The sequence below is a fragment of the Mucilaginibacter antarcticus genome (assembly GCF_042686155.1).
Lineage (GTDB): Bacteria > Bacteroidota > Bacteroidia > Sphingobacteriales > Sphingobacteriaceae > Mucilaginibacter > Mucilaginibacter antarcticus.
This window is the reverse complement of record NZ_JBHUON010000009.1, coordinates 57,672-167,313: the sequence shown is the minus strand read 5'-3', so window position 1 is coordinate 167,313 and position 109,642 is coordinate 57,672. Positions and strand designations below refer to the sequence as shown.

105 protein-coding genes and 5 tRNA genes (1 of these 110 running past the window's edge) are annotated in these 109,642 nt (G+C 40.3%); 28 read left to right on the top strand and 82 right to left on the bottom strand.

What is annotated here, in order from left to right:
• Nucleotides 1-270: 270 nt before the first annotated feature.
• Nucleotides 271-1,932, bottom strand: coding sequence for a UxaA family hydrolase (locus ACFSYC_RS09860; protein ID WP_377126485.1), 1,662 nt, complete (start codon nt 1,930-1,932; stop codon nt 271-273).
• A 33-nt stretch (nt 1,933-1,965) separates the two neighbouring features.
• Nucleotides 1,966-3,330, bottom strand: coding sequence for an alpha-L-fucosidase (locus tag ACFSYC_RS09855; RefSeq protein ID WP_377126482.1), 1,365 nt, complete (start codon nt 3,328-3,330; stop codon nt 1,966-1,968).
• Nucleotides 3,331-3,507: 177 nt separating this feature from the next.
• Here ACFSYC_RS09855 and ACFSYC_RS09850 point away from each other — a divergent pair, with 177 nt between their 5' ends.
• Entirely contained in the window at nt 3,508-4,374 is an 867-nt protein-coding gene (locus tag ACFSYC_RS09850) for an AraC family transcriptional regulator (protein ID WP_377126479.1), read from the top strand.
• A gap of 7 nt (nt 4,375-4,381) precedes the next feature.
• On the opposite strand, the gene ACFSYC_RS09845 is transcribed toward ACFSYC_RS09850, so the two are convergent.
• Nucleotides 4,382-4,771, bottom strand: a complete 390-nt coding sequence (locus ACFSYC_RS09845) for a hypothetical protein (protein WP_377126476.1) — start codon at nt 4,769-4,771, stop codon at nt 4,382-4,384.
• Between the two features lie 248 nt (nt 4,772-5,019).
• Here ACFSYC_RS09845 and ACFSYC_RS09840 point away from each other — a divergent pair, with 248 nt between their 5' ends.
• From ACFSYC_RS09840 to ACFSYC_RS09800, 9 genes are all read left to right on the top strand, one after another.
• Nucleotides 5,020-5,955 (top strand): ring-cleaving dioxygenase, encoded by a 936-nt coding sequence (locus tag ACFSYC_RS09840; RefSeq protein WP_377126473.1) that lies wholly within the window; start codon nt 5,020-5,022, stop codon nt 5,953-5,955.
• 2 nt (nt 5,956-5,957) lie between these two features.
• Nucleotides 5,958-6,581 carry an alpha/beta hydrolase gene (locus ACFSYC_RS09835; protein WP_377126470.1) on the top strand — a complete coding sequence of 208 codons (624 nt, stop codon included), beginning with the start codon at nt 5,958-5,960 and terminating at the stop codon, nt 6,579-6,581.
• 20 nt (nt 6,582-6,601) lie between these two features.
• The gene (locus ACFSYC_RS09830) at nt 6,602-7,192 is read left to right on the top strand and encodes a Crp/Fnr family transcriptional regulator (protein WP_377126467.1); all 591 of its coding nucleotides are present in this window, start codon (nt 6,602-6,604) and stop codon (nt 7,190-7,192) included.
• 52 nt (nt 7,193-7,244) lie between these two features.
• Nucleotides 7,245-7,961 carry a pirin family protein gene (locus ACFSYC_RS09825; protein ID WP_377126464.1) on the top strand — a complete coding sequence of 239 codons (717 nt, stop codon included), beginning with the start codon at nt 7,245-7,247 and terminating at the stop codon, nt 7,959-7,961.
• A 10-nt stretch (nt 7,962-7,971) separates the two neighbouring features.
• Complete coding sequence (locus ACFSYC_RS09820) at nt 7,972-8,268, top strand: hypothetical protein (protein WP_377126461.1); 297 nt, start codon at nt 7,972-7,974, stop codon at nt 8,266-8,268.
• A 65-nt stretch (nt 8,269-8,333) separates the two neighbouring features.
• Nucleotides 8,334-9,149 (top strand): 2,3,4,5-tetrahydropyridine-2,6-dicarboxylate N-succinyltransferase, encoded by an 816-nt coding sequence (locus ACFSYC_RS09815; RefSeq protein ID WP_377126458.1) that lies wholly within the window; start codon nt 8,334-8,336, stop codon nt 9,147-9,149.
• Nucleotides 9,150-9,240: 91 nt separating this feature from the next.
• On the top strand, nt 9,241-10,224 hold the full coding sequence (locus tag ACFSYC_RS09810) for a glycosyltransferase family 9 protein (RefSeq protein WP_377126456.1): 984 nt from the start codon (nt 9,241-9,243) through the stop codon (nt 10,222-10,224).
• Nucleotides 10,217-10,783: an L-threonylcarbamoyladenylate synthase gene (locus tag ACFSYC_RS09805; RefSeq protein WP_377126453.1), complete on the top strand. Its 567-nt coding sequence runs from the start codon at nt 10,217-10,219 to the stop codon at nt 10,781-10,783. The genes ACFSYC_RS09810 and ACFSYC_RS09805 overlap by 8 nt, the downstream gene beginning before the upstream one ends.
• Before the next feature lie 620 nt (nt 10,784-11,403).
• On the top strand, nt 11,404-11,826 hold the full coding sequence (locus ACFSYC_RS09800; protein WP_377126450.1) for a hypothetical protein: 423 nt from the start codon (nt 11,404-11,406) through the stop codon (nt 11,824-11,826).
• Between the two features lie 159 nt (nt 11,827-11,985).
• Here the strand turns inward: ACFSYC_RS09800 and ACFSYC_RS09795 are convergent, their stop codons facing one another.
• Nucleotides 11,986-13,170 carry a DUF4185 domain-containing protein gene (locus ACFSYC_RS09795; protein ID WP_377126447.1) on the bottom strand — a complete coding sequence of 395 codons (1,185 nt, stop codon included), beginning with the start codon at nt 13,168-13,170 and terminating at the stop codon, nt 11,986-11,988.
• 337 nt (nt 13,171-13,507) lie between these two features.
• On the opposite strand from ACFSYC_RS09795, the gene ACFSYC_RS09790 reads away from it, so the two are divergent.
• From ACFSYC_RS09790 to miaA, 3 genes are all read left to right on the top strand, one after another.
• Entirely contained in the window at nt 13,508-14,914 is a 1,407-nt protein-coding gene (locus ACFSYC_RS09790; protein ID WP_377126444.1) for a CCA tRNA nucleotidyltransferase, read from the top strand.
• A gap of 49 nt (nt 14,915-14,963) precedes the next feature.
• Complete coding sequence (locus ACFSYC_RS09785) at nt 14,964-15,611, top strand: IS1096 element passenger TnpR family protein (protein WP_377126441.1); 648 nt, start codon at nt 14,964-14,966, stop codon at nt 15,609-15,611.
• Nucleotides 15,612-15,790: 179 nt separating this feature from the next.
• Complete coding sequence (gene miaA, locus ACFSYC_RS09780) at nt 15,791-16,693, top strand: tRNA (adenosine(37)-N6)-dimethylallyltransferase MiaA (RefSeq protein ID WP_377126438.1); 903 nt, start codon at nt 15,791-15,793, stop codon at nt 16,691-16,693.
• Nucleotides 16,694-16,815: 122 nt separating this feature from the next.
• On the opposite strand, the gene rfbA is transcribed toward miaA, so the two are convergent.
• Genes rfbA through ACFSYC_RS09765 form a run of 3 tightly spaced genes read right to left on the bottom strand, consistent with a single transcriptional unit; the run spans nt 16,816 to nt 19,407 of the window.
• A complete protein-coding gene (rfbA, locus tag ACFSYC_RS09775) occupies nt 16,816-17,676 on the bottom strand; it encodes a glucose-1-phosphate thymidylyltransferase RfbA (RefSeq protein ID WP_377126435.1) in 861 nt (286 codons plus the stop codon).
• A gap of 10 nt (nt 17,677-17,686) precedes the next feature.
• Nucleotides 17,687-18,550: a dTDP-4-dehydrorhamnose reductase gene (gene rfbD, locus ACFSYC_RS09770; RefSeq protein WP_377126432.1), complete on the bottom strand. Its 864-nt coding sequence runs from the start codon at nt 18,548-18,550 to the stop codon at nt 17,687-17,689.
• A 26-nt stretch (nt 18,551-18,576) separates the two neighbouring features.
• A complete protein-coding gene (locus ACFSYC_RS09765) occupies nt 18,577-19,407 on the bottom strand; it encodes a 2OG-Fe(II) oxygenase (RefSeq protein WP_377126429.1) in 831 nt (276 codons plus the stop codon).
• A gap of 148 nt (nt 19,408-19,555) precedes the next feature.
• Between ACFSYC_RS09765 and ACFSYC_RS09760 the strand changes: the two genes are divergently transcribed.
• From ACFSYC_RS09760 to ACFSYC_RS09735, 6 genes are all read left to right on the top strand, one after another.
• A complete protein-coding gene (locus tag ACFSYC_RS09760) occupies nt 19,556-20,221 on the top strand; it encodes an acyltransferase (RefSeq protein ID WP_377126426.1) in 666 nt (221 codons plus the stop codon).
• Between the two features lie 67 nt (nt 20,222-20,288).
• Complete coding sequence (locus ACFSYC_RS09755; RefSeq protein ID WP_377126423.1) at nt 20,289-21,542, top strand: oligosaccharide flippase family protein; 1,254 nt, start codon at nt 20,289-20,291, stop codon at nt 21,540-21,542.
• Nucleotides 21,535-22,446, top strand: a complete 912-nt coding sequence (locus tag ACFSYC_RS09750) for a glycosyltransferase family 2 protein (RefSeq protein WP_377126420.1) — start codon at nt 21,535-21,537, stop codon at nt 22,444-22,446. The genes ACFSYC_RS09755 and ACFSYC_RS09750 overlap by 8 nt, the downstream gene beginning before the upstream one ends.
• Nucleotides 22,447-22,461: 15 nt before the next feature.
• Nucleotides 22,462-23,850 (top strand): O-antigen ligase family protein, encoded by a 1,389-nt coding sequence (locus tag ACFSYC_RS09745; RefSeq protein ID WP_377126417.1) that lies wholly within the window; start codon nt 22,462-22,464, stop codon nt 23,848-23,850.
• On the top strand, nt 23,847-24,542 hold the full coding sequence (locus tag ACFSYC_RS09740; protein WP_377126414.1) for an acyltransferase: 696 nt from the start codon (nt 23,847-23,849) through the stop codon (nt 24,540-24,542). The genes ACFSYC_RS09745 and ACFSYC_RS09740 overlap by 4 nt, the downstream gene beginning before the upstream one ends.
• A 2-nt stretch (nt 24,543-24,544) precedes the next feature.
• The gene (locus ACFSYC_RS09735; protein WP_377126411.1) at nt 24,545-25,669 is read left to right on the top strand and encodes a glycosyltransferase family 4 protein; all 1,125 of its coding nucleotides are present in this window, start codon (nt 24,545-24,547) and stop codon (nt 25,667-25,669) included.
• Here ACFSYC_RS09735 and ACFSYC_RS09730 read toward each other — a convergent pair.
• Together ACFSYC_RS09730 and ACFSYC_RS09725 are read right to left on the bottom strand one after the other, a co-directional pair.
• Entirely contained in the window at nt 25,666-26,769 is a 1,104-nt protein-coding gene (locus ACFSYC_RS09730) for a glycosyltransferase (protein ID WP_377126408.1), read from the bottom strand. The two genes, ACFSYC_RS09735 and ACFSYC_RS09730, sit on opposite strands and share 4 nt — an antisense overlap.
• 10 nt (nt 26,770-26,779) lie before the next feature.
• The gene (locus ACFSYC_RS09725; RefSeq protein ID WP_377126406.1) at nt 26,780-27,721 is read right to left on the bottom strand and encodes an SDR family oxidoreductase; all 942 of its coding nucleotides are present in this window, start codon (nt 27,719-27,721) and stop codon (nt 26,780-26,782) included.
• A 427-nt stretch (nt 27,722-28,148) separates the two neighbouring features.
• Here ACFSYC_RS09725 and ACFSYC_RS09720 point away from each other — a divergent pair, with 427 nt between their 5' ends.
• The 3 genes from ACFSYC_RS09720 (at nt 28,149) to ACFSYC_RS09710 (ending at nt 32,752) form a co-directional block, all read left to right on the top strand.
• Nucleotides 28,149-29,240 (top strand): glycosyltransferase family 4 protein, encoded by a 1,092-nt coding sequence (locus ACFSYC_RS09720; protein WP_377126403.1) that lies wholly within the window; start codon nt 28,149-28,151, stop codon nt 29,238-29,240.
• A 105-nt stretch (nt 29,241-29,345) separates the two neighbouring features.
• Nucleotides 29,346-31,682, top strand: coding sequence for an SLBB domain-containing protein (locus ACFSYC_RS09715; RefSeq protein ID WP_377126400.1), 2,337 nt, complete (start codon nt 29,346-29,348; stop codon nt 31,680-31,682).
• 2 nt (nt 31,683-31,684) lie between these two features.
• Nucleotides 31,685-32,752 (top strand): hypothetical protein, encoded by a 1,068-nt coding sequence (locus ACFSYC_RS09710; RefSeq protein ID WP_377126397.1) that lies wholly within the window; start codon nt 31,685-31,687, stop codon nt 32,750-32,752.
• Here ACFSYC_RS09710 and ACFSYC_RS09705 read toward each other — a convergent pair.
• The 52 genes from ACFSYC_RS09705 to rpsU all read right to left on the bottom strand — a co-directional run bounded on the left by ACFSYC_RS09705 (nt 32,742) and on the right by rpsU (nt 84,768).
• A complete protein-coding gene (locus tag ACFSYC_RS09705) occupies nt 32,742-34,379 on the bottom strand; it encodes a capsule assembly Wzi family protein (protein ID WP_377126394.1) in 1,638 nt (545 codons plus the stop codon). The two genes, ACFSYC_RS09710 and ACFSYC_RS09705, sit on opposite strands and share 11 nt — an antisense overlap.
• Nucleotides 34,380-34,385: 6 nt before the next feature.
• On the bottom strand, nt 34,386-36,083 hold the full coding sequence (locus ACFSYC_RS09700; RefSeq protein WP_377126391.1) for a capsule assembly Wzi family protein: 1,698 nt from the start codon (nt 36,081-36,083) through the stop codon (nt 34,386-34,388).
• Nucleotides 36,080-36,724: a hypothetical protein gene (locus tag ACFSYC_RS09695; protein WP_377126388.1), complete on the bottom strand. Its 645-nt coding sequence runs from the start codon at nt 36,722-36,724 to the stop codon at nt 36,080-36,082. The genes ACFSYC_RS09700 and ACFSYC_RS09695 overlap by 4 nt, the downstream gene beginning before the upstream one ends.
• The gene (locus tag ACFSYC_RS09690; RefSeq protein ID WP_377126385.1) at nt 36,717-38,681 is read right to left on the bottom strand and encodes a polysaccharide biosynthesis protein; all 1,965 of its coding nucleotides are present in this window, start codon (nt 38,679-38,681) and stop codon (nt 36,717-36,719) included. Before ACFSYC_RS09690 ends, ACFSYC_RS09695 begins: the two co-directional genes overlap by 8 nt.
• A gap of 187 nt (nt 38,682-38,868) precedes the next feature.
• Entirely contained in the window at nt 38,869-39,840 is a 972-nt protein-coding gene (locus ACFSYC_RS09685; RefSeq protein WP_377126382.1) for a UDP-GlcNAc--UDP-phosphate GlcNAc-1-phosphate transferase, read from the bottom strand.
• A gap of 47 nt (nt 39,841-39,887) precedes the next feature.
• Nucleotides 39,888-40,793: an NAD-dependent epimerase/dehydratase family protein gene (locus ACFSYC_RS09680; protein WP_377126379.1), complete on the bottom strand. Its 906-nt coding sequence runs from the start codon at nt 40,791-40,793 to the stop codon at nt 39,888-39,890.
• Nucleotides 40,793-41,605, bottom strand: coding sequence for a glycosyltransferase (locus ACFSYC_RS09675; RefSeq protein ID WP_377126376.1), 813 nt, complete (start codon nt 41,603-41,605; stop codon nt 40,793-40,795). Before ACFSYC_RS09675 ends, ACFSYC_RS09680 begins: the two co-directional genes overlap by 1 nt.
• Entirely contained in the window at nt 41,602-42,423 is an 822-nt protein-coding gene (locus ACFSYC_RS09670; protein WP_377126373.1) for a 2OG-Fe(II) oxygenase, read from the bottom strand. The genes ACFSYC_RS09675 and ACFSYC_RS09670 overlap by 4 nt, the downstream gene beginning before the upstream one ends.
• Nucleotides 42,424-42,459: 36 nt before the next feature.
• Nucleotides 42,460-43,194 (bottom strand): glycosyltransferase family 2 protein, encoded by a 735-nt coding sequence (locus tag ACFSYC_RS09665; RefSeq protein ID WP_377126370.1) that lies wholly within the window; start codon nt 43,192-43,194, stop codon nt 42,460-42,462.
• Entirely contained in the window at nt 43,166-44,359 is a 1,194-nt protein-coding gene (locus ACFSYC_RS09660; RefSeq protein WP_377126367.1) for an O-antigen polymerase, read from the bottom strand. The genes ACFSYC_RS09665 and ACFSYC_RS09660 overlap by 29 nt, the downstream gene beginning before the upstream one ends.
• Nucleotides 44,359-45,210: a hypothetical protein gene (locus tag ACFSYC_RS09655; RefSeq protein ID WP_377126365.1), complete on the bottom strand. Its 852-nt coding sequence runs from the start codon at nt 45,208-45,210 to the stop codon at nt 44,359-44,361. The genes ACFSYC_RS09660 and ACFSYC_RS09655 overlap by 1 nt, the downstream gene beginning before the upstream one ends.
• A 63-nt stretch (nt 45,211-45,273) precedes the next feature.
• Nucleotides 45,274-46,209: a glycosyltransferase family 2 protein gene (locus ACFSYC_RS09650; protein ID WP_377126362.1), complete on the bottom strand. Its 936-nt coding sequence runs from the start codon at nt 46,207-46,209 to the stop codon at nt 45,274-45,276.
• A complete protein-coding gene (locus ACFSYC_RS09645) occupies nt 46,206-47,213 on the bottom strand; it encodes a glycosyltransferase family 2 protein (RefSeq protein WP_377126359.1) in 1,008 nt (335 codons plus the stop codon). Before ACFSYC_RS09645 ends, ACFSYC_RS09650 begins: the two co-directional genes overlap by 4 nt.
• On the bottom strand, nt 47,210-48,157 hold the full coding sequence (locus ACFSYC_RS09640; RefSeq protein ID WP_377126356.1) for an NAD-dependent epimerase/dehydratase family protein: 948 nt from the start codon (nt 48,155-48,157) through the stop codon (nt 47,210-47,212). Before ACFSYC_RS09640 ends, ACFSYC_RS09645 begins: the two co-directional genes overlap by 4 nt.
• 7 nt (nt 48,158-48,164) lie before the next feature.
• The gene (locus ACFSYC_RS09635) at nt 48,165-49,058 is read right to left on the bottom strand and encodes an alpha-1,2-fucosyltransferase (protein ID WP_377126353.1); all 894 of its coding nucleotides are present in this window, start codon (nt 49,056-49,058) and stop codon (nt 48,165-48,167) included.
• Nucleotides 49,058-49,969, bottom strand: a complete 912-nt coding sequence (locus ACFSYC_RS09630; protein WP_377126350.1) for a hypothetical protein — start codon at nt 49,967-49,969, stop codon at nt 49,058-49,060. Before ACFSYC_RS09630 ends, ACFSYC_RS09635 begins: the two co-directional genes overlap by 1 nt.
• On the bottom strand, nt 49,929-50,807 hold the full coding sequence (locus ACFSYC_RS09625) for a glycosyl transferase GT17 family protein (RefSeq protein WP_377126347.1): 879 nt from the start codon (nt 50,805-50,807) through the stop codon (nt 49,929-49,931). Before ACFSYC_RS09625 ends, ACFSYC_RS09630 begins: the two co-directional genes overlap by 41 nt.
• A 4-nt stretch (nt 50,808-50,811) precedes the next feature.
• Nucleotides 50,812-51,441: a DUF5672 family protein gene (locus tag ACFSYC_RS09620; RefSeq protein ID WP_377126344.1), complete on the bottom strand. Its 630-nt coding sequence runs from the start codon at nt 51,439-51,441 to the stop codon at nt 50,812-50,814.
• Nucleotides 51,442-51,457: 16 nt separating this feature from the next.
• Nucleotides 51,458-52,231 (bottom strand): glycosyltransferase family 2 protein, encoded by a 774-nt coding sequence (locus tag ACFSYC_RS09615; RefSeq protein WP_377126341.1) that lies wholly within the window; start codon nt 52,229-52,231, stop codon nt 51,458-51,460.
• A complete protein-coding gene (locus ACFSYC_RS09610) occupies nt 52,231-53,025 on the bottom strand; it encodes a DUF3431 domain-containing protein (protein ID WP_377126338.1) in 795 nt (264 codons plus the stop codon). Before ACFSYC_RS09610 ends, ACFSYC_RS09615 begins: the two co-directional genes overlap by 1 nt.
• Nucleotides 53,025-54,278 carry an ABC transporter ATP-binding protein gene (locus ACFSYC_RS09605; protein ID WP_377126335.1) on the bottom strand — a complete coding sequence of 418 codons (1,254 nt, stop codon included), beginning with the start codon at nt 54,276-54,278 and terminating at the stop codon, nt 53,025-53,027. The genes ACFSYC_RS09610 and ACFSYC_RS09605 overlap by 1 nt, the downstream gene beginning before the upstream one ends.
• A 1-nt stretch (nt 54,279) precedes the next feature.
• Entirely contained in the window at nt 54,280-55,107 is an 828-nt protein-coding gene (locus tag ACFSYC_RS09600) for an ABC transporter permease (RefSeq protein ID WP_377126332.1), read from the bottom strand.
• Between the two features lie 10 nt (nt 55,108-55,117).
• Entirely contained in the window at nt 55,118-56,419 is a 1,302-nt protein-coding gene (gene rfbH, locus ACFSYC_RS09595) for a lipopolysaccharide biosynthesis protein RfbH (protein WP_377126329.1), read from the bottom strand.
• A complete protein-coding gene (locus tag ACFSYC_RS09590; RefSeq protein WP_377126326.1) occupies nt 56,416-57,279 on the bottom strand; it encodes an SDR family oxidoreductase in 864 nt (287 codons plus the stop codon). The genes rfbH and ACFSYC_RS09590 overlap by 4 nt, the downstream gene beginning before the upstream one ends.
• On the bottom strand, nt 57,279-57,815 hold the full coding sequence (gene rfbC, locus ACFSYC_RS09585) for a dTDP-4-dehydrorhamnose 3,5-epimerase (RefSeq protein ID WP_377126323.1): 537 nt from the start codon (nt 57,813-57,815) through the stop codon (nt 57,279-57,281). The genes ACFSYC_RS09590 and rfbC overlap by 1 nt, the downstream gene beginning before the upstream one ends.
• Nucleotides 57,816-57,819: 4 nt before the next feature.
• Nucleotides 57,820-58,899 carry a CDP-glucose 4,6-dehydratase gene (rfbG, locus tag ACFSYC_RS09580; protein WP_377126320.1) on the bottom strand — a complete coding sequence of 360 codons (1,080 nt, stop codon included), beginning with the start codon at nt 58,897-58,899 and terminating at the stop codon, nt 57,820-57,822.
• Between the two features lies 1 nt (nt 58,900).
• A complete protein-coding gene (gene rfbF / locus ACFSYC_RS09575) occupies nt 58,901-59,671 on the bottom strand; it encodes a glucose-1-phosphate cytidylyltransferase (protein WP_377126317.1) in 771 nt (256 codons plus the stop codon).
• A 9-nt stretch (nt 59,672-59,680) separates the two neighbouring features.
• Nucleotides 59,681-60,736 (bottom strand): flavin reductase family protein, encoded by a 1,056-nt coding sequence (locus ACFSYC_RS09570; RefSeq protein ID WP_377126314.1) that lies wholly within the window; start codon nt 60,734-60,736, stop codon nt 59,681-59,683.
• Nucleotides 60,711-61,790 (bottom strand): lipopolysaccharide biosynthesis protein, encoded by a 1,080-nt coding sequence (locus tag ACFSYC_RS09565; protein WP_377126311.1) that lies wholly within the window; start codon nt 61,788-61,790, stop codon nt 60,711-60,713. The genes ACFSYC_RS09570 and ACFSYC_RS09565 overlap by 26 nt, the downstream gene beginning before the upstream one ends.
• A 7-nt stretch (nt 61,791-61,797) precedes the next feature.
• The gene (locus ACFSYC_RS09560; protein WP_377126308.1) at nt 61,798-64,290 is read right to left on the bottom strand and encodes an SLBB domain-containing protein; all 2,493 of its coding nucleotides are present in this window, start codon (nt 64,288-64,290) and stop codon (nt 61,798-61,800) included.
• A 95-nt stretch (nt 64,291-64,385) separates the two neighbouring features.
• Nucleotides 64,386-65,717: a nucleotide sugar dehydrogenase gene (locus ACFSYC_RS09555; RefSeq protein ID WP_377126305.1), complete on the bottom strand. Its 1,332-nt coding sequence runs from the start codon at nt 65,715-65,717 to the stop codon at nt 64,386-64,388.
• A gap of 3 nt (nt 65,718-65,720) precedes the next feature.
• Entirely contained in the window at nt 65,721-66,644 is a 924-nt protein-coding gene (gene fcl, locus ACFSYC_RS09550) for a GDP-L-fucose synthase (protein ID WP_377126302.1), read from the bottom strand.
• Nucleotides 66,645-66,678: 34 nt separating this feature from the next.
• The gene (locus tag ACFSYC_RS09545) at nt 66,679-68,073 is read right to left on the bottom strand and encodes an undecaprenyl-phosphate glucose phosphotransferase (RefSeq protein WP_377126299.1); all 1,395 of its coding nucleotides are present in this window, start codon (nt 68,071-68,073) and stop codon (nt 66,679-66,681) included.
• A gap of 2 nt (nt 68,074-68,075) precedes the next feature.
• Entirely contained in the window at nt 68,076-69,035 is a 960-nt protein-coding gene (locus ACFSYC_RS09540) for a bifunctional heptose 7-phosphate kinase/heptose 1-phosphate adenyltransferase (protein ID WP_377126297.1), read from the bottom strand.
• A 53-nt stretch (nt 69,036-69,088) separates the two neighbouring features.
• Nucleotides 69,089-69,400 (bottom strand): DUF3467 domain-containing protein, encoded by a 312-nt coding sequence (locus tag ACFSYC_RS09535; RefSeq protein WP_377126294.1) that lies wholly within the window; start codon nt 69,398-69,400, stop codon nt 69,089-69,091.
• 63 nt (nt 69,401-69,463) lie between these two features.
• Complete coding sequence (gene rpoC, locus ACFSYC_RS09530; protein ID WP_377126291.1) at nt 69,464-73,753, bottom strand: DNA-directed RNA polymerase subunit beta'; 4,290 nt, start codon at nt 73,751-73,753, stop codon at nt 69,464-69,466.
• Nucleotides 73,754-73,860: 107 nt separating this feature from the next.
• The gene (rpoB, locus tag ACFSYC_RS09525) at nt 73,861-77,664 is read right to left on the bottom strand and encodes a DNA-directed RNA polymerase subunit beta (protein WP_377126288.1); all 3,804 of its coding nucleotides are present in this window, start codon (nt 77,662-77,664) and stop codon (nt 73,861-73,863) included.
• 224 nt (nt 77,665-77,888) lie between these two features.
• Nucleotides 77,889-78,272, bottom strand: a complete 384-nt coding sequence (gene rplL, locus ACFSYC_RS09520) for a 50S ribosomal protein L7/L12 (protein WP_191176019.1) — start codon at nt 78,270-78,272, stop codon at nt 77,889-77,891.
• Nucleotides 78,273-78,332: 60 nt separating this feature from the next.
• On the bottom strand, nt 78,333-78,851 hold the full coding sequence (gene rplJ, locus ACFSYC_RS09515; protein WP_377126285.1) for a 50S ribosomal protein L10: 519 nt from the start codon (nt 78,849-78,851) through the stop codon (nt 78,333-78,335).
• 2 nt (nt 78,852-78,853) lie between these two features.
• Nucleotides 78,854-79,552, bottom strand: a complete 699-nt coding sequence (gene rplA, locus ACFSYC_RS09510) for a 50S ribosomal protein L1 (RefSeq protein WP_377126282.1) — start codon at nt 79,550-79,552, stop codon at nt 78,854-78,856.
• Nucleotides 79,553-79,580: 28 nt separating this feature from the next.
• Nucleotides 79,581-80,021 (bottom strand): 50S ribosomal protein L11, encoded by a 441-nt coding sequence (rplK, locus tag ACFSYC_RS09505; protein WP_377126279.1) that lies wholly within the window; start codon nt 80,019-80,021, stop codon nt 79,581-79,583.
• A 127-nt stretch (nt 80,022-80,148) separates the two neighbouring features.
• Entirely contained in the window at nt 80,149-80,691 is a 543-nt protein-coding gene (gene nusG, locus ACFSYC_RS09500) for a transcription termination/antitermination protein NusG (protein WP_377126276.1), read from the bottom strand.
• A 12-nt stretch (nt 80,692-80,703) separates the two neighbouring features.
• Nucleotides 80,704-80,898 carry a preprotein translocase subunit SecE gene (secE, locus tag ACFSYC_RS09495; RefSeq protein ID WP_377126273.1) on the bottom strand — a complete coding sequence of 65 codons (195 nt, stop codon included), beginning with the start codon at nt 80,896-80,898 and terminating at the stop codon, nt 80,704-80,706.
• Between the two features lie 21 nt (nt 80,899-80,919).
• A tRNA-Trp gene (locus ACFSYC_RS09490) sits at nt 80,920-80,990 on the bottom strand.
• 114 nt (nt 80,991-81,104) lie between these two features.
• Complete coding sequence (tuf, locus tag ACFSYC_RS09485) at nt 81,105-82,292, bottom strand: elongation factor Tu (RefSeq protein ID WP_377126270.1); 1,188 nt, start codon at nt 82,290-82,292, stop codon at nt 81,105-81,107.
• A gap of 62 nt (nt 82,293-82,354) precedes the next feature.
• Nucleotides 82,355-82,426: transfer RNA gene (locus ACFSYC_RS09480), tRNA-Thr, on the bottom strand.
• A gap of 84 nt (nt 82,427-82,510) precedes the next feature.
• Nucleotides 82,511-82,583, bottom strand: a tRNA-Gly gene (locus ACFSYC_RS09475).
• A gap of 78 nt (nt 82,584-82,661) precedes the next feature.
• Nucleotides 82,662-82,742, bottom strand: a tRNA-Tyr gene (locus ACFSYC_RS09470).
• Between the two features lie 66 nt (nt 82,743-82,808).
• Nucleotides 82,809-82,881 (bottom strand) — tRNA-Thr (locus ACFSYC_RS09465).
• Between the two features lie 360 nt (nt 82,882-83,241).
• The gene (hpf, locus tag ACFSYC_RS09460) at nt 83,242-83,589 is read right to left on the bottom strand and encodes a ribosome hibernation-promoting factor, HPF/YfiA family (RefSeq protein WP_377126267.1); all 348 of its coding nucleotides are present in this window, start codon (nt 83,587-83,589) and stop codon (nt 83,242-83,244) included.
• Between the two features lie 12 nt (nt 83,590-83,601).
• Nucleotides 83,602-84,486, bottom strand: a complete 885-nt coding sequence (locus ACFSYC_RS09455) for a tyrosine-type recombinase/integrase (RefSeq protein WP_377126264.1) — start codon at nt 84,484-84,486, stop codon at nt 83,602-83,604.
• A gap of 87 nt (nt 84,487-84,573) precedes the next feature.
• Nucleotides 84,574-84,768, bottom strand: a complete 195-nt coding sequence (gene rpsU, locus ACFSYC_RS09450; protein WP_144248316.1) for a 30S ribosomal protein S21 — start codon at nt 84,766-84,768, stop codon at nt 84,574-84,576.
• Nucleotides 84,769-84,940: 172 nt separating this feature from the next.
• Here rpsU and ACFSYC_RS09445 point away from each other — a divergent pair, with 172 nt between their 5' ends.
• From ACFSYC_RS09445 to ACFSYC_RS09430, 4 genes are all read left to right on the top strand, one after another.
• A complete protein-coding gene (locus ACFSYC_RS09445; RefSeq protein ID WP_377126260.1) occupies nt 84,941-86,521 on the top strand; it encodes a PAS domain-containing sensor histidine kinase in 1,581 nt (526 codons plus the stop codon).
• Between the two features lie 69 nt (nt 86,522-86,590).
• A complete protein-coding gene (locus tag ACFSYC_RS09440; protein ID WP_377126257.1) occupies nt 86,591-87,442 on the top strand; it encodes a methylated-DNA--[protein]-cysteine S-methyltransferase in 852 nt (283 codons plus the stop codon).
• Between the two features lie 368 nt (nt 87,443-87,810).
• Nucleotides 87,811-88,722, top strand: a complete 912-nt coding sequence (locus tag ACFSYC_RS09435) for an alpha-ketoglutarate-dependent dioxygenase AlkB (RefSeq protein ID WP_377126254.1) — start codon at nt 87,811-87,813, stop codon at nt 88,720-88,722.
• 170 nt (nt 88,723-88,892) lie between these two features.
• Nucleotides 88,893-89,393, top strand: coding sequence for a hypothetical protein (locus tag ACFSYC_RS09430; RefSeq protein ID WP_377126252.1), 501 nt, complete (start codon nt 88,893-88,895; stop codon nt 89,391-89,393).
• Nucleotides 89,394-89,617: 224 nt separating this feature from the next.
• On the opposite strand, the gene ACFSYC_RS09425 is transcribed toward ACFSYC_RS09430, so the two are convergent.
• The 5 genes from ACFSYC_RS09425 to ACFSYC_RS09405 all read right to left on the bottom strand — a co-directional run bounded on the left by ACFSYC_RS09425 (nt 89,618) and on the right by ACFSYC_RS09405 (nt 94,854).
• On the bottom strand, nt 89,618-90,790 hold the full coding sequence (locus tag ACFSYC_RS09425) for an acyl-CoA dehydrogenase (protein ID WP_377126249.1): 1,173 nt from the start codon (nt 90,788-90,790) through the stop codon (nt 89,618-89,620).
• A gap of 323 nt (nt 90,791-91,113) precedes the next feature.
• Complete coding sequence (locus ACFSYC_RS09420; protein WP_377126247.1) at nt 91,114-91,788, bottom strand: transposase; 675 nt, start codon at nt 91,786-91,788, stop codon at nt 91,114-91,116.
• Between the two features lie 413 nt (nt 91,789-92,201).
• Nucleotides 92,202-93,461 carry a glycoside hydrolase family 71/99-like protein gene (locus tag ACFSYC_RS09415; protein WP_377126244.1) on the bottom strand — a complete coding sequence of 420 codons (1,260 nt, stop codon included), beginning with the start codon at nt 93,459-93,461 and terminating at the stop codon, nt 92,202-92,204.
• An 11-nt stretch (nt 93,462-93,472) separates the two neighbouring features.
• The gene (locus tag ACFSYC_RS09410; RefSeq protein ID WP_377126241.1) at nt 93,473-94,000 is read right to left on the bottom strand and encodes an adenine phosphoribosyltransferase; all 528 of its coding nucleotides are present in this window, start codon (nt 93,998-94,000) and stop codon (nt 93,473-93,475) included.
• Nucleotides 93,997-94,854: a ComEA family DNA-binding protein gene (locus ACFSYC_RS09405; RefSeq protein ID WP_377126238.1), complete on the bottom strand. Its 858-nt coding sequence runs from the start codon at nt 94,852-94,854 to the stop codon at nt 93,997-93,999. The genes ACFSYC_RS09410 and ACFSYC_RS09405 overlap by 4 nt, the downstream gene beginning before the upstream one ends.
• Before the next feature lie 72 nt (nt 94,855-94,926).
• Here ACFSYC_RS09405 and ACFSYC_RS09400 point away from each other — a divergent pair, with 72 nt between their 5' ends.
• Entirely contained in the window at nt 94,927-96,681 is a 1,755-nt protein-coding gene (locus ACFSYC_RS09400; protein WP_377126235.1) for a lysophospholipid acyltransferase family protein, read from the top strand.
• A gap of 113 nt (nt 96,682-96,794) precedes the next feature.
• Here the strand turns inward: ACFSYC_RS09400 and ACFSYC_RS09395 are convergent, their stop codons facing one another.
• The 12 genes from ACFSYC_RS09395 to ACFSYC_RS09340 form a co-directional block, all read right to left on the bottom strand.
• Complete coding sequence (locus ACFSYC_RS09395) at nt 96,795-97,319, bottom strand: Mpo1 family 2-hydroxy fatty acid dioxygenase (protein WP_377126232.1); 525 nt, start codon at nt 97,317-97,319, stop codon at nt 96,795-96,797.
• Nucleotides 97,320-97,540: 221 nt separating this feature from the next.
• Nucleotides 97,541-99,103, bottom strand: a complete 1,563-nt coding sequence (gene rny, locus ACFSYC_RS09390) for a ribonuclease Y (protein WP_377126229.1) — start codon at nt 99,101-99,103, stop codon at nt 97,541-97,543.
• A 240-nt stretch (nt 99,104-99,343) separates the two neighbouring features.
• The gene (locus ACFSYC_RS09385; protein ID WP_377126227.1) at nt 99,344-99,637 is read right to left on the bottom strand and encodes a cell division protein ZapA; all 294 of its coding nucleotides are present in this window, start codon (nt 99,635-99,637) and stop codon (nt 99,344-99,346) included.
• Nucleotides 99,638-99,659: 22 nt separating this feature from the next.
• Nucleotides 99,660-99,950, bottom strand: a complete 291-nt coding sequence (locus ACFSYC_RS09380; protein WP_377126224.1) for a hypothetical protein — start codon at nt 99,948-99,950, stop codon at nt 99,660-99,662.
• A 45-nt stretch (nt 99,951-99,995) separates the two neighbouring features.
• Nucleotides 99,996-100,370, bottom strand: a complete 375-nt coding sequence (locus ACFSYC_RS09375; protein ID WP_377126221.1) for a four helix bundle protein — start codon at nt 100,368-100,370, stop codon at nt 99,996-99,998.
• A gap of 35 nt (nt 100,371-100,405) precedes the next feature.
• A complete protein-coding gene (gene pheT, locus ACFSYC_RS09370) occupies nt 100,406-102,805 on the bottom strand; it encodes a phenylalanine--tRNA ligase subunit beta (RefSeq protein WP_377126218.1) in 2,400 nt (799 codons plus the stop codon).
• Nucleotides 102,806-102,920: 115 nt separating this feature from the next.
• Nucleotides 102,921-103,166 carry a hypothetical protein gene (locus ACFSYC_RS09365; RefSeq protein WP_377126215.1) on the bottom strand — a complete coding sequence of 82 codons (246 nt, stop codon included), beginning with the start codon at nt 103,164-103,166 and terminating at the stop codon, nt 102,921-102,923.
• 81 nt (nt 103,167-103,247) lie between these two features.
• Entirely contained in the window at nt 103,248-103,670 is a 423-nt protein-coding gene (locus tag ACFSYC_RS09360) for a hypothetical protein (RefSeq protein WP_377126212.1), read from the bottom strand.
• Complete coding sequence (gene radC, locus ACFSYC_RS09355) at nt 103,667-104,365, bottom strand: RadC family protein (protein ID WP_377126209.1); 699 nt, start codon at nt 104,363-104,365, stop codon at nt 103,667-103,669. The genes ACFSYC_RS09360 and radC overlap by 4 nt, the downstream gene beginning before the upstream one ends.
• A gap of 185 nt (nt 104,366-104,550) precedes the next feature.
• A complete protein-coding gene (gene rpsT, locus ACFSYC_RS09350; RefSeq protein WP_377126206.1) occupies nt 104,551-104,805 on the bottom strand; it encodes a 30S ribosomal protein S20 in 255 nt (84 codons plus the stop codon).
• Between the two features lie 113 nt (nt 104,806-104,918).
• Nucleotides 104,919-105,173 carry a type II toxin-antitoxin system RelE family toxin gene (locus tag ACFSYC_RS09345; protein ID WP_377126203.1) on the bottom strand — a complete coding sequence of 85 codons (255 nt, stop codon included), beginning with the start codon at nt 105,171-105,173 and terminating at the stop codon, nt 104,919-104,921.
• A 3-nt stretch (nt 105,174-105,176) separates the two neighbouring features.
• Complete coding sequence (locus ACFSYC_RS09340) at nt 105,177-105,383, bottom strand: hypothetical protein (protein ID WP_377126200.1); 207 nt, start codon at nt 105,381-105,383, stop codon at nt 105,177-105,179.
• A 96-nt stretch (nt 105,384-105,479) separates the two neighbouring features.
• On the opposite strand from ACFSYC_RS09340, the gene ACFSYC_RS09335 reads away from it, so the two are divergent.
• Nucleotides 105,480-106,445, top strand: a complete 966-nt coding sequence (locus tag ACFSYC_RS09335) for a zinc dependent phospholipase C family protein (protein WP_377126198.1) — start codon at nt 105,480-105,482, stop codon at nt 106,443-106,445.
• A gap of 62 nt (nt 106,446-106,507) precedes the next feature.
• Here ACFSYC_RS09335 and ACFSYC_RS09330 read toward each other — a convergent pair whose 3' ends face one another.
• The 4 genes from ACFSYC_RS09330 to dnaN form a co-directional block, all read right to left on the bottom strand.
• A complete protein-coding gene (locus ACFSYC_RS09330; protein ID WP_377126195.1) occupies nt 106,508-107,155 on the bottom strand; it encodes a DedA family protein in 648 nt (215 codons plus the stop codon).
• A gap of 49 nt (nt 107,156-107,204) precedes the next feature.
• Nucleotides 107,205-107,933, bottom strand: a complete 729-nt coding sequence (locus ACFSYC_RS09325; protein WP_377126192.1) for a DUF4397 domain-containing protein — start codon at nt 107,931-107,933, stop codon at nt 107,205-107,207.
• A 9-nt stretch (nt 107,934-107,942) separates the two neighbouring features.
• Nucleotides 107,943-108,611 (bottom strand): DUF4397 domain-containing protein, encoded by a 669-nt coding sequence (locus ACFSYC_RS09320; protein WP_377126189.1) that lies wholly within the window; start codon nt 108,609-108,611, stop codon nt 107,943-107,945.
• Nucleotides 108,612-108,731: 120 nt separating this feature from the next.
• A protein-coding gene (gene dnaN / locus ACFSYC_RS09315; RefSeq protein ID WP_377126186.1) for a DNA polymerase III subunit beta crosses the window boundary here: on the bottom strand, nt 108,732-109,642 show its 3' portion. The gene runs 214 nt beyond the window's last position; only the last 911 of its 1,125 coding nucleotides appear in the window; the start codon falls outside the window, past its right edge; its stop codon occupies nt 108,732-108,734.

The following is a 109,642-nucleotide window of genomic DNA, read 5'->3' as shown; positions in this document are numbered from 1 at the left end:
TGGACAACGCTACGCGTTCCCAACATCCTGACACGACAAACAAACAATAATTAATAACTTTATAAAAATAACTGTCAACCTTTTTCAGGACGGGTCACATTTCAGGTCGATTTTAACACTTTTTCAATCACCTGATTTTCAGTCTGTTAATCAAAAATCTTGTTTCATTTTGTTTCACACGATTTTTGCAACCAGCTTACTGTCAATGGATTGACTCAAAATCTTGTTTCACTTGTTTCATCTGTGTCACACACGTGTGAAACAAAGGCGCTATAACGATACCCCGCGTTTCCAGGGGATGAAGTCATCCTGACCCAACTGCACCGACTTAGGCTGCTGCACACCGCTGGCTACGTCGATAACGTAGTTCAGGATGCGCTCGCCGGCCTGCTCAATGGTTTCGGTACCTTCGATGATAGTACCGCAGTTGATGTCGATGATATCGGGCATGCGCTCAAAGATGCGCGTATTGGTGCTTAGCTTGATAACCGGGGTGATAGGGTTACCCGTTGGCGTGCCCAGGCCGGTGGTAAACAGCACAATGTTAGCGCCCGAGGCTACCTCGGCAGTGGTACTCTCTACGTCGCTGCCGGGCGTGCAAAGCAGGTTAAGGCCGGGTTTGGTAACCTTTTCGGGATAGTCCAGCACCGCAGTAACCGGCGAGCTGCCGCCCTTCTTAGCAGCACCTGCCGACTTGATAGCGTCGGTGATCAAACCATCCTTAATATTGCCCGGCGACGGGTTGGCGTAAAAGCCGGAGCCATCGGCCTCGGCCTTGGCGTTGTAAGTGCGCATCAAGTGCATAAACTTCTGGGCGGTGTCGGTATCTACACAGCGGTCGCTCAGCTCCTGCTCTACACCGCAAAGCTCGGGGAACTCGGCCAGTATCACGCTGCCTCCCAAGCTCACCAGCACATCAGACACATAACCCAAAGCCGGGTTAGCCGATATACCAGAGAACCCGTCGGACCCGCCACACTCCAAGCCAATACAGATCTTGTTGATGGGCGCGGGTTGGCGCTCTTGCTTATTAGCCTCAATCAAGCCCGCAAAGGTCTGCTTAAGGGCCATCTGCATCAGGGTGCTCTCCTTGCCTATCTTCTGCTGCTCCAGCATGATCAGCGGCTTGCTGAAGTTGGGGTCGCGCTTGCGGATCTCGTCCTCTAAGATGCTGGCCTGCGCGTGCTGGCAGCCGAGGCTTAGCACCGTAACACCCGCCACGTTAGGGTGCGTAATGTAGCCGGCCAGTAAACCGCACAGCGCGTCACTATCGGTCTTGGTACCACCGCAGCCCATATCGTGAGTTAAAAACTTGATGCCGTCTATATTCTCAAACAGCTTAGCCGACTTCTGCTCTGCCGCGCCCATCTGCAAGTCGGCATTCAGGATAGCCTCTACCGAGCTACCTGTTAGATACAGGCTGATCAGGCTATCCACCTCGTTCTCGTAAGTCTTCGCCTTACGGAAACCGAGCTTCTCTACCAGCGCATCCTTCAACACCATAATGTTGCGGTTCTCGCAAAACACCAATGGTATCACCAACCAGTAATTAGCCGTACCAACGGAGCCATCTGCCCGGTGGTAGCCTAAAAAGGTACGCTGAGCAAATTGATCTACCTGGGGCTTGTGCCAGTCTAGCTTACGGTCGCCCAACTTGTAACCGCTGGCTGCGTGATGTATGTTGTCGGTTGTGATGCCGGTACCTTTAGCCAATGGCTTGTTGGTTTTGCCTACCAGTACGCCATACATGTAGATCTCGGCATCATAGGCCAGGTCTGTTAAGGTAAACTTGTGTTTGGCCGCTACGTCGGTTAACAGGGTGATATCATCACCATTGTAGTTGATGATGGTTCCCTGGGTTAAATCCTGCAACGCAACCAACACATTATCATGCGGATGGATCCTTAAAACGGTTTCTCTCTTAACAGACATCTATATATGTAGTACTAATAATCAATCTAAACCTTACTTCAGCGACAGCTCAATAACAGGCACGTTAAACAGCGGCCTGGTCTTTGGCAAAGTTACAATCAAATCGGTATTGTTTGACGCCGGTTTACTAATCAGCTCTGAATTGTCGTTTAAAAACTGTGCATACGTTGCCGAGCCAACATAGCCGGGCAAGGTGATACTGCCACTGGTTGGATAGGTAAACAAATGCACATACAGCTTTTTGGTAACCGGGTTGTAAGTAAGTTTAGTACCCTCGGGCACCTTATACTGATCTGGCGCGAAAGTACAGCCGTAAATAGACTTGCTGTTGGCGTGCATCCAGTAAGCCATGCTGTCAAGCGCGTTGGTTGCACGGTAGTCAAACTCGCCGCGGGCGGTTGGGCCAACGTTCAGTATCAGGTTACCGCCATTGCTGGTCGAGGTAATCAGCAAGTCCAACAACTGGCGATGCGATTTCCACGTGTTTTCATCGCGATAGTACCCCCACGAACCTGAAAAAGTCTGACAGGTTTCCCAGGTTTTACCCCGAAATTTAGCTAATTCCTCTGGTTTCACCTGCTCCGGGGTCTCAAAATCTGCGCCGTCTTTGTACTCTTCCAAGTTAAGGCGGTTATCAACTATAATGTTGGGTTGCAGCTTCCTTATCAGCTTTAATAGCTCAATTGATCCCCAATCGTTCATGCCCTTGCCGCGGGCCGGCTCTTTCTTATTGGGGAACGAAAAGTCAAGCCACATGATATCAATTTTGCCGTATTTGGTCAACAACTCGGTAACCTGGTTACGCATATATTGGCGGTATTTGGCCATATCGCGACCCTTGTTCAAACGGTCGTAGTTCTCTTTGCTTTTATCCTTTTGCGTAAGCGGATGGATGTCATCCATCGTATAATCGGGATGATGCCAATCCAACAACGAATAGTAGAAACCTACTTTGATACCTTCCGCGCGGAAAGCGTCTACAAACTCTTTGATCAGGTCGCGCTTGGCTTGAGTGTTAGTGGCTTTATAATCAGTGTATTTAGAGTCAAACAAGGTAAAACCTTCGTGGTGTTTGCTGGTTAGCACTGCATACTTCATACCTGCAGCTTTGGCCTGCTTAGCCCATTTCTTTGGTTCGAACTGATCAGGGTTAAACTGGTCAAAATACTTTTGGTAGCCTTCGTTAGTTATCGCTTCATTATGCTTTACCCACTCGTGCCTTGCAGCCTGCGCGTACAGGCCCCAGTGTATAAACATACCGAAACGCCCGTCGGTCCACCATTTCATGCGTTGTTGTTTTTGAGCATCGGTTTCGCTGCCTATCATTTTTTGAGCCTTGGTAGCTTCGAGGTTCAATAGTAGTACAATTGATATCAGTGATAGTCTTAGTATCCTCATAGCGCTTTTGGTTAACTTATTGCCCGTTGGCGGGTAATGGTTTATAATCGGTTATATCAAAGAACGCAGAATTAGTGTCTAAAAAAATTGATGTTATTGTCTAAATAATCAACCATATTGGCAACTTTTGTTTATTGTTTCTATATTTAAGAATAAATTAGATAATATTAAGCCCCAATGAAACCGCAATTACTTAAAGTATCAAATGATCTGGTGCACTCCTTTAGCTCAAGGCAGGACAAAGTGCCGTATATCAACAACCTATGGCATTACCACCCGGAGGTTGAACTGATTTATTTTAAATATGGTAGTGGCACTCGTTTTATCGGCGATAGCATTCAGCACTTTAAATCAGGTGATGTCTACCTGTTGGGATCAAATTTGCCACATTACTGGCGCTTTGATGATGTATATTTTGAAGACGAAGCTAACAATCATGCAGATGCCAGCGTGGTACACTTTAACGAAGATTTTTGGGGATCTACGTTTTTAAACCTGCCCGAGAACCTGTCTATCCGCAGTGTTTTAGAGAAATCTAAACAAGGTGTTGAAATAACCGGTAATGATAAGCTCCATATAGGTAAACTGATAGAAAATATTATACCAGCCGAAGGGCCAAAAAAGATTATGCTCCTAATGGAAGCCCTGATGCGCATAGGCGGATCAAAACAGGTAAAGCAAATTTCATCGCTGGTATCAAGGGTTGATTTCGCATCGTCAGAGAATGATCGCATTAACGCCATTTACAATTATGCCATAGCCAACTTTAAAAACAAAATCCAGATTGAAGAGATGGCTGGGGTAGCAAACATCAGCCCTAACTCGTTTTGCCGTTATTTTAAATCGCGCACGCGCAAAACATTCTCGCAGTTTATTAATGAAATACGGGTTGGCCACGCTTGTAAACTGCTGATAGAAAACAAGCTTAATTTAAAGCAGATATGTTATGAAAGCGGTTTCCATAACTTTACCAGCTTTCATAAATACTTTAAAAGCATCACCGGCAAAAGCCCGCTGATGTACCAGAAAACGGTATTTAAATAAACACCCGTTATTTTCCGTTCAACTCTTTTTCTTCTTTTTTTAATTGGACGCGTTCAAGATTTACGTCAACTTTTATCATAGCGAAAATAGCCATGTACAGATTGGCTATCCATACTAGGGCGAAAACTGCCAACAGGTAGCCCCGCCAATCGTCTATTAGTAATTTATAGTCTGTTAAAGCTATAATGCCAATAGTTACATAGTGGCTAAAGCAGTACTCACACGTAAAAAGGTAGAAAAACTTACGCACAAAAACCGACCGGCGGTCTTTAGTCTTTTTAATGCAAAACTCGCGCGGTTCTTTAAAAACCTCTTCATGCGTAACGGTCCATGCAATGCAGGCAACGGGTAAGGCAAGTAAAAAAAGCCAGGCAGCCTGGGTGGTTAATGGCGTCATAAATTTTGAGTTGTCTATGTAATTACAAACGGGACGGGATATGGTTTGAATATGGTCGTTTCCCTCAGGGCCGCCCTATAAGCTCATACGCCTGCAGTCCGTTAGTTTACGGAGCAGGGCCGTTGTCCGCTGCTATCGCTAACGCAGAAACGGGGCTCCTTAATCCAGCAGTTCTTATCCTACATCAAGTTCTATCGTATAAAACCGCCGTAAATTTGTATCAACAGTCACAAACAATAAAACAGATCATGGAAAATCAAATAAAAGGCATACATCATATTACCGCCATTGCCGGTAATGCTAAACGCAATGTTAATTTTTATACCGACACCCTTGGCTTGCACCTGGTTAAAAAAACCGTGAATTTTGACGACCCAAATACTTACCATCTTTACTATGGTGATACCGTTGGTGCGCCCGGTACTATATTAACCTTCTTCCCCTGGGAAGGTATTACCGCCGGTCGACGTGGTGCACGCCAGGCTACCGAGATTGGTTACTCTATTCCGCAAGGCAGTTTAGATTTTTGGTTAAAACGGATGGAAGACCATAACATCATCCACAACAAAGTGGCCAATAAGTTTGGCGAAGACTACTTAACCGTGCTTGATCCCGATGGTTTAAAATTGGAACTTACCGTTGCTCAAAATGCAGACAACCGTTTACCCTGGGAAACAAATGAGATAAAAGCAGAGAACGCGATTAAAGGCTTCCACAACATAACCATCACCACCAATAAAATAGAGCCAACTGCTAAAATACTGACAGACGTGTTTGGTTACAAACTATTGGAGCAACATGTTAACCGCTACCGCTTTATTACCGATACGGTAGATAATGCCAACATAGTGGACCTGGTTGAAGTTGCGGGCGAAGTTGCGGGCCACGTAGCCGGTGGCTCTGTACACCACGTCGCCTTTAGGGTGAGCGATGAAAAAACATTGATGGAGTATCGCGATAAAATTGAAGCCCTTGGCCTGAATATTACAGACAAGATAGACCGCAATTACTTCTATTCTCTATACTTCCGCGAACCGGGAGGAGTATTGTTTGAAATAGCAACCGACAACCCCGGCTTTGACGTTGACGAACCAGCCGACGAGTTGGGCCAAAAACTGATGTTGCCCGCACAGTACGAAGGCCGCCGTGCAGAGATTGAAAAAATATTACCTCAACTATTTTAATTATGTACACGCACTCAAAAAATATTACCACCGCCGGTACGCCTTTAGCCAATGCTAAAGGCGCATTGGTATTGCTGCACGGTCGTGGCGGTACGGCGCAAAATATCATCTCGCTGGCCGGCGAGTTTAACTTACAGGATATGGCCATTGTTGCTCCGCAGGCTACCAATAACAGCTGGTACCCATATGGTTTTATGTCGCCGGTGGCGGATAATCAACCGGCGCTTGATTCGGCTCTGGAGAATATCGGTTACGCGGTTGATGCGATCCTTGCCGCGGGCATAGCGCGACAAAATATTTTCTTCGCGGGTTTCTCGCAAGGGGCCTGTTTAACGGTAGAATATGTGGCCCGCAACGCGCAACGCTTTGCAGGAGCCATAGCGTTTACGGGCGGGCTGATTGGGCAGCAGTTGGAAATGGCAAACTACAAAGGAGACTTTGCAGGTACGCCCATACTGTTAAGCACGGGCAATCCCGACCCACACGTACCCCTAACCCGTGTAGAAGAAAGCGCGGCAATTTTGAAAAGCATGGGCGCGCAAGTAACTGTTAAAGTATTTGAGGGACGACCGCATACTATCATTCAAAAAGAAATCGACTTGGCCAATCAATTGATATTTGGCTGATAAAACTGTACTTTCGGGTGATGCAAGCCAACCTAATCATTGATAGCATCACCCGTCATATACAGCTATCGGCTACCGAGCAGGAGCATTTCTTATCCCTGTTAAAGCCCAAAACGTTTAAGCGTAAACAACTGCTTCTGCAGGAGGGGCAGGTTTGCAAACAATCTACCTTTGTTATTAAAGGTTGCCTGCGCGGTTTTACTGTAGATCATAATGGTTTAGAACATGTGCTTAGTTTTGCCCCCGTTGGCTGGTGGATAGCCGATATGTACAGCCTGCTAGCGCAAAAGCCCGGCATACTGAATATTGAAACGCAGGACGAAACCGACGTACTCTTACTCTCAAAAACCGATCAGGAAAAACTATACCTTGACATCCCTCAATTTGAGCGTTTCTTTAGGGTGATTACAGAAAACTCGCTGGTATCTGCCCAACAACGGCTGATGGACAGCCTGAGCCTTACTGCCGAAGAACGCTACCACAACTTTTGCCGCCGCTACCCCACGCTGATCTACACCTTGCCTAAAAAGCAGATAGCATCGTATATTGGCGTTACGCCCGAGTTTTTTAGCCGGATGCAGCATAAGTTAGTTATGAAGGATAAGAAGTAATTTCTTAATCTACATCAAGTGCCGCCCGATACGCCTGCCGTAAATTTGTATCATGGCACAATCAATCTATCACCCTGCAACCAGCCGCGGCTACGTCGACCTGGGTTGGCTTAAAAGCTATCACACTTTTAGTTTTGGCAATTATTATGATCCGCAGCGCATCAACTTCGGCGCGCTCAGGGTTTTAAATGACGACACCCTTGATGGTGGCCACGGCTTTGGCGAGCATCCGCATGATAATATGGAGATTATCTCTATCCCCCTATCCGGAGGCCTAAAACATATAGACAGCATGGACAATGTAGCCGTAATTGGCGATGGCGATATTCAAGTAATGAGCGCCGGCACCGGTATTTTCCACGAAGAGCACAACGATGATGCCCAGGCAGCGGCACAGTTTCTACAGATCTGGGTGTATCCCCACACATTGAATGTTGAACCGAGATACGATCAGCTTACACTAAATAAAGCCGACAGGCACAACAAACTGCAACAGATCCTCTCGCCGGGCAAAGAAGATTCGGGCGTGTGGATCCATCAAAATGCCTGGTTTAACCTGGGCCGTTTTGATAAAGGGCTGACGGCACCGTATGTAATAAAAGCAAGTGCTAACGGGGTTTATATTTTCATTATAAGTGGCACTGTTAAGGTAAACGGGCAAACGTTAAGTACCCGCGACGGACTGGGCATCTGGGAAACAGATAAAATAGAACTGGAACTTTTAGAAGTTTCTGAATTTTTATTGATGGACGTACCCATGTCCTTTTAAAACGATCACCATGAAAAACATCGATATATTAGCCGTTGGCACGCACCCTGAGATTATGAAAACTGTTAAAAGGTTGTTGGATAGTAAACCCGGCTGGCGTTGTACGGGAGCGTCGTCGGCTGCCCACGCAATAGCGGGCAATGAGCAAACCTATTATGATGTTGTGCTGGTTTGCGCGGGCGTAAGCGCTGAAGAAACCCGGCAATTGCACGCATATTTTAAGTCGCCCGTTGTACAACATTATGGCGGGGGCAGCGGGTTGCTATATGCCGAGGTTTGCAGCGCTTTGAAGATAGTATTGCCATAGCATATCACAATTTACAAGCATTTCTCCTTAAAATTCCTTTAATTTGTCGCAAAGTTTAAACTCCAATGCAAGATCTTAAAAAACTTATTGAACAAGTCTGGGAAGACAGAAACCTGTTGAACTACCCTGAATATGTTGACGCTATAGAAACCGTTATTGAGCGCCTTGACAAGGGCGAAATACGCGTTGCCGAAGTTATTGGCAGCCGCTGGCACAATAACGAATGGATAAAGAAAGCTGTAATATTATACTTCCCTATCCGCACGATGGAAGAAGTTAAAGCTGGTCCATTTATGTTTCATGACAAAATGAAGCTTAAAACCAACTACAAAGCAACCGGTGTACGTGTAGTACCAGGTGCCAGTGCACGTTACGGCGCTTACCTGGCCAAAGGCGTTATCATGATGCCGAGTTATGTAAACATTGGCGCTTATGTTGACGAAGGTACTATGGTTGATACCTGGGCTACAGTGGGATCATGCGCGCAGATTGGCAAACATGTTCACCTAAGTGGTGGTGTAGGCATTGGCGGCGTGTTAGAGCCTATACAGGCATCGCCTGTTATTATTGAGGATAACTGTTTCCTTGGTTCAAGAGCTATTGTGGTTGAAGGTGTACACGTTGAAAGAGAAGCTGTTTTAGGCGCTAACGTGGTACTAACTGCATCAACCAAAATCATTGACGTTACCGGCAGCAGCCCTGTTGAATATAAAGGCCGTGTTCCTGCCCGCTCGGTGGTTATTCCGGGCTCGTATACCAAGAAGTTCCCTGCCGGCGATTACCAGGTGCCTTGCGCCCTGATCATCGGTACACGTAAAGAATCGACTGATAAGAAGACATCGTTGAACGATGCTTTGCGCGAGAATAACGTAGCAGTGTAAGTATAAGATTGGAGGTTAAAGACTAAAGATTAGGGCCTACCGGGTTCGCTAATCACCAATCTTTAATCTTTGATCTTCAATCTTGAAAAACATGAAGATACTGGTAAGACTGCCTAACTGGCTTGGCGATGTGGTAATGAGTACAGCTTTCATCGGGGCGGTTAAGCAGTTTTACCCTTTGGCGCAGGTTGACGTCATTGTTAAGAAGGAGCTGAGCGCCATTGCCGCGCTTATACCCGGCTTAACCAGGATCCACTCATTCAGTAAAGACGAATACCGTGGCCTTGGTGGTGTTTACCGCTTCGGCAAGTCGCTGCGTAGCGAACAATATGATGTGTTCTTCACCCTGCCCGACTCGCTGTCATCGGCAGTTATGGGTAAGGCTACCGGAGCTAAGCAACGTATAGGTTACAGTAAAGAGGGCGGCTTCTTCCTGCTAACTAAGGTGTGCAAACGCCCCGTTAACGTACACCGTGTTGACGAGTACCTGGCTATATTGGAGCAGTTGAACGAGATGCCCGTTACCGGGCGCAAAGTAGGACTTACCGCTACTGACATCAAACCTAACGGACTGGTGCTGATCAACTTCAACTCTGAGGCCGAGTCGCGACGGATGCCTTTGGATAAGGGGCGCGAGCTGCTCTTGTTGTTGACAGCCGCGTTTACCGATATCCATTTCGGCTTGCTTGGCGGGCCGAAGGATGCCGTTTATATTGAGCAGCTGCTGGTTAATGCAACTAACCTCAACCGCGTTACTAACTACGCGGGCAAGACTACCCTCGTGACCCTAACCAACCTAATGGCAGGCGCTAAGGTGCTGCTCACTACCGACTCGGGGCCGGCACATTTGGCCAATAGTGTGGGGCTGCCCGTTGTGGCCCTGTTTGGAGCCGGCAACGAGCATAACACCGCCCCTTATAACAAGAGTAACGTGACCGTTATTCGAGCCGGGCAGCTTAGTTGCGAGCCCTGCGTGCGTAACGAATGCCGGCTATACGGCATACCCAAGTGTATGCAACTGTTAGACGAATCAAGAATTATTAACGCCTTGAGCCAATACATCAATCATGCTTAGAGACGAGATAGCCAAAGCGCTTAAAGTTATACAGGATGGCGGGATCATCCTCTATCCCACCGATACCATCTGGGGCATAGGCTGCGACGCCACCAACACCGAGGCGGTACAGAAGATCTATCGCCTTAAACAGCGGGCCGAAACCAAGAGCATGATCATTTTGCTGGATACCGACAACAAGCTGGCCAGCTATATAACCGAAGTGCCCGAGCTGGCCTATAACCTGATAGAGTATACCGAGAACCCGTTAACGCTGGTTATGCCAGGCGCGCGCAACATATCGCCGGCTTTAATAGCGGCGGATGGCAGCGTGGGGATCAGGGTGGTTAAGAATGCCTTTTGCGAGGGTTTGATACAGCGCTTGCGCAAACCATTGGTATCTACGTCGGCTAACATCAGCGGCAACCCGTCACCGCAGTACTTCTCACAGATTGAGCAGGAGATCATCGACGGGGTTGATTATGTGGTAGATATAGACCAGCACAGCATGGAGATCAAGACCCCATCAACCATTATGAGCCTTGAACCTGGGGGTAAATTTGAGTTTTTAAGACGATAACCGCCCGCTTGTTTCACGCGCGTGTGACACAGATGAAACAAGTGAAACAACATTTTTACCTATCTATTTCACTATCAATTTGTTACAAAAAACGAGTGAAACAAAATGAAACAAGATTTTGATATAACTAATTGATTATAAGGATACTATAAATATACAATCCGCAACAACTTTTAGGTCAGTAAGTTTATGCCTAAAAATTATGTTAACGGGTGATAATCAATTAAATACTAAGCGATAAATTTAGTTAGTTTGAAACAAAATTAATCAGACACTGGAGGCCTGGTCCTACGCTATTCAAAACGGGGTAAAATGTGGGTATGCACCCGGTAATAGGTGTAGCGCTGCCTATCATAAACACAGGTTTCCGCGGTGTTATCAGGGATGTTTTACTAAACAACATTCTTCGTTAATCATCAAAGCGATCATTTATTTCTTCTTGCTGCAGTTTGGTCTGTCGCCGGTAGTACCATAAGCAGTTTGTATCCCTGCCGTAATATCGCTCAGGTTACTGGCTATCAGATTTAACTCGCAACTGCCCATGTATAAACCTTAACTTCGCTTTCGCTGTAGTCCGGACACCTCAGGAAACAAAAAATCACCTGGCAAAAAGAATTTTTATGATATTAATAATTAGTAGCTGGTATGGAGAGCCAGGTGTGTCCTTTAGAATATATTTCAAAGTGCACAAACTTATAAGGCACCAATTAATAGAACAAGTAATGTATCCTTTTGGATTGGAAGCCGCGGATTCAGAAACTGTGCTTAGCTTAGTTAGTACCACAACGGCAAACACTAAAAAGTTAGAGGTAAGGGGTCCGGAAGTTGATAAAAGAAATAAGACAATAAATTACGGCTTATGGCTACCCTATCTTAATATACACAATTCTTCAAATTATCTTAAAACCTATCTTGAATATTACTTTGATGCATTAGTAATTTTGTTTGATAAATATGATATTCCCGAAGATGTAATTAGGGCTATTCAAAGGAAAGTTGAGAATGAGGTGTTAGGGAATCTAGAATATGAGTATCGAGATTAATGCTATCTGAAATATACTAGATGTTATTCCGGATTTTTAATCCCAGACTAAAGAGATGCGGATTTGCAATCCGCCTAAGCATAATACCAGGGGATTGCAAATCCCCTCGCGGATGGTCCGGGATTATAAGTCCGGACCAACGGGAGGCATCACTCTTTGTTACTGTAACTTGAGTCGTATGAATCTTGGGCGATACATGTTGGGATCAGAAGGCAGGTCTTTAAAAAAGTCTGTGGAGTTGATATTATAGGATATGATCAACTCGCCGGGCTTTGATAGGCTGGGATGAGCTTTGGCATTGTAAACGAAGTAATGCTTGTTGGTTAAGTCGCTGGTGCAATCCCAAATCTTTATTGCCGGGCCAAAGGGACCGTAAGGTGTTGTACCAATTCGCAGCCCGATGTCCTTTGTCATGGCACCAACTTGAAATATCATGGCGTAGCGCCCGTCAGGCAATGGTGATACGCTTAATTCGTTTGATACCCAATCGGCTATCTTCTCTGCCTTACGTACATCACCTACCCATGCTTTTCCGTCCCAGTACGTCCACCTATCGTACTTTTCAAAATATTGCGGCAACACCCGGGCAACCAATACCTGCTTCCATTTTCCAATAACTCCGTATACATAAACAAAACCATCTGGGGCCGGCGCTCCGGCACTCTTTGTATTGACATAAATACCTGCCCCAAAAGAGCCGCCCCCCTCACCTTTGTCTGGTATATAAAACGGAGTATCTTCTTGTTTCTGGGCATGATAAGGCGATTTGTCACCTGCGGGGATCTTAATTAAGACGTTACCCACTTCCTTAAAACCAAAAGCGGCATTGCTGACATTTGTAATGCGATATGCGAAAATAAACAGATCATTATTTAATTCCTTATTTACAAAACCATCACCTAACCAAAGATAATCACCATTCTCCGTTTTAGCTGTCTTCGGGATAAATACGGATTCGGCCTTGTCCCCTTTACCTTTTCTCCAGTAGAATTTCAGCTTTGCGGCTCCTCGCTCCTTACCATCTAAAATAGCCACTGCATTATGAATCATGGTCGATCCAGGCTTAAGCTTACCGTCGTTTATGCCCCCTATCATGCTGTCGCTAAATATAAAAAGGACCTTGCCCCTTGCCGCACGATGTTCAATCCCATCCATCGGAATGGTAAAGATACCATCGCCACCGAACCAGCCCGACTGTCGGATTAAAGCGTTAGTCCAATCAGGAGCGCTCTCAACAGTGTAATTGAGGGTTTTCAAATCTGAAAAGGCTTGCTTGGTACTTTGGGCTTGAATTTTGAAATTGCAAAGGCAGCATATTAAACCGGCTATTAATTCTCTTTTCATCTGGCAATACCTTATCAATCTCTTTTAAAGCAATTTATAAAAAAACATAGTAGTACCGCCTAATTTTTTTACTACAGTACATATAGGGTTATAGCACGCGCTGATAATCTCTTCACAGTCGCTTTACTGTGCCGATATACTGTATCAACCTAAAAATTTGCTACCGAAGCTAAATAATTATTTAGCTAAACGTTGTATTATGCTACATAGAAGTCATTACAACTAAAGTCTGGCATTGCGAGGCACGAAGCAATAGCGAACGTTACAGCGTGCGATTGCTTCGTGCCTCGCAATGACAGCGTGTGTAAACCCGTAATTTTACTAGCTTTGCATTTTAATGAAAGAGCATTTAAAGCATCACGTTTTTACTGTTATATCTGAGCTTGCCGGGCAATTAAACCTGCAGGTATATGCCATTGGCGGTTTTGTGCGCGATATTTTTTTAGCGCGCACATCCAAAGATATCGACCTGGTTATTATTGGTAATGGGGTTGATTTTGCTGAGAAGATTGCTGCTAAGCTTAAGGTTAAAGCGGCCGTCTATAAAAATTTCGGAACGGCATCATTAAAATACAACGACCTGGAGGTAGAGTTTGTTGGCGCGCGAAAAGAATCGTACCGGGCCGACTCGCGTAAGCCTATTGTTGAGGATGGCACGCTGGAAGAGGACCAGATGCGCCGCGACTTCACCATCAATGCACTTGCTATTTCTTTACACCCCAACACTTTTGGGGAGCTGGTTGACCCCTTTGAGGGCATCAAGGACCTGGAAGCAAAACTGATCCGTACGCCGCTTAACCCTATCGAAACCTTTTCTGACGATCCGTTGCGGATGATGCGTGCTATCAGGTTTGCATCGCAATTAAATTTCAGGATTGACGAGGTGGCTGTACAGGCAATTAAAGACAATAAGGACCGCATCAGCATCGTATCGCAGGAGCGGATAACCGACGAACTGAATAAGATCATCCTGTCGCCTGTACCATCTATTGGCTTTAACTATTTGTTTGATACCGGGCTGCTGCATAAGATCTTTCCGCAAATGGTTACCCTTTACGGGGTTGATTATATTGACGGCAAGGGCCATAAGGATAACTTTTACCACACCCTGCAGGTGTTAGACAATATTTGCGAAACCACTAACGACCTTTGGCTACGCTGGGCGGCCATACTGCATGACATAGCCAAACCCGCTACCAAGCGCTTTGAGCCCGGCCACGGCTGGACATTTCACGGACACGAGGATAAGGGCGCCCGCATGGTGCCAAAGATCTTTGCGCAGCTAAAACTGCCGCTTAACGAAAAAATGAAACAAGTGCAAAAGCTGGTTCAGCTACATTTAAGGCCCATTGTTTTGTCGCAGTCGGTTGTTACAGATTCGGCCGTGCGCAGGTTGTTGTTTGAGGCAGGCGATGATATTGAGGGGCTAATGCTGTTGTGTAAAGCAGACGTTACCACCAAAAACGAATACAAGGTTAAAAAGTACCGCAACAATTTTGAGCTGGTACAACAAAAATTAAAAGACGTTGAAGAGCGCGACAGTATACGCAATTGGCAGCCCCCTGTTACCGGTACAGATATTATGCAACTGTTTGGCCTTAAAGAGGGCCGCGAGGTAGGTATCATCAAAAATAAAATACGCGAAGCCATACTTGAAGGCGAAATACCTAACCAGCGCGACGAGGTAATTGCGTTTACAATTAAGGCCGGCCAAGAAATTGGCTTAAAAGTTGTGGCAAGCTGAAACAAAATTAAAATATTACTTTTACGTTAAAATCCACTTTTAATATACAATGGCACTTTACAGATTCAAAGTTACTTTTGAAGATTACGATGATGTTTCGCGCGTGATTGATATCAAATCAACGCAAACGTTTGAAGATCTTCACCGGGCAATACACAAATCAACTGGTTACAATGCAGACTACTCGTCGTCTTTTTATGTTAGCAATGACCAATGGCTAAAAGGCGAAGAAATATCATACCTGCCTAACCAACGCCGTATTGACCGTGGTGTAGCGCTGATGGATAAGGTAAAAATGAGCAGCCGTATTGATGATCCGCATCAGAAATTTTACTACACTTTTAACTTTGACCGCCCCTTTGATTTCCATGTGGAGCTGGTGAAAATCATTTTAGACGAAACTCCCGGCGTTGACTATCCGGCCGTTATAAAATCAACCGGCGATGCGCCAAGACAGTTTGTTACCGTGGCCGATGCTGAAACCGCAGCTACTGCCGAAGACCCGGGCGAGTTTGACTTTTTGAATGAAATGAGTATTAGCCATGAAGATACCGTAGATTTTAGCGAGGTGGACGAAACCGGCGAAGCTATAATCAGCGGGGATGATGAAGGCGGAGAAGAAGATGAATTTGGCAGCGAGTTTGCCGACGACGATAGTTTTGAAGACGACAGCAGATCGTCTAAAGATGATTATTAGATATAACAAAATAACATATTCACCACGCGTCATTGCGAGGTACGAAGCAATCTCTACATACGTTAATCAATGTGTGCTACTTTAGTTAAAGGCATTACGCCCCGGCTATTATTCGGCATATTGACTGTCCTTTGTAGAGATTGCTTCGTTCCTCGCAATGACGTTTTTGTATAATAAATGTGGACCAACCAACTAAATCCCTCATTGTAATTGCCGGGCCAACCGCATCAGGCAAAACAGCGGCGGCTATCAGGCTGGCGCAGTATTACCATACGGTGATTGTTTCGGCCGACTCAAGGCAGTTTTTTAGGGAGATGGCCATAGGTACGGCTAAACCTACGCCGGCAGAGCTTGGGCAGGCTAAACACTATTTTATCGACTCGCATGCTGTTACCGAACCATTTTCTGTAGGCGACTTTGAAAAACAGGGTCTGGCTTTGTTGGATGAACTTTTTAAAAGCCATGATAAAGTAATACTGGTAGGCGGATCGGGCTTGTACATCAAAGCATTGTGCGAAGGTTTTGATGACATTCCCCAAGCTGAACCGGCCATCCGCGAGCAGTTAAATACGGAGTTGGCGCAATATGGCATAATCCCCTTACAGGACAAACTTAAGCAGGCCGACCCTGCCTATTACGCTTCGGCTGATATTAATAACCCACAGCGCGTTATCCGTGCCTTAGAGGTGTATCGGCAAACCGGCAATCCATTTTCGTCATACCGTAAAGCTAAGGTGAACACCCGCCCCTTTAACATTCTGAAAATAGCGTTGGATTTGCCCCGCGAGGTATTATATAACCGCATCAATAAACGGGTAGATATGATGGTAAAAGACGGTTTGGTAGACGAGGTAGAGACGCTACTGCCTTATCGTCACCTAAATGCGCTTAACACCGTTGGTTACAGCGAAGTGTTTGCGTATTTAGACAACAAGATCACGCTTGATAAAGCCGTAGAAATGATCAAACAAAACACCCGCCGTTTCGCCAAACGCCAGCTCACCTGGTTCAGAAAAGATCAGGACATGGTTTGGCTTTCGCCGGATGAAGTTGTTGGCGAGAAAGTTGATGGGTTGTTGTAATGCTTATAATATATTGATAACCGGAATATAAATTGCGCGCTGCGTGATTCGAAACAAAAAATCACAAACAAAAAAAAGGCGAGGATGTGATCCCCGCCTTGTAAATGATTTTTGAAAAATGACTACTTAATCAACCTTAACAAATACTGACCGTAACCGCTTTTAATATATTTTTGAGCGATATCCGACAGTTGCTGCCTGGTGATGAAACCCATGCGGTAAGCAATCTCTTCAATACAACCGATCTTGGTATCCTGGCGTTTTTCTATCACACGCACAAACTCACTGGCATCGCTTAACGAGTCGAATGTACCGGTATCTAACCAGGCCGTGCCCCGGTCCATAACGCCAACTTGTAGCGTGCCTGCCTCAAGGTAGTGTTTGTTTACGTCTGTTATTTCGTACTCGCCACGCGGCGACATTTTTAAATTTTTAGCAATTTCTACAACGGTGTTGTCATAAAAATACAAGCCGGGTACCGCAAAATTTGATTTGGGTTCTAACGGCTTCTCTTCAATAGATAAAGCTTTAAAATTCTCATCAAACTCAACTACGCCGTAGCGCTCAGGATCTGCAACCGGGTAGGCAAATACCGCGGCACCCTCAACGGTGTTAAAGCTGCGAATTAGTTTACTAAAACCGCTGCCATAAAAAATATTATCGCCTAAAACTAAGGCTACCTTGTCATTGCCAATAAATTTTTCGCCAATTACAAAAGCCTGGGCCAAACCATTTGGCACAGTTTGAACAGCGTACTCAAAATTGCAACCCAGTTCTTTTCCGTCGCCTAATAACCGTTTAAAGCTATCACTATCCTCGGGCGTGGTGATAATTAAAATATCTTTAATATCAGCCAGCATTAATACCGATAGCGGATAATAAATCATCGGCTTATCATAAATCGGCATCAGTTGTTTACTAATGGCCCTGGTTATCGGATACAGCCTGGTGCCTGATCCGCCTGCTAAAATTATTCCTTTCATGGATATGGTTTTATTGCTGCTGAAGCTTGCCTATGCAGTTTACAAGGCTGTCTCTCCAGTATGGTATTTCAATTTTAAATGTCTGTTTAGCTTTGGTTTTGTCCATTACAGAGTAGCTTGGGCGGGTAGCCCTGGTTGGATACTCATCTGTACGGATAGGTATTGCTTTTACCGGCGTTGCCGATATATCAAAGATGGCGCGTGCAAAATCAAACCATGACGTTACGCCCTCGTTACTATAATGGTAAGTGCCGTAAGCCTTGCTTTGGCTAGTGATAGTCAAAAGAATAAACCCTGCCAGATCAATAGCATAAGTTGGCGTGCCTACCTGATCAGCTATAATGCGTAGCTCATCTCTGTCGTTACCCAGCTTTATCATAGTTTTAACAAAGTTGTTAGCATACTCAGAGTACAACCAGCCGGTGCGAATGATAAAATGAGCAGGCAATGCTGCGGCTACAGCCAGCTCGCCATCCAATTTAGTTTGGCCATAAACGCTTATTGGGGCGGTTTTGTCAGTTTCTATACGTGGGGTGGCGGCATCGCCTTTAAATACAAAATCTGTAGATACGTGGATCAATACGGCCGCATTTTTTTGACATTGTACGGCAAGGTTTTCGGCACCGGTTTTATTTATCTTTTCAGCAAGTTCAACGTCGTCTTCGGCTTTGTCAACAGCGGTGTAGGCGGCGCAGTTAATGACATATGCGGGCTTATATTGCTCAAATAGTTTAGCCAATCCGTCAGTATCCAATATGTTGGCTCCTATTTCAGGCAGGAAAACAATACCTTCAACGCCTTGCCGGGTGGCCTCTTTTTCAATACACTGACCTAACTGGCCGGAAGCTCCAAATACTATTATATTATTTATCATAAACTAAAGGATATCTATAATTATGGCTATTTATCGCCTTTTACTGCTCTTTTGATAGTATTATAAATTATAGGTGGCGTAAGTTCGCGGACAACATCTTTTAAAGTTATAGGGTCTTTAACTGTGTCGCCCATTACACCTGGCCGGTCTTTAAAAATAGTAGCGTGGGGATTTTTGCTTACCTCGCTTTTAGGGCGGCCATTGCTGTAATAATATAATGCTAATGATTTTCGGCTTCTATCGGGCGGGCAGGTTAATGCATTTGGATGACCATGATAAGAAAAATCAGTAGTCGAAAAAATGGCGACCCGGTTAAACAGCGGCAAGATTTTTTGAAATGACCTGGTCAAATCTTTATCCCAAAGTTCAAAATGTCCACCGTAGCATTCGTCCCAATCTTTATTTAAGTAAACCAGTAGGTTAATCCGCCTGTCAAGCCAGGTGGTCTCGTGTTTATTAAAATCGGCGTGTATTTTTAGCATACCGCCCGGTTTAATTTCGTGATATCCCCCGCCCAGCAAATAAGGATCAGGCAGTAAGGTTTCTTTAATACCGGTAAGCTCCTGCAAAAACTCCAATACTGGCTGCGAGTTTAAATAATGCACTAAGGCTTTTGTGTTATCGCTAAAATGCGCCTCGCCTTTAGCTGCCAGTTTTTTTTCGTTGTGATTATCGTAGTTAATGATATCCGCTTTTTTTGAAAGATCCGGAAAATCAGTCAGTACCTGACTGAGCATTTCTTCGTTAAAAAAGCTGTCTAAAACAATATTAGGGAAGGGTTTTGCATTAGCGTATTCTTTTTGTTTGTTTTTGCCTAATTGTTTAAGATCTTTAATATCCGGGCTTAGAAAATTCATCGACGAAAATATTGATTTGCGAAGATAATAATATTTAAATGGCTATAACCTAAAATTACCGTTGCACCATTTTATTTGGTGTATTACGATAACAATATTTATATTAAGCTAAATTTGTTGCATAAAGCACAGGCATCACGTATTAGACATGGGAGTAAAAATATTTATAAAAACGCTTTTAAAGGTCAATTTTAAAACACTTAGAATAAATTTTAAATACTTTCCGTTTAGCGATGCTGTAAAGTTGCCCATATGGGTAAGCCGTAACTGCTACATTTCTGCCGCAATGGGGCAGGTGATAATCAATGGCGAAATAACACCCGGTATGATCACTATAGGGTACGGGGATATCGGGGTATTTGACAGGCTAAAATCACGCAGTAAATTCCAAAATAGAGGCACTATAATATTTGACGGGAAGGCTAATATTGGCCACGGCTGTAAACTAGACGTAGGCCCCAATGGCACACTTAAAATTGGCAACAACGTTGTTATAACCGCCGAGACAGCTATAATTTGCAATAAACATGTAAGCATTGGCAACAACTGTTTATTGTCATGGCAGATTTTAATTATAGATGACGACTTTCATAAAATAAAAGATAAGGCAGGTGTTATTTTAAACCCCGCTAAAGCTATAACCATAGGTAACAACGTATGGATAGGCTGCCGTTGCCTCATATTAAAAGGCACCAATATTGGCGACGGAAATGTAATTGCTGCAAACGCTACCCTAACAAAAACCTACACACAACAAAACAGCATATTAACCGGCGGCAAGGTATTGAAGCAGGATATTGTATGGGAAGTTTAATAACTTGATTTACCTTTTGCAGGTTTAGCGTTAAATAAACTTAAATTTGCGGCAACAACCATAAAATTTGAAACGCTTAATTAGCTCTTATAAAAAGTTGAGGGCAACCAATGTCCTGTCAAACTTCTTTAATTTAAGCAGTATACAATTATCTAATTTGTTATTGCTGTTTATTACACTGCGCATAATAACGGCTAGTGTTGGTTTAGAAGGTTTTGGTATTGTAATGGCTGCTTACCAATTTGCGACATTGGCAGGTACCGTTATTAATTACGGCACAGGGCAGTCTGGCGTGCGCGACACAGCTTACCATGTAAATGACCTGCCAAAACTAAGTGCTGTTTTTTGCAATACTTTATGGATACGGGGCATTATTTTCGTCCTTTTTTTAATTGGCTTATTTGTGCTATACTGGTTTCATATAAGCTCTTATGGATTTATTTTATTATCAACGCCTATTGTACTGGCCGAAGTATTTAACCCTCTATGTTTTTTTATTGGCATAGAAAAAATAAAGATCTATAATATTTACAACCTGGTTGTAAACATTATAGCCGTTGCAGCAATGTTTATTTTGATTAAGAAACCTGATGATGCGCCCTGGGTGAATTTTATTTTAGGGATAGGCAATGTTATAACGTATACCTTCTTGTTGGTGTATTTAATCAGGCGGTTTAAACTATTTTATATTAGGCCATCAAATGCAAATTTGTTACTTATTACCCGCACCAATTTTTATTTGACGGTAAATAACATTTCAGCACACCTGCAACAGTCTGTAATTATATTTGCTTTAACGTGGGGTGGGTCTGAGCTGCTGGGCGCTTACTCTTTATGCTATAGGGTTATTAGCCAATGCCGCAACCTTATTAATACTGTTGCCAATGCATTTTATCCTAAGGCTGTACAGCTTTACAAAGAGAGCCTTGACAGGTGGATAATATACCGCCGCAAAACCAAATATCTTTTGGCCGGCGTGTTCTTTGCCGGCGCGATAACAATATTTGTGTTGGCTGACTTTATCGTCTACATCCTATCCGGCGAACATAACACAAACTCGATTAGGCTTTTAAGGGTAATGGCATTTGTACCCGTAATATCGGCCTTTAATGTAATTAATATACTTGATCTGCTTTTAAAAAACAATACTGTGTATCTATTCCGTATCTCCACTATCCTGTTGTTTATTGCATCCGCTTTGGCTTTCCTGCTATCTGACTCAAACAACTATTTATACATAGGTGGGTTTACTATTTTTGTAGAATCTGTAGCATTACTTTTCTCAGAATATCTTATTAAAAAACCTGTAAACCATGGCTAAACCGGTTGCTGTTATATTGCTTAATTGGAACACCCCGGTGCATACTGCCAACTGTATACTTTCAATACACCGGTATTGCAATAAAATGTTGTATGATATTATAGTTGCCGACAATGGTTCGACAGATAATTCTTTAACCACACTGAAAGCGCAATTCCCGGATATTACCTACCTAAACAACAAAGAAAACCTGGGCTTCGCAGAAGGCAATAATCAGGCCTTACAATACAGTATAGACAAGGGATATTCTTATTCATTAGTAATAAATACCGACACTTTGGTTGACGAAGATATCATCACCGTCTTAAGCACGCATTTAAATAATCACCCACAGGTTGCCGCAGTGCAACCTGCCATTTACTGGCTGCACAACAAAACTAAAATATGGAACGGCAGGGGCGGCTTTAACACCTTGCTGGGCCTAAACTATTCTGACAAAACCATACCGGGCATAAATGATCAATCTCAGGATGCCAAATGGGTAACCGGCTGCTGTATGCTTATCCGTAATGCGGCGCTGTTAAAAAGCGGTTTGTTTAACAAGCTGTTTTTTCTTTATTATGAGGATGTTGAATTATCATTCAGATTGCGTCAAGTTGGCTATGAACTGCATTATCTGCCTTTTACTAAGATGTATCATGAAGCAGGTGTGTCGGCCAAAGTAGAACGGCAGGAAGGTTTTTTGAGCCCTGTTATACATTACTATGTTACACGCAATCGCATATGGTTTTTGCGCAAATACGGTAATGTTATCTGCTATCCGATTTACATCATAAGCGGGCTTATTTATTACAGCGCGGTTTGGTTTTATTTTAAACTTAGAAGGCGCAATGCTAAAGCCAGCTTTGTTTTTAAAGGGGTGAAAGAAGGGATTTTCACTTCAAAAAGCCTAATTTGGCCTTAAAATTATAGCTCAGGCATGTTTATTTTCCCACTCATTTTTATCATTTCGTTTGTTGTGGCGCTGCGCGAAGTGTACAGGGGTAAGGGCGATGGTATATTCATTTTTTTGATCTTTGGTTTATCCATGTATACCACGGCAATGTCCGTTACTTTTTTGTTGGGATTGAAGGCTATTATACCGGCATTTCAATTTTTTAAAGAGGTAATGGTGCTGTGTGTTTTAACCCTCAATGTAATGTCGCTACGTCAGCGGCCTAAATTTCATTTAATAGATTACCTGATTTTTGCATTTTTGGGGTATACTTTTTTATATGTGATTTTACCAATAGGCGAGCATGGCTTTTTGAAAAGGCTACTGGCATTTAAAAGCACATCATTTTACATTGTTGCTTATTTTACTGGCCGCTTATTTGACCCCAAGGCTATTTACATTAATAAGTATTTTAATTACATTGCCTTACTTACTATTGGCGCCGGCGCAGTATTAACGGTAGAAGTATTGATGCAACAACAACTGCAACTATATACCGGATTTGCCGAGTATTGTTATTACTTTTTTAATATTGAACCTAATGGCAGCTTTGGCCTAACCACCACATTTGAATCTGAAGGGGGGTATCGTAGGTTTGCCAGCTTTTATGCAAACCCGCTTGAACTGGCAGCGGCTACCCTGCTTGCTTTAGCTGTTATACTTGCATTGCTGACACGGGATAATGGCCGTTTTAAAGCAAAACTGATGGGTTGGACAGCCCTGCTGGCAACATTATTTTGTATCGTGTTTTCGTTTTCGCGGGCGCCGCTGGCTAGTTACTGCTTGATAATATATGTTTATGCGTTAATTACATACAAAAGGTTTATCACCTATACCGTACACACGGCAGTACTTATAGGCGCTGTTTATGCTGCTTATCTGTTCGCTCAATTTGAACAAAACCACACCGGTATAATAGAGGTATTTGTAAACACTATAGATTTTAGCAACCCATCAAGTGTGGGGCATCTTGTAGAATGGATTGAGGGAATAATGGCCATGATACAAAGTCCGCTTGGGCTTGGGCTAGGCACATCTGGACGCGTGGCCGGCACATTCGGCGAAAACGTAGGCGGCGAAAATCAATTTATAATAATTGGGGTACAAGCCGGCATAATTGCCTTACTTTTATATCTGACCATCTACATTTTATTTATTAAAATGGGCCTTAAATGGGTAAAGAGGCTTAAAGGCAAAGAAAGAAAGATTTGTATGGCGGTTTTATTGATCAAAATTGGTTTTATTATACCTATGCTGACATCCGAGGTAGAATCATCATCATATCTGTCTTACATGAACTGGCTATTGTCAGGCCTATTTATAAGTGTCATTATGCAACAACATTCAAATAAATTGCAACCTGCAACAACATGATTGAAAAACTGATACGCAAACTAAAAAATGACCCTGACTATAAGTTAGAATCATCGCACAGTAACCGCGATCTTTTTGTTATTGCCGGCGATAGGTTCTGTCAGTTAATACGAGGTTTGTTTTTAAAGCCATGTCTTAAAAGATCGGCTGGGTTTGTATTTGCAGGCAGCAACATTAAGGTAAAACATGGCTACAAAATATCTGCAGGAAAAAATTTGATTTTGGATGATAATGTAAGCATTAACGCTCTATCGGATAATGGTATTACTTTTGGGGATAATGTTTCTATCGCCCGCGACTCGATTATATTTTGCACCGGCGTTATAGCACACCGGGGCATTGGCATTACAATTGGTAACCGTACCGGCATTGGCGCACGTGCATTTTTAGGTGGCCAGGGAGGTATAAATATAGGCGACGACGTAATAACCGGCCCCAACCTTCAGGTATTTTCAGAAAATCACAATTTTGCTGATATTAACCACAATATAAAAGACCAGGGAGTTACTAAACAAGCTGTTAGCATAGGCAATAATTGCTGGCTGGGTGGTGGCGTCACTGTTTTAGCAGGCGTCACTTTAGGCGATGGTTGCGTGGTAGCAGCCGGGAGTGTGGTAAATCAATCCTTCCCTTTAAATTCTATAATAGCGGGCATACCTGCCAAATTAATTAAAAGCCGGGACGCTATTTAGCAATGTCAAAACCAATAACCATAGCAATTGATATACGTGACCTGCAGGTGGCAAAAACCGGCACCAAAACTTACCTGACAGAATTGGTTAAAGCGTTTAAGCAGATTAATGATCCGCAGGTTAGATTTCTATATTTAGATACGACAATACCTGTATATACTGGCACTAATAAAATATTAACACTTATAGAGCATGGTAGATATCAGTTATGGAAACAACTTGCGCTACCGTTTAAAGCATTTTTCTGCGGAGCGGATATCGTTTTCTGCACTGATAATGTTGTACCACTATTACAACTAGGGTTTAAAACCGTACCTGTATTTCACGACGCTTTCTTTTTTGAAACACCGGAAAATTATGGCAGGCTGTGGCTATGGCTATATAAAAACACTGCTTTACCTGCTGCCAGAAAATCAGCATTTGTAATTACCCCTAGCGAGTGGTCAAAAAAACAGATTAACCGTTACACCAATATCCCAAACGATAAACTGGTTGTAATTTACGAAGGCCCCAAAAGTTGGGGAACACAGGGACTGAAAGGTGATGATGTGGTTTTACAAACATTTTCAATAACCCCTAAAAATTATTTATTGCATGTGGGATCCATGTTTAAGCGAAAAAACATCCCGGCACTTATTGAAGCATTTAGCAAAATAAAAGTTAAATACCCTTACTTAAAACTTGTGCTGGCGGGCGCGTATCCATCTAATAAACTGGAAAACGCTTATCAACACATTATTGAAACTATACATGCAAGGCAATTAAGTAACGACGTTGTATTAACAGGCTATTTACCTGACAGCGGGGTAGAACAGCTTTACATAAATGCATTGTTATACGTATTCCCATCAATAAACGAAGGATTTGGCATACCGGTGCTTGAGGCGTTTAGCCATAGCCTGCCTGTGCTGATAGCAAATAATACCTGCCTGCCAGAAATTGGCGGCGAAGCGGTTTTGACGTTTAATCCGTTTGATATTGCGGACATAACAGCTACTATCACGTCGGCAATGGATGATGAGAATTTAAGAAAGTCAATGATTGAAAAAGGGCGGGTTCGGCTCAAAAATTTTTCATGGCACCAAGCAGCCTTGCAATTAATTGAAGTATTTAAAAAAGCAGTTTAACTATTTAAAAACACTTCTACGTGTTCATCGGCCACCTTCTCCCAATTAAATACGCTCAATGCTCTGTCGCTTGCTTTTTGAGCTAGCTGCACCATATTAGGGTAGTTCAACTCGCAGTAACTTATTTGGTCGGTCAACGACGCTATATCTCCTTGCTTAAACATCCTTACAGTATCTAATACCGCATATTTATTTTCGTCAATATCACTTACTATCATAGGTACATTAAGGCCCATAACTGTTAGCACTACGGGCGAAAGCCCCTCAACATCCGATGGCTGAATATAGCAATAAGCGTTACGTATCAACGTATTAGTATCTTCACCGTAAATATATCCCGGGAAAATGATCTGATCATTGGCCATAGCTAACAGTTCTTTTTCGTATGGTGACGGGTTTGGCGACCCACCCACTAAAACCAGCTTTTTGCTTGAGTTTGAATTTTTAAAAGCGGGTACCAAATAATGCAGGCCCTTATCAGGTATAAAACGGCCAACAAATAAATAGTAGCTGCCTTTCTCGAGGCAAATTTCTTCTAAAATGGTTGTATTGCCCTCACCCGCTTCAACCTCGCTGCCAAAGGGGATAAACTTAAATTGCTTTTTAAATTTGTCTTCAAAAAGCTTTTTAGCTATTACATTGTCAAATATGACTTCGTTGGGGAAATGTGCTGTAATAAAGGAAGCTATCTTTAAGTATAGCTTACCATACCAAGGCCATTTATCGCGTTTCCAATCAACACCATCCTGGCTGATAAATACCTTTTTGCCAAATAAGCGTAAAGGTAACGCCCAAATACTATTACCACCGTTTTGTATATGTACAACGTCGGCAGTATTGCTAACTATAATATCACAGGTACATTTAAAGGAATGCAAAAGTGTGTCAAACCCTTTTTTTGAAATAGTTTTAAAGGTTTTAATCTTTACCCCTTTATACTCGGTAACATCAATAAAAACATCAGGATACTGCCTGTTATAAGCAACTACAGAATGGCCTCTTTGTACAAGGCGAGGAAATAATTCGAGGGCGAATTTATCTGCACCGGCAGCTCCTTTTGCTAAAGGGATTGATCTGAAGCCGAAAGCAGCAATACGCATCTACAAATATTTACAGCGAAATGAATTCTTTAGCCGGATAAATATTGTTTTCGGTTAAGTAATCAGTGTAGTAAACGTCAATATATTCTTTAAGCGCAATCTTCCAGTCTTGCATAATGTTCATGCTACGCAAGTCTAGCTTTTTGTTTACCAATCGTTCAGACGGAGGTCTGGGTGCAAAATATACATCGTTAAAAAAGCTTGATGATACCTCATTAACTACAACAGCGTCTTGTAAACCAAGTACACTCACCAGTTCTTTAGCAACCTCATATCTACTGGTTTCGCCATTACAAACCATGTTATATAGCCCCCAGTATTCGCGCTCAAGCAGTAATTTTACGTTTTTAGCAAAGTCAACCGTGAATGTCGGTGTTCCATCTTTATCGTTAACGATATTTAGTTCGCGTTTACCGGCAGCAATTTGCTTTATTATCTTACTAATAAATTTCTTATCCTTTTCTGGCCCGCCACCCATCATCCAACCGGCGCGGCAAATTATAAAGCGGGTAGCATTCTCGCGTACATAACGCTCGCCCATGTATTTTGAACGGGCGTAATGGCCAAGCGGGTTCGGCTCATCCCAATCGTCATAAAAATCTTTTGTTCCGTCAAATATGCCAGCAGTGCTTATGTAAAGCAAAGGAACATTTAATTTGTTGGCTATAAATACAGCGTTTTCTACTGAAGTTGTATTGGTAAGATAGGTATCGTCCAAGTTAAGTTCGCAATATTCAAGATCTGTATATGCGCCCAAATGAAAAAGATAGTCGGGTTTAAAAGCTTCAACATCCTTCTTGTAGGCTTCAAAATTTCTAAAATCCAGAAAACTTAGCCACTCCTCGTTTACATCTTTATCTGTGCATTTTATATCGTATTCATCTCTAAATATGCGGTAAAATGCTTCGCCAAGCATACCACCCGCACCAGCAATGTAAATCTTTTTCTTCATATAAACGTTAAATCCCTTTACGGATTAATCTGGCAGATGTAATATAAGGTATAAGTGTATTGACCTTTAATGCGCAAAATTAATCTTTTTTACCTCAATATCAGTATATATTTTCAATAGATTTCAACAAAACAAATATCCTGAAGCCAAAATCAAAAAAAAAACCCACTTTAAGTGTTAGTTTAATTGGTTAAAAGCATAATCAATGAAAACATTATAATTCGCTAGTTAAGATGTCATGACCAATTACTTTTATAATACATAAATAGCCGACAATTGTTTTTTTTAATCAACAAATTGTCGGCTATATTATAATTTAAGGCCTAAAACAAAATACACACAATTTGACTTATAAGCAATTATGGCTAACTTCGGCCTTTTTGCAGCTTAAGTTAGCAAGAAGAAAAATGGTACGTGATATGTTAATATGAAAATAGCCTTTATTGTAAGACCCAATTTGTATCAAATTACTGGTGGCGATACTGTACAAATTGATCAAACAGCAAAGCAATTGATAGCCTTGGGCGTTGAAGTGGACATTTTAACATCAAATGATGTTATACAGTATGAAAAGTATGATTTAATAAACTTTTTTCACATCACCAGGCCATCAGCCATATTGCATCATAGCAAAGCAGCCAACAAACCTTTTGCAATATCTACTATACACTGTCTTTACGGGGATTACTATAAGTATAACGAAAGAGGTTTAGCATCCGTTTTTGCAAGTTTATCAGAAGATAGTAAAGACTACCTAAGAACTATCACCCGGTGGATACGCCGGAAAGAGAAATTACCTATCAGAAATTTTATTGTTAAGGGCCAACGCAAAAGTATTATCGAGGCATTAGAAAGTGCGGATATTATTCTACCAAACTCTATATCAGAGCTTAATCGTGTTAAAAAGCTTTACACAGCAAATATTAAAGATCATGTAGTTACTAACGGTATCAATGCAGAGAAATTTCCGTTTAATGACGCCATCACAAAGGACGGTGACCTGATTATTTGCGTAGGACGTATTGAGAAAAGAAAAAACCAGCTTAACTTAATTAAAGCCTTAAATAACACCAAATACAAGCTTGTGTTAATTGGTGCCGCATCACCTAATCAGCCTAAATACTACCAGCAGTGCCGTAATGCCGCAGCACCTAACGTCACTTTTTTAAACAGAGTGCCACATGACGAATTAGTTAAATACTATCAACTTGCCAAAGTGCATGTTTTGGCAAGTTGGTTTGAAACCACGGGCCTAAGCTCGTTAGAAGCAGCCTTAATGCGTTGCAATATTGTTGTAACCGACAAGGGGGACACCTATGATTATTTCGGTGACGATGCTTTTTATTGCTCGCCGGAGAACATCGGTAGTATAAAGCAAGCTGTTGAGCGAGCCAGTAAAGCACAATTTAATGAAACATTTTTAACACGCATTTTAACCATGCATACTTGGCGCAAAGCCGCCGAACAAACTTTGGAAGCTTACCGGATAGCTATTAATGCTAAAAACAACGTTGGCTAAAAAATCATCATAACGCACAGCTGTATACACTCCATGATGACCATATCTTTATGACGATAAATATATTTTATATTTGCAACATATTACGCTAACTTCAATCTACCCATGAGTGTTAAACAGTTTATTTATACCTTATCTTTAATTCTAACATTTGCTTCCCTATCAGGCACGGCCCAAAGCCTAAGCGATTTAAAGTCAATGCAGGTAAGCCAGGCAAGCGATGAACAGATAGCACAAGCCTGGAAAAAAATTCAAGACTCCGGCCTATCAGAACAACAAGCCTACGCTGCTATGATGCAAAAAGGAGTACCTGCAGATCAAATAGAAGCTTTCAAAAATAGGGTTGTGCTCTTGGGTTTAAACAAAAAAACAACGCCGAAAGCTGTTGTATCCACAGAAAAACAAAAAACAGGCTCCCAAAGGGACATTATAGACCTGGTAGTAAAGCCCAAGCCCCTTGAGCGCAAAATTGATACAACAACTAGAAAATCGCTTGAAATATATGGGTCTCAATTTTTTAAGCAAGCCATAACATTTGAGCCGAATTTTACCATAGCAACACCTAAAAGCTATGTATTGGGCCCGGGCGACAAAGTATTGATATTACTCACCGGGCTAAACGAAAAAAACCTGGAGTCGACAGTGACACCTGACGGGGCCTTGCAAATACCATTTGCCGGTATAACGCAGGTTAGCGGCTTAACCATTGAGCAGGCCACAAGTGTGTTAAAAAGTAAGCTAACAAAAATTTATCCTGCATTAAGCTCTGGCCAAACGCACCTAACGGTTAATTTGGGTACTACACGCAGCATCAGGGTTACTGTAAAAGGCGAGGTGAGAACGCCGGGGTCATATACCCTGTCGTCATTAGCTACTTTTCCAAATGCGTTATACCACTCTGGCGGGCCAAATGCTAATGGTTCATTAAGGTATATAAAGTTGATCAGGAACAATAAGCTCTATAAAACTATCGATTTTTACAGCTTTTTACAAAGTGGTGTACAGGAAGGAAATATTCGGTTAGAAGATCAGGATGTGATACAAATACCGGTTTATAAAAAACGGGTTGGTATTAGCGGCGAGGTAAAAAACCCGGCCATTTATGAATTAAAGGATGACGAACACCTGGATGATCTGATCAGCTATGCTGGTGGATTTACAGATGTAGCCTACACGGGTATTGCTAAAGTAGACCAGATAAATGAGCTGCAGCGCGATGTAAAAGACGTGCCGGCTAACTTATTTGCTAACTATACCCCGCATAATGGTGATAAGGTTACTGTAGGTGCCATTACCAACCGTTACACCAACCGTATTATATTAGAGGGCTCTGTTTATCGCCCTGATGTTTATGAGCTAACTGCGGGCCTTACATTAAGCCAGTTATTGAAGTTAGCGCAAGGATTAAAACCCGAAGCTTATTTAGAGCGGGGATACATTAACCGTACCTTACCAAATTTAGAGAAAGAAAGTATCCCTTTTAAACCTGCCGACGTAATGGCAGGCAAGAGCGACGTCCCGCTTTTTCGCGAAGATTCTGTCATGATATTGGACCGCGAGGCATTTATATCAAACCCAAAAGTAACTATAGGCGGTCATGTAAGAACCCCTCTGATCATCAGTTATCGTAAAGGCTTAAAACTGGCTGATTTGGTAGCTATGGCCGGCGGTTTTTCGGATGAAGCTGCATCGCATCATATCGAGATCAACAGGGTGATTAAAAATGCGTCAGACACAGTATCAAATCAGCAGGTAACAACCATTATTATCGACATGAGCAATCCTGCTAACGCTGGTAGCGATACAGAACTTCAACCGTTAGATTATATTAATGTACCACGCTTAGTAAATTATCAGGCACTGGGCAACGTAATTGTTAAGGGCGAGGTTGTTTTTCCGGGCGATTACCCGGTACAAAAAAGAGATGAAACAGCGCTGGACATTTTGCAGCGTGCAGGTGGCGTTACTCCTTACGGATCAATTGAAAATGCGCAGATTTACAGAAACGGCGTACGCGTTAATCTAGACCTGTCTGCTAAAAACTATAAGCCGCAGGCAAAAAAAGATATGATATTACTACCCGGCGATAGCGTATATGTACCACGGGTTATATCTTATGTAGAAGTGTCGGGCGCAGTTAATAATCCGCAATTTATAAGCTATAATGGAGGGCGTTTTAAATATTACATTAATGCGGCAGCTGGCACAACAGAAAATGCCAGGCTAAAGGGCGCTTATATACAGTACCCTGATGGTTTAAATAAACCTGTCGGACATTTTTTATTTTTCCGCAGCTACCCAAAAGTAAAACCAGGCAGCAAAATTGTAGTGCCCGAAAAAGCTCCTGAAAGTAATTTATTGCAGCTTGGGTTTGGCAATATAGCTGGTATAGCAGCGGCATTAACTGCTTTGGTAAGTATTGTGGCCATATTAAAGAAATAAAGATGAGTACTGAAAACACACAATACCCTTATGAACCTGAGTTTTCTTTCAAACAACTGATTGCCAACAGGTTTGCAGATATTCGATACGTTTTACAATTTAAAAAGCTTATCGCGATTACGCTGATCATCAGTGCCGCTCTAGGCGCTTTTTTGGCCTGGTATAAAGCGCCAACCTATACTGCAAGGCTGACATTTGTAGTTGATGACACAAAATCTGCTGGCGGCGCGGGTGGATTGTCTGCATTAGCCGGTCAATTTGGGCTTAACATGGACGCGCTAAGCGGCAGCAATAGTATTTTAGCGGGCGATAATGTACAAGAATTAATTAAGAGCCGACGGTTAATTAAAGCTACATTATTAACCCCTTATGATAGCATACAAACGCTTGCAGACAAGTATGCTGCCGTTAATAAACTGAGCAAAAAGTGGTTAAAATACAGCCCAGATGGCAAAACAATTCGTTTCCCGCTTAAGGGTTTAAATAACACCCGGTTGCAGGATAGCTTATTGCATGAAATGATTATGCGCATTTTGGATGGCGAGTTTGCTATTGCCAAGACCGATAAAAAACTTGGTTTTTTTGAAGTTAATACCACCATGCGGGATGAAAAGCTGGCACAATTGTTTTGCAATCGTATGATCAAAGAATCAACCGACTTTTATATCAGCACAAAAACTAAAAGGTTAAGAACCAATATACAACGTTTATCAGCACGAGGTGACAGTATTGGAAAGATACTTACCCGTAAAACTTATAATGCGTCTGCAGCCAGCCAAGGTATTTTAGATATCAACCCGGCATATACTGGTCAAAATGCCAATATTGAGATTAAAGAGCGTGACAAGATATTGCTTAGTAGCACTTATACCGAAACTATCAAGAGTCTTGAAGCCAGTAAAACAGTGCTGGCGCAAGAGACACCAACAGTACAAATTGTAGATGAACCGGAGCTGCCACTAAAGAAAAATTCTCTTAAATATTACATTACTATACCCGGCGCTATGCTGTTAGGTATTATAATATTTGGTTTTTACGCGTTGCTTACGCGCAAAGAATCTAAAATCTAAAAGTTACGCCCAATTCGCCGTGTAAGTTAGATACATCGTTATTAGGTATGTAGTATTTTGATGGATTATAATCTTTTAAAACCCATTGATAATTCAACGATCTAATGTGTTGCAGTTTGGCGTTAAAAATCAAATTTTTGTAATTCCATTCGCCCTGTAATCCAAATGCAAAATCTACCCATCTACGGCTATTACCATTTATATCTACAGCCGTAATGTTTGAAATTTCTGCATCATGTTCATATCTGTCAAAAGAAACGCCAATTCGCTTCAATCCATATATCCAACTAACGTCGATAGATTGACTATTTCCACCTGGTCCAATACCTGCGCCTAAAATTTCCCCTCGATTTGTGTGGCCCGCCAAAACCTGGTGATGTCTGTACCAATTACCATGACCATCTACCATCCTATCTATTGATTGCGACATTTGCGTGATCTCGGTTTCAATCAAGATATATTTGCTTGGGTCATTCAGTGATACCATTTTACGTAAACCAAATTGGTAAGCCCTAGCCAAATCAGGTCTGTTTATAAATTGTCTTAAATCATAAGAATTATCATTTACACCGTATTCAAAATACAATTCGGCCTTAGCATCAGTAAATAGCCACCTAGCATATAAACTTGTAAGTTGGTCCCGCGGTATAGGGTCGTCAGCATTGTTGACACTGGCTTTTTGATAAGGATAAAACCATGGTAAATAATGGCTGAGCTTTTCTACGTATTGATTGTATGAATTAAACGTCCGTATAATTCCAAGCGTTAAACCGGGTACCCACTTAGGATGATAGTTGATATTGAATCCGGTAAAATAACGCCATTGAGATGGATCAGGGACGAAAGCGTTAGTCTCGGTCTGTAACCCTGATGGATCAAGGCGCCCTGAAATAATCTGTCCCTCAAAGTGTCCTAAGAAAGTTTTAATCGGGCGTACTGTATTTAAGGTTAAGTGCTTAAAACCGGGCGCGTTATTACTCAATATTAATGAATTTTTTATACCAGGCCCCCACCATAAATTCTCATTAGACAAACCGGCGGAAATTGGCCCTAAGGTTAACCTAATACTGCTTTGCCCCCACGATAGTTTTTGGTATTGACTGTTGCCAAAACGTGTCGGCAAATCTATACCAGGAAAATTGTAAGAAGACCCTTCAAAATCAGGATTTGCAGCATACACATATTGCGGACGCAATTGGATACTTAATAGCCCTAGCCTTACATAAAAGCCCCCGCTAACCAGCGTTTGATATCCTTTGGCCGGAATCATTACCTCATCATTCCAGCCATATGGATGGTGGCTGTTATATTGCTGTTGAATGCTAAAAGGGAGCAATTGAAAGCTCCCCGAGCCTTTTGCAAATGACACAGGACCAGCATCAACCCAACTATCTTTTGATAGGGTACTGTCCGGATCGTAAATATTGTGTTTAAATTTTAATTCGGGAAATATAGGCCGTATACTGAATGAAAGATTTGAGTCAACATTACTTAACAACTGCATCCTTCTATAATAGTCATTAAATACTGGTGTACCTACCGGAATAGTTTGCCCACTTGCACTATTATTAAACAGCAAACAGGTAATTAACCAAAAAATGGCTGATATAAAATATGTCCTTTTCATAACTAATTAAAACCTGTATGACACGCCGGTGCGAATACTTAAATTGAAAACATCCGTACCTTTAACGTAATAAGGGTCGCCCGGATTTTGAATTAAGTACCATTGATAATTAAGTGATTTTATTGCCGAAATATTAGCGTTAAAAATAAAGTTTTTATAGTTCCATTCGCCGTTTGCCGTTAAACTCAAATCTGTCCAGTGTCTTCTGGTATCGCCGCTGTCATATAATGCATAATTATAAAAATCGTTATCATGCACATAGCGTTCAAACTGCAAACCAATTTTTTTTAAACCCTTGACCCAACTAACATCTAAAGATTGCATGTTTGCCCCAGGACCGATGCCTGCGCCCAAAACCTGGCCATTGTTGGTGTAACCATGTCTTAGATACTTGTTTACGTACCATATCCCGTCAGCAGACTGTAGCTTTTGAATTGAATTTTGCTGTAGTTGCGTTACTTCAATACCTATTAATATACCTTGATTATTAGATACATCTGCCTTCAAAAGCTTTCGTAAACCGAATATATAAGCTCGCGAATGATCCGGCGTCAACAAAGTTTGTCGTACGTCAGAGTTGGTATTGTTTCGCCCCCATTCAAAATAAATCTCCGCATGTTCTTGTGTCCAAAGCCAACGCATGAAAAACGACGTTCTTCTATCAGCTGTATTTATCGGATCGTCAGGGCCTCCAACAGCTTTTACAGATGAGTAAAATGGCAAATAGTTGCCAATGCTGGTAAGGTCCTTGCCGTACATTTGTTTACTCTGAGTGAGGCCTAAAAATAACCCCGGAACCCACTTAGGTTGCCAAGAAACACTTAAGCCGGTCAAGTATCTCCAATCATTTGGCTTAGGCACGTATAAATTTGTTCCAAAATAGGTACCATCCGGGGTTAACGGTGCAAAACCAGAATTCATTAACTGTCCCCCAACAATTTGACCTTCAAAACTTCCGATAGGCGTTTTAACTGGTCGCCTCGTGTTTAAAGTTAAATGCGTAAAGCCGGGTGCATTGTTACTCATCACCAGTGAATTTCTTATACCAGGCCCCCACCACAAATTTTCTGTAGAAATACCTACGGAGAAGGCTTTGTGATTTAATCTTAAACTGCTTTGCCCCAAATAAGCTGCCCCAAATGCATTTTTACCAAATCTGACAGGCAAATCTATATTGTTGTAAACATCGTAGTATCGTGCAAAAAAAACCTCGTAATGCTTTCTATTAAGGGTTTCAAAATCAGAGTTTGCTGCAAGTAGTATTTCCGGCCTAAACTGCAAACTTAACATACCGTATTCTAAAAATATCCCCCCGCTCATTAAAGTTTGTAAACCCTTAGTCGGTATCATGGCTCCATCATTCCACCCATAGGGGTGATGGCTATTAAATTGGTTCTGTAGCGTTAAAGGTAGAATTTCAGTTCTTAACTTTCCGTTGCGTGATATCCATGAACTTTCTGCATTTAAAAGGTTATACCTTTTTTCGGTGCTATCCGGATAAAAAGCATTTGATCTGAGGCCAATCGCTGCGGGAACTAGTGGCCGGATTGTAAATGACACATTAGTATCAACCGTACCTATTAATTGCCTCCGTCTAAAATAATCTTCCAATCCGGTTATACCTACGGGCAGTGATTGGGTGTACGAAAATTCAGAAACTAAAACAAAAAAAAGTGTAGCGATAGCACCTTTTGCAAATCTCATAAAGTAATTGCTTTGATAATAATATTGTCTACGGACCAGCTCTCGGAGCACTCGGGTGCCAATGAGCTTGGCAGCATCAGTTTACCGGCATATTGCATGATAAGCGTATTATTAGAATGTTTAAACGTCTTTGCTATTTTATATAAGGATGTACTGTCAGGATTGCTTACTACACTGCAAAACCCTGGCAAGTCAGTTTTAAAAGCGCCCTTTTTAGGGTTGCTATAGTTATTGGGATAATTTAGTGGATACGATTGCGGAGAGCAAAAATTTCCAGGTAAACAAGTATCATTAGAAAAACTGGCATTTATGTACGTATCGCCATCCACCTGCATTTCCCACAAGTCCGGGCCAAGTGGTGAAGGTTTGTTACCATCCCAACCGTCATGGATATACAAATCAAAAGTTATAGTTACTATATCGTGTTTGGGTAAGTCAGCAATCTTTAAGCTCACATTCTGATTATGATATTGGCCAAGTACAGCGTTGCTATTATACTGGCTGATTATCCCGTTGGTAAAACCGGATAAGTTACCACCCTGAAAATTATTATTGTAAACTTCAACTTCACTTTTTACTTGCTTTCTGCAAGATAAGTTTAATAGCAAAATACAAATAACTGCTGTAAAAATCCTATTCATTTAGTAGCGCTTGGGTTATCATGTCTAACTCCTCAAAAACAGAATTCTTGCTTTTGAACTCGTGTACTATTAGTTTCATAGATTTAACAACCTCCATATCATCATTATTTTTAGCATGGTTAATTAAAGACTGTATTTGGCCTTCAACTTCGTCAAACAAATACTCGCGCACTTTACCTATCATAATTTTCTCATGATGAGTCGGCATAGTGTTCTCGTGGTCGTTTAGTAATTCTTCGAATAGCTTTTCGCCTGGTCGTAAGCCTGTATACTCGATCTTTATGTCTTGATTTGGAACTAAACCAGCTAAGCGTATCATACGTTTAGCCAGTTCTATAATTTTCACAGACTTACCCATGTCAAAAATATAAATTTCACCGCCCTTTCCCATACACCCTGCTTCCAGAACTAACTGACACGCTTCAGGGATGGTCATGAAATATCTAGTTATTTCCGGATGAGTAACAGTAACAGGCCCCCCTTTTTCTATCTGTTGTCTAAATCGCGGAATAACCGACCCATTTGATCCTAATACATTGCCAAACCGGGTGGTAATAAAGCGTGTATTGCGACTGGTAGCGTTTAAATGGCTTAAGCCGTTAGTAAATTGAAAATCTTTAGTACTTATTGATCTGTTTAATGACTGTACGTAAATTTCAGCGATACGTTTTGAGGCGCCCATTACATTAGTTGGATTCACAGCCTTATCTGTCGATACCATAACAAATTTCTGAACACCAAATTTCACCGAAATATTAGCTATTGTCTTGGTACCTAAAACATTAGTTTTAATAGCCTCAGAAGCGTTGTCTTCCATCATCGGTACGTGCTTGTAAGCTGCCGCGTGGTATACATAATGAGGCTTGTAGGTTTCAAATAAGTACGTCATGCGTGCTTCATCTTTTACATCGCCAATAAATGCATGGAAATTTGCATCGCTGTTAAGCTCTTCTAACTCCAAATAAAGATGATGTAAAGCTGTTTCAGACTGATCGCACATAATTATCAGATCGGTGTCAAACCTAATTAACTGGCGTATTATTTCGCTTCCAATAGAACCGGCTGCTCCGGTTATCAATATTCTTTTTCCTTTAAGTTCCTTTTGAATGTTAGTAATATCAATTTCAATGGATTTTCGGTTTAAGAGATCTTCAATATTAATCTGTTGGATTTGCGTTGATTGTAATTTTCCACTTCTCCATACGTCATGGGAGGGAACACTGAGCACTTTTACATCATTCTCTAAACAAGCATCAACAATTTTATTTTTTTGATCAATAGGAATGGTATATGCAGCAAAAATCACTTCATCTAAAGTGTGTTCTTCTATAAGCTGGGGTAAATCTTTCGCATCTAAAATTTTTATACCATCTATAGTTTTCCCTACTTTTCTTTGGTCATCATCAACAAACGCTATGATGTTGGTATTAACTTTTTTATCATGATCAAAAGTCCTTTTTGCTGCCACTCCAGACTCTCCTGCACCATATATGATCACCCGCTTTTTATCAAGTTTTAAGTTTTTGATATAAAGAAAAAAGTATTTGACAACTATCCTGTAAGTAACCATTAATAAAAAACACGTTAAACAGTTAATTATTAATATACTATTAGATATAAGTGGGGTATGATTAATGGCTACTGCGCTTAAATTAACCAGAAAAAAAGCACCATTAGTAATTAAAACCGCTGTTAAAATTCTGAAAGAGTCTTGGGCACTGGTGTATCGTATTATTCCTGCAAAGGTTTTTAGTGTAAAAAAAACGATGGTAGCTAAAAAAGCATATATCAGTAAATTTCTGTCAAATTCAACATGATTGAAACTTTTAAAATCAAAGTTGTTTTTAATCAAATAAGACGTACTTAATGATACAAAACTGATAACAAGATCAAGGGTGAAAATGAGCCAACGTGGCACAATATTTATTTGATTAAACAAGGTAGGTGATGTATCCATAAGCAAAAAATAAATAGTATTTATTATTTAAGCACTGTAAAGATAGCTGTCTTTATCAATAATTGCCTATTACAATTGAAAATATGTTAATATAAAAAGGGCAAAGTTAATTATATAGTAAAAACTAACATAATAACATATAAGGTGTAATTGTTTTATTCTGTAAAAAATATTGCGGGCGCGATTGCTATTTCGCTGTTTTTATTAAGAAGAGCTTCCTGAATCCTTCCAGCCAAATCCGGATCAAAACAAATATCACTGCGCTCAAAACTGCAAATAACAACAGATTATTGAATGTTTGTAAGTTCCATCTTATAATGATAAAATTTATCAAACCCTGAACCAAGACGTATAAACTAGAGACAACCAAATGTGGTGCTTTTTTTTCGTTCGCTAAAAATTGATAAAAATGACTTCTATGAGCTTTGAGTACATTTTCTTGTCTGATTGTCCGAAAAACAATGGTTGTTCCTGTATCCAACCCATACATCAATAACAACAATAAATAATTTAAATTACCTGTTGTAATAATTAGTTGTAATAAAAAAAACAACATTATAAAGGCTAAACTAACGCTGCCCACATCTCCGGCAAAACATTTAGCCTTTGCCCTGAAGTTGAAAAAGTTAAATACCACTAAAGCTATGCAAGCTACTATTAAATAGTTGGCGTCTGTATAAGGTACCAAACAGCTATTTATGTAATAAAGTGTTAAAAGGGTCAATAACCCAAATCCGCCGGTAATTCCATTGATACCGTCCATGAAATTGATGGCATTTATTGACCCAATAACGAAAAAGAAACCAATAGCAATTAGGTAAATGGGCTGACTGTACATGCCTAATTGATTAAACAAAAGGCCTACAGCCAATAAATGAACTACGATTCTGATGACATTAGGGGTTGACCTAATGTCATCTATAAAACTTATCAAACTGATTAAAAAAAGCCCCAGTGAAAAATACCAGTATTGCCCCCCCCAGCAAAAATTTGCTATCAGTAAAGCAATGGAGAAAATAATTCCGCCCCCTCTTATAGTTACCGTATTATGTGAACTACGATGGTTAGGCTGGTCTATAATATCATATTTATCTGCTATTATAAAATAAAGCAATTCGGTTACTAATAATATAAAAAAGATGATAATATATATGTACATGGTAATGCCAATTAGTCAAATTAGAACTTAAAGTTTACAGTTCTATATCATGTTATCTGATTAAAAGACTTAGCTGTTAATTGTAAGCCTTCAATTGAGTTTAGCGGCAACTGGGTATCAAGCGCCCACTTTATTTTTTGATTACTTACTACATAATTCTCTGTAAGTTTTTTAAGCCTTTCTGTAGTAATTGGTAGTTTTAGATAATCGCCCACCGTTGCTAAAATAGTTACTATTTTGCGTGGTACATACCAAAATCTGGGTGTTTTACTTAGTGAAGATGCTAAGATCGAAACTACCTGATTGGTAGATAAAGCTTCATCATCAGCTACCTGATAAACGCCTCCAGGCAAATTATCTCTATCAATTATCGACGAAATGATAAAGCAAAAATTTTTGACACTCAAAAACGATCGTTTGTTTTCAAAGGCCGCCAATGGGTATGGAACTCCCTTAATCACAAAATTGTATAATAAGTTCAAATTACCTTTATTACCAGGCCCATGTATCATGCAAGGGCGCAATATATAGTAAGACTTGCCAACGGGCAAAGATTGATTTTGAATATATTGTTCCGCAAGCAACTTCGATTTTCCATAGTGCGTCTGAGGGTTAGGTATAACTTCTTCTGTTAAAGTATAATCTATGTGGTCTGCAGCTGCTTTAACTGAACTAACAAAGATAAACTGCCGTGCATTAGATCTTAAAAAACAATCATAAAGATTTTTTGTAAGCTCGAAATTAACCTGGTAGTATTCGTCTGAATTAGAAACTTCCAGAAGATCATGAGCTTTGCCCGCCAAATGTATAAAGACGTCTGCGTCGATTTCAGTTGAAGGATTGATACCATTTAAACCTTGCCGGTTTAAAATTTCAAAAGTTACTTTATTGGCTAAAGTTTTTAATAGATTTTGACCTACAAAACCAGATGCGCCTGAAATTAGTGCTTTCATTACTGGAACTGAGATAAAGCCCTATTGTTGATTTTTATTCTTTCCCTATCTAACCACCCCCATTTGCTAAAATAACTGATTGCAGATTGTACAAATATCTTAAATAATTTAAAATTTTTATTTGCACCACCTTCATAACCGTGATATACTGATACTAATGGATAATAAATTGTCCTGTACTTTTCGTGTATTCTTCTTGACAAATCAAAGTCTTCAAAATACATAAAATATCTATCGTCATAACCGCCAACTTCCTTTATGACTTTCAAATTTAATAAAGAAAAGCACCCCGAAATAAGCGGGCTATTATAAATTAAACCTGGTGGCACTTCATGCAGTTCGTACTTTGATACAAACTTCTTATAACAATTATAAGGAAATTTTATTTTTCGGCGTAATAGCCACAGAGGGTTAGGTAGTAGTTTAGGAAGATTTTGTAACGAATTATCCGGATATAATATTTGAGGCATTATCATGCCTATATCATCATGGCTTTGCATATAGTTTACCATAGGTGTAATTACATCATGGTCAAAATATATATCAGGGTTTACTACAAAATGGCAATTTGAACCTAATTCAATTGCTTTATTGATGGCTATATTATGTGAAGCACCAAAACCAGGATTAGATGGGTTATGTATATACTCAATGTTACCAACCGGCATAGCATACCTCAAATCATCAGTTTTTGAATTATCTACAATAAAAAGCTTTAAATCGCTCTTGGTTTTTAAAACACTTGAAATAGCTTTATTTAAAACTTCAACATTATTTTCATACAGCACTATACAAGCAGTTATTACTTTCACTTTTTATCTTTTTTGTAAATGTGTTTAGTTTCTACAACTCTTTTCTTGGTTACCTTTCTTATCAAATTGCGCAATGTAGAATCCGCTTTTAAAATCAGGTTTTTAATTGGCTCTTCGGGCCTTCCGTAAAATGACGTTACGTGAAAATATTCCTCATTTTCTGCAGGTTTTTTTGAAAAATAATAGTTGGACACGCAGCATCTTTTACCCTCGGAAACTACTTTACTAACAGAGTGGTAAGACGATTTATTGGTGATCATTAAAACTAATCTGTTAAATTTTGAATGAATAACCCTTTGAGGGTTTTTGGTCCCCTTATCCCATAATTCTAGATTACCCCCATTTTTCACATCCCAATCGGGAGTGACATAGTACAACAAATTCAGGACACGATAATTTTCCCGATCATTGTCATGGGAATTGTCTAAATGCGGGTTCAAAAAATTACCATTTGCCATCAAACTAATTCCGCCTGCATACAAATGCTCGTCTGGTGTCATTTGCTCAATACCAGTAATTTCTTCAACTATTTTTACAACACGCTTATCTTGAAAAGCAAACACAATTTCTTCTAACAATGGATTATATAAATCCATTTGAGCGGCAATACGTTTATTTTCTCTTAATGATTTATGAACAGCCATTTCTTCCGGAGATGGAAACGCGTTGTAAATTTCTAATGCGATTTCTTCCGGAAATACATCGTCAATATAACAAGAGTTTATGCGTCCCTTTAACGAAAATTCGCCTTTCAAGTCATTCCTTAAGGATAGCTTTTCTAATATTATATCTGCTAAATTGGCCCTATTTAAATTCATGTTATTTGTTTATGTTGTAAAAGTTTTTTAAAGATATTAAGATACGTTGACGAAAATATTCTTCACACACCGCCCAGCTAAACAATACAAAATTAGCAATCTAAATTTTATTTTTTCATATAAAGAATACTTACTTACGCCAGACGATGTATCTGATGCATTATTTGCATGTTGTCTGTATAATACTAAAGGCTCTTGCAAAAAATATTGACTAAAAAAAACTTCACCAACCATACCTATCCATAGGTCATGCATAGGTATTAGATCAGGGAAAGGTAATGCGACCGCCCGGACCTTCGTTTTAAAAGCCATGCAACACCCCATATAACTATTTCTTTTTATCAAATTCCTAAAAAAGCCCTTTCTTGAGTCTATAGCTCTAAAATATGATGGCACAACAGTCTCATACTCCGAATTGATTATCTTACAATCGGAGACCACAATGTCATATCCCTGATCAATAAATGCCATCATTTTTACCACCTTATCTGCCACCCAAATATCGTCCTGATCAGACAAAAAAATCACATCGCCCGTGGCCTTTCTTATAGCGTTTTCAAAGTTTTTTATTAAATTCTTAGAAACGTTTTGGTAAACCTTTATACGATCATCTTGGAATGAGTTTACTAAATTCAGGGTTTCATCACTTGAGCCATCATCTGAAATGATCAGTTCGGCATTACTATTAAGCTGGGACAATATAGACTTGAGTTGCTCAACAATATATTTCTCTCCGTTATAACTAGCAAGGCAAACAGATACCTTCGTCATACTTTGTTTGTTTTTTGATCAATGAATACATAACTAATATTACCAACATACCTGTTGAACTGATTAACAATGGGTTTGTTCCGGCTATAAATAAATAGCCAAAATAAGCAACTACAGCATGTTCGTTTTCGGCATTTATTTTTTTGCTGACATACAGATAAATAGCCGGGTATATTATAATAAATAAAAATAGCAGGAATAGCGGAATGCCAAAAAATCTGATAAGATCTAGGTAAGTTAGCTCTGTTTGGCTTATTAATGAATTTAACCCAGTAGAATAAAATTTACTCCCTAAACCTTCGCCCCATATCAAATATTGAGGATTTTCGTTAAATAACTTTATGTATGAATTAAAATGACCTGACTTAATCTCAGACGATTTATCTTGTTGACCAAATGACAAAGATTGAATAAAGAGAAACAGGGAGCAAACAATTATTAATATCGTAACGCTAAATCCAATTTTGTTAGGCTTTCTGTAATAGTATTTTAACACAAAATAAATAAATAGGCAACTGGCAGTAACAATGTTTGCCCGGGTTCCTGAAAGCAACAGCGTAAATAAAAACACAAAAGCCAATACCAGCGAGGTCATCCTATTTTTGTCATTGATGAATTTTTGACAGTAATGGGCCAACGCGAACACTAAAAGAGGAGCCGTTTTGTAAAACAGCATAAAAACAGTAAGTCCATAGTAATTACGTATACTAAAAATTGCAATATTTTTATCTAACACAAACCTATAAATAGCACCAAAGAGTTGCGGTTTGTTTAAAAAAATGAGGTAAATTGAAATAGTGATTACAGAAATTAGTATCGAGTAACGTATGAGATATTTTTGAATAGGGATATTCATATCATAAATTATGATTAATAACCCAATAAATATTGCTGATTTAAAAAAACCAATTGCAAAACCGATATCGGTTAAATTATTTTGGATTAGCCCCGACGCTATACTAATCAGGGGTATTATAAGAAACACTAAAATCAAAAAATAAACATCATTGACGACGTATATTTTACTCCATAATTTTGAAATTAGCCAAACAAAAACTACAGCTAAAAATACAGGGGTTTTTAAATGAAATAGCAAATCTGCCGGATCTATAATTATTATAAAAACAAGCAATTTGAAAAGGAAGTTGACGACAACTTTTACCATCAGGAAGTTAGGTAAGTGGTCATAAAAGTTTTTACAAACCGAAAATCTTTATACCTAAAAGACAACTTTATAGCCCTTAATAAAACTGTAAAGAACAACCATATAGCAGCCTTGTAGGTGATAGCACTAAAGAAAGCACCTTCACAATAATATTTAAAACGTCTTAATGAAGGCTCTACATCGGTAGTTATCAAATCTGACAGGCTGTGATGACATATTAGATTTATAACTACAAATTTGTCATATTTAATTTTCAATCTATCTACAAAATTAAAATCGCTAAAATAAAGCTTCACCTTTTCGTCATAGCCGTTTATTGAATTAAAGGCATTTATCTTTATTAAAATACCGCTATTTAACATTGATTTGTTTTTAAAAGAATACAATCCTGGTTGGGGATCTGGCCAGGCGCTGCCGCGGTTGAAGTGATATAAGCAGGGTGAGTAAATTCCGGATAGGGAATTTAGTATCGGCACAAACATTACCTGGTCGGCATACTCAATAGTAGCATCGGCATAGGCAGTAAAGGTATTTAGTGGGAATGTGGTGTCCTGATCGGTTAATAACAGCCATTTTTTTCTCAAATCAGTCCCTATCCTAGCAGCTACGTTGTAAGCTTTGCTAACCCCAGGATTGGTTGCGTCATGAATGTACGTAATATCATATTCCGGATAATTTTGCTGATTGATTGTTTGGCTATCAGCGCTATTATCATAAATTACCATCTTAACAGAATGTAATGACGCAAATTCTAGGGCTGAAGCTAAAGATTTAAATGTTGTTGAATCTTCAATGTTACTATTATAAATTACAATAACAATGCATAAATCATTGCTAAAATCATTGATCATAATCTGGGTGGTAATTGTACTATTAGGAATATTTGACCTTTAAGTAATTTTTTTAATATTCAGTTATAAAGTGCCAATATAACGATATTTGATATATCTTAACAGTTCTTTAGCCAACCCAACAATTTTAAAATTGGGCAAATTTACATATTGAATTATACCCGTTCGAAACTGTCCATTATAGATAGAAAGAGCAGCTATATTTTTTAAATTCAAGGCTTTCAAAGCATTTAACTCATCATTGCTAACCGCTGCTCTAGTTAATTTTTGAGCAATAGTATGTCTCACAATCAGATCATATTGAAGCATTTTACTTCTATTTTGAGACATACTAATTTTATGGATTCGGATTGACGTGTAAGCGTCGTCATTAGCCAAATACGAAAATTGCACGTTGTTGAATGCCAAATCTAACCAAAAGTTCCAATCTTCTAAAGATTTTAAATCTTCAGCAAACACATTCTCGGCAGTCATTACTGATTTTTTAATCAGCGCAGAGCTTACCGGCATTATATTTTTATCTATTAGTTTATTAAGTAGCTCAAATTTTTTGCAGTTCAAATTCAGTATCCAGTTAGCTTGCCCTTTAAAGATATCTTTATACTTAACATCATATGCTCCATGAACAAAATAATCTGCATTAGTATAAGATACTCCAACCTCTGTATGCATTGTCAAATACTCAATTTGCAACTGAATTTTTTGGGGCGAGATGAGATCGTCTGCGTCCAAAAATTGAATATAATCTCCACTACACTTATTTAAGCCGAAATTTCTTGCGCTGGACAACCCACCATTAGCTTTATAGAAAAATTTGATCCGAGTATCTTTCGCCGCGTAACGAGTTACAACTTCTGCCGTATTGTCAATTGAGCCATCGTCAACGATAATGGCTTCCCAATTTGTGTAAGTTTGAATCAATAGGCAATCTATTGCATCCGGTAATACGTGTGCGTAATTAAACGTCGGAATTATTATAGAAACAAGTGCCTGTGTCATCTTTTTAATAGTTTCTTAATATAGCTTTTAGACAACTTTTTGTAATATCTAAATGGATTTCTTCCAATACTGTTTATCGCCAAGTTGCTGTTATAAATTTTAAAACTTTGAAAAGTGCTGTAACTATTGACCAATATTTCTTCCCAGTAAAAAGAAATAAACCAGCTAAACAATTTTTCGTCAAACTTATTGCTGCCGTTATTGACATTGACAAGTTTGATCAACCAATTATATGCTTCAGTGATTTCGTTTTCCTTAAAAATATCTAACTCACATATCTTTTTATGTATTCCTATCTCAGCCTCAGAAATATTGATCCCAAATGAATCTGTGATATACTTTATCCTTATACTGTTAGATACTACTCTTTGCTCTTCAAATTTAGTGGTGCTGTAGTTTGTTTGATGCCAACGGTAATTAATCAGAACCTGGGGTATATTATAAATTTGTGTCCACTTTGATAATTCGGCCCAAAAAGCAAAGTCTTCTGCGTGAGAAAATAAAGGATCATATCTTAAATTATTCTTGTCAAGCAGCTCTTTTCTCAACATGACTGTCGGATGTATTAAAGGGCTGTTAAATATTAATTGGATGGCTATTTCTTTTGAAGACTCAAAAACAAACATGTTAAAATTTCGGTCGCCAAACATATGTGCGCCAGTTCCGCAAACACCAATTTCGGCGTGTGAATCAAGAAACTTTACCTGCAGTTTTAACCTGTCGTTATGACAAATGTCATCTTGGTCCATCCTGGCGATATATTGTCCGGTAGCTTCTCTCAAGCCAAGATTTAGTGTTTCAACCAAACCCTTGTTTCCATCATTTTTCAGGTAACGTATCCTTGGATCAATAAAGCTTTTGATAACTTTTTCAGAGTCATCTATAGATGCATCATTAATTATTAAAAGTTCGTAATCAGTAAAAGATTGTGACAAGATACTTTCGATAGCTTGCTTTAAGCACTCACCACCGTTATATACCGGCATCAAAACCGTTACTTTCATGATATTTTTTTCATTTGATCAACTGTCCATTCATAGGTGTTTTTAACGCCTTGAAGAATATTTGTTGGTGTAAAAGGAATTAAAGATTGAAGCTTGGTAATATCTAAAACTATTTTAGGAACATCAAATTTTCTTGATGGATAATAGCTTATATCGAACCCGCCCGTTACCTGCTTTATTACATTTAGCACCTCTGAAATTGAATATCCCTGCCCAGAGCCTACGTTAATAATTTGATTAACGATGTTTCTATCAAGTAGATTTAAAATAATATCAACACAATCTTTAATGTAAATATAATCCCGCACTACGCTCCCATCACCCCAGACTTCAATTTTTTCGCCATTGATAATATTTTTCAAAGCAACATTTATCAAACCATGGGACAATGAAAAATGATTCTCTCCAAAGGGGTTAGATATCCTTAAGATTAAAAATTTGATACCGAAGTGATAGCTATACAGGTATATGTACTTTTCGATAGTCAATTTTACAATTCCGTGAGAGCTTATAGGGTTGTTAAAGTCGTTTTCAGAATGGGTAAAGCTAACCTCGGGATCCGCATTTTTATCAACCCCATAAACTGTACCGCCAGATGAAGCAAATACCAAATTCCTAACTTGATATTTCTTCATCAAATTTAGCAATTGTATAGTGGTTGTTAAATTTGAATTAATGTCATGAATCATACCTAACCCATCCGGATCGGCTGGTGACGTTGATGATATAAGATGAACAACAGTATCTATTGAATAAGTCGTAAAGACGTTTTCAAGGGCTTGTTGACTGTTAAAATCACCCTGAACATATTTTACAGATTTATTATCTCCTACGCCTAAGCCAAATACAATAACTACGGTATCCCGATTTTGAATCAATCGATTTACTAAGTTAACACCTATAAATCCATTGCCGCCTAAAACTAATATATGCTTTGTTTTCACTTAATTTTTAGTTTATTGCTATCCAGTAACTTGGTATAATATTGCTGTCAAGTTCATTTTTCATCGCAAACCATTTTCCAGGAGCAATGACAGTTTTTGTACTGTTTTGATTTAGCCAAGCACCCCACCAGCTGAAGGAACTATTAGCAATTATATTGTGTTTACATTTAGACATTAAAAGTAAATCAAACTGATTCTCATTTTGATTATTGTCGACATAAGTAGTTTTATAACGTCCAGGCACATTGATCTCTTTTTTTACCCATTCCAAATCATCAGAGAAAAAATAAAAAGACGGAGCTTCGATAGTATTAACTATAATTTCAATAGCCGACTTATAATAAGCTAAAGAACACACGCCATGAAATGCGCCAGCTTCTGTGTTTGTAACATAATCTCCTCTTCGAATATGTATTGACACCGAATTTTCTTTTATAATATTATCTATAAGTTTACTGTTTACGGAATCTAATTTTTGCCGTACATTAAATTGCGACAACAGCTCATCTCTTTGCGTTATGATAAAATCTTCTGTTTGAAAATACCCATCTAAATATATAAGCCCTTTTTGAGGATATCTTAAGGTGGAAAGCTTTTCAAATTCTTGGTCTGTATAAGTTTGGAATGTAACGGAGAACTTTAACTTAGATGGTAAATAAGTATTTAGTTTTGATTTTAGTTTTAGCAGCATCAATTTATAACGATTGACAAACCTTGGTGTAGTTAAACTCAATTTACCCAATTCATAATTACGCAAAGTATAACTATTTGTTTGACCTCTTTTTTCAAGGAAACTTTTATCAATATATACCGAGGATTTAATTGATTTAGCTAGTGCGTAGGCCGTGGCATACTGAAACATCTGATTGCCCAGCCCTCCCTTTAATTTAACTATTACCATTATTTGCCGGTATTGTATAATATACTATTACTTTCTATAACATCGTCCAATTCTTTTGCACACTCGTCTGAAGTATATAGTAAACCTTTTTTGTCCTGATAGTGCCAGTTTTGATAAATATTTTGTCCCGTAGCCCAATATCCAGTGGAGACATTGTGCCTAGCCCAATACTTGGGGGCAATAATAAATTCAACAGTGTCACTTGTCCAGGCCGGAAAAAAAGCAAAAGATGAATTTGATAATAACAAGTACTTGGCATTCTTAATGGACACATAATCTTTAGCCAAATCAAAATGATAGGCAGGTATGCCCGGAAGCATTCTTTTTGCTGTAAGCAAATCATCAGTGATGACAACAAATTCCATATTAGGATTTATCTTTTTCATGTTTTTCATGCCATGCGTCCAATAAACCTTATCCAAAAAAAGCTCCTTTAATCCGGTATATTCACCCCCTCGAAAATTAATCACACACAAATTATCTTGATAAAACTCGTAAGAATCATATTCCGGCTTTATTTTAAGCCAATCCTTAATCTCTATTTTATGATGACCAAAATATTTTTCAGATTGCAAATTACCTAAAACAATTGTGCTGTCCTTTATTTCTAATATCCCATGATCATATAAGCTTACATTGCAACCTATTACTTTATCGTGTTTACAGCTATCATTAAAATATCGGGTATCAACCTCGTTATATACATATTCAAAATCCTCTTTCTTACAATCAGACCCCAAATAAATATCCATAAAATATACACCCTTGTCATTCCACCGCGGCGCGCCGAATAAGGTCTGACCTATTGTGCCGAATTGATACTTCAAGTCTGCAGCAATACATCTCGATGATATGTAGCAAAATAATTGGTTACCAAAACCTTGGCCATGAAAAAATTCTGTTCCAACCACTATCTTTTAATATTAAATGTGAAAAAGAATCTTTATTGTCTAACAAAAAGGCGGGAAAAGACTCATCTATATTAACAATTTTAAAGGTGGCTTTTCTTCCAAAAATATCCTTTTTACCAGACAGCTTTTTGCTAATATTATTTAAAACCTTGCTGTTATTAAATTCTTGATGAGCAGCTGATTTTATTTTGTACTCGATTTTTGACACCACATCGTCGTCTTTACTACCACCCATATAGGTAAAATGCCATCCGCCGTCCTCTACTCTTATACCTATATCCTTCATTTGCGGCCAACGCAACTCGCCAATAGGAATATTTTTAACGAGTTTGTAACTACATATTTTACTACCTAGCCATTTTTTATTTCTCACATTGTCAAATTCTCCACTATATGATAACAACTTCCCTGAAATTTCTTCATAATTTAAATAAAAATAGAAATTTCGTTGCGCTAAATGGTAAACTCTATCGGGCTTTATATTGTCAAAAATACCTTTTAATTTATCAGGGTTGGGTATTTCATCCAAGTCGCTAAAAATTATAATGTCATCGTCATTGCAATTACTTAAACCAGTTTTTACGCTATTTTTTTGATATACATCTCTTTCAAAAGCATCTATATCAGGGGCCCCGTTGGGTACAATGTTGTGGATGATCTTATGCTTGAATTTTTCAAATAAATGCTTATTCTCGTCAAAATACAGCGGCTTAGCCTGCCCTGAAAAAGTAAGTGCTGATTCACTGATAACAAAACGGTCAACATATTTGTCTAATATATTGAGTCGTAATTCAAGTATATCCAGCTCGTTAAAAAAAGGGAAACAATCGTATATCATAACATTATTTAAAGCGGGGGTATTGTGCGTTTGTTCCTTCGTACCTATGAAACGCAAAAGGCTTAATGCCCTTTACTTCAGGAATCATATTTTCGTGAGCAAAATATTTTGCTACATCTATTGGTGCATACTTTATACCATGCTGCTCAAATATATGCTTATTTTTTGCGCATATAAATCCATCTTCGTTATAAAAACCATGAAAAGGTTCCCACGGCATATTTATTTTAGATGGCAACTCCAGCAAACGTTTGCTTCTTAAAGAAACACTATTACCAACTCTAACAATGTTTCCAAAACTATCGCGATATGAGTAATCATCGGCTGGTAATGGCCACGGCGAACCTATGTAATCATAATTTAAAAAATCATCTTGCCACATGCCAGGATTTACAACAAAACCGTCAGAATGGATTAGCATTATATAATCGGTGTTTATATAAGTATTTAAATCATAAACTATTTTATAAGACCATTCATCAATACTTTTAGTTTTGGAAGTATACTCAAATCGAATTTTCTTGTTTAAGAAAAATGGTTTACTATGAGATATTAACAATACATCCCCAAATTCTATGTCTTTAGAGCTGTAATGGAGCGCTTTGGCGGTCGCCCGTATGTCTTTAGATGCCATGGCAACCAAAGTGACGTTAGGAAGTGATAGCATTTTTTATTTTCTTACGTAGTTTTTTGTATAAATTTCCTAATTTGTAGCTTATTAATCTAGAGGGGCTATCATATAATTTTATTGCCATTATCACCTCGTCGTTTCGCGCTTTATCTCCTAATTGATTGGTTAGCTGGTTGCCCCACCAACGATTTACTACTGTTATATCATCAATAATAACCGGGTTGCCAAATTTCGTAAAGCAATCTTTATAATATATACAATCCATCAACCATTTAAAGTTTTCATTGAAGTATACTTTATTTGCATCATTTTTTATTGCTAGAACACTTGGAGAACTTATTGTATTGTTGCCGATATGTATGTCATTATTGTAATGCGGATAAAACGGGCGGATCATGGTATGCCCATCCTCTGAATGCTCTGACGGCGATACTAACCAAGCAGGAAAATCTGTTGATTTAATTTTTTCAACCGTTTTCTCAAGTGATTGGTTATCAAACAAAAAATCGTCCTGAAATATTATCTTGATATACTCACCTCTTGCGTTTTGAAAAATATTATTAAGATTCGATGACGGATTGTCGATTTTATATTCTTTTTTTAAATAATTAATATTTAAAATCCCTTTCCACCTCGACACTGCATTTTGTATAGAATCATCTTTAGAATGGTCAGATACCAGTACTTCGAAATCTTTGAAAGATTGCCTTGATAAAATATCTAATGAAAAATCTACGAACTCAGCTCCATAAGGATGCATCTCATAAGTTGGTATACCTACTGTTAAAAACATTATTTTTTTTGTACTAGCTTTTTTATTTTTCTTAAAATAATGTTTTTAGGAAGCACTTCACCTTTTTCACTTACTTTTTTATCTAGTTCCAAATCGAATAGCTGCTCATTATTCATATAAGCATGAACTTCATAGTTGCAAGTGTAAATAGTATGAAGCATCCTTTCTATTTGATGTGCTTCAGACGGAAATTTGGGGTCTAATGTGTAGCCCAAAATCTTATTCAAATTAATGTAAAATTCTTTAGTATGTTTTAAAACCTGATGTTTAGAAATAATGTAACAAGCACCAGGTGCGAATAGACAATATTCTGGAACTACAGGTTTTTGATAAATAAAGTTCAGCAACTGATTAAAGCTGCCAAAATATTTATGAGGATGATGTGCAACATACCATGAGTTATTAATCTCCAAAAACTCGCTTTCAGATGCAAGAAAATAAACGTCCTTTTTACCAGTTGCCTTGATATCTTCATCATTATAAAGGAAGGTGTAATATTGATTGAGATATGTTTTCTCAAAATATGCCTTTGATAAGTGGCGTCCAATAATATTTCCTTTTATTAAGGCTATAGTTTCAGGTAAATTGTCGTAATTATCTATAAAAAATTTAAAATAGTCTGTAATGTTATGCCCTGTATGTTGTGTAATTTGAAATTTTAACGAAGTTTTACTAACATCAAAAGTGTTTTTATCAGACTGATCATAAACAATATAATCCTTACAATAATCTAATAGATAAGAGGGATCTGTATTGTAATTACTAATAACAAAAAAATTTTCTGTTTTTTTCATTATTTGAAATAACTTGAATTTATAATACCGGCGTGAATTTCTTCGTATCCAACGGTCCATTCGTCGTTAACACTAATTACAGCGACCTGCTCTGCGTTAAAATAACTAGCAGGATACCCATCAACGCCCCCCAATGAAATATAATACAGACCCGGGCGCAGCAAAAATCTTGGTATCTTAAATTCTCTGGTGATTATACCTTTTTCCACTTTTTGCGGAATATCATTGTCATGAAAGGTCATAACGCGGACATTATCACGGTCTATCGCCAATGCCAATCTTAATAGCTGATCGTCGGAATTGTTACTGATTTGAACTTTGATGTTAATGTCTTGGTCCGGATTTACAGGTACCACTACATTTTTAAAAATTTCATCGTTCAGAAATATTTTTTCAACCTTAAAGACATCCTTTAAGGGCCCCGACATTGCAAAGTTTGACAATGCCTTGTTAGATTCGCTCTGAATAAAATATTTATTAATTGTACTCTCTATATCAGAATGTATGATTGACCTTCCGTTCTCTAACAAAATACCGGTACGACAAATCTTACGGATGGATTCAATGCTATGGCTTACAAATAAAACAGTTCGTCCCTGGCCTTTACTAATGTCGTCCATTTTCCCCAAGCACTTTTTTTGGAACTCAGCATCGCCTACAGCTAAAACTTCATCCACGACTAGTATTTCTGAATCTAAATGAGCTGCAACCGCAAAAGCCAACCTCACGTACATACCAGAAGAATATCTCTTTACAGGCGTATCCAAAAATTTCTCGACACCAGAAAAATCAACTATTTCGTCAAACTTTAGCTTGATCTCTGCGCGGGTCATTCCAAGTATCGCTCCGTTTAAAAAAATGTTGTCTCTGCCTGATAATTCGGGATGAAAGCCAGTGCCAACTTCCATCAAACTAGCTACTCTACCCTTAACCGTAACTCTACCTTTAGTGGGTTCAGTAATGCGACTTAGAATTTTCAAAAAAGTGCTCTTTCCGGCACCATTTCGGCCTATAATTCCAACAGTATCTCCTTGCTTAATTTCAAAGTTTAGATCTGTTAAAGCCCAAAATTCTTCAATATTATCGCCAAAAACCAGATCGTTACCACTAAAAACACCTTTTGCTTTTTTTGCGAAATTCTTTACGCTTCGGGAAGCTAAATCTCTAATTGTATCGTAACTAGCCGGTTTATCCTTATGCCCTATTTTGTAGCTTTTTCCTAAGTGTTCAACTTTAATTATTGTTTCAGCCATATTAAATTAAATCTGCAAAGCTGCGTTCCATCTTTCTGAAACTGCTTAATCCTAACCACAAAAAAAGAACTATTACCACCATACTCACTGCAAATCCTGGCCAGTATATGTATGATTTGCTACCTAATACACACCACCTAAAGCCATCAATTATGCCAACTACCGGGTTTAAACTATACAGTAGACGCCATTTAGAGGGTACAATTGAACTGCTAAAGCCAACGGGCGATACGTATAAACCAAACTGTACCACAAAAGGTATGATGTATCTAAAGTCGCGATACTTAACGTTTAACCCAGTTATCCATAAGCCTGGACCTAAGCTGCCAATAAAGGCAATAAACATAAATACGGGCAGTAATACTATTTGCCAATCTGGTACAAATCTGTAGTATATCATCATTCCGATCATCAACACAAAACTTATTAAAAAGTCGATGAAGGATGTTATAACTGCGGCAGAGGGCACTATTAAGCGCGGAAAATAAACCTTTGTTATAAGGTTAGTATTTGCCACCAAACTACCAGACGCCTCTGCTAATGCAGTAGAAAACAAAGTCCATGGCAGCATACCGGCAAAAACCATTAGGGCATATGGGTAATTGCCGTCTGAGGGCAATTTTGCCACACGGCTAAATATTACCGTAAAAATTATCATCGTTAAAAAAGGCCGCAAAACTGCCCATAACACGCCAAATATGGTTTGCTTATATTTTACTGAAATATCCCTCCAAGCCAAAATGTAAAACAGCTCCCGATATCGCCATAAGTCTGCCCAGTAATTACTTCGAATGCTGTCTTTTTCAATTACAATAGTATTATCGTCCATATTATTATAATTAACTAATGTAATTTTTTATAACGTCATAAATATAATCATAATGATTATTTTGGAGACCCGGCCATACTCCTAACCAAAAAGATTGATTCATTATAGTGTCAGTGTTTTTCAAATCGCCAACGACTCTATGATTTATATTTGCATAGGCAGGCTGACGTAACAAATTACCACCAAATAGCAATCTGGTACCAATTTTACTGTCTTCGAGGTGTTGAACAAGCATATGTCTGTCAGAAGAATCGCCCTCCCTCAGTGTCATTAAAAATCCAAACCATGATGGCTCACTATTAGGAGTTGGTTCTGGAAGAATAAATATTTCTTCAAACTCTTTCATCCTTTCATAAAGTGCTTTATAATTTTGCCTTCTTTTTTCTACAAACTCATCAATTCTGTTGATTTGAGAAACACCAAATGCGGCTTGCATATCAGTAACCTTCAAATTAAAACCGATGTGGGAATAGGTATATTTATGGTCGTAACCAAAAGGAAGCGTACCTAATTGTTGGTCAAACCTACACCCGCAAGTATTGTCTTTTCCTGGCTCGCAGTAACAATCCCTACCCCAGTCTCTGAAACTTTCTGCTATTTTAGATAGTTGAGGATTATTTATTACCACAGCACCACCTTCGCCCATGGTGATATGGTGAGCAGGGTAAAAAGAGAATGTCGAAATATCGCCAAATGTTCCAGTTTTCTGCCCAGAGTACGTTGCTCCTAATGAATCACAATCATCTTCTACAACCCATAAGTTGTATTTTTTGGCAACTCGCATAACTTCCTCTAAATTAAAAGGATTACCCAGCGTATGCGCTATCATGATGGCTTTAGTTTTTTCAGAAACAGCAGATTCAATTCTTTCCGCTAAAACATTGTGTGTTGCTATATCAACATCTACAAAAACAGGTACTGCACCAAATTGAATTAATGGGTTGATTGTTGTTGGGAAACCCGCGGCAACCGTAATAACCTCATCGCCTTGTTTTATCGCTCTATCACCAAGTTTGGGCGAAGTTAAAGTGTAAAAAGCAACCAAATTTGCTGACGACCCTGAATTTACAAGCAACGCTCTAAATGAGCCCATGTAAGCGGCAAATTTACTTTCAAAATCATTAGCAAATCGTCCAGCTGTTAACCACCCGTCTAATGCTGCATCAACACCATTTAAAATATCTTCTTCGTTTAATATTTTCCCAGTTACAGGTATGTAATCTTTACCGGGGGTAATAGTTTTATTGATGTTTTGCTGACTAGCACCTATCAGTAGGGTTTTAAGATTTTCGTCAATGTTTCTAAAATTCATTTTTTTATGTAATTATCTATTGAAGTAAACAAAAAGTGAGGATATTCTGTACTAAATTTAACGTTTGATAGCCCGCCCGTTAAAGGTCTTGTTGCACTTTGATTTATTAAGCTAGTGGATATAGGATTAAGGATCAAATTCTTATTTTCTTTAAAATGGAATTTGACTCTACAACCAAACTGGTATCTACTTAAATAATCTGTAGAAGCTAAATTATATATGCCGTTTTTACCATCAGCAATTAAGTGCCAAAGCATCTTAGCAATGTCTCCGGCATATATTGGAGTGGCAAACTGATCTGTTGGCAAATCAATCGTTTTTTCTTCGTTGGTGGCTAAACTAATAAGTAATCTGGCTAAGAAATTTTTATTTCTATCTTCTTCTCCGTAAACATTAGTAATACGCGCAATTAAAAAATCATCTAGCTGCTTTACCGAATCTTCCGCTTCTAGTTTATGTTTGCCGTATATATTTAAAGGGTTAGATACATCATCTTCTGCATATGGACCCTTTTTTCCATCAAAAATATAATCGGTTGATAAATAAATCAGTTTTACCGCATTTTTTTTACTGTATTCGACTATATGTTTGGTTGATGTAACTGTTGACAAATAACTCTCAGCGACATGAGTTTCACAATAATCAACATTAGTTAGGGCGCCGCAGTGCACAATGACGTCGGGTTCAAAAACTACATCATTAAGTTTTATCTCAGAAAAACATCGAGTGGGATCAAAAAATGACGTACCTGCTAAATTATAGTTCAAGTAAGTTCCCCTTGCTTCAAAACCTTTGTTTTTAAACAAAGAAAGGCAATGAGACCCTACCAATCCAGACGCTCCAATTACCAAAATTTTCATTAAAAGTATGTTTTATCTAAATTAAAAGCTTCAAAACTACTATCTCTTTCAGACATAATTGGGTTATCTACCGGCCATTCAAAGCCAAAACTATCCCATTTTATCCCGCCTTCGGCTTGTCTGTCTTGCGAAGTTGATGTATGATACTCTACTATAGAGTTATCCTGTAAAGTTAAAAAACCATGCGCAAAACCTTTGCCTATGTATATACCCTTACGATTCTCATCTGAAAGCTCGACTGAATAAAACTCACCATATGTTTTTGATTCCTTTCTCAAATCAACCACCACGTCCAGTATTTTGCCACTCACAACATATACCAATTTATTATGATCTGCCGGCGAATATTGAAAATGCATTCCGCGTAAAACGTTTTTAAAGGATTTGGAAAAAAAGCTTTCTGTAAAATTCCAATCCAACTTATTTTGTTCAAATGTTTCTTTATGGATAGTTTTTACAAATTCTCCACGAATATCAGTAAAGGATTTGAAGTCGATACATAAAAGGTCAGTAAATTTAGTGTCGATAATAACCATAATCTTAATTAAGATTTAAAAAATCAAGAATTTGCTTAGTAGTGTATTCAACAATATTTTGCTTGTTAGTATAATATTCTTTATACCAATTTATTGTACTGTTTACTGCTTTCTCAGCATTCATTTTTGGATGCCAATTTAGTTCCGTTCCAGCCTTGGTAATATCAAGCTTGAGTAAACCAGCCTCATGGGGTTGATTGTTGCCTACAAATTGTGTTACGGTGCCCTCACCCCAGACATCTATTGCTAAATCAACCAAGTTACCAACTGACAATGTGTCTGTAGCATTAGGGCCAAAATTGTAAGCAGTACCGTATTTTTTAAAATCGTCTTTTAATTTCAACCCCAGGATTAAATAACCAACAACCGGTTCCAATACATGTTGCCAAGGCCTAACCGACGCCGGATTTCTTACAATAATAGATTCTTTACTTACAAGAGCTTTGATGATATCCGGAATTAGACGATCTTGTGACCAATCCCCTCCACCAATAACATTTCCGGCTCTTGCTACTGCAATCGCCTTTTTATGACTATCGTAATCCTTGTGATTAAAAAAAGACAATTTATAGGAATTGATTAATAGTTCGGCGCAGGCTTTTGAAGCACTATAGGGGTCGTACCCACCTAACCTGTCATTTTCGCGGTAAGGAAAGACCCATTCATTGTTTTGATAAACTTTGTCTGTGGTGATTAGGACAACAGTACATTGCTTATCTAACAGTCTCACCGCGTCTAATACATTGGCAGTACCCATTACATTTATGTCAAAGGTTTCCGCAGGTATCTCATAAGATAACCTAACTAATGGCTGGGCTGCTAGGTGAAAAATGAAATCTGGTCGAAAATCCGCTATCTCTTGCAATAATTTTTCCCTGTCACGTAAATCTGCTATAACAGAAGTACAAATATTTTCACCGTCAATTAAATTGTAGATATCATCCTCTGTTTTGGGCGCAAGTGCATAACCTTTTACATCCGCGCCTAAAATATTCAAAATTTTTAGCAACCAGCTTCCTTTAAAACCGGTATGACCAGTTAAAAAAACCTTTTTTCCTTTGTATGCAGATAAATTTTGTAGCATATTACCAGTTTTTCCAAGCCGCTTTGTTATTCAACCAGCTTTCCTCTAACTCATGTTTGTCTCTCAGCGTGTCCATTGGTTTCCAAAATCCTGTATGATTGAAAGCTTTCATTTGGCCAGTTGCCGCTAATTGCTCCATTGGCTCTTTTTCAAAAACAGTTGAATCATTTTCAATAAAGTTTAAAACCTCTGGCTGACATACAAAAAAACCACCATTTATCCATGAGCCATCTCCACGCGGTTTTTCCAGAAAAGAGTCTACAGATTGGTTTTCAGTGATATTTAATGCACCAAATCTTCCGGAAGGCTGAACCGACGTAACAGTACATAATTTACCATGCGACTTGTGGAATTTTAACAATTCTGTTAAGTCAACATCGCTAACGCCGTCGCCGTATGTTAGCATAAAGGGTTCGTTATCGATATGATTTTTTATTCTTTTTATTCTCCCCCCTGTCATTGATTCATTTCCAGTGTCTACTAAAGTGATTTTCCAGGGCTCAGCTTGCGAATCATGAACACTTATTGAGTTGGTCGATAAATCGATAGTCACGTCAGATTTATGCAGGAAATAATTTGCAAAATACTCTTTAACAATGTATCCTTTGTAACCAAGGCATACAACAAAGTCATTAAATCCATGAGCAGAATAAATCTTCATTATATGCCATAAAATTGGCATACCACCAATTTCAACCATTGGTTTAGGCTTCAAAACAGTTTCTTCCGATAAGCGGGTACCTAAACCTCCTGCTAATAAAACAACTTTCATACTTCTAGATTAAATTTTTATTTTTATATTTTTTGTCATTGGGTAACTGCAGCACAAAAGATATTCGTCACTTAAAAGCTCACTTCGGTGCTCAACCCCTATGGTTTTTAAATCCCCATGAAGCAGTTGGCCAATACATGAGCTACAATTACCCACCTGACATGAATAAGGAAGTTCAATATTGGCATCTAACGCCGCTTCTAAAATACTTTTACCTTTAGCAATTTCTATAGTGTATTCGGTTCCTTCGAAAATGATCGAAACGTCTTGAGTGATAATGTCTACAAAATCTTTAGGATCTTTAACCAATTCAAAATCTTCTGAAAATATAGCGCCGTCAGAAATTCCATGTTTGATTAACGTCGAGCTTACTGACTCTTTCAAACCAGCCGGCCCACATATGTAATGTACAGAATCATCAGTACTTGTCTTCCGAATAATTTCTTGGACTTTGTTACTACTTATTCTACCTTCAATTAAGTTTGGATACCTATCAGAAATAAAAGATTTGGTATGAAAATGGTAACAAGTAAATTTGCTTTTAAATTCTTCTTCAAAAGAATTTATTTGTTCCAAAAAAATTGTGGTTTCAAAATTTTTGTTTCCATAGATCAACGTCACATTTACGTCCTTTACAGTATATAACAAAAACTTTGCTATAGAAACTAAGGGGGTTACCCCGCTTCCGACACCCCACAGATAAACGTGTTTTACAGGCGTACTATCATTATAAACAAAATCGCCCATAGGTGGCATTGCAATAATGGTATCTCCTACTTTTACACTATCGTGGATATGATTTGATACAACGCCGTTTAATACTCGTTTTACTGTGATTTCTAACAGTTCATCAATTCCCGGCGCCGAAGAAAATGAATAAGGACGACAGTATCTGCGACCATTAATTTTAAAAATCAATGTTATGTATTGACCTGCCAGATATTTAATTTTTTTTAACGCAGGTTGTTTAAAACATAATGTAATGGAGTCATCCGTTTCACGCTTAATTTCTACTAATTTTAAAGAGCAGGTAACCATATTAAGACATAATTTTTCTGAAGACACCTCTTACTGTAAAAAAAGCAACTGCGATAAACGCAAAACCAAAAAAACCACCTAAAAATCCTTTGCTTTTTCCAAAGGAAATGGTTTCTAACGGAAAAAAGGGTGCGTCAACGATTTGTATAAGTGGCATTTCTCGTCTCATTGAAGCTTTAGCTATTTCTACGTTTTGATTTAACTGAGTAAGAATAGCGGCATTTGTCTGAGCATCTATTTGACGCTTTTGACTTGGAACTTTCAAAATCTGCAAATAGGGATTTGGATTTGGGTTGTTATCAGTAGATGCTGCGACATCAGTAATGGCTCCGTTTAGTTTAACGCGTACAGAATCTAACTGATGTTGCAAAATACTCAGATCCTGCATCGCCTTCTTTGTTTTGGTTTTTACATAAAAGTCGTTTACTGTATAAACAATTTTATCGTTAAAATGCTTAGAAAACATCTCATCGGGTGATTTAACGACAACCTTTAAAATGCTTTGACTTTTTTCAAGTTTTTCGATTACCAAAAAATTAGCCCTAATATCCCCTATAATTCCATTTAATACCGAATTTCGTAATCTGGTGGTATCGTCAATTGTTTGCTCGTTAAACTCCAAAAATCTAGCCTCAGATTTCTCTTCCTCCCAAAGTTCTTTTAACTTCTTTACTTTAATATATCTATTAATTAATAAATCAATTTTTCCGGCTATAGCTACCTTTTCATAAAGAGCAGTTTTAATCATCATTCTGGATTTATATAATTCCATTATATTTTCTCCTTGAAAAAGATTGCCACTTCCTCCAGTATTCATTCCGATGATTGATGCTAATCCAGAATACTGGCTTAATGACGAATTTCCATCCCCGTCATCCAACACAAAAGTAGCTGTTGCTACGTATAAAGGCTTTTTAAACCACGCGTAAGCTAACCCAATAGCCCCCCCAATACAACTTATTACCAATATTACTATCCATTTTGATAGAATAAAACGAAACCAACTTGCAAATTTCTGGATTATATCTTTGAGTGAAATATTATCAAAAGTGGTATCAACAGGTTTATTTACTTCTGCCATGAATTTTCTATCGTTTTAAACTTAAAATCCCCAAAATAATGGCGCCTAACGAGACAAAACCTGTGGTATATCCTAAAATTTCTTGTGTTATATTACCTTTTGGATCTTGTTTTTTAGGCACAAATATTTCACTGCCTGGTTTTACCTTGGGATGAAACCTGAAAAATAAAAATTTGGATGTGCTTTGGACCGTACCATTTGAGTGAACGATATAAGCGCCCCTTTTCAAGGCTTGTGCAGAAAAACCGCCAGCATTTAAAACGTATTCCTTAAAACTTTTACCATTACTATAAACAACGACACTCGGAAAGAGAACCTGACCATTGACCCGTACAGTTTGTTGGCTTTTGGGTACTCGTAACACGTCTCCATCTTCTAAAATAAGGTCTTCACCAACACCGGGTTGTTTTAATATTTCCTTCAAATTAATACCTACAAAATTGTTTCTTATTTGCGACTCCTGTTGTAGAGACGAATCGTTGTATGTCAATTGCAATCTCTTTAATCTATCAGAACGCTCTTGTAATAAACTATTAGTATCAATGCTACTTTTAGTTCTATCTACCCCTAACACAGCGGCATTATCACGTTTAAGATTACTACCGTCAACGTCGGCTGACGCGGTTAGCCCACCAGCTCTAGAAACTATATCTGATATTTTTTCATTCTTTTTCTGAATGGTATAATATCCCGGATAGATTACTTCTCCTTCAACCTTGACTATTTTTTGCTTTTCATATCCAGGCAAAGCATACACAGAAACAATGTCATATGGCATTAAAACGAAGTTTGACTCACCGTCTTTAAAATTTGAGCCAACGTTTAAGCTAAAAACCTCTGCTACCCTGCTATTGGATAATGACGGATCACTATCATTTACCCTCCTTGACACAGAAATCCTTTTGTTACTTGCGCCCTCAGTTAACCCTCCTGCGTTTACTATAAGGTCACCTACCTTCATATCGCTCGCATATATAAATTCTCCCGGGTTGCGAACTTCTCCTGAAATAGTAACCGTGTATTTATCCCGAAGGTCGAATATGGATACTATTGTTACAAGATCCTCTCTTTTTAGTATAATATCTGGACTTTTCTTTGCAATTATTTCTTTGATATCAAAAGACAACAACTCTGATGTATTGTCATTCTTAAAACGGCTGATGAAACCACGTGACGAAAAAACGTCCGGTTTAAGTCCGGCAGCTTTATTGATAAGGCCAGTAAGTGTTAACCCATTGTCAAGCTCAAATTGCCCGGGACGTACGACAGCACCATAAATACTTACTCGATTTTGGTAGCTGTTTAATATCCTGTCAATAAAGTATTTATCCCCTCTGAGAGGCACATAGTTACCGAAATCAGGCTTTTTTATATCGACAATCTTAAGATCCTGAGCGGTTAGCTGAGTAGCCTTAATAGTCGCGGTGTAAGCTTCATCAGAAAACCCCCCTGCAAATTTAATAACATCATTTAAGGTCTCGCCAGGCAACACTTCAAAAATTTGCTTCCTTTTAACCTCTCCATCAACAGAAACATGGACTTTATAGGTTGGAACTCGTACTATATCACCATCCTCTAATTTTATATTATCCTTTTGATCGGCTTGCAACAAAAAGTCATAAACATCTAACTTTCGCACTATCATATTGTTCCTAATAACCTCTATTTCTCTGAAGGATCCATTTATATTAGGACCACCAGATGCATAAAGTGCGTTAAACACGGTAGATAGAGAAGACAATGTATATGTTCCCGGTCTATTTACTTCACCAACAATAATAATTTTAATACTACGTATGTTGCCTAAACTCACTGATACATTTGTTCCGTTGCCAATAGCATATCTATTAGCTTTCAGTTTAGATTCAATAAGGGAGGTAGCTTGCTCTATGGTTTTACCTATAACATTTACTAACCCGATCCCCGGTATTTGAATATTTCCATCCGGACTTATATTTAATCGCCAGTCGACTTGAGAGTTACCGTAAACATTTATAATTAATTGATCGTCAGGCCCTAATCTGTAATTTCGTGGGGTTGGAATTCGTAAATTAGGTTCAAAAGTTAAGTTATTATTATTAAACAATTCATAACCAAATATATTCGAACCTATACCACCTTTACCACCGCCACCAGAGGAATTTTTATCGCCGTTTTCCGGATCATCTTGCTTTTCATTATCTCCTGCTATTTCGCGGCCATTTTTATCTTTCTTAATTGACTCAGTCTCTTTGTTACTTTGATTCTTTATAACATTCATTCGATCCTGCAGCTTATTGACTTCGTTTGGAGACATGCCTTTTTTTAAGGCCTGTTGCTTAACCTGCTCATCGGACATTCCTGACTCCCGGGCCTTTTGCGCCATTTCATGAAGTTGCCCGTCACTAACCTCTTCAGATTTTACCGTTACTGGTGGCGCGGTTTGGGCCATTGCCGAGGTTAATGATAAGCAAAAACATAAAGCAATAAATAGAAAAAAAGAGTTTTTTGTATAATTCATTCTTTTAAAAAGTGCTATAATTTAATAAATTATTGACAGCAATAAGTTTGCAAACTTAGCAATTTATAAATCTAATACCAGATAAATTGCTATTTTTATAATCGCCCATCAATTATTTTGGTATTTAATATTCCCTTAATATCGTATATTATCGATTGTTTATTTTTTTTAAGATCATCATAATTTAATGTTATAAATTCAGTATGTGATACGGCAAGTATAATTGCATCAAATTTTCCTTTTAGTAAAGAATAATCGCTTATCGTTTCAACATTGTAGTTTTCTGACACCTCCTTTGGGTTAGCCCATGGATCATAGATTTGACAATCCGCTTCAAATTCATGCAACACTTTAACTATGTCTATAACTCTGGTATTTCTTACATCAGGGCAATTTTCTTTAAAAGTAAATCCTAGTATTAAAACATTTGAGTTCTTAACCGGGATATCCCTCTTTACCATTAATTTGATCACCTCAAGGGCAACGTAGGTACCCATTCCATCATTTAACCGGCGCCCAGCCAAAATAATTTCTGGATGATACCCTACTTCTTGTGCTTTTTGGGCCAGATAATAGGGGTCAACACCGGTACAATGTCCGCCCACCAGGCCTGGTTTAAAGCTTAAAAAATTCCATTTAGTGCGCGCTGCTTCAAACACGGCATGACTGTCAATATCCAAAAGGTTGAATATTTTGGCTAGCTCATTTACAAAAGCAATATTGATATCCCGTTGCGAATTTTCAATAACCTTTGACGCCTCGGCGACTTTTATAGATGGTGCTTTATGGGTTCCGGCCTGAATGATCGACGCATACAGATTGTCAATAAACGTCGCAACCTCGGGAGTTGAGCCCGATGTTACCTTCAATATATTGGTGAGGGTATGTATTTTGTCCCCCGGATTAATTCGCTCCGGCGAATAGCCGACAAAAAAATCAACGTTATATACTAAGCCTGAGACCTCTTCGAGCACCGGAACACAAACTTCTTCGGTAGCGCCCGGATAAACTGTTGACTCATATATTACCACATCGTTTCTCTTCAACGTTGCGGCTATGGTTTCGCTGGCTTTTGTTAAGAGACTGAGGTCTGGATTATTATGCCTGTCGGTGGGTGTGGGAACAGATACAATGTAAATATTGCACATGCTGATATCCACAACCGCGGAAGTAAATGCTAACCCTGCGTTTGGCTGCTTTTTTTGAACTTCCGATAAAATATCCGATTCGATTTCAAGCGTATTATCGTGATTGTTTTTCAGCTCTGAAATTCTGCTTTGTTTAATGTCAAAGCCTTTAACATGATACTTTTTGGCAAATTCTACAGCTAGAGGCAAACCAACGTAACCTAAACCAATTATAGCTATAAGCTCTTTCGAGGGTTTGCTAAAGATTTGGTATGGTGGCTGCAATTTTAAATCAAGCATTATTTATTTTGTTAAAAAATCTTGATAGGCCAACTTGATTCCTTCAGGTAGGTTGATTGTATGTCTCCATCCTTTACTGTGCAGTTTACTTACGTCCATTAGCTTCCTTGGCGTACCATCTGGCTTGCTGATATCAAAGTTTATTTCGCCGGTATAACCAACAATATCCTTAACCAATAGCGCCAGATCTTTGATTGCAAGATCTTCGCCTGTACCAATATTTACCAATCCCGGTTCGTCATAATTTTGCATCAGATAAAAACACGCCGCCGCCAGATCGTCTGCAAATAAAAATTCACGTTTTGGAGTACCCGTACCCCAAATGGTCACATCCGGTACATTTTGAATTTTAGCCTCATGGAAACGCCTTATCAATGCCGGTAATACGTGTGAGTTTTGCGGGTGGTAATTATCATTATAGCCATACAGGTTGGTTGGCATTACTGAGATATAGTTACAACCGTATTGCGCCCGGTAAGCATCGCACATCTTAATGCCTGCAATCTTAGCTATGGCATAAGGCTCATTGGTTTCCTCAAGTAAGCCTGTTAATAAGTAATCTTCCTGAAGCGGCTGGGGGGCCATTTTAGGGTATATACAGCTTGAGCCTAAAAACATTAATTTGGTAACACCACTTAAATATGAAGAGTGAATAACGTTGTTTTGTATTTGGAGATTATCGTACAGAAACTCGGCGCGATAGGTATTGTTTGCTACAATGCCACCAACCTTTGCAGCTGCTAGAAATACATATGCCGGTTTTTCGGCGGCAAAAAAATCAGCTACCTGCTGCTGGTTACGCAAATCAAGCTCAGCCGAAGTTTTGGTAATAATATTGGTAAAACCTTCTTGCTCAAGCTTACGGTAAATGGCCGATCCAACCATTCCTCTGTGACCAGCGATATATATCTTAGCGTTAACGTCCATCGTATTATAATTATAGATATTATGTTATTAAATATTAAAAAGCATTCTCCTCACCTTTAACTACATTCCAAAATGTTAGGAATATGATTTTCAGATCGAGTAAAAACGACCAGTTTTCCAGATACCAAACATCAGCTTCGACGCGTTGCAACATATCCTCTGTTGTTTTTGTTTCGCCTCTAAAACCGCTTATTTGCGCCCAACCGGTTATACCCGGTTTTAAAAAGTGGCGTACCATAAATTGATCTATCAACTGCGAGTAACGTTCTGTATGGCTTACCATGTGCGGCCTTGGGCCTACTACAGACATGCTACCTATCAATACATTAAAAAACTGTGGAAATTCATCTAAACTGGTCTTGCGCATAAATGCACCTATTGGAGTTATCCGGTCATCTGTACGACTTGCCTGTCTTTGGTCCGCATCATTGTTTACACGCATGCTTCTAAATTTGAAACATTTAAACGGAATGTTGTCTTTACCAGAACGTACTTGCGTAAAAAACACTGGTCCCTTTGACTGGAGCTTAATGATAATCGCTAAAATGGGAAATAGCCAACTGATAACAAATACGATGACAAACAATGAAAACACGACATCAAACAGTCGCTTTATCGACCTATTTAACACACTCTCTAAAGGCTCGGGCCTAACAGATATAACGGGTATATGGTCATAATTTTGTACTTGCATCAATTTCTTCGACTTGATATATTCGGGCACAATTTTAAACCGTATTAAATGCTTGTCTGCTTCAAGCATCAAATCTTCAATTTGCTTCGACTCAGAAGTTGGCAAAGCGCAAAATATTTCATGCACGCTGTTTTCAAGCGTGTAAGTAATAACGTCAGAAACGCTGCCCAGATAAAGGCCTATCTCCGCCACGCGTGCAGCCTTGTCATCAAAGAAACCTAAAACCCGGTAGCCGCTATGCTTATGATTTTCAAAATATTGAAATATATCCATAGCTATCCGACCCGATCCAACAATTATTATTGTACGATCATTAATAATCATGCCCCTGTTATTTTTTCTGATAACCAGGAATATTACCTTCCATGCACCAACAAAAAAACCAAATAGAAAAACCGCGTAAAGCAAATAGAGCCTTGTTACCAGATAAGACTGAATGCCTATCACAATAATTACAAAGGATAACAGGAATATAAACAGTAAGTAGGCTTTTAAAAAATCCCGGTAAGTAAGTATCGAATCTTTGTTTAAAACTTGCTCGTAAAGTCCGGTAATATTAGTTGACAATAACCAGATCAAATTAAAAACCAGGATAACTAGCAGGTATTTATTATCAGCTAGCCATGTTTCGGGCCTATCGATAATCAGATAAGCTATAAACATGCTAACATTTAGCATGATGTAATCAATCAAAAGATTGATAGTACTGATAAAAGTAGCGTATCTGTTTACCACGGTTAGTTATTTAATTGATTAATCTCGTCTAACGTTGCTACGGCACTGCCAAATTTGGCTACAACAATGGCGGCAGCACTATTGGCAAAATCACAGGCCTCTGATATTTCAAAGCCACTAGCCAAAGCAAAACCAAGGGCTGCGATAACTGTATCGCCGGCACCGGTTACATCAAAAACGCTTAGTGCCTTAGTTGGTTTTTTGGTTAAGGTGTTATTATGATATATCGCTATGCCAGCTTCAGACAATGTTACTACAACTGTTTTACAAGCCGTATCATCAGCTATTTTTTTACATGCAGCCTCAAGGCTAATATCGTCAACAATATTTATACCTGATGCTAGCGAAGCTTCCTTTTTGTTAGGTTTAACCAACGTAACTCCTTTGTACTTTGTAAGACCCTTGTTTTTTGAATCAACTATAGTTATAATGTTATTAGTATTACACAATTTGATAATGTCTGCCACTAACTTATCACTTAAGGTGCCCTTGCAATAGTCTGATAAGATCACTACATCTAAGCCATTTAGCCTGGCTTTGAAGAAATCAAACAAATCGTTTGCTATGCTGTCGTTACAGTATATCTTGTCCTCCCGGTCTAGCCTTATTAGCTGATGATTGTTTACTACGACGCGTGTTTTTATAGTGGTCCGTCGACTATCATCTAACACCATATGATAAAAAGCTGGGGTGATTTTTTCAAGTTCTTCGTCAACAATTTTGCTGTTTTCATCATTGCCACTGATACTTATCAATGAGCCTTTGCAACCAAAGGCCTGCAAGTTTTTAAGTACATTACCGGCACCACCCAAACTATAAACATCTGCCACAACATCTACTACTTGTACCGGTGCTTCAGGCGATATTCGTTCGCATGATCCGTTTATATAATGATCAAGCATGATATCGCCTATCACACAAATGTTTACTTTTTTAGTGCTTGCAAACTTGAATAATGGCATATATGTTTTTGTGTCAGCAAATATCGTTATAAAGATTTAAAGAAGTAGCGCGATTATGCCTGCCCCATTGTACCGCCAAAGTTCATGGGAAAACCTGTTGGCTCCTGCCCAACTTTAATGCGGCCGTTTACAGCTTCGTACTTTTCGATATTGTCTTCAAGGGCAGTTAGTAAGCGCTTTGCATGTTCTGGCGTAATAATAATCCGCGATTTAACCTTGGCTTTGGGTGTGCCCGGCATTATGCGTATAAAATCAAATACAAATTCCTGATTTGAATGTGTGATGATGGCTAGGTTTGAATAAATTCCTTCAGCAACTTCTTCAGAAAGTTCAATATTCAACTGGTTTTCCTGTTGTTCTTCCATAGTGCTAAAATACAAAAGCCTTCCGTTTTTGCGGAAGGCTTTGTTATTAATTATTTTTTAAAATTAAGCGTCTACTTCTTCAGCTTTTGAAGCCATTAAGCGATCAAACTCTTCCTGAGAACCTACGCGGATATTTTCGTACTCGCGTAAACCTGTTCCTGACGGAATTAAGTGACCAACAATAACGTTTTCTTTTAAGCCAAGCATGTTATCGCGTTTACCTGCAATTGCAGCTTCGTTAAGTACTTTAGTTGTTTCCTGAAACGATGCCGCAGAAATAAACGATTTAGTACCTAATGATGCCCTGGTGATACCTTGCAAAATGGGGCTTGAGGTAGCAGCAATAGCATCGCGCACTTCAACCAGCTGTAAATCTTTACGTTTTAAAATTGAGTTTTCGTCACGCAATTTTCTCAGAGATATGATCTGACCTGCCTTCAGGTTGTCTGAATCGCCTGGTTCCATAACAACCTTTTTATCAAAGATGTCGTCGTTCTCTAGCATAAAGTCCCAGCTATCAACAGCTTCTCTTTCTAAGAAACGGGTATCGCCCGCGTCTTCGATTGCTACTTTCTGCATCATCTGGTGAACTATTACCTCAAAGTGCTTGTCATTGATCTTCACACCTTGTAAACGGTAAACCTCTTGTATACCGTTAACCAGGTACTCTTGCACCGCAGCCGGGCCTTTAATAGCCAAGATGTCAGCAGGAGATATTGAACCATCAGACAATGGCATACCAGCTTTTACAAAGTCATTATCCTGTACAAGGATGTGTTTTGAAAGCGGTACCAGGTACTTTTTAATCTGACCATCTTTTGATTCAATAGTCATCTCGCGGTTACCACGTTTAACACCACCTAAAGTTACCACACCATCAATCTCTGTTACTACAGCAGGGTTTGATGGGTTACGTGCCTCAAATAACTCAGTTACACGCGGTAAGCCACCGGTAATATCTCGCGTTTTACCAGTAGAACGTGGTATTTTAGCAATGATCTGTCCGGTTTGTAGTTTCTCGCCTTCGTCTACTGCAATGTGAGCACCTACCGGGATGTTATAACCTTTTATCAGGTTGCCTTTGTTGTCAGCTACCTGGATAGATGGGTTTTTAGTTTTATCTCTGGTATCGATAATTACTTTTTCACGGTGACCTGTCTGCTCGTCAGACTCTTCACGGAAAGTAATGCCTTCTAACACAGCCTCAAACTGAGCTACACCAGCAAACTCTGATATAATAACCGCGTTATATGGATCCCATGAACAAATACGATCGCCTTTTTTGATCTTAGTGTTATCTTGAACATATAAGTAAGAACCGTAAGGGATGTTGTTAGTAACAATAACCTTGTTGCTACCTTCTTCAACAATACGGAACTCGCCAGAACGACCTAATACAACGTCAACGGCACCATCTTCTGTGGTTTGATAAGTTACAGTACGAACGTTTTCAAACTCGATGATACCATCAAATTTAGCGTTCAATTGTGACTCGGCCGCAATGTTTGATGCAGTACCACCCACGTGGAATGTACGTAATGTTAACTGTGTACCCGGCTCACCGATTGACTGTGCAGCAATTACACCAACTGCCTCGCCTTTTTGCACGCGTTTACCGCTTGCCAGGTTACGGCCGTAACATAGTGCACAAACGCCACGCTTGCTTTCGCAAGTTAATACCGAACGTATTTCAATACCTTCTAAAGGCGAGTTTTCAATTGTTTTACCAATCTCTTCAGTAATGTCATTTCCTGCTGCTACTAACAACTCGTTAGTGATAGGGTCAAACACATCATGCAGCGAAGTACGACCTAAAATACGATCGTATAATGGCTCAACAACATCCTCGTTATCTTTTAATGCAGTTGTATAGATACCTCTTAGAGTACCGCAATCAACTGTACCAACAATCATATCCTGTGCAACGTCATGTAAACGACGGGTTAAGTAACCAGCATCAGCAGTTTTCAACGCCGTATCCGCCAAACCTTTACGTGCACCGTGAGTAGATATAAAGTACTCTAATACTGACAAACCTTCTTTAAAGTTTGAAAGAATCGGGTTCTCAATAATCTCGCCACCTGAACCTGATTTTTGAGGCTTAGCCATCAGACCACGCATACCTGCAAGCTGACGGATCTGCTCTTTAGAACCACGCGCACCAGAGTCAAGCATCATGTATACAGAGTTGAAACCCTGGTTGTCGTTACTCAGGATGTCCATCACATTCGCGGTTAAGCGGTTGTTAATACGAGTCCAGATATCGATGATTTGATTGTAACGCTCGTTGTTGGTAATGAAACCCATGTTATAGTTACCCATAACCTCTTCTACTTGTTTAGAAGCAGTTGCAATCAGGGTTACTTTTTCAGCAGGGATATTGATATCCTTAAGGTTAAATGATAAACCACCCTGGAATGCCATACGGAAACCTAACTCCTTAATATCATCAAGGAATGCGGCAGCGCGGGCCATACCGGTAATTTTTACTACCTCGCCAATAATGTCACGTAGTGATTTTTTGGTTAATAGCTCATTGATGTAACCAACTTCAACCGGTACATGCTCATTGAACAATACACGGCCTACAGTAGTATCAATAATTTTATTAACTATAATTCCATCATTCTCTTTAATGTTGGTTTTAACTTTAATAAACGCGTGTAAATCAATTTTACGTTCGTTGTAAGCGATGATTACTTCTTCTGATGAATAGAAAATTAAGCCTTCGCCTTTAACAACACGGTCTGCATCAGTTTTGCGGCCTTTAGTAATGTAGTAAAGACCCAAAACCATATCCTGTGATGGTACCGTAATTGGGGTACCGTTAGCAGGGTTTAAGATGTTGTGCGATGCAAGCATCAATACTTGCGCTTCTAATATTGCTGCGTTACCTAGTGGTACGTGTACTGCCATCTGGTCACCGTCAAAATCCGCGTTAAAGGCGGTACAAGTTAACGGGTGCAATTGAATAGCTTTACCTTCAACCAATTTAGGCTGGAACGATTGGATACCTAATCTGTGTAGCGTAGGCGCACGGTTTAATAACACCGGGTGACCTTTTAACACATTCTCCAGGATATCCCAAACCAGTGGGTCTTTACGGTCAACGATCTTTTTAGCAGATTTTACCGTTTTAACCACACCACGTTCAATCATTTTGCGAATGATAAATGGTTTAAACAGCTCGGCAGCCATATCTTTAGGTAAACCGCATTCGTGTAGTTTCAAGTTTGGACCTACAACAATTACAGAACGTGCCGAATAATCCACACGTTTACCTAATAAGTTTTGACGGAAACGGCCTTGTTTACCTTTCAGGATATCTGAAAGTGATTTTAAAGCACGGTTACCTTCAGTTTTTACCGCGTTAACTTTACGTGAGTTATCAAATAACGAATCTACAGCTTCCTGTAACATACGTTTTTCGTTACGTAAAATTACCTCTGGTGCTTTAATCTCTATCAAACGTTTTAAACGGTTGTTACGGATAATTACACGACGGTAAAGGTCATTTAAGTCAGACGTTGCGAAACGGCCACCCTCAAGAGGTACTAACGGACGCAACTCTGGCGGTATAACCGGAACGATCTTAACGATCATCCACTCCGGGTTGTTTTCTATACGTGTTTTAGCGCCACGGAAAGCCTCAACAACTTGAAGACGTTTTAACGCTTCGTTTTTACGTTGTTGTGAAGTTTCTGTAGCTGCCTGGTGGCGCAAGCTAAACGAAAGCGCGTCCAAATCAATACGTTTCAACAACTCTTCCAAAGCCTCTGCACCCATTTTGGCTACAAATTTCTGTGGATCTTTATCGTCAAGGTATTGGTTTTCTTTTGGCAGAGTATCTAATATATCCAGGTATTCTTCCTCTGTCAGGAAATCCATTTTATTGATTCCGTCAGACTCTTTAATACCGGCTTGTATAACCACATATCTTTCATAATATATGATCAGATCAAGACGCTTTGTTGGCAGGCCCAATAAGTAACCAATTTTGTTTGGTAACGAACGGAAATACCAAATGTGTGCAACAGGTACCACCAAATTGATGTGGCCCATACGCTCACGACGCACTTTCTTCTCGGTTACCTCAACGCCGCAACGGTCGCACACGATACCTTTGTAACGGATACGTTTGTATTTACCGCAATGGCACTCGTAATCTTTAACCGGACCAAAAATACGCTCGCAAAACAAACCATCACGCTCAGGCTTGTAAGTCCTGTAGTTAATGGTTTCGGGTTTTAAAACTTCACCACTTGAGCGCTCCAAAATCGCCTCGGGCGAAGCTAAGCTGATGGTGATAGTAGTAAAATTACTTTTGATTTTATTATCCTTTTTGTAAGACATAGTCTCCTTTGTTTTAATTCTTGAATAATTGAATTATTGAATGATTGAACTCATTTTATTGAAGGGATTGAACTAATTAATAATTCAATCCCTCAATAATTCAATAATTATTCTAAAGTGATATCCAAACCTAGTCCTCTTAATTCATGAACCAATACGTTGAATGATTCAGGAACTGAAGGCGTTGGCAGGTTTTCACCTTTAACGATAGCCTCATAAGTTTTGGCACGGCCAACAACATCATCCGATTTAACGGTCAATATTTCCTGCAGTATGTTTGATGCACCAAATGCTTCCAATGCCCAAACCTCCATCTCACCAAAACGCTGACCACCAAACTGGGCTTTACCACCCAATGGCTGTTGTGTAATTAATGAGTATGGGCCGATAGAACGCGCGTGCATCTTATCGTCAACCATGTGACCCAGTTTTAACATGTAGATAATACCTACAGTGGTCTGCTGGTCAAAACGATCGCCTGTTAAGCCATTGTATAAATAGGTACGGCCTGACTCTGGTACGCCTGCTTTTTTAACCCAACCCTCAACCTCTTCGTGGCTTGCACCATCAAAAATTGGGGTAGCAAATTTAATGCCCAGCTCTTTACCAGCCCAGCCTAAAACAGTTTCATAGATCTGGCCCAAGTTCATACGTGATGGTACACCCAGTGGGTTCAACACGATATCAACTGGTGTTCCGTCTTCTAAGAAAGGCATATCCTCGTCACGCACAATACGTGCTACAATACCCTTGTTACCGTGACGGCCCGCCATTTTATCACCCACTTTAAGCTTACGCTTTTTAGCGATGTAAACTTTAGCCATTTGAACTATACCTGATGGCAATTCATCACCTACGCTGATAGCAAATTTGTCACGACGGTAAGCGCCCAGCTCTTCATTTAACTTAATGTTATAGTTATGAAGCAATAATTTTATCAGGTCGTTCTTCTCATCATCAGTGGTCCATTTAGTTGGGTTGATGTTTTCGTAAGGTAACTCTGTTAAAATTTTCTGAGTAAATTTAACGCCCTTAGGCACCAAAAGCTCTTTGTATACATTGCTAACACCTTGTGATGTTTTGCCGTTTACTATCTCAAATAACTTTTCAATCAAAGTATTTTTAAGATCTTTTGTCGCTTTATCGTGTTTGATATCTAATTTTTCAATCTGTGCTTTTTCTTCTGCCTTAGTAGTTTTCTTAGCACGAGAGAACAATTTAGTATCAATTACAACACCAGCGATTGAAGGAGGAGTTTTTAAAGACGCATCTTTAACATCACCCGCTTTATCACCAAATATGGCACGTAATAATTTCTCTTCCGGTGATGGGTCTGACTCTCCTTTTGGAGTGATCTTACCTATCAGGATATCGCCTTCTTTAACCTCGGCACCTACACGGATGATACCGTCTTCGTCAAGGTCTTTAGTAGCTTCTTCAGATACGTTAGGGATATCAGGTGTCAATTCCTCTTCTCCACGTTTAGTATCACGCACCTCTAACTCAAACTCTTCTACGTGAAGTGAAGTAAAGATATCTTGAGATACTACGCGCTCAGAGATTACAATCGCATCCTCAAAGTTGTAACCTTGCCAAGGCATGAAAGCCACTTTAAGGTTACGTCCTAAGGCTAACTCGCCATCTTGTGTTGCATAACCTTCGCAAAGCACTTGTCCTTTTTCAACGCGTTCGCCTTTTTTAACAATTGGCTTAAGGTTGATCGTGGTACTCTGGTTGGTTTTCTTAAACTTAGTTAAGATATAACTTCTTGAATCGCCTTCAAAAGAAACCAAACGGTCCAATTCGTTACGATCATATTTAATTACTATCTGGTTTGCATCCACGTACTCAACTATACCATCGCCTTCGGCGTTGATCAGCGTACGAGAATCTTTCGCCACGCGACCTTCCAAACCGGTACCAACAATTGGCGCTTCAGGGCGTAACAAAGGTACGGCCTGGCGTTGCATGTTTGAACCCATCAAGGCACGGTTAGCATCATCATGCTCCAAAAACGGAATCAATGATGCTGCGATTGACGTGATCTGATTTGGAGCAATGTCCATCAAATCCAGTTTCTCCGGATCAATGATCGGGAAGTCACCTTCAAAACGGGCTTTTACTTTAGGCAATTCAAATACACCTTTATCATCATAATGCGCATTTGCCTGGCCAATAGTTTTACCATCTTCATCTTCTGCAGATAGGTAAATAACGTCCTCATTAACCTGTACTATACCATTAACAACACGTTTGTACGGTGTTTCGATAAAGCCTAAGTTATTGATCTTAGCATGTACACAAAGTGATGATATCAAACCAATATTCGGTCCTTCGGGAGTCTCAATAGTACACAACCTACCGTAGTGGGTATAGTGAACGTCACGAACCTCAAAGCCTGCACGCTCACGCGACAGACCGCCGGGGCCTAAGGCTGACAGACGACGCTTGTGCGTAATCTCTGCCAGTGGATTGGTTTGGTCCATAAACTGTGACAACTGGTTTGTTCCGAAGAACGAGTTGATCACAGATGATAATGTCCGTGCGTTGATCAGGTCGGTTGGTGTAAATACCTCGTTGTCACGGATATTCATACGCTCACGGATGGTACGGGCCATACGTGCTAAACCAACACCAAATTGAGCATATAACTGCTCGCCTACGGTACGCACACGACGGTTAGACAAGTGATCAATATCATCCACCTCAGCTTTTGAGTTGATTAATTTGATCAGATATTTAACAATCGCAATAATATCTTGCTTGGTTAAAACTTTGGTCTCGTCTGATGTATTTAATTTCAGCTTACGATTAATACGATAGCGGCCTACATCACCAAGGTCATAACGTTTATCAGAGAAGAACAAACGATCAATGATACCACGAGCAGTTTCCTCATCAGGTGGTTCGGCGTTACGTAATTGACGGTAGATATGCTCAACCGCTTCTTTCTCTGAGTTTGAAGTATCCTTTTGTAAGGTATTGTATATAATGGTGTAATCACCGCTGGTAGCAGCATCTTCTTTGTTTAAGATGACGGTTTTAACACCGGCATCAATGATCATGTCAATATGATCATCTTCTAACACGGTTTCGCGCTCCAGGATAATTTCGTTACGATCAATAGAAACAACTTCACCGGTATCCTCATCCACAAAGTCTTCAACCCATTTCTTTAAAACTCTGGCAGCCAATTTACGGCCGATGAATTTTTTAAGACCTGACTTGCTAACTTTAACTTCGTCGGCCAGTTCAAACAATTCTAATATATCTTTATCAGAATCATAACCAATGGCACGTAGTAAGGTAGTTACCGGGAATTTCTTTTTACGGTCAATGTAAGCATACATTACGTTGTTAACGTCTGTAGCAAACTCGATCCATGAACCCTTGAATGGGATAACACGGGCTGAATACAATTTTGTACCGTTAGTGTGGCGGCTTTGGCCAAAGAACACACCTGGTGAACGGTGTAATTGCGATACAATTACACGTTCAGCACCGTTAATAACAAATGTACCTTTAGGTGTCATGTAAGGGATGGTACCCAAATAAACATCTTGCACAATGGTTTCAAAATCTTCGTGCTCAGCATCATTACATGACAAGCGAAGTTTTGCTTTTAACGGTACACTGTAAGTTAATCCGCGTTCAATACACTCGCGTATATCGTAACGTGGCGGATCAATGAAATAATCAAGAAACTCCAGGACGAAGATGTTTCTTGAATCTGAGATCGGAAAGTTTTCGGCAAACACTTTGTACAAGCCCTCTTTATGACGGTTGTCTGAAGTAGTTTCTAATTGAAAAAATTCCTGGAAAGATTGCAACTGCACATCCAGAAAATCGGGGTAATCAAGTACCTTTCTGCTGGTTGCAAAGTTTACTCTTTGATTTTTGTTGTTTGCCAAGGTATTTTAATTTTAGTTAATTTAACTTTTTAAGACTTGAGCTTTTGGGCACTGAGATATGAGATATTCTTGAAAAAATATTGCTTGACATTCGCCAATTTGCAAACAGTTGAGGATCTCATATCTCATATAACTGTCTCAAATCTATTATCAAACCTTTATAAACAGCAATAGACCCCGACCATTTATAGGTCGGAGTCTGATGCTATACGGGTAGTGGTTAATTATTTAACCTCAACTACTGCTCCGGCTTCTTCTAATTGAGATTTTAAAGATTGAGCTTCTTCTTTAGTTACACCAGTTTTAACTTCTTTAGGTGCACCGTCAACAAGATCTTTAGCTTCTTTCAAACCTAAACCTGTTAAGTCTTTTACTAATTTAACAACAGCTAATTTTGAGCCACCTGCTTCTTTCAGGATAACGTCAAATGCTGTTTGCTCAGCAGCAGCAGCAGGAGCGTCATCGCCACCACCAGCAGCAGGTGCAGCAGCAACAGCTGCAGCAGCTGGCTCAATGCCATACTCGTCTTTTAAGATCTGAGCTAATTCGTTTACTTCTTTTACTGTCAAGTTTACCAACTGTTCAGCAAATGCTTTTAAATCCGCCATTATATTATGTTTTTTACTTTAATGCTTTGTATTTTAATATCAAACTTTAAGGTGTCTGAATTAACCTCTTTCTTGTAATGTTTTAACTAATCCTGCCAATGTGTTTCCGCCTGATTGTAGAGCAGATATAACATTTTTCGCTGGTGATTGCAATAGTCCGATGATCTCGCCAATTAATTGTTCTTTCGATTTCAATTTGATCAATGTATCTAATTGTTCATCGCCAACAAATATTGCTGAGTCAATGTAAGCTGCTTTTAAAATTGGTTTGTTACCTTGTTTTCTCAACTTCTTAATCAGCTTCGCCGGGGCAGTTGCTGATTTTGAGAAAAGTATAGATGATGAACCTTTTAAAACGTCAAACATTGCTGTGTAATCACCGCCGGCCGCCTCCATAGCTTTTTTAATCAAGCTATTTTTTGCCACTTTCATCGTAATGTCGCTGTCGAAACATTGACGACGGATGTTGTTGATTTTTGCAACTGTTAACTCTGAAGTATCGGTAATATAAAAATTACCAAATTCCTTCATTTGTTCAGAGAGGGCAAGAACAAGGTCGTGTTTTTCTTCTTTATTCATGATTAAATTCCCGCTACTGATTTTGTTTCTACTGTTATCCCCGGAGACATAGTTGAAGAGATATGAATGCTCTTAAAATATGTTCCCTTTGCTGATGATGGTTTTAATTTAGAGATAACCTGCAATACTTCTAATGCATTCTCATAAATTTTTTCAGCAGGGAAAGATGCTTTACCTATTGAGGTATGGATGATACCGGTTTTGTCAACCTTGAAATCGATCTTACCACCTTTTACCTCAGTTACAGCTTTAGCTACGTCTGTAGTTACTGTACCTGACTTAGGGTTAGGCATTAAGTTACGCGGACCAAGCACACGGCCTAATCTACCTACTTTAGCCATAACACTTGGCATTGTGATGATAATGTCAACATCAGTCCATCCACCTTCAATCTTGGCGATATAGTCGTCCAAACCTACAAAATCTGCACCTGCATCTTTAGCTTCTTGCTCCTTATCCGGAGTACAAAGAACTAATACACGTACAGTTTTTCCGGTTCCATGAGGCAATGTTGCAATACCACGTACCATTTGATTGGCTTTACGGGGGTCAACACCTAAACGCACATCTATATCAACTGATGAATCAAATTTGGTTAAAGTTAATTCTTTAACTAAAGATGATGCAGCTTCTAATGTGTATGATTTATTAGCCTCAATTTTGGAGAGCGCCACTTTTTGATTTTTTGTTAATCTAGCCACTGTCTTAAACTGATTTGTATAAATTTAATTAATTCCAGGGTGCCGTACCTGATACGGTTATCCCCATGCTGCGGGCAGTACCTGCTACCATTTTCATGGCTGACTCTAATGTAAACGCATTTAAATCAACCATTTTATCTTTGGCAATAGTTTCAACCTGATCCCAATTTACATTGGCAACTTTTTTACGGTTTGGCTCTGCCGAACCACCTTTTAAACCTGATACTTCCAATAATTGGATAGCTACAGGAGGTGTTTTAATGATAAAATCGAATGACTTGTCTACGTAGACAGTAATAAGTACAGGCAACACTTTACCAGGTTTGTCCTGGGTACGTGCATTGAACTGCTTGCAAAACTCCATGATGTTTACCCCTTTTGCACCCAATGCTGGGCCAATTGGAGGTGATGGATTTGCGGCGCCGCCTTTTACTTGCAGCTTAACCATCGCACCGACTTCTTTTGCCATTTTGCTTTGTTATTTAATTATCAATGTTATAAAGTGGAAGCTAAGTAACATTTTTTATCAGGTTGTGACACCCAATGTCTTTGTTTATATAAAATCCGGGGCTTTTTGTAAAAGCTCCGAAATAAAACTATTCTTTCTCTACCTGCATGTAATTCAACTCGAGCGGCGTACGACGACCGAATATCTTTACCATTACTTTGAGTTTCTTTTTCTCTTCGTTAACCTCTTCTATCACGCCGCTAAAGCCATTGAAAGGACCATCCATTACCTTAACGTTTTCGCCAACGTAATATGGAACATTCATGGTTTCGCCTTGTGCTGTCATCTCATCAACCTTACCTAAAATACGGTTAACTTCTGCCTGGCGTAAAGGGATAGCGTTGCCGGCCTTATCACCTAAGAAACCAATAACGCTGTTTATGTTTTTGATAATGTGCTCAAGCTCACCATCTAACTGCGCTTCCATTAGCACATAACCCGGAAAATAGTTACGCTCTTTAGCTATCTTTTTTCCGTCGCGCATTTGGTAGTACTTCTCTGTAGGTATTAAAACCTGAGGCACTAAATGACTTATACCTAAGCGAGAGACTTCAGCATCAACATATTGTTTTACCTTTTTCTCTTTACCGCTTATGGCGCGCACAACATACCATTTCAATTGATCACCCATTCTTATTTAATATTAAGCTAGTGAACTATAAAACTTGTTAAGCAAAAGGCCAATTAGCTGATCCATACCAAATATAAGCATGGCAATAATAACTGCCGCTATCAATACCAAAACCGCGCTGCTTTGTAACTCGCGCCAGGTTGGCCAGGTTACTTTTTGGGTAAGCTCGATGTAAGAGTCTTTTAAATATTCAGATACGTTAGCCATTCTTTATTGTTTGCTATTATGCACGGGAACAAGGATTCGAACCCTGATCAAAGGTTTTGGAGACCTCTATTCTACCGTTGAACTATTCCCGTGTAAACCTTCAATCTCCTGAAGGAACATTATAATATTGATAAAGTACCCTGGCATTACGCCGGGGTACTTTACAAAAAAATTAACCGTTTTTATTTCCCTTTAAGGGGTTGAAATTAAGCAACAATTTCAGTTACCTGGCCAGCACCTACTGTTCTGCCACCTTCACGGATAGCGAAACGTAAGCCTTTTTCCATTGCAATAGCGTTGATCAATTTTACGTTGATGGTAACGTTATCACCTGGCATAACCATTTCAACACCTTCGTTCAAGGTAATTTCACCTGTAACGTCTGTTGTACGGAAATAGAATTGCGGACGGTATTTGTTAAAGAACGGCGTGTGACGGCCACCTTCTGCTTTTGATAATACGTAAACTTCTGCTTTGAAATCAGTGTGTGGGTTAACAGAACCTGGTTTGCAAATAACCATACCACGACGGATATCAGTTTTTTCAATACCACGTAATAATAAACCTACGTTGTCACCAGCTTCGCCACGGTCAAGTATCTTGCGGAACATCTCAACACCTGTTACGGTTGATTTCAAGTTCTCAGCACCCATACCTAATATATCAACCTGCTCACCAGAGTTAATCACACCACGCTCGATACGACCAGTTGCAACAGTACCACGACCAGTGATCGAGAATACGTCCTCAACAGGCATCAAGAATGGAAGCTCTGTTAAACGTGGAGGAATTGGAATGTAGTTATCTACAGCATCCATCAATTCCATGATTTTACCAACCCATTTCGGATCAGCATTTAAGCCACCCAAAGCTGAGCCTTGAATTACAGGGATATCATCACCAGGGAAATCATAGAATGAAAGTAGCTCACGGATTTCCATTTCTACTAATTCTAATAATTCGGGATCATCAACCATATCCACTTTATTCATGAATACAACTAATGAAGGTACACCTACCTGACGAGCCAAAAGGATGTGCTCGCGAGTTTGTGGCATCGGACCGTCTGTTGCAGCAACCACGATGATAGCACCGTCCATTTGAGCAGCACCAGTAACCATGTTTTTCACATAATCCGCGTGACCCGGACAGTCAACGTGTGCGTAGTGACGTTTAGCTGTTGAATACTCAACGTGAGCTGTGTTAATAGTAATACCACGTTCTTTCTCTTCAGGAGCTGAGTCGATTGAATCGAATGAACGAGCTTCTGAAAAACCCGCGTCAGCTAATACTTTAGTGATAGCCGCTGTAAGAGTTGTTTTGCCGTGGTCAACGTGACCGATTGTACCGATGTTTAAATGCGGTTTACTGCGGTCAAACTTTTCTTTTGCCATGATTTATTTAATTATTTGTAGGTTAATTTATATTCTTTTCTTAATAACGTTTATTAACGCTGAGCCAACAATGGGATTTGAACCCATGACCTCTTCCTTACCAAGGAAGTGCTCTACCCCTGAGCTACGTCGGCTTGTTTTCTAGTCTTAAGTGCAAAGTTTTCAGTTTGAAGTTATTAAACTATCCACTGCGAACCGTGTACTGCCAACCTTTATAGAGCGGAAGAAGAGGTTCGAACTCTCGACCTATAGCTTGGAAGGCTATCGCTCTACCAACTGAGCTACTTCCGCTTAAAATAAGTTTGCAGTTTACAGTTTCAGCCGGTAGTTAAACTACCGGCTGCTACCGCAAACTGCTTACTTAAAATGTGGGGGGAGAAGGATTCGAACCTTCGTAGCCGAAGCAACGGATTTACAGTCCGTCCCATTTGACCGCTCTGGTATCCCCCCGTTTGTTGATTTCGGATTTATGCTGTTCAAAGTTGAAGCTAAACACCACTCTTCCGAAATTAACAGAGCCTCCTATCGGGATCGAACCAATGACCTACTGATTACAAGTCAGTCGCTCTACCAGCTGAGCTAAGGAGGCTTATTTTATACCTTGATTTATGTTTGGTCACGTAGACCATCCAAATAATTGATCGGCGAAGATGCAATTAATTTATCAGGGTTGAAAATATTTATTTTAAAGAACCTTCCCTCTAGTTGATGAAGTGCGTTACACACCTCTCTGAAAGGGATTGCAAATTTACAAATAAATACTCCCTAACAAAATTTTTTTCTAAAAAAAAGTAACAGAGTTTGGGGACCCGGATTTTACAGATTTTTTATGGCTGATTTACAGCAGGAAAGGATTTTTGAGGCTAACAAAATTGATTAAAATAGATAACAAAAAAGCCGGCAACCACTTTAGGGTCGTCGGCTTTTCTTATAATTTTATCTAAATAATTTAAAACTCTTCTTCGTCCGAAGCTAGTACAACTTTCCTCACCTCTTCGGCGGCAATTTCTTTCTTAGTTTTATGCTTAGCTATTTGCTTGCGCAAGCTTTCTATAGCAAGGTCGGTCGCCTCTTCAAAAGTTTTGCATTGCTCTTTTGCAAAAAGCACATTGCCCGGCAGGCGCAACTTAAATTCACTAATTTTATTTGCTTCGTTGTCTACGTTCTCAAGCTTTAAATAAACCTCTCCGCTTATAATACTATCATGAAACGTATCCAGCTTGTCTGCCTTGCGCTGTATAAATTCTAATAATCCCTTGTCTGCAGTAAAATGAATTGATTGCACTGTAATTTTCATGATTCCTCCTTTTTATGCCTTTGGATGGGCTAGTTTGTAAATAGACTTTAATCTTTCAACAGAATTATGCGTATAAATTTGGGTAGCACTCAGGTTAGCATGGCCAAGCAATTCTTTTATCGCATTCAGATCAGCGCCAGCGTTTAGCAAGCTGGTAGCAAACGTGTGCCTTAACACATGCGGGCTTTTTTTGCTTTGGGTTGATATGTTTGATAAATAATGCTGCACCGTTAGATAAATAAGTTTTGGATATGCATTTACCCCTTTATCAGTAACGATCAATGTTGATGAATTGTTACTGAAATTTTCACTTTTCTTTAACGCGCTGTATTTCAGTAACAATGTCCGCAGTTCGTGGTTTGTGGGGATAATGCGTTCTTTGTTACGTTTGCCTAAAACTTTCACCGTTCCGTCGTAATAGTTTACATCAGCCTCTTTAACACCCAGTAGCTCTGCCAGGCGCATGCCGGTACCAAACAGCATCTCAATAATGAGTTTACTGCGCACCGTTTTAAAAGTATCGGCCTGATCATTATCAAGGGCGGCAACCAGTTTGTCGGTTTCAATAACAACCGGTAAGTGCTTTGGTACTTTCGGCGTATTTATTTTTGATGCTGGATTTACAGTAAGCTCCCCTTCTTGCACTAAAAACTTAAAGTATTTGCGCAGGGTGGCAACTTTTCTATTAACAGAGCGCGGGATAAGCTGCTGACTCATTAGCTCAACCATCCAGTTGCGTATCAGGTGGTGCGTAATTTGGTTGGGGTGCGTTACGGTTTCATCAGGATAATTAAGAAAACTGATGAACTGTTCAAGATCTGACCGATAGGCAGATACAGTATGCGGTGAATACCGTTTTTCGAATTGAATATATTGTATAAAGCGGCTTAAAAACATAAAAACTATTTGCGCATTCAGTAAAATGAATGTACAAATAGTTTTATATATGTCTACAAGAAAAACTGAATTTCTTTTTACAAAGAATTAAACAGTTGTTTCAAGGTTCATGTTTTGTTTGTAAATGGCATGCTTGATCTCGTGACGACGAGATACAGATTTCTTTTCGAATGCCTGACGGCTGCGTAGTTCGCGCAACACACCGGTTTTCTCAAATTTCTTCTTAAAGCGTTTTAATGCTTTGTCTAATGATTCGCCTTCTTTAACGTTGATAATGATCATAATTCCAATATACCTCCTTTCAGGGAGGGCAAATGTAGATATAATGTTTTGATTTACAAATAGGTTTTTTAGAAATAAGTCAGATCCCAACACATCTGCCAAACCTTTTTACACCATTCCTGTTTAACTATCGATATTTACCCCTCCAAAACAACAACTACCCTATTATTAAATGAGTACAGACACCGGCACCAAGGCATCATACACCAATTACTTAAAAGGTGGTGGCGAAATGGGGCAGCTTATCCGCGAATTTAACTGGAGCTCAACCCCCTTAGGGCATCCCCAGGGATGGTCGCAAAGCTTATTAACCACGCTTAGTATTATACTGAACGCTAAGTTCCCGATGTTTTTGTTTTGGGGGCCCGATTTGATACAGTTTTATAACGATGCTTATCGCCCAAGTTTGGGCAATAACGGGAAGCATCCTACAGCACTTGGCCAGCGCGGTGAGGATTGCTGGCAAGAGATCTGGCCTTTTATAAAGCCCATTATTGATAATGTATTGAGCGATGGTGACGCTGCCTGGCACGAGGACCAACTACTACCTATATATAGAAACGATAAACTAGAAGATGTTTACTGGACATTTAGCTATAGCAAGGTAGTTGATGAAACCGGCAACCCGGCCGCCGTGATGGTTATATGCAGCGAAACCACCGATAAAGTCGCATCGTTCGGTAATATCGAATCAGCCAAAAAGGAGCTTGAGTTTGCTATAGAGGCTGCCGATCTGGGCACTTGGGACTTCAACCCAACTACCAATACCTTTCTTGGCAATCCGCGCCTTAAACAATGGTTTGGTTTGGAAGAGCATGAAGAGATTAACCCTGACATTGCCCTTGCCGCGATGATGCCAGAAGACCGCGACCGGGTATCCGCAGCTATTGAAAAAGCATTAGAAAAAGGGTCAGACGGCAATTATAACATCATATATACCCTACAGGATCGCGAGGGCAAAAAACGAATTGTTGAAGCCACCGGTCGCGCTAAATTCGATGCCGAAGGCAATGCACACCAGTTTAGCGGGATACTGCAGGACGTTACCGAAGAGTATCAGCTACAGTTGCGTAAAGACGAGTTTATAAGTGTGGCCAGCCATGAGCTTAAGACGCCTATCACCTCGCTCAGTGCATCTATGCAGATACTACAGAAGTTGGTAAAGACTGACCCCGCATCAGACAAAGTCCCGATGTTCGTAAACAAAGCCAGCAACAACCTGGGTAAGCTGATTCATTTACTTGACGACCTGCTTAATGTGACCAAAATACAGCAGGGCCAGCTATCGCTCAACATTAACCGCTTTGACCTTGTAGAACTGATTAAGGATTGCTGCGACCATATCAACCCGGTTAACGAGTACGAGTTTGTGTTTTTGGGCGATGAGGAATTGATGATTTACGCCGATTACCGGCGTATTGACCAGGTGATGATCAACCTCCTGGGCAATGCTATCAAGTACTCGCCATCATCAAAGCGGATAGAGATAACGGTTATGCATGATGATGACCGCGCCACCGTTTGCGTGCGCGATTTTGGCATCGGTATCAACCCGCAGAAGCTGCCGCATTTATTTGACCGTTATTACCGTGTTGACGCCTTTGGACACCAGTTTTCGGGCTTGGGCTTAGGGTTATACATTAGCTCAGAGATCATTAACCGGCACAACGGCAAGATAGGCGTAGACAGCACCGTGGGCAATGGCAGTAACTTTTGGTTCTCCATCCCTATAGACGACACAGCGTCGCTGTAAACTCCGCAAGAAACGGGTTTGGCGTTGTTCTGCAAGGCAGTACATTTGTGCTATTAAATGATAACTATCATGGACACGCAGAACCAAATCGATTACAACCGCATAGCACAGGCCATAGCCTATCTGAAGCTAAACTATAAGCAACAACCCACCCTCGAGCAGGCTGCCGAACATGTAAACCTCAGCCCCTTCCACTTTCAGCGTATGTTTAAGGATTGGGCCGGCGTAACACCCAAGCAGTTCTTGCAATACCTGAGTATCGAGCACGCTAAGAGCATCTTGAAGGATAGGCAGGCATCGCTGTTTGATGCTGCTCTTAATACCGGCCTGTCGGGCACGGGCCGTTTGCACGACCTGTTCATCAAGATTGAAGGCATGACACCGGGCGACTACAAGAATGGCGGCGAGCAGCTGGACATCAACTACAGCTTTGCCGAGAGCACCTTCGGTACCATCATTGTAGCATCAACAGCCAGGGGCATTTGTTATATGGCCTTTGTTGATGGCAGTAACGATGACGCATTCGCCGCGTTGCACAGGCTGTTCCCCAACGCCAACTACCACCAGTTTGTTGATGCTATACAGCAGAACGCGCTCTACATCTTTACGCAAGACCGGAGCAAGCTGCAGGACATCAAACTACACCTTAAAGGCACCCCCTTTCAGCTTAAGGTTTGGGAGACTTTGCTGAAGGTGCCGGTTGGCGCATTGGTTACCTATGGGGGCCTATCAGCCAACCTGCAAAACCCGAATGCCAGCCGTGCAGTTGGGTCGGCGGTAGGCGCTAACCCGGTGGCCTTCCTTATCCCCTGCCACAGGGTTATCCGCTCCACCGGCGAAACCGGGCAATATCATTGGGGCAGCCAGCGCAAAAGCGCTATGCTAGGCTGGGAAGCGGCGAAGGCTTTTGCAGAGGTATAGCGTTGTTTGTTTCACGAGTGTGTGATACAGATGAAACAAGTGACACAAGATTTTTGATTAACTTACTGATATATAATAATTTACAAAAACGGCGTGAAACAAAATGAAACAAGATTTTGATCTAATTCACTGATATAAAGCATTTTGCAAAGCGCCACAATGCAACAACTTTTAGGTCATCTATTTTCTGTGTAAAAGAACTTTAATTACCTATTAATCAAATTATTATAAAACAGGCTTGTATTGAGATGAAACAAGACAGAAGGGCTGAAAATCGAGGTTAGGATCAGGCTTTTCGCTCGAAAGCCCTCTTCAGCCGCTTGACCTAATCCGCTCCAACTCAAATAGCCGAACCAAACTATTAAGGCATGATCAATCATACAGATTTAGGCGATAAACCTTTCACACATTTCCGCGCTTTGCAGGCTTTGATTATTAAAGGCGACATAAGCCTGGCCGGATATCGCAAAAATAAAATATACGGTACGTTAACCTGCAAAGCCGGCAAACGGATAAACCCAGAGAACCGGATTTTTTTCAAGGACGAGGACGAAGCTATTAACGCGGGCTACCGTCCATGTGGCCAGTGTTTACCCGGCAAATATAAAGAATGGAAGGCTGAAAACTTAGTAAAACCCCAGCCTTCGCCCACAAAAAAAGAACAATTTAATTGGCAAAATATGGCACTATTTACAACAAATAGCAAGGACAACATACTACCCTACGACGGAATTACAAATTACTACGGCCAGGTTGTGGATACGGCGCGGGCTGACCGTTACCGCGATATACTGCTGGACACCATCCAGTGGAAAAACGATGAGGCCGTTATTTTCGGCCGTCACATTATTACCAAACGCAAAGTGGCCTGGTATGGCGACGAAGGTTACAGCTACACCTACTCAAACACTACCAAACACGCCCTGGGCTGGACCAAAGAGTTGCTGGAACTTAAAGCACTGGTAGAACAACTAACAGGGCAGCAATACAACTCGTGCCTGCTTAACCTGTATCACACCGGCGATGAAGGCATGGCCTGGCACAGCGACGATGAAAAAGCATTGGGGAAAGACACCTCCATCGCGTCGCTCAGTTTTGGCGCCGAGCGTAAATTCGCGCTTAAGCATCGCGTAAGCAAACACCCCGTAGCGCTCATGCTGGCACACGGCAGTTTACTGGTTATGAAAGGCACCACGCAGACGCATTGGCTGCATAGTTTGCCAAAATCTAAAAAGGTAACTGCGCCCAGGGTTAACCTGACTTTTAGGACGATGGTGTGAGTGGATACGTATAGTAGCGAATGTGCAACAAAAAGCCAATAAAAACGGGCTTTTAACATCTTTATTTTGCGGGATAAAATTTATTAAAAATGTGCGCTGATTTTGTTTAAACGATGAAATAAGACAAAATTTCTGCCGTTATCAGTGCTCATATTTAAACACTTTATCACATGAAAAAAACTCTCGCACTGGCTGCGGCAATGTTACTTGCCGGGCAATTTGTAAACGCGCAAACGCAAAAAGGAAAACAAAATTTTGGGCTTAGTGGCATCTATCAACATAGCACCAATTCAAATGGTAACCTTAATTCTGCTACAGCTTATCCGGCTGATCAGGTATCCAAATCAACTTTTGCCAATATCGGGCCAAGCTACGGCTATTTCATAGCCGACGATTTAGAATTAGGTGGCGCTTTATCTTACACTTACAACCGGCAAACTAATGATTATTACAGTTTCCCTACTACCAATTTCAACGAAGCCAAAACCAATTCATTTGGGGTAAGTGCATATTTTAGAAAATACGTTTTGTATCAAAATAAAATTGGTTTCAGAACAGGGCCTTACGCAGGCTATCAGTGGGGCAAACAAGACTATAATTATATACCCGGTACAAGTTATGGTAGTAAATATACCAGCTACAATGTAGGGGGTAACTTTGACCTTGTATAGTACCCAACCCCACGGTTCGGTATAGCAGCAAATATTGCCGATTTAAATTACTCAAGCAGTAAAACAAGTAATGCTAACCGTAATAATTATGCCGGCAGCCAAAATTTCAATTTCAGGTTTGTAAACAGTGGATTAGCCTTAAGCGTTTTTTATACCTTCGGTGGATAACAATACTAAATAACAGACTTGCGAAATTTTCAAAACTTCGTAAGTCTGCTATTGTTTTACCGTAATATCTCCCTGCTTATCACTACCTTTTGTATCTCAGACGTGCCCTCGCCTATGGTGCAAAGCTTAGCGTCGCGATAGTATTTCTCTACCGGGAAATCTTTGGTGTAGCCGTAGCCTCCAAAAATCTGTATAGCTTCTGTAGCACACCTTACCGCGGTTTCTGACGCGAAATATTTAGCCATGGCTGATTGCTTGGTAACGGGCAGATGTCGATTCTTCAGATCGGCAGCCTGCATAATCAGCAATTCTGATGCTTCAATCTCGGTAGCCATATCGGCCAGCTTAAAGGAGATTCCCTGAAAATTTGATATAGGCTGCCCAAACTGTTTGCGCTCTTTAGAATAAGCAACGGCAGCTTGAAAAGCCCCCTTGGCAATGCCCAATGACAGCGCGGCGATGGAGATGCGCCCCCCATCTAAAACCGTCATGGCCTGCAAAAAGCCTTGTCCTTCTTGTCCCAGTAAGTTTTCTTTAGGCACGCGGCAGTTGTCAAATATCAGCTCCGTAGTTTCAGAAGCGCGCATGCCAAGTTTGTTTTCTTTTTTGCCGTGAGTAAATCCCGGCGTACCTTTTTCTATCACAATAGCCGATATGCCGTGCGAGTCGCCCTGCGCGCCGGTGCGCACCATCACAACCGCAACATCACCGCTTTTACCGTGGGTAATCCAGTTTTTTGATCCGTTGATAATGTAGCTATCGCCATCTAATACAGCGGTAGTTGACATGTGCAAAGCATCAGAGCCCGTATTGGCTTCGGTCAGTCCCCATGCCCCTATCCATTCGCCGGACGCCAGCTTTGGCAACCATTTTAGTTTTTGCTCATGTGTACCCACGGCCAGGATATGGCCGGTACAAAGCGAGTTATGCGCGGCGACAGATAAGCCGATGGATCCGCATACCTTGGCTATTTCAACAATAACACTTACATATTCAAAATATCCAAAGCCCGAGCCGCCATATTCTTCGGGCACCAGCACGCCCATCATGCCTTGTTCACCCAATTTTTTAAAAAGTTCTACGGGGAAAGTTTGCGCCTCGTCCCATTCCATTACGTGCGGGCGAATGTTTTTTTCGGCAAAATCGCGCGCCATTTGCGCCACCATGGCCTGGTTGTCGTCAGTCGAAAAATTATATCCTGCGGATACATCAGTTAATAAAGTACTCATATTTGTTAGCGGTTTACACCTATCTAACGACTAAAACAAAGCTAAAGTTTGCCCCCAACCACCCGTAAAAAGGGACTGTTTGGGTATACGGTATAGATTTTATGTTTAGCTGATTTAAAAGGGTTTTTGTGGGATGTGGGTGGAGAAAATAATTTTACAAGGCCGTATGTAGAGACGCAATGCATTGCGTCTCCCGCTGACAAGTAAATAACATAAAGGCAGGCCGCATTATATCAATTCATGCAAATCCCTGTCGGCACAAGCAAACAAAATTACCTGTCCGGCGGGAGATGCAAAGCATTGCGTCTCTACGGATGGTGATGTTATTGATAAAACTTATCTGCCTGCCAATTTGAAGGATTATTGACAATGTAATCGGCTATCTTGATATATTCTTCGTTTGATTTAATGATATGGTCATGAAAACGCGGTTGCCAGTTAAACGGTATTTCCTTTTTCCTGGCGTAGGTTGTTACCGCTGCCTTAAAACCGCGAATAATCGAAGCAAGATTTTTGTATTGAGGCCCAAATTTATTTTTGATGTCAGACGTATTTTCGTTAATCGACGTAGAGACGCAATGCTTTGCGTCTCCCTGAGACAGGCTGCGCGATACGTCTCGGATATAGGCGATATCCCGAAAATAAGGGTCATTATAAGAATTTTCGCCTATATAAATTATCGCATGAAAATGATTCGGCATAACCACATATTCATTTAAAACTAAATTCATGTCTGGTCTTAGTTCGGGCGTTTTTAACCACTCTTGTTCTACCATTTTCCCCAAGGCTGATAACTGCATTATCGCATCGGCGGTAGGGGCAGTATGGTCCCGCTTGTCCGCGGGAGACGCAAAGCATTGCGTCTCTACGATATTGCCGAATAAAGGTTCTCTGTTTTGGATGCAGATGGTTACAAAATACAGCCCATTGTCAGCATAATTCCATGATTGTAAACGTGCAGGTGATATTCTGTATCTGTTTTTAAAAAGTTCGGTCATCGGGTTTGGTTTAAATTAACCGTGGTAATGGTAGAGACGCAATGCGTTGCGTCTCCCGCGCGATATTGCCAAATAATGCTCTCTGTTTTGGATACAGATGGTAATAAAATACAGCCCGTTGTCAGCATAATTCCATGATTGTAGACGTGCAGGTGGTATTCTGTATTTGTTTTTGAAAGGATCGGTCATCGGGTTTGGTTTAAATTAACCGCGGTAATGGTAAAGACGCAATGCGTTGCGTCTCCCGCGCGCAATGTGTAAAACATCACCTGCCGACTGGAAACGTAAAACCTTCTATAATCCTTGTTTTTCCTGTCTGTTGGGAGACGCAAAGCATTGCGTCTCTACAGGCGTTTGTCCCGTCTTACCTGTCGGCGGGAGACGCAATGCATTGCGTCTCTACATATTCATTGTTATTTTTTTAAACCTACCGGCAACGTAACCGTATTCTTAATCTTACCCCTTAAAACGTTACTGGTACCCTGCGCCAATTGCAAATACCAGTCGGACGGTAGCGATTGACCATCCTGATCTAATGATAAATACTTTTCGTTAGCGGGGCGCTCGGCAGCAGTTGGGGCAGCTTTGTACATAGCGGTACCCTCGTCTACCTCATCATACATGGCTATGTAAACCATGCTTACGCCAGCGTTTATAACGTTGTACGATTGATGCCAATAAAATTCGCCGCCCCGGCGCGGGATCTGGTTAAAAGGGCTCTTGGTGCGCCTTAAATTATACCATGAAAATCCCGGGAAGATCACCGGTAGGTACTCTATCTTGTGTGCATCACAATAGGCTTTATCGGGCACTACAGTACGGTCGCGAAATTTGTCGGCGCCCTTATCATCGCCAAAACGGCCAACCGCCCAAGGGCTGATAATGTCTATTTTATTGTATACCGCTTTCCAGTCCGCAGTGTGCGTTTGCCAGGTATCATTAATGCCCCCCATTATGGTGGCCTGGTATTTCTTGGGCGCGTTTTTATGGAACCAATCCAGTAAAGAGTCGCTTTGTGCAACAGTAGCAAATTGCGTATGGTCAAAGCCCAAACCCCAGATAGATAAAAGCGGTTTGCCTTTATGGTGCAGGTATGAGCTGCCTTTGGTAACCTGCAGCGAGTCGACCAGGAACATCCAGTCCTTCATCAAATCCTGTTTCCAGGTTGGGCCTGCGCCGGATATATCGTACATGATACAGTAAACGCGTTTGTATTTCTCGCTGGCCTGTTTAACATTGCGCACTACCTGGTTAAAATGGCGCGCGCCGCCACGGCCCTTAATATCTGTAACAAAACGCTGCTGAAAAACCCCATCAAGGTCATGCTCCATCATCCATTTAAAATGGAGGTCGACCGCACCATATTTATACGCCGAGTACAATTTAGCCGGTGAGCCGTCAGGATAGGTCATGCTGGTGGCTTCGAGCACATCTGCAGGGTATTCGCGCATATCGGGCCATAGGTCAAAATTGGCATTCTTTGCCTCGGGCTGCCTGCCGCCAAACCAGTGTCGCCAAACCCCATTGTTTGATCCGTCGTTAGGCGTTGCGTGCCAGCCCTGGTAGCCAAACATTACCTTTTTGTTAAGCGTGTTGGTGGTAGGCACATACTTTTGAGCCATAGCGTTCAGGCTGGCTAACACAAACAAACTGATAATGGTAATGCTTTTCATGGTTTTTGGGATCAATATTCTGCTAATACAATAATGTTATTACTGATGGGTGCTATGCGTTCTTTACCTTTTAAAAAGCCTAAACCAACTACAAACGAGAAGCCTGAAACCACGCCACCCATCTCTTGTATCAAATCGCTGGCAGCGGTTACGGTGCCGCCGGTAGCCAGCAGGTCATCATGCAATAATATATGCTGGCCGGGCTCAAAAGCATCGGTATGCATTTCAATAGTGGCAGTGCCGTACTCTAACTCGTAAGCTTTTTGTTTGATGCTGTACGGTAATTTGCCCGCTTTACGTACAGGAACAAAGGGCACGCCCAACCGGGTAGCTAATGTTAAACCGAACAGGAAGCCGCGGCTCTCAACCCCGGCAACAGCATCAATGCGGATGCCTTTTAGTTTTTCTATAAAAGCGTCGATAATTCCCTCGCACAGCGCGGGGTCTTTTAAAATGGTGGTAATATCTTTAAATACAATGCCCGGTTTCGGGAAATCGGGGATATCGCGTACGGCTGATTTGATTTGCTGCTCTATCATTTGAAATTGATGTAAGGCTCAATTTTACGCAAAATTGTATCATCAAGTATAGCTATATTTTGCAAATCGGCTATTGAACTATAATTGCCATGTTGTAAACGATATTGTATTATGGCATTGGTTTGTTTATTAGTGAGATACGGGAATTTGCGCAGCCCTTCAAAGTCAACTTCGTTAATGTTTATCTTACTAATACGCGCCGGGTTAACCCTTACCTGGCCGGCCATACCGGCATACTTTTCAGCGTCAATACCGTAAACATCTTTGAGTTGCTCCTTGCTCAAAAAGCCACCCAACCGTTTGCGGTAGGCCACTATCCGTGCCGCGAAGGCGGGGCCTACGCCCGGTATGCGGGTAAGTTTGGCCGAGTCGGCATTGTTAAGTTCTACGGTTTCGCCGGCTATGAGTTTATTGCTGGGGGCATCAGTCTCGCCGGGGATATTGATATAGCTTTCAAGGCGTTTGTAATCTTCGGCAGTTATGCTGTACATCTTCTGCACATCTTGCTTACGATAAAAATGCCCGCCTTTGGCTTCGTAGTTTTTAATGGTGGCTATTTGCTTATCGCTTAGTCCAAGTTGTCGCCATTGATCGGCAGGCAAATTATTGGGGTTGAAGGCGAAGGGTTTCGCTTTAGCAGTGGTTGAAGATACGTCGTTAATATCGTCCCCCGTCACTTGCTTTAACAGGGCTATATCTGTTTCAAAATCCTTAAAATCTACCGCTTTAGGCGGATTATAATATTCATAAACATACGGCGCGCCAAGTATAGCAGCTACCAGTATCAGAAACACTACCAAGCCGTTCCATTGCGTTTTTGTGACAGACAGGTAATTTTTCAGTTGCGACTTCATTGGTTCGGGAAATTCTGCGATTAAAGTAATAAATTTAAAACATATTTACAGCGCAATACGCAGCTACCCACAATGAAGATCATTACTACCGAAGAATTTGCCAAAGCTACCAAACTTGACAGATTGAAACTGCCCGGCCTTGCATCATTCCTGATGGAACTGATGAAGATAAACCAGGTAAACGAGCTGTTTGAGCAATCCGAGGATCAACAAGGCATTGCGTTTATAGATGCTATATTAAAGGGTTGTGGTGTCGAGGTAGAGTTTGATGAGCAGGAATTGAAAAACATCCCGGCCAAAGGCGCCTTCATCGCCATAGCAAACCACCCATATGGCGGTATTGAGGGGCTTGTATTTTTAAAGATGCTGTTATTGGCACGGCCTGACGCTAAACTGATGGCCAACTTCCTATTAAAAAAGATCCCTAACCTGAGCGAGTATTTCATTGCGGTAAACCCCTTCGAAAACATCGACCATTCATCAAGTATCAGCGGGTTAAAAAACACGCTGCAATTACTAAAAGAGGGCACGCCTATCGGTATTTTCCCGGCGGGCGAGGTATCAACTTTTAAACTGGACAAACAAGAGGTTACCGACAGGCTTTGGCACCCGGTAGTGGGTAAGATCATCGCGAAAGCAAAAGTGCCGGTTGTGCCCATATACTTCCATGGTAACAACGGCTTGCTGTTTAATTTATTGAGCCTGATACACCCTGCCCTGCGCACCGCCAAGTTACCGTCTGAGCTTTTTAACAAGCAAGGACAAACGATCAGGCTGCGCATTGGCAAGCCAATTAAGGTTGACGACATCCCTAATAATAACAACCCCGGCAAGCTGCTCAACTTTTTAAGGGCACGCACCTACGCGCTGGGGTCGGGACTGGAAGAGGAGAAAAAGATCTTTGATCCGCGTAATCTGTTCAAAATAAAAAAAAAGCAACAAGAGATCGTTAAGGCTATTAACCCTGATGCTTTAGAGAAAGAGGTGGACGGTATGCGCGATAATTATAAGATTTGGACTGAGAAAAACTACGAGGTATTTATTGTGCCCACATCTGCCATTCCATGCATGATACGCGAGATAGGGCGGCTGCGCGAGGTCACCTTCCGCGAGATTGGCGAGGGCACCAACAAGGCTACCGACCTTGACGAATATGACATTTACTATCAACACCTGTTTATATGGGACGCTGATGCCAAAATGCTGGTAGGCGCCTACCGCATTGGCTTGGGTGACGAGATATTTTACAGCTTAGGAAAAGACGGTTTTTATATTGCCGAACTATTTAAGATCAAGGAGCAATTTACCCCCATATTGCGCAAATGCCTTGAACTGGGCCGCTCATGGATCCGGAAAGAATACCAGGGCAAACCGTTACCATTATACTTACTCTGGAAAGGGATAATGAAGTTTTTGCTGGATAATCCGCGCTACAAGTATTTGATAGGCCCGGTTAGTATAAGTAACTCGTTTTCTACGTTTTCAAAGTCGCTTATTGTTGATTACATCAACCGCAATCATTTTGACCATGAGTTAGCGCAGTTTGTTAAGCCCCGTAAAAAGTTTAAGGTCGATTTTTCGAGTATAGATACAGATATTCTTTTAGAAGGTAAAGATACCTTTAAAGGCTTGGATCAGCTGATATCGCAGGTTGAAACGCAGCACATCAAAGTGCCTGTGCTGCTGCGCCAATACATTGCGCTTAATGCCAGGATCATCAGCTTTAATATCGACCCAAAGTTTTCAGATTCGCTGGACGGTTTCCTGGTGTTAGAAGTAGATAACATCCCGCAGGATACGCTAGATATGTTAGGGAAAAATTTGTAGAGCCCCCTCTTAAATCTCCCCCGATAGGGTAAACTATAACAATCAAAGCCCCCCCTTCCGGGGAGGGGTGGGTGGGGCTGTCCCTCCCTACCGGGGTAGCTTGGGTGGGGCTTTTAATACTTCAGCCCAAATTTTTTCATCACCAAGCTTAACAACCACAGCGGTGCTGTCAGTATAAATTTAAACTCGTCAGAAAAAGTTGGTTTTTTACCTTCTATACGATAACCTATAAATTGCAGTAGGTTGGCAGTTACAAACAAAAAGATACAAACTTGCGGCAACAGGTAGCCCTTATCTACCGCCTGCAACTGTGTAATGCCGTAAGTTATGGCAAACAATACAAGCAACATGGCATACGACATGAGCGGCGACAAACGCATGTAGTAATAAACAGCGAACGCTATTACAAACGACGCCCAGTTAAGGTAACCGTTGTAAACGCCTAAAAATTTCAAAGCCGGAAACGGCAACGACCATATAAAGCCCAACACGCTGAACAATATCACCGGAATGCATATGTAATTGATGATGCGATTAACCGGCTTTTGATGAAAGCTATCGTACTGGCTGATCGCTACGTCAATAGGCCGTAGATCTGTTTTGGGTTGGGGTGTGGGTTTTTGCTTTTTTGATGCCATAATGCGACTATGAGCGCCAACTCATAATAATTAGTTTGTCATCCTGAGCATAGCGAAGGATCTTATTCGTTTAGCAGGCCGGATTGCTTAGCAGGCGTAGAAGACGCTTCGTTCCTCAGAATGGCAATTTGCGATATATTTTGTCATTGCGAGTGTAGCGTGGCAATCGCGAACTTACAGCGTGCGATTGCTTCGTACCTCGCAATGACAATATCTATTTATTACTTGGCAAACGCTACCGCCCTTGTTTCGCGGATAACAGTTACTTTGATCTGGCCCGGGTAGGTCATCTCTGTTTGTATACGGTTTGATATGTCGGCAGCCAGTATTTCTGATTGCGCGTCGCTGATCTTCTCGCTCTCTACAACCACACGCAGCTCGCGGCCGGCCTGGATAGCAAAAGTTTTCTCTACTCCCGGGTATGACATGGCCAGCTCTTCCAGCTCTTTTAAACGCTTGATGTAGCCTTCTACCACCTCGCGGCGTGCGCCGGGACGTGCACCTGATATAGCATCACAAACCTGGATGATTGGTGACAGCATAGAGGTCATCTCCACCTCGTCGTGGTGAGCGCCAATAGCGTTACAAACTTCAGGGTGTTCTTTATATTTCTCGGCCAGTTGCATACCTAAAATTGCGTGAGGCAATTCCGGGTTATCATCAGGCACTTTCCCAATATCGTGCAGTAAGCCTGCACGTTTAGCCAATTTAACGTTAAGGCCTAATTCGGCAGCCATAGTGGCGCAAAAGTTAGCTACCTCGCGCGAGTGCTGTAGCAGATTTTGTCCGTAAGATGAACGGTAACGCATACGGCCTACCATACGGATCAACTCGGGGTGCAAACCGGTGATACCAAGATCTATCACGGTACGCTCGCCAATCTCAACAATCTCTTCTTCTATCTGCTTTTTGGTTTTGGCAACCACTTCTTCAATACGTGCCGGGTGGATACGACCATCTGTTACCAAACGGTGCATGGCCAAACGGGCAATCTCGCGCCTAACTGGGTCAAAGCCTGAAAGGATAATAGCTTCCGGAGTATCATCAACAATGATCTCTATACCCGTAGCAGCTTCCAGCGCGCGGATGTTACGTCCTTCGCGACCGATGATGCGGCCCTTAATCTCGTCGTTCTCTATGTTAAAGATAGATACGGTATTCTCAATAGCGGCCTCTGTAGCGGTACGCTGTATGGTTTGGATAACTATCTTTTTAGCTTCTTTAGTGGCGGTTAGTTTGGCTTCGTCAACAATGTCTTTGATCTGGGCCATCGCTTTTGAGCGGGCATCTTCGCGCAGGTTGTCAACCAATTGGTTTTTTGCATCCTCTGCAGACAGGCCTGCAATAGTTTCCAGCTGCTCAACGTGCTTATTTTTTAGCACTTCAACCTCTTCTTGTTTTGTAACAAGTATCTCCGTTTGGCGCTCAAGGTTCTGCTTAACCTTATCTAACTCACCTTCTTTACGGGCAAGATTTTCTATTTTTGAGTTAAATGATTGCTCTTTTTGCTTAACGCCGTTTTCGCGCTGAACTACCTCGTTGTTACGCGAATTTACTTCCTGCTCGTGCTCGGCTTTCATTTGTAAAAAGCGCTCTTTAGCTTCAAGCAATTTGTTTTTTCTTAATATCTCGGCATCGTTCTCTGCCTCTTTAAGAATCTTCTTAACTTTATTTTGAGCGTTAGCTTCCTGGTCCTTAAAAAGCTTGCGCAGTAAGAAACGGCCTATGCCAATCCCTGCAATTAAGCCTAAAAGGAGCCCTATTATTGAGTATAATATATTCATTGGTTTATAAAGGTTTATAATTTAGTATATAATAAAAAAACCGCGACTAAACTTTACGTGTCATGTATTTTAAAAACTTCGATACAGATATTTTAGAATCATGGGTTACCGTTAAACGTAATGAGTAACGCACGCCTCCTTGATCCGTAGATATTGAAGTGTTAAGTTTTTAATAGTGAAACATAAAATTCAACCGCGGTTAAATCTTAATTGGCTCTTGCAATATGTAAAGAACGTTATTTACGACTTAGAAAAAAATTCGTTCAGCATGTTGTCCAGTTGATAAACCTTATCGGCCACGTCAGTATCCTCTACCGTCACCTTTTTTTCTGCTTTTAATGATGATGTAGCGTAATGCAACACACTCATAGCCAGCAAATCCTGCTTATCTCTAACCGCGTAATTTTCCTGATATTCTTTTATGCGGTCGTTTATTAACTTAGCTGCCCTTCGTATTATTTCTTCTTCTTCCATGTTTACCTTTAAGGGGTAAACTCTGTCGGCAATATTTATTTTTATTGAGATTTCTCCCATCTGAGCTTGTTCACTTTCTGTGTTACTTTTTCAGTACCACAATGCACTTATCTATTTCCTGCACAAATTCGTTAATTTTTTGCTTAATATCAATACTTTTTTCATTTGTATCAGAAAACAACTTTGCAAATTTGACCGCTTTAACCCTTTCTTCAAGGTCTTTTACCTTAGCCAGACTGCCATTTAAGGCTGAATTTAATGTATCATTTTCTAACTTTAGCAAGTCATTTTCTTCAAGCAGTGCACTGCAAAGTTCGATCAAACGCTGGGTTTTATCGATAACACTATCAAGTTGATTTGCGGTTGATGACATTTTTTAAGATTGAAGATTAAAGTTTGAAGATTGGGTCTAAATAGTTTATCCGTTTTTTTGAGGTTGTTGATTTCTCAAATAAGTAATGTAACCGTTTAGCATTCTCAAACACGTTTCGTAATCGCCTTTAAATTTATTAAATATTTCTTCTGTAATGTATTTTTCGTCTAAAGCAACGATTAGATGATCTAGCGTTTCAATTAAAGATCCACGGGCGGTGATTAAAAATCTTGAAGAATCAATATAGTGAAATCTACCGTGCCCTTCGGCAATATTGTTTCCTACTGATCTTGATGAACGAATGATCTGATCGCTCAACCTGTATTTCTCTTCGGACGGAAACGACTTAGTTAATTGGGAAATATCGTTTCGCAATACTCTAGACCTTTGCCAAACTTCCAAATCTGTAAACGCCTTCATGCTAACACCAATCTTAAATCTTCAATCACCAATCTTTATTTCCTTATCTCTGCCCCTGCTTCCTTCTGCAAATTATAAATTAATTTCTGCATGATCGCGTCAATCGTTTTATCGGTCAGGGTTTTTTCAGCATCCTGGATAATAAAACTTAGCGCATATGATTTTTTACCGGCCGGCAATTTATCGCCCTGGTAAACATCAAACACTGTAACGTCCTTCAACAACTTACGCTCGGTACGCTGGGCTATTTGTTTAAGCTGACCGAAGGTGATATGATTATCAATCAACATGGAAAGATCACGCTTCACCGCCGGGAATTTGGAGATCTCCTGGTAAACGATCTTATTTTTCTTAACGATCTGCATCACCTGGTCGAAACTAAAATCGGCCCAAAAAACTTCTTTGTCAACATCGGCTTTCTTTAAGGCATCTTTACTTACTGACCCTAATTTAACCAGCGTTTTGCCATTTTTGATGTAGTTTAAACCATACGCCATTTTACTGCAAGTGGCATCCTCAACTGTTACATCGTTAATGTTTAGTTTTTGCAATATGCCGTCGACAATAGCTTTCAGGTTATAAAATGTAGCAGCGGTAGCCTTTTGGTTCCATTGTGCGGATGTTGTAGCACCGCTCATAAAGATAGCGAAGCGCTGGCTTTCGTTATACTTATCGTCCTTAATGCTGTAAACCTTACCAAACTCGTAAAATTTAACATCAGCGTTTTGGCGGTTTTGGTTGTAAGCGATAGCTTCCAGGCCCGAGTAAACCATGGTTTGGCGCATTACGTCCAGATCAGAGCTTAGCGGGTTTAATATTTTCACTGCTGAATCCAGGTCGCTTGAATAAGCAGACTTGGTTAACGAGTTAGACATGATCTCGTTAAAGCCATTAGCCGTTAACAAGTCACTCAGCATATTCTGAACCGTATCCTTTTCGGGCTTAGGCGACGCGCTAAGCGACGCACGCACCTGCGTTGGTATAGCAATGTTGTTATAGCCATAAATACGCAGGATCTCTTCTATCACATCTACATCGCGCGTTACATCAACACGGTAAGGCGGCACTTTCAAAATTACGCCTTCGGCAGATTCGCTTACGATTTGGATGTCCAGCGCGGTGATGATGGCCTTGATCTCCTCATGCGGGATAACCTGGCCTATCAGGCGATGCACGTTGGCATAGCCCAGGTCCACATCAAATGGGGCAACTGGGTTTGGATACAGGTCGATAATATCAGACGAGATTTGCCCGCCTGCAATTTCTTTGATCAGCAAGGCGGCACGTTTCAACGCAAACACCACCATATCCGGATCGGTACCACGCTCAAAACGGAACGAAGCATCAGTTTTAAGGTTATGGCGCTTTGCCGTTTTACGTACCGATACCGCGTTAAAATAAGCGCTCTCTAAAAATATACTTGTCGTAGTAGCTTTAACACCCGAGTCGGCACCGCCAAATACCCCGGCAATACACATCGGCACCTCGGCATTACAGATCATCAGGTCATCGGCAGATAGCTTACGATCTACATCATCCAGTGTTTTAAACACTGTGCCTTCGGCTACATTTTTTACAATTACCTTGTTGCCTTTTATAGCATCGGCATCAAACGCGTGTAGTGGCTGGCCCAGATCATGCAATACATAATTAGTAGCATCAACCACATTGTTAATGGCACGCACGCCAATAACCGCCAAACGCTCTTTTAACCATTGCGGCGATTCTTTAACTTCGATACCAGAAATAGTTAAATCTGCATAACGCGGCGCGGCTGCTTCATTCTCAACCACTACCTCAATAACACGATCTGTGTTGTCTACCTTAAATGCAGAAACATCAGGCTTGGTGATACCAATTTTCAAAAAAGCGGCAATATCACGGGCAGTACCTAAGTGCGAAACAGCGTCGGCACGGTTGGGGGTTAAGCCAATCTCGTACATGTAGTCGTCGTTCAGCTTAAAGTATTCTTTAGCAAGTGTGCCTACCGGAGCATCTTCGGCCAAAATCATAATACCATCGTGGCTATTGCCTAAGCCGATCTCGTCTTCGGCGCAGATCATCCCAAGGGAAACCTCGCCACGGATCTTTGATTCTTTGATAAGGAAGGGTTCGCCTGTTGTCGGGTGCACAGTGGTGCCTACCGTAGCCACAACTACTTTTTGGCCGGCAGCAACGTTGGCAGCGCCGCAAACTATCTGTAGGTCGGCAGGGCCGCCTACGTCAACTTTGGTAACCTTTAGGCGGTCGGCATTGGGGTGCTGGGCGGTTTCTTTAACAAAACCAATTACCAAGCCCTCTAAACCACCGGGAATAGCCTGTACTTTCTCCACGCTCTCTACCTCTAAACCAGTACCGGTTAATATCGTCGAGATTTCTTGGGGAGATTTATCTGTATTTACGAATTCTTTAAGCCAATTATAGGATATCTTCATTATAACGAAACGATAATCGGCAAAGATACAATTTAAGGTTAAAGGCGGAAAGGCAAAAGGTGAAAGGTTATACCCCTACCTTTTACCTTTCCGCCTTTAAAATTTTATCTCAATATTATTCGTCGTCATCAGTACTATTGTCCCCATCATCATCCAAATTCAGGGTGTATGATGGTTCAGAAGCTTCATAAGCCTGATCTAATGCGTCAGTGTCGGCTTCTACCATCCCTGAATCATATTCGGCCTCGGTGTCAAATCCGTTCGAGTGAATATCCTGCTGGCTGGTTTGCTCAACCTCTTGTGGTTGTGAGTCGTCTATGGGCAATTCTACTGGTAATAATTCGTCGTCTGGAGCTATCATGGTGGTATGTTTTATTTATAGAACAGTATATATAAGGTGTTGTTTGACACCAGTCATTTATATCTGCTAAACTATATTATTTTAGAGCCCACGCTCCATTCTTATTTTAAATTCCTCTAACGTGATTAACCCTAATTTACTCAAAGCCATAGAAAAATATGGTTCCAATGCTTTTATGTCTATTACATCTTTAATATCATCCATTAAACTAACAATATCTTCAGTATCCTTAAAAAAATGTATTCTTTTCAACGCTGCAAGCTTTACGCTTACATCTGGATCATGTATAATTGAATACCTTACTAAAGGGTAAAAATCAGACTCGCCCAATTCGCCATAACGCATAATGGCCCTTATCTTATTATTAGAGTTTAACTTAACAAAGTTTGCTATCAATAGTTCTTCGGCTAGATCAAAATCCAACTCCTGGAACTGAAGCTTACTGTCTGTCCTCCACCCGCTAAAGAATCTCTTAATAATATTCATAGTCATTAACTTTTTCATATCACCCCTTCATCTGCGAAACTATAATAACCATCATTGGTAATAATCAAGTGATCAAGCACCTTGATATCTAACAATTTGCCCGCGCTGGCGATCTTCCTGGTGAGATCTATATCCAACTGGCTTGGCTTTAAGTTGCCTGATGGGTGGTTATGCGCCATCACAATAGACACCGCGTTTTGCTGCAAAGCTATGCTGAAGATGATTTTCGGGTCGGCTACGGTGCCGGTTAGGCCACCTTTGCTGATGAGTTCTTTAGCGGTTACTTTGCCGGCCTGGTTAAGCAGCAAAATCCAAAACTCTTCGTGGTTAAGGTCCATCAAAAAGCGGCGCAGGATATTGTAGGCGTCTTTACTGCCGGTTATGCTGTCCAGTACTTTAGTCTCAGTATCATTACGGCGGCGGCCAACCTCGAGCGCGGCAATTATAGAAATAGCTTTGGCTTCGCCGATGCCTTTAAATTTAGACAGGTCGGCGATAGACGCCTTACCCAGATTATTCAGATCGTTATCGTAATGGTGCAAAATACGCTTGCTTAGCTCAACCGCTGTTTCGGTGCGGCTGCCAGAGCTTATCAGTATCGCTATCAGCTCGGCATCGGTAAGCGCACGACGGCCCTGAGCGCTTAGCTTTTCGCGCGGACGGTCTTCTTCGGCCCATGATTTTATGCTTATTTTGGTGTCGTAAGATTGCAATTTGTCGGGACTAGGATTTATGGATTTGGGGACTACAGAATTTATATGTAGCTAAATATAGGCATCTATTTCAATTAACAAAAAGGCAGGCATCGTAAAATCTTTAATCCTATAAATTATTTCCCACAAAAAAAGGCGATGAGTTTTCACTCATCGCCTTTTACAATAATATCTTGATTAAGCTATTAGCTTAAAGCGTTAACAAATTTTGTAAGCTTCGATTTGTTGTTTGAAGCTTTGTTTTTGTGAATAACGTTTTTCTTAGCTAAACGATCTAACATAGAAATCACTTTTGTTAAAAGAGGAGCCGCATCAGCTTTGCTGGTTGTGCTTCTCAATCTCTTGATAGCGTTTCTGGTAGTTTTAGCTTGGTAACGGTTACGTAAGCGCTTCGCAGCGTTAGACCTGATTCTTTTTATTGATGATTTATGATTTGCCATTTTAGCTTGTTATTCTATTCTTATTTAAGGACTGCAAATATAGCGTGTTTATTTTAATTTACAAATGTGTTTTCAAAAATATTTTTAGGGATTGTCTCGGAGTCAGTTATCGCCTATTCATAAATATCTTTCCGGTGACCAATCGCTATAAGTTCTACTACTAATTCACTATCAAAAATGTCATAAACAATCCGATAGTTACCTACTCTTACTCTATAACCATCACGACCTTTTAACTTTTTATACCCTTGCGGCCGCGGGTTATCTGCCAAAGCGATTATAGCTTGCTTTATATTAGCATAGAAAGGGTCATTGATTTTCTCTAACTGTTTAAACGCTTGTTTACTAAAGCTTAATGAATAAGCCATAAATTAGCGGCGGTTAGATTCGATACTTTTAAAAACCTCATTCATAGGGATTCGCTCGCCAGTATCGTTACCTTTCGCCTCATCATATAATCTCACATCTTCAAGATCTTCTAGCTCCTCCATTAACTTATCAAACTCAATAGCGGGCAGAATGACTAAAGATTTATTTCCATCAGCATCTTTTATGTATTGTGGGTGTACTGTAAGCATCTTTTATACCATTTATTCAAAAATAGTTAAAGTATTTTAAACTACTATCAACCAAGGCCATTTAAGCTTATTTTCATAGTTTAGCCAACAATAAACATGAAACGCTTTTCCGGTATACTTTGCGGCCTACTACTCATCCTGCTCTGCTCCTCCTGGGGGTTTTATGGCCATTACCGCATTAACCGGTTGGCTGTTTTTACGCTGCCAAAAGCGATGTCCGGCTTTTACAAAGCGAATATCGAATTTATTACCGCCCACGCCGTAAGCGCTGATAAAAAGCGATGGCTTGACTCTACCGAAGCGCCAAGGCACTTTCTGGATGCCGACCATTATGGCAAAAAGCCTTTTAGGCTGATCCCGGAGCGGTGGACGGACGCCGTGGTCAAATATTCTGAGGATACCCTAAACAGGTATGGCAGCGTGCCCTGGAGCATCCAATCTAACTACTACTGGTTGGTTAAAGCCTTTAAAGCGCACGATACCGCCCGCATCCTGACCACATCGGCTAACCTGGCTCATTATATCGCCGATGCGCACACGCCCTTGCATCTTACCGAGAATCACGATGGTCAGCTTACAAACCAAGCCGGCATACATGCCCTTTGGGAAACCCGGCTGCCTGAACTGTTTGCTGCCAATTACAACTGCTATACCGGCAAGGCCCGTTATATTGAAAGCCCGATAAAAGAAGCTTTCAGCATCTGCCGCACTTCCTTTAGCCAGGCCGACTCGGTTTTGAGGCTACAGCGGGTACTTAATAAATACTATACCGACGATAAGAAATACGTACTGGTTATGCGTGGCAAGAGAAAAGTAAGAGATTTTTCGCCACAGTATTGCAAAGATTACCAACGCCTTATGCGTGGCATGGTGCAGCGCCGGATGCGATCAGCCGTACTAGCGGTGGGAAGTTTCTGGTATTCGGCTTGGGTAGATGCAGGGCAGCCGGACTTGAGCAAATTAATTGAAACGCCTTTGAGCGCTGATGATATCAGGAAATTAAATAGAGAAGAAGCAGTTTTCAGATCAGGCAGGATAGCGCCTTTTGAGGTAAAACCCTAAACGCGCCGACAATGTAGGGACGCATTGCATTGCGTCTCCTGCAGACAAAAGTACTTATGTGGTTATGCTTTTTTCTTCTTCCTGCCTTTAAATGCAGCGATGATTGGAGGGATAATAGACACCACGATAATACCGATACCGATCAAGGAAAAGTGCGCTTTAAAAAACGGCACGTTACCCAACATAAAGCCCGCGAACAAAAAGATCACTATCCAGCTGACGCCGCCAACAATATTGTACAGGCTATAACGGCCAAATGGCATGTGCCCTACCCCTGCAACAAAGGGCGCAATGGTACGTATTATAGGCATAAACCTGCTAAATATAACAGCCTTGCCACCATGCTTGTCAAAGAAAGCTTTGGTTTGCTGGTAGTACTCTAATTTAAGGATTTTGTTATCGGGTTTAAAAACCACTTCGCCGAAATAGCTACCCAAGAAATAGTTTGCGGTATTCCCTGCAAATGCAGCGACAATCAGCAGCAAAGCCAACAGGTAAATATTCAAGCCAGACTGTCCGCCGGCTATCAGGGCACCCGCGGCAAACAGCAGCGAGTCGCCGGGTAAAAACGGAGTTACTACAAAACCTGTTTCGGCAAATATAATAGCGAAGAGTATCAGGTAGGTCCAACCTTGATATTGGCTGGTAATGTCAACCAGGTGTTTATCTATGTGGAGAATGAAATCCAGTAGGGCTTTAATAAATTCCAATGTGATATAAATTTTGGATCAAAAATATGAATATAAATGAGATTTGTGCTTAGCGATTGCTGATAATACCTGCGCCGAAAGCAACTGAATCGGCACCACCTGCTACGCCGCGGCAAAACAGGGTATATACTTTACCCTCCTGTACAACCACTTCTCTAAAGGTTGATATTACGGTTGATGATCCGGCGGGCATGATCCTAATCTCGTAGGTTCCCGGCGGCACCTCTTTAAAGGGGGTAACAGCTTTATAAGTTACGCCAGAAAAAGCGATAGTACCATTTGCACTAACATCAAAAGCCGATGATTTTGGCGACGCGTTTACAAATCTTATTTTACCACGGCCCGGCGTTGGGTTGGCTGTGGTGTCAACCGTAAAAATTGATGTTACCCTATTGGCCGCGCTGCTGTCATTGCGCAGGCCGGTTACAAATAAGGTATATTTTACATTTGGTTTCAAAATATCCTTGCGCACTATAAAGTTACCGGTTGATATGGTAGGCGAATATGATCTAATCTGGATGGGCGTATCAATATTTGTTAACGAAAAATAGCCGGAAGGGGTTGGATACGAAAAAGAATAAGCATTTTGCTTTTGATAACCTACCCAAAGGTTTATGGGTTGCAAATCAGGACTGAGGTTAACCACCTGCATGGTAATACGCGAATTTGACGGAGTAACACCGCCATTATTTTTACCGCACGACGCTATAAATGGTAACACCAACAGGCCACCAAAACACATCGCCAGCAAAACCATTACCCTATTCTTATTAGCCATGTTGTTATATTATTGTCTGGTAACCAAAATACGTGCGCCAAACGCGTTAGTGCCCGTGCCGCCAATAACACCTTTAGTAAATAAGGTGTATACGTAATTCTTGGTTAGCGTTAAGTTTCCATCGGCCAGCAATCTATTATCGCTGGTTTGGCGGATAGCTAAAGCTACTTTGCCATTAACTACCGGTATAAACGGCGTCGCTTTTTTAAACGCTACTCTTTGGTATTTAAAGTTCGCGCCCACGCTCACCTCTAAAGTACTCTCAATGGGCGACGCGTTTACAAACCTGATGTAGGTAGTATCTTTTTCAGGCAAGGTATCGCGTAGCAAAAAAACTTTATCTGCCGACCGGCCGCCTACAATCAGTGTGTAAGCTGCAGCTGTATCAATGGTAAAAGGCGCATCAATCAATAGCTCGGCACGCCCTGCTTGTTTAAACTGAAAATTACTACTGCCTGTACTTACCTGCAAACTGGTGTACTGCCCGCCGGGTAACAAATTTGAACCCGAGTTTAAGCGTGTGCCTTTTTGATATATATTGAGTGTGTCAGGGCCTGCGTTTATTACAACTATGGCAGTTGTTCTGGTAGGCACAAATACATCGTCGCCGGCTTTTGAGCACGATACAAGCACAGTTGCTACCAGCATAAAACATAAAAACAAAACACCTACTTTCATATATATAACACGCTGTGAACCTATAACTGCTTATTGTACGTTTTGTTATCGGGCTTAATAAAAAAGTCCGGCCTTAGTAAAAAGCCAGACTGTATATTTTTGTCAATTAATACCTGTTGTTTAAGCGTAGCTGTTAAGCATAACCGGCATAACCAACATTAACACGTCTTCGTTTTCGTCCCCGCCTTGTGGCAACAATAAACCGGCACGGTTTGGCGATGACATCTCTAAAACCACCTCTTCGCCGCTCAGGTTTTTAAGCATTTCAATCAGGAAACGGGCATTAAAACCAATCTCCATATCCTCACCCTCGTACTGGCAGCTCAAACGCTCATGCGCCTCGTTAGCAAAGTCAATATCTTCTGACGATATGTGCAGCTCGCTACCGTTTATTTTTAAACGCACCTGATGGGTAGTTTTGTTAGCATAAATAGCTACACGGCTTAGTGAGCCTAAAAACGCCAAACGGTCAATACTTAGTTTATTAGGGTTATTTAGTGGGATAACCGCTTCATAATCGGGGTAACGCTCGTCAATTAAGCGGCAAACCAGATTTATGTTGTTAAATTTAAAGAAAGCGCTGGTGCTGTTATATTCAACCGATACATTGGCATCGTCTGCCGGTAAAGCCGATTTTAACAGTGTTAAAGCTTTTTTAGGCAATATAAAAGACGTAGTGCTTTCGGCTTTGGCATCTAACCTGCGGTAGCGTACCAGCTTGTGCGCGTCGGTGGCTACAAAGGTTAGATATTGGCTTGATAGCTGGCAGTAAACACCTGTCATAGCCGGGCGCAACTCATCATTACTTACCGCGAATATGGTTTTGCTAATAGCCTCGGACAATACAGACGCGGGCAGGTTTACTGACGACGCATTTTCAACCGTCGGTATCTTCGGAAAATCTTCGCCGTTTTCGCCGCTTAGTTTGTATTTACCGTCGCCGGCGTTTATCTCTATAGCAAACGTAGCATCATCAACAGAAAAAGCCACCGGCTGCTCTGGCAATGATTTTAACGTGTCTAACAATATAC

Coding starts and splice junctions, on each gene's coding strand:
- ACFSYC_RS09860 (WP_377126485.1), bottom strand. CDS start 1,932: ATGTCTGTTAAGAGAGAAACCGTTTTAAGGATCCATCCGCATGATAAT.
- ACFSYC_RS09855 (WP_377126482.1), bottom strand. CDS start 3,330: ATGAGGATACTAAGACTATCACTGATATCAATTGTACTACTATTGAAC.
- ACFSYC_RS09850 (WP_377126479.1), top strand. CDS start 3,508: ATGAAACCGCAATTACTTAAAGTATCAAATGATCTGGTGCACTCCTTT.
- ACFSYC_RS09845 (WP_377126476.1), bottom strand. CDS start 4,771: ATGACGCCATTAACCACCCAGGCTGCCTGGCTTTTTTTACTTGCCTTA.
- ACFSYC_RS09840 (WP_377126473.1), top strand. CDS start 5,020: ATGGAAAATCAAATAAAAGGCATACATCATATTACCGCCATTGCCGGT.
- ACFSYC_RS09835 (WP_377126470.1), top strand. CDS start 5,958: ATGTACACGCACTCAAAAAATATTACCACCGCCGGTACGCCTTTAGCC.
- ACFSYC_RS09830 (WP_377126467.1), top strand. CDS start 6,602: ATGCAAGCCAACCTAATCATTGATAGCATCACCCGTCATATACAGCTA.
- ACFSYC_RS09825 (WP_377126464.1), top strand. CDS start 7,245: ATGGCACAATCAATCTATCACCCTGCAACCAGCCGCGGCTACGTCGAC.
- ACFSYC_RS09820 (WP_377126461.1), top strand. CDS start 7,972: ATGAAAAACATCGATATATTAGCCGTTGGCACGCACCCTGAGATTATG.
- ACFSYC_RS09815 (WP_377126458.1), top strand. CDS start 8,334: ATGCAAGATCTTAAAAAACTTATTGAACAAGTCTGGGAAGACAGAAAC.
- ACFSYC_RS09810 (WP_377126456.1), top strand. CDS start 9,241: ATGAAGATACTGGTAAGACTGCCTAACTGGCTTGGCGATGTGGTAATG.
- ACFSYC_RS09805 (WP_377126453.1), top strand. CDS start 10,217: ATGCTTAGAGACGAGATAGCCAAAGCGCTTAAAGTTATACAGGATGGC.
- ACFSYC_RS09800 (WP_377126450.1), top strand. CDS start 11,404: ATGATATTAATAATTAGTAGCTGGTATGGAGAGCCAGGTGTGTCCTTT.
- ACFSYC_RS09795 (WP_377126447.1), bottom strand. CDS start 13,170: ATGAAAAGAGAATTAATAGCCGGTTTAATATGCTGCCTTTGCAATTTC.
- ACFSYC_RS09790 (WP_377126444.1), top strand. CDS start 13,508: ATGAAAGAGCATTTAAAGCATCACGTTTTTACTGTTATATCTGAGCTT.
- ACFSYC_RS09785 (WP_377126441.1), top strand. CDS start 14,964: ATGGCACTTTACAGATTCAAAGTTACTTTTGAAGATTACGATGATGTT.
- rfbA (WP_377126435.1), bottom strand. CDS start 17,676: ATGAAAGGAATAATTTTAGCAGGCGGATCAGGCACCAGGCTGTATCCG.
- rfbD (WP_377126432.1), bottom strand. CDS start 18,550: ATGATAAATAATATAATAGTATTTGGAGCTTCCGGCCAGTTAGGTCAG.
- ACFSYC_RS09765 (WP_377126429.1), bottom strand. CDS start 19,407: ATGAATTTTCTAAGCCCGGATATTAAAGATCTTAAACAATTAGGCAAA.
- ACFSYC_RS09760 (WP_377126426.1), top strand. CDS start 19,556: ATGGGAGTAAAAATATTTATAAAAACGCTTTTAAAGGTCAATTTTAAA.
- ACFSYC_RS09750 (WP_377126420.1), top strand. CDS start 21,535: ATGGCTAAACCGGTTGCTGTTATATTGCTTAATTGGAACACCCCGGTG.
- ACFSYC_RS09745 (WP_377126417.1), top strand. CDS start 22,462: ATGTTTATTTTCCCACTCATTTTTATCATTTCGTTTGTTGTGGCGCTG.
- ACFSYC_RS09740 (WP_377126414.1), top strand. CDS start 23,847: ATGATTGAAAAACTGATACGCAAACTAAAAAATGACCCTGACTATAAG.
- ACFSYC_RS09735 (WP_377126411.1), top strand. CDS start 24,545: ATGTCAAAACCAATAACCATAGCAATTGATATACGTGACCTGCAGGTG.
- ACFSYC_RS09730 (WP_377126408.1), bottom strand. CDS start 26,769: ATGCGTATTGCTGCTTTCGGCTTCAGATCAATCCCTTTAGCAAAAGGA.
- ACFSYC_RS09725 (WP_377126406.1), bottom strand. CDS start 27,721: ATGAAGAAAAAGATTTACATTGCTGGTGCGGGTGGTATGCTTGGCGAA.
- ACFSYC_RS09720 (WP_377126403.1), top strand. CDS start 28,149: ATGAAAATAGCCTTTATTGTAAGACCCAATTTGTATCAAATTACTGGT.
- ACFSYC_RS09715 (WP_377126400.1), top strand. CDS start 29,346: ATGAGTGTTAAACAGTTTATTTATACCTTATCTTTAATTCTAACATTT.
- ACFSYC_RS09710 (WP_377126397.1), top strand. CDS start 31,685: ATGAGTACTGAAAACACACAATACCCTTATGAACCTGAGTTTTCTTTC.
- ACFSYC_RS09705 (WP_377126394.1), bottom strand. CDS start 34,379: ATGAAAAGGACATATTTTATATCAGCCATTTTTTGGTTAATTACCTGT.
- ACFSYC_RS09700 (WP_377126391.1), bottom strand. CDS start 36,083: ATGAGATTTGCAAAAGGTGCTATCGCTACACTTTTTTTTGTTTTAGTT.
- ACFSYC_RS09695 (WP_377126388.1), bottom strand. CDS start 36,724: ATGAATAGGATTTTTACAGCAGTTATTTGTATTTTGCTATTAAACTTA.
- ACFSYC_RS09690 (WP_377126385.1), bottom strand. CDS start 38,681: ATGGATACATCACCTACCTTGTTTAATCAAATAAATATTGTGCCACGT.
- ACFSYC_RS09685 (WP_377126382.1), bottom strand. CDS start 39,840: ATGTACATATATATTATCATCTTTTTTATATTATTAGTAACCGAATTG.
- ACFSYC_RS09680 (WP_377126379.1), bottom strand. CDS start 40,793: ATGAAAGCACTAATTTCAGGCGCATCTGGTTTTGTAGGTCAAAATCTA.
- ACFSYC_RS09670 (WP_377126373.1), bottom strand. CDS start 42,423: ATGAATTTAAATAGGGCCAATTTAGCAGATATAATATTAGAAAAGCTA.
- ACFSYC_RS09665 (WP_377126370.1), bottom strand. CDS start 43,194: ATGACGAAGGTATCTGTTTGCCTTGCTAGTTATAACGGAGAGAAATAT.
- ACFSYC_RS09660 (WP_377126367.1), bottom strand. CDS start 44,359: ATGGTAAAAGTTGTCGTCAACTTCCTTTTCAAATTGCTTGTTTTTATA.
- ACFSYC_RS09655 (WP_377126365.1), bottom strand. CDS start 45,210: ATGATCAATGATTTTAGCAATGATTTATGCATTGTTATTGTAATTTAT.
- ACFSYC_RS09650 (WP_377126362.1), bottom strand. CDS start 46,209: ATGACACAGGCACTTGTTTCTATAATAATTCCGACGTTTAATTACGCA.
- ACFSYC_RS09645 (WP_377126359.1), bottom strand. CDS start 47,213: ATGAAAGTAACGGTTTTGATGCCGGTATATAACGGTGGTGAGTGCTTA.
- ACFSYC_RS09635 (WP_377126353.1), bottom strand. CDS start 49,058: ATGGTAATAGTTAAATTAAAGGGAGGGCTGGGCAATCAGATGTTTCAG.
- ACFSYC_RS09625 (WP_377126347.1), bottom strand. CDS start 50,807: ATGATATACGATTGTTTCCCTTTTTTTAACGAGCTGGATATACTTGAA.
- ACFSYC_RS09620 (WP_377126344.1), bottom strand. CDS start 51,441: ATGGCATCTAAAGACATACGGGCGACCGCCAAAGCGCTCCATTACAGC.
- ACFSYC_RS09615 (WP_377126341.1), bottom strand. CDS start 52,231: ATGTTTTTAACAGTAGGTATACCAACTTATGAGATGCATCCTTATGGA.
- ACFSYC_RS09610 (WP_377126338.1), bottom strand. CDS start 53,025: ATGAAAAAAACAGAAAATTTTTTTGTTATTAGTAATTACAATACAGAT.
- ACFSYC_RS09605 (WP_377126335.1), bottom strand. CDS start 54,278: ATGGCTGAAACAATAATTAAAGTTGAACACTTAGGAAAAAGCTACAAA.
- ACFSYC_RS09600 (WP_377126332.1), bottom strand. CDS start 55,107: ATGGACGATAATACTATTGTAATTGAAAAAGACAGCATTCGAAGTAAT.
- rfbH (WP_377126329.1), bottom strand. CDS start 56,419: ATGAATTTTAGAAACATTGACGAAAATCTTAAAACCCTACTGATAGGT.
- ACFSYC_RS09590 (WP_377126326.1), bottom strand. CDS start 57,279: ATGAAAATTTTGGTAATTGGAGCGTCTGGATTGGTAGGGTCTCATTGC.
- rfbC (WP_377126323.1), bottom strand. CDS start 57,815: ATGGTTATTATCGACACTAAATTTACTGACCTTTTATGTATCGACTTC.
- rfbG (WP_377126320.1), bottom strand. CDS start 58,899: ATGCTACAAAATTTATCTGCATACAAAGGAAAAAAGGTTTTTTTAACT.
- rfbF (WP_377126317.1), bottom strand. CDS start 59,671: ATGAAAGTTGTTTTATTAGCAGGAGGTTTAGGTACCCGCTTATCGGAA.
- ACFSYC_RS09565 (WP_377126311.1), bottom strand. CDS start 61,790: ATGGCAGAAGTAAATAAACCTGTTGATACCACTTTTGATAATATTTCA.
- ACFSYC_RS09560 (WP_377126308.1), bottom strand. CDS start 64,290: ATGAATTATACAAAAAACTCTTTTTTTCTATTTATTGCTTTATGTTTT.
- ACFSYC_RS09555 (WP_377126305.1), bottom strand. CDS start 65,717: ATGCTTGATTTAAAATTGCAGCCACCATACCAAATCTTTAGCAAACCC.
- fcl (WP_377126302.1), bottom strand. CDS start 66,644: ATGGACGTTAACGCTAAGATATATATCGCTGGTCACAGAGGAATGGTT.
- ACFSYC_RS09540 (WP_377126297.1), bottom strand. CDS start 69,035: ATGCCATTATTCAAGTTTGCAAGCACTAAAAAAGTAAACATTTGTGTG.
- ACFSYC_RS09535 (WP_377126294.1), bottom strand. CDS start 69,400: ATGGAAGAACAACAGGAAAACCAGTTGAATATTGAACTTTCTGAAGAA.
- rpoC (WP_377126291.1), bottom strand. CDS start 73,753: ATGTCTTACAAAAAGGATAATAAAATCAAAAGTAATTTTACTACTATC.
- rplL (WP_191176019.1), bottom strand. CDS start 78,272: ATGGCGGATTTAAAAGCATTTGCTGAACAGTTGGTAAACTTGACAGTA.
- rplJ (WP_377126285.1), bottom strand. CDS start 78,851: ATGAATAAAGAAGAAAAACACGACCTTGTTCTTGCCCTCTCTGAACAA.
- rplK (WP_377126279.1), bottom strand. CDS start 80,021: ATGGCAAAAGAAGTCGGTGCGATGGTTAAGCTGCAAGTAAAAGGCGGC.
- nusG (WP_377126276.1), bottom strand. CDS start 80,691: ATGGGTGATCAATTGAAATGGTATGTTGTGCGCGCCATAAGCGGTAAA.
- secE (WP_377126273.1), bottom strand. CDS start 80,898: ATGGCTAACGTATCTGAATATTTAAAAGACTCTTACATCGAGCTTACC.
- tuf (WP_377126270.1), bottom strand. CDS start 82,292: ATGGCAAAAGAAAAGTTTGACCGCAGTAAACCGCATTTAAACATCGGT.
- hpf (WP_377126267.1), bottom strand. CDS start 83,589: ATGAAAATTACAGTGCAATCAATTCATTTTACTGCAGACAAGGGATTA.
- ACFSYC_RS09455 (WP_377126264.1), bottom strand. CDS start 84,486: ATGTTTTTAAGCCGCTTTATACAATATATTCAATTCGAAAAACGGTAT.
- rpsU (WP_144248316.1), bottom strand. CDS start 84,768: ATGATCATTATCAACGTTAAAGAAGGCGAATCATTAGACAAAGCATTA.
- ACFSYC_RS09445 (WP_377126260.1), top strand. CDS start 84,941: ATGAGTACAGACACCGGCACCAAGGCATCATACACCAATTACTTAAAA.
- ACFSYC_RS09440 (WP_377126257.1), top strand. CDS start 86,591: ATGGACACGCAGAACCAAATCGATTACAACCGCATAGCACAGGCCATA.
- ACFSYC_RS09435 (WP_377126254.1), top strand. CDS start 87,811: ATGATCAATCATACAGATTTAGGCGATAAACCTTTCACACATTTCCGC.
- ACFSYC_RS09430 (WP_377126252.1), top strand. CDS start 88,893: ATGAAAAAAACTCTCGCACTGGCTGCGGCAATGTTACTTGCCGGGCAA.
- ACFSYC_RS09425 (WP_377126249.1), bottom strand. CDS start 90,790: ATGAGTACTTTATTAACTGATGTATCCGCAGGATATAATTTTTCGACT.
- ACFSYC_RS09420 (WP_377126247.1), bottom strand. CDS start 91,788: ATGACCGAACTTTTTAAAAACAGATACAGAATATCACCTGCACGTTTA.
- ACFSYC_RS09415 (WP_377126244.1), bottom strand. CDS start 93,461: ATGAAAAGCATTACCATTATCAGTTTGTTTGTGTTAGCCAGCCTGAAC.
- ACFSYC_RS09410 (WP_377126241.1), bottom strand. CDS start 94,000: ATGATAGAGCAGCAAATCAAATCAGCCGTACGCGATATCCCCGATTTC.
- ACFSYC_RS09405 (WP_377126238.1), bottom strand. CDS start 94,854: ATGAAGTCGCAACTGAAAAATTACCTGTCTGTCACAAAAACGCAATGG.
- ACFSYC_RS09400 (WP_377126235.1), top strand. CDS start 94,927: ATGAAGATCATTACTACCGAAGAATTTGCCAAAGCTACCAAACTTGAC.
- ACFSYC_RS09395 (WP_377126232.1), bottom strand. CDS start 97,319: ATGGCATCAAAAAAGCAAAAACCCACACCCCAACCCAAAACAGATCTA.
- rny (WP_377126229.1), bottom strand. CDS start 99,103: ATGAATATATTATACTCAATAATAGGGCTCCTTTTAGGCTTAATTGCA.
- ACFSYC_RS09385 (WP_377126227.1), bottom strand. CDS start 99,637: ATGGGAGAAATCTCAATAAAAATAAATATTGCCGACAGAGTTTACCCC.
- ACFSYC_RS09380 (WP_377126224.1), bottom strand. CDS start 99,950: ATGTCATCAACCGCAAATCAACTTGATAGTGTTATCGATAAAACCCAG.
- ACFSYC_RS09375 (WP_377126221.1), bottom strand. CDS start 100,370: ATGAAGGCGTTTACAGATTTGGAAGTTTGGCAAAGGTCTAGAGTATTG.
- pheT (WP_377126218.1), bottom strand. CDS start 102,805: ATGAAGATATCCTATAATTGGCTTAAAGAATTCGTAAATACAGATAAA.
- ACFSYC_RS09365 (WP_377126215.1), bottom strand. CDS start 103,166: ATGATAGCTCCAGACGACGAATTATTACCAGTAGAATTGCCCATAGAC.
- ACFSYC_RS09360 (WP_377126212.1), bottom strand. CDS start 103,670: ATGAAAAAGTTAATGACTATGAATATTATTAAGAGATTCTTTAGCGGG.
- rpsT (WP_377126206.1), bottom strand. CDS start 104,805: ATGGCAAATCATAAATCATCAATAAAAAGAATCAGGTCTAACGCTGCG.
- ACFSYC_RS09345 (WP_377126203.1), bottom strand. CDS start 105,173: ATGGCTTATTCATTAAGCTTTAGTAAACAAGCGTTTAAACAGTTAGAG.
- ACFSYC_RS09340 (WP_377126200.1), bottom strand. CDS start 105,383: ATGCTTACAGTACACCCACAATACATAAAAGATGCTGATGGAAATAAA.
- ACFSYC_RS09335 (WP_377126198.1), top strand. CDS start 105,480: ATGAAACGCTTTTCCGGTATACTTTGCGGCCTACTACTCATCCTGCTC.
- ACFSYC_RS09325 (WP_377126192.1), bottom strand. CDS start 107,933: ATGGCTAATAAGAATAGGGTAATGGTTTTGCTGGCGATGTGTTTTGGT.
- ACFSYC_RS09320 (WP_377126189.1), bottom strand. CDS start 108,611: ATGAAAGTAGGTGTTTTGTTTTTATGTTTTATGCTGGTAGCAACTGTG.